Below are 109,175 nucleotides of genomic sequence, written 5' to 3' on the forward strand. Positions count from 1 at the left end.
TGGATGAGCTTTCCGCCGAGACCCCGTATGACCTCAGCTTCACCAAGGGCGTGCTGATCCACATCAACCCGGAACAGCTCGAGAAGGTCTATGCCAATCTCTACCGGCTGTCGCGCCGCTACATCATGGTCTGTGAGTATTACAATCCGAGCCCGGTGACGGTGAATTATCGCGGCAACGAAGACCGCCTCTTCAAGCGCGATTTCGCCGGCGAGCTGATCGAACGCTATAACCTGAAGCTGGTCGATTACGGCTTTGTCTATCACCGCGACAATTATTTCCCGCAGGACGACGTGACCTGGTTCCTGATGGAGAAATAGAACCCGCATTTCGGGACGCGTACAAAAAAATTCGGCGGCGAAGCTTTTTGCTTCTGCCGCCGTTTTTCTTTTTACCCCTACCCACGCCCCGGGGATGAAGGCTAAGCCTCTCATCAGCGGACAAAACCGGTGGCGGGCATTTGGGGCCCGCCACCGCTTTACGCTTACTGGAAGAGAGACAGAACCGTCTGCGGAGCCGAGTTGGCAATCGAGAGGGCCTGCACGCCGAGCTGCTGCTTGGTCTGCAGCGCGGTGAGGCGGGCGCTTTCGGTGGCCATGTTCGCGTCCACCAGGTTGCCGATACCGGCCTGGACCGTATCGGACAGCTTGGACGAGAACGACAGCTGGATCGAATACTGCTTCGAACCGGCCGACAGTTTGGCAAGGGCGGCGTTGACCGCCTTCAAAGAGGTTTGAACCGTCGAGACCATCTTGCCCGCGTTGGTCACGGTGTCGATCTTGTCGGTGGTCTTCACCGACACGATACCGCCAGACAGGCTCATGTTCTGCGCCGACACCTTGATCGTGCTCTGGCCGTCCACGGACGCCAGGGCGGAGATCGAGTTGGTAGTGCCGTTCAGCAGGTTATAACCGTTGAAGGAGGCGTTTTTCACGATCGAGGTGATCTGATCGCGCATCGCCGTAAAGTCGTTATTGAGAGCGGAACGGCTCGCCGTATCCAGCGACTTGTCAGAAGCCGAAAGGGCCTTCTGCTTCATCTGGATCAAGAGGTCCGAAATCGACGACCCGGCGGACATGGCGACGTCCACAGAGGACATGCCACGGTTCAACGAGTCAGTCACCGCTTCATACGACGCAACGTTGCCGCGCATGTTCTGCGCGATTGCGTAGGCAGCGCCGTCGTCCTTAGCGGACGACACTTTCATGCCCGTGCTGATGGCGTTCTGCGTGGTCTGCATGTCGCCCTGAGTCTTGCTCAGGTACTGAAGTGCAGTCATCGCACCAACGTTGGTATTGACGCTAAGAGCCATGATAATTTCTCCATTCTGGCTGTTAACAGCGAGCGTTTTGCTCAAGGGGCGTTATGCCCTGCATACTGATACGCAAGGGGCGTGCCGAAAGCCGGGTAAGCCTCGGTAATACTTCGCTAATCTTGTTTTTAGCGGGACCGCGCCAAATCGTTTTCGAGGGCTTTGAAGCGCATTTTAAGGAGCGCAAAAACGGGCCGGCATATTCTGCCCAGCTGGGCAATTCCTGCCGCTTGACCTGGAAAAGCTTGCCGCAACGGCAAGGCGAGGGGACGCTAATATCCCGCGAGACAGCGCCTTGTCCGGAAAAGAAAAAAGCAAGGCGCGGGGCATCCCTCGCAACCTTGCTTGAACATTCCTAAGCGCGAAAACGCCAGAAAAGAGCGCGGGAGCCGGTTCCCGCGCCCTCTTCTGTCGCGCTTCTGCGCGATTACTGGAACAGCTGCGTAATCGTCTGCGGTGCGGAGTTGGCGATCGACAGAGCCTGCACCGCAAGCTGCTGCTTGGTCTGCAGGGCGGTAAGCTTGGCGCTTTCGGTGGCCATGTTGGCATCGACCAAGGAGCCGATACCAGTGGTCAGCGTATCGGTGAGCTTGGAGGTGAAGGAGAGCTGGATCGAGAACTGCTTGGAGCCCGCCGACAGCTTGGCGAGCGCGGCGTCGACGTTCTTCAGCGAAGCCTGAACCACCGAGACCATGTTTTTGGCAGTGGTGACGGTGTTGATCTGGTTGGTGGATTTGACGGTGACGATAGAGCCGCCGAGCGAGAGGTTCTCCGACGAAACTTTGAGGGAGTTGACGCCATCCGGCGAGGCCAGGGCGCTGATGGCATTGGTCGAGCCGTCAAGCAGGTTATAGCCGTTGAAGACCGCATTCTTGACGATCGAGGTGATCTGATCGCGCATCGCGGTGAAGTCGTTGTTCAAAGCATCGCGGCTGGCGGTATCGATGGATTTGTCGGAGGCCGAGAGGGCCTTCTGTTTCATCTGGATGAGCAGGTCGGAAATCGACTGGCCGGCGGAGAGCGCGACATCGGTCGTCGACATGGCACGATCCATCGAGTCGCTCACGGCCTTATAGCCGGCGACATTGCCGCGCATGTTCTGGGCGATCGCGTATACAGCACCGTCGTCCTTCGCAGACGAGACCTTCATTCCGGTAGAGATCGCGTTTTGCGTCGTCTGCATATCGGACTGGGTTTTGTTCAAGTACTGGAGGGCGATCATCGCACCTGAATTGGTGTTGACGCTCAACATGTTTGTATTCTCCACTTCCGGCTTAGTGACTGTGGGCGAGGCGCCCGCAGAACCTGATCGCAAGCCTCGTGCCAGTGTAAAAAAGCCCGAAAATAAAGGCTTTTATGACCGTCTTGAGCGGTTGAGGCACAATTGTCCGGGGAACGTTTTGCCTACCGGCAATTTCTGTGCACAGGTTTTTCGCGTGGAACGGAAAAACAAAAAGGCCGGCACAGCGGCCGGCCACTTTACAATTTTCATCCAAAAGAGGTTTCGCGTTCAGCCCTGCCCCTCGAGGCCCTGCATGATGCTACGATTGATGTCGATCAACGGATCGAGCGGAGCGCCGCTGCGGATCACATCCTTGGAATAGCGCGTTACGAACAGCGACAACGAAACGATATTGGCGCGCAATCCTTCCGGCAGGCGGTTGGAATTGTCGAGACAATCAGCGGCCAGAAGGCGCCAGAGCTTGCGGTTGGAATCCACAACCTCGGCAAGGCTGCCGCCGCTCTTGTTTTCACGTTGTGCCGAAAGCATCGCGCCGGTTACCTGCCCAAACAGGCGGTATTCCATCTCACGAGGGCTCTCAACAACTCGCTGCGTGTTCTGGTACGATTTCAGGGACATAGTTGAGCCGCGCTCCTTCGAAATCAAACAACTTCCGGCAGATCATCAGCGCCTTGTAATAGGAGCCGGCCATGACCTCTCGGGATATCTCTACGCAGTTCGCAAGCGCTTCGCGGTTCTCGATCGCGCCCATGAATTCGGTCATACGGATCGCGAATTCATTGTAGTATCGGGTCACATCCTCGGGATCGAGATACATCATCATGACCGGGAAGTAGATGCGCCGCGCTGGCGTATTGGCTTCCTCCTGCTGCATGATATCTTTTTCCCGCAGTAGACAGGCTTTATTCTGGATCACCATGGTAGCGCGCTTGTCACCGTTAGTAATAACGGCGCCATTGAGCACGAACTTCTCACCAGGCTTGAGCGACAGTTTCAGAGGCATGAAGCACTCCCACAAGATGGGTGAAACCGAATTTAGACGGACAAAGTTAACAAACCCTCAGCGGGACAAAGGGCCCGCGCTCTTCTTTGTTCACCTCCGCTTAAGTAGAAATGGCTTTAATTCCAGCGGTAAATCCGTGAGGTTAAAGGCCAAATGGCCAAATTCGCCCCCGCCAACACGCTTAATGACTTGGACGATTTTAACGCCAAGCTCGATGCGCTCTCCAAACTTGAGGCGCTCGCGGAAGAATTCCAGCACCAAAAGGAGCGCCGCCGCTCCTCGCGCTTTGTCAGAAGCGGAGTGGTTGCCTGGCGCAGGGGCGATATTCAGGCCGCGGGCCGCGCAGCTTTGCGCGCCACCGAAATCGATGAGACCAACCCCACGGCATTTCATCTTCTCGCCAAATATCTGGAGCGCATGGGCCATACCATGAAGGCGCTGCTTGCCTTCGAGAAAGCCTATCAGCTGAACCCCAGCTCGAGCGATGTTCTGATCGATATCGGCATGACGGCCTTCAAGCTCGAGCTGCATGACGCGGCCATGGATATGTATCGCAAATACATAGCCGCAGAGCCCAATTGCGCGTTGGGCTACAACAACCTCGCCATGGCACAGGCGGATCTCGATCATGTCGAGGAGGCGATCGAAACCTTGCGGGGTGCGATCTATCGCTTGCCCGATCAGGCGCTGTTGTGGAATTCACTCGCCACGGTCCTGGCCGAAAACGGACGCGCCGAAGAAAGCCTTGTCTTCTATCACGAAGCCATCCGGCTGGAGCCGGGCTCCGGCAGCTTTCGCCATAATCTGGGCTTTGCATACCAATTTCTCGGCCAGATGTCCGACGCGCTCCCGACCTATGACGAAGCTGCGAAATACTGCAAGGACCCCATCGAAGTGATGGAGATCGAGCATTCGCGGGCCCATTGCCTTTTGGGCCTCGGCCGTGTCGAGGAAGGCTTCAAGGCTTATAAGGTTCGCCGCAACGAGCGGTTCCGTCTCTATGCGGACGTTCCTATCAAGGCCCCCTACTGGCAGGGCGAGGATGTGACCGGCAAAAGGCTTCTGGTCATTGCCGAGCAGGGGCTTGGCGACGAAATCCTTTTTTCCAACATCGTTCCGGATATGCTGCGCCTTGTCGGCCCCACCGGCAAGCTGCAGCTCGCCGTCGATGCGCGGCTGGTGACGCTGTTCCAGCGCTCTTTCCCGGAGGTGGAAGTCGGGGCCTATGAGGACCGCGCCATCCGCAGTGAGGATCTTCGCCAGCAATGGCGCTTTGTGCCCTTCGCGATCCAGAATGGCGATCCCGACTATTTCGTCTTGCTTGGCTGCCCGCATGAATGGCTGCGCAAGACGGTTGACGATTTCCCAGGCGAAGCATTCCTGAAGCCTGATCCCGCACGAGTCGCCGAATATCGCGATATTCTGGCCAAGGGCGGGCCGGGCCTGACGGTCGGCGTTTGCTGGCGCTCGATGAAACTCGATACCAAGCGCGGCAAATACTATAGCAGCGCCGACGAATGGGCCGAGATTTTCAAAATCCCCGGGGTGCGCATCGTCAATCTGCAATATGGCGATTGCAGCGAGGAAATCGCGCGCGCCGAAAAGGAATTCGGCATCAAAATCGAAGTGATCGACGGGCTTGACCTGAAGGATGATCTGGAAGGCGCCGCGGCACTTTCTGCGGCCCTTGATCTTGCCATCTCGGCGCCAACGGCTTCGGCAGCCATTGCAGCAGGTGTCGGCACCGAAACCTGGATCCTCAGCGCCTGCTATGCCTGGCCGCAGCTCGGCACGGATCATTATCCCTGGTACAAAAACACGCGCGCCTTCCATCCCGCCCGCTTCGGCGACTGGAAAACACTGATCAGCGATGTCGCCGCGGAACTGCAAAAGCGCGTGGGATAAGCCTTCGCGCTATTGCTGCTGCTGTTGTTGCTGCTGCTGGTGATAGAGCCGCTCCGGCATGGAGGGGGTCGGCGGCGGCGAAGACATCGGGCGTGCGACGCGCAGGAAATCCTCGTGCCTGACCGGCGCTTGCGTCGGCTCGACTGAGACCGCAGTGGCAAGCTCGTGTTCCAACGGGCCCTTATAGGTGCCACGCGTCGGCGGCACATCGGCGTAATCGCGCCCCACTGCGGCGCGGATATGGCGCTCGGCCGCGACCACGTTATTGGTGGGATCAAAGCCCACCCAACCCAAACTCGGCAGATAGCATTCAAGCCAAGCATGGGTCGCATCGGCACCTGAGCGATCCTTGGCTTGCGGGCGATGATAGAGGTACCCCGAAACATAGCGTGTGGGGATACCCCAGCTTCGCGCGATCGCGATCATGATGTGGGTGAAATCCTGACAGACGCCGCGCTTTTCGGTGAGGGCGTGATCGATCAGCGAGTTCACCTCGGTGATGCCGCTTTCATAATCGAAGGCTTCGTTGATGGTGGCGTTGAGCTTCTTCAGCGCGGTGAGCGGATCGCCCTCCGGCTTGGAGAGGCCATTCTCCTGGATGAAGCTGGTGAGCAGCGCGGAAGTTTCAGTGAATTTCGACGGCTCCAACAGATCGAAATGATCGTGATTGAGGTTATAGCCGTTGAAGCGCGACCATTCGAGCATATCGGCTGCTTCGGGAAGGCTCGTGCGGCGGGTGAGTTCCACCACGGCCTGGGATTCAATGCGCAGCTCTTCATGCGCCCGCAGCACATTGAAGTGATAGACCGCATTGCCGAAATGGTCGGTATAGGCATAAAGCTGGGCGCGGGGATTGGTGTTGATCTGGAACGAGCGCAGCGCCTGGGGCCCTTCGGAGCGCGGCTGCATGCGGATTTCCATCACGCTCTCGCGCACTGGGGCGAGATAGCGAAAACGGGTGATGTGGCGGATCGAATAGAACATTCAGCTTTCCCGCTGGTCTCGAGAGAGGCGAATGGCAGTGAGACGCTGCCCAACTGCCATTCGCCGTCTCGCCCCCATTTAGCTCATAGAACCGTCTCTGCCCCATAGGTGATATAGGCGGCGTAGACGGCGTCGTGTATTTCTTCGCATTGCGCGGCGATGTCGGCGAGGAATTTGGCGATGGTGCCTTGCGCCATCAACTCTTCGACTTGCGTGAAATCGGCGAGCGCCTTCAGGCGGCCAGCCAAGCGTTCGACACTCGCCCTTCGGTTCGGCGGCGCGCCTGGGGCGACACGCAACAGCGCATCACAGACCCGGTCGATGGAAAAACGCACCGAATGTGGAAATTCCGGATCGAAGAGCAGGAAGTCGGCAATCTTCTCCGGCTGGATCGCGGCGGTGTAGACTTTGCAGTAAGGCTCGAAGGCCGAACAGAATTTGAGCAGCACCAGCCAATCGAAATATTTCGGCTCGGCGGCCACCATCATCTTGGCGGCGCCGAAATGCAGATCGAGCAGGCGGCAGACGAGCTGCGCGCGCTCAAGATGGCGGCCGAGCTCGAGGAAGTACCAGCCCTCGCCATGGCTCAAGGTGGAATAGGTGACGCCCCCCAGCGCATGCAGATCCTGTAGCGTCTCGCGGAAGATCGTAGCCGGATAGCGCGTATCCAGCATGTCGTTGCCGCGCAGCTTCAGATAAAGACGATTGAGATTTTCCCACACCTCCACAGTGAGCTGTTCGCGCACTTGGCGGGCATTCTCGCGCGCAAAGGCGAGCGAGGCGAGAAGCGAATTGGGACTCTCCCGATCAAAAGCGAGATGCTGGGTGATGACCATGGCATCACTGTCGCGCGGGGCTTCTTCCTCTGCCGAAAGACAGGCCACCACACGCTGCCACGAAGCTTCCGCCTCTTCGCCGGTCTGTTCCACCGTGGTTTCGAGCTTCACTGCGAGGAGCCGCGCGGTGTGCTCGGCCCGCTCCAGATAGCGGCTCATCCAGTAAAGACTGTCAGCGACGCGGCTCAGCATGTCAGTGGCTCAGCACCCATGTATCTTTGGACCCGCCGCCTTGGCTGGAGTTGACCACCAGACTGCCACGCTTCAAGGCCACGCGGGTGAGCGCACCGGGCACGATCTCGGTCTTTTCGCCATGCAGGATGAAGGGGCGCAAGTCGACATGGCGCGGCTCAACCCCGCCATCGACAAAGGTCGGCGCAGTGGAAAGCTGGATGGTGGGCTGCGCGATGTAATTCTCTGGATCGGCTTTGATCTTTTCCGCAAAAGCCTCGCGTTCGGCTTGCGCGGCATGCGGCCCCACCAGCATGCCATAGCCGCCGGATTCGCCCACCGCCTTCACCACCAGCTTGTCGAGATTGGCGAGCACATGCGAAAGCGCTTTCGGCTCGCGGCAAAGATAGGTCTCGATATTTTCGAGGATAGGTTCTTCGGCGAGGTAATAGCGGATGAGACGCGGGACATAGGCATAGACCGCCTTGTCATCAGCGACCCCGGTACCAAGCGCATTGGCGATTACGACATTGCCAGCGCGATAGGCGTTGAAAAGGCCCGAGACACCGAGCGCGGAATCCTCGCGGAAGATCAAAGGATCGATGAAATCATCATCGATGCGACGGTAGATGACGTCGATGCGTTTGAGGCCCGAGGTGGTGCGGGCATAAACGACATTGTCGTTGACCAGAAGATCGCGCCCCTCCACCAGCTCGACACCCATTTGCCGTGCCAGGAAGGCGTGTTCGAAATAGGCCGAATTGAAAACGCCAGGTGTGAGCACGGCGATCGACACGTCCTCACGCACCGGGGTCAGCGCCCGCAAGGTCGAAAGAAGCTCGCGCGGATAATGATCGATGGGACGCACACCTTGGGCACGGAAAAGATTGGGGAAAGCCCGGCGCACCACATCGCGATTGGCGAGCATGTAGGACACGCCCGAGGGCACACGCAGATTATCTTCCAAGACAGCGAAGGAGCCGTTCTCACGCCGGATCAGATCGGAGCCACAGACATTGACATAAGCATCATGGGGCACCGGCAGGCCGCGCATCTCGCGGCGGTAATGCTTGGAGCCATAGATCATGCTTCTGGGAATGATGCCGTCTTTCAGCACCCGCCCATCGGTGTAGATGTCTTTCAAGAAAAGATTGAGCGCGAGAATGCGCTGCTTAAGCCCGGCTTCGATCTTTTCCCATTCCTTTGCGGTGACAATGCGCGGAAACAAATCCGTCGGGATGATCCGCTCCGTCGCCTGCTTATCGGAATAGACGGTGAAGGTGATGCCTTGATGCAGAAAGCTCGTCTCACAAGCCTGCTGGCGGCGCTGCAATTCTTCCGGCGCCAGCTTGATCAGCCTTTCGGCCAGCGCCGCAAATTGCGCCCGCACAGATCCATCACTCGCGAACATCTCATCATAGGCAGACCCAAGCTTATAAGCATCGAAGGGGGCCTCGCCGGCTTGCGGCAATCCCCCGCCGAAAGGGGCGCCCGTATCAGTCAAAGAGCCGGAAAGATGTTGCGCGGACATACCGAAGTATGACCCGCGGGCACGCCCTCCCGTCAATGGGGCCTGTGATGAAAGCCTAGGCGAGCCAAAAGCTTTTCGGCATCAAATTCAGGCAAGCTGAACAGAAAGCGGGCGGCGCGCAAAAATTCTTCGTTTTGGCCCAAATCAGGGATTTGCGGCGACCCGCTCCACCGCATCCAACATGGCGGCCTGGTTGGGTTTCTCAGCGACGAGCACCGCCTTGAAAGGCAACGGCTCCAACATCTTGGCGGCCGCAGCGCTGATGCAAATCGCCGCCACCGAACGGCAGGATTCGGTGAGACCCGCACGCAAGATGCAGTCCTTCAGCGCATCTGCGGAGCGGGGCGAAAACACCACCACGGCATCGAGCGCGCCTTGGCCGAGCGCGGCGCGGGCAGCATCGGGCAGCTTGTGCTCTGGGATAACTTCGTAAAGCACCTCGACGGAAACGCGGTAGCCTTCCTCGGCCAGAAGCGTCTTCAGCCGGTTTTCGTTATCCGCGCTGGCCGCATGCACCAGAATGCCTTCTTCCGGCTTGATATAATCCAGCATCGCCTCCGCCATGGTGGCGGCATCGCCATCGGTGCATTCCACTTTTTCGAACCCCGCCGCTTTGGCGGCATCGGCGGTCTGTGGCCCCACCGCAAAAAGCGGAATCTCGCGCTCCTCGGTGCGCCGCGCTAGCGCCCGCACGCCATTGGCAGAGGTCGCCAAAATCGCCGAAACGCCTTCGAAGGTCAGTTCTGGGCCATCGAAAAAGCGCACCGTGAGAAGCGAGGCACAAACCGGCTCATGGCCGCGCGAATGGATGAGCTCGGCAAAGCGGGCTGCATCTTCCTTTGGACGTGTGATCAGAATGCGCATCTTTAACGGCGGGAGGCCTTCTCCTCGAGACCGGAACGGCCTTCGCGTGCCGCCAGCGTATCGTAGACTTCGTCCGGGGTCACCCCAGTCGCGGCCCAAAGCACCATCAGGTGATAAAGAACATCGGCGGATTCGGTGACGACCTCACCTTTTTTGCCCGCGGCGGCGGCAATGACAGCTTCCACCGCCTCTTCGCCGAACTTCTTGGCGCAGCGCTCAGGACCAGCCGCCAAAAGCTTGGCGGTGTAGGACAGGGAGGGATCAGCCTCTTTGCGCGCAGCGATGGTCGCAAACAGCCGGTCCAAGGGATGAGTCATGACAAGTCCTTGAATTCAATGCTTATCGGCGCCGCCGATATCGAGGCAAAATTTATAGCTGCCATCGGTCTGACGCCGCCACTCGGTAACGTAATAGCCCGTGACTTTGATCGGCGCATCCTTCTCGCCAGGCACGGTGTAAACCCAAGTGCCACGGGTCCAGCCCAGAGTGCCATCGGACGAGGCTTCCGCTTCCAGCGGGGTCCAGGTCAGTTTCTGCGCCTTATAGTGGGGCGATTTTTCTTCCTCGGCGAAGGCTGCAGCGATCGCCGCCTTGCCCGAAAGCGGCGGGGTGGGCCCCTGAAACAGGCGGGCGTCGTCGGTCATGTAGGCGAGGAAAGCAGCGTGCATGCCCTTTTCCGCGCTCATCTCGGAGAAAGCCTTGTCGGTCGCGATCAGCTCGTCCTTCGGCGCGGCATATGCCCCCATCGTGGCAGCGGCGAGGGTGGCCAGAGCGGCAAAAATCTGAGCTGGACGCAAGAAAATCCTCACTCTGCGGCGCCATTACGAAGTTTCTTTCATCATTGTAGCAATGGGGGGTGGCTTTAGCCAGCAAAGGGCGGACACGCAGACCTGGCGGCATGCTTCTACTTCTGGCTTGCATCAAGTAACTCTGCCTGATAGAGTTATCTACGATTAACGAGAGATATTTGTACGCGATGGCTATTTCCTCTGAAGAAGCCGCCAAAACCCTCGCCGAAGCGGTGGAAGCCGAGCGCCGAAGCGCACGATTGCGTTTCTATCACCGCTCCTCGCCGCATCTGATCATGTGGGGCACGATCTGGCTGATCGGCTTCGGGGTTTGTGCCCTTCTGCCCAAATACGGCGACATGGTTTGGAATTTCCTGGTGCCGCTCGGCATCGTCGGGGGCGTCGCGATTTCCAGCCGCCTACCGCGTGAAGCGGGGAAGGGTTTTCGAGCTTGGCGCATGGGCGCGCTGGGCGTGCTGATCTTTTTCTTCGTCTCGGCCACTTATTTCATCATGCAACCGCATATGTCGCGGCAATTCGTAGCCTATCCCGCGCTGATCACCGGCTGTGCGTATGTTGCGGTGGGGCTTTGGGCGGGGCCGCGCTATGTCATCTCCGGTATCGCGGTGGCAGCACTCACCCTCTACGGCTTCGTCACCTTCTCGACCGACATGTATTTTCTCTGGATGGCGGTAGTCGGAGGCGGATCGATGATCCTGGCCGGGTTCTGGTTCCGGACGGTGTAATATGGAACAGCCTGATCCCACCATCCATCAGCCCGTGCGCCTCAAGATCATGGCGGCCCTCAAAGCCCTGCCACAAGGCGAGCAGCTCGAATTCGTCCGCCTGAAAGGGATTGTCGGCGCCACCGAAGGCAATCTCGGCGCCCATATCACCACGCTGGAAGAAGCCGGCTATGTCGGCGTGGAAAAGGATTTCGTCGGCAAGCGCCCGCGCACTCGGGTAGCGATGACCCCGCATGGGCGGCGCGCTTTTGAAGACTACGTTTCGTATTTGCAGGAAATCATCGGCGTAGCCGGTTCTTCGTAGCGTTCAAGACGGCCGCCTTCACTCAACTGAGATGGAAGGAGACTCTCCATGAAAGCTTCATGGTGCCTGCTGTTGGCGTGCGCGCTCAGCTTCGCCTCTGCCATGGCGGATGGCGTTCCGGTGCGCGAAAACGGTTTGGTTGCCACTTGGTATGCGCCTGTGCACAAAGCGCCGGTGGTGCTGGTTCTGGGTGGATCGGAATGCGGCGAGAAGGGCGGGCAATTCCTCGCCGAGCATATCGCGAGCCTTGGCTTTGGCGCGCTCTCGCTCGCCTATTGCGGCGTGGACGGGCTTTCGCCCGCGGTAAAAAACATTCCGCTGGAATATTTCGGCAAGGCCATCGACTGGATCGAGAAGCAGCCGCTTACCGACAAGAAACATATCGGCGTCTATGGCGTATCCGTGGGCGGGGAAACCGCGCTTGTCGTGGCGGCGCGCGACAAGCGCATTACGGCCGTGGTGGCGGGTGCGCCCTCATCTGTGGTGTGGCAGGGCTTTGATCCGGCCAATTATGGCGCGGTCTCACCGACCTATCTTCTCGACGGCAAGCCGGTGCCCTATCTGCCTTATGATATGAGCCAGGCTTTCATTTCCATCCTGGATCTCTATCAGCGCAGCCTCAACACCCTGCCGCAGCATCCAGAGGCGATCATTCCGGTCGAGAACATCAACGGGCCCGTGCTGCTTTTGTCCGGCAAGGCCGATGCGTTGTGGCCCTCTCCAGCGATGAGCGAGCAGGTAATCGCGCGGCTGGATGCCAAACATTTCCGCTTCGCGCATGAGCATATCGCCTATGACAATGCGGGACATGTCGCCCCCCTGCCGCCTTCGAATAATTCGGCGCTGAAAACACTCAGCACCTTAGGCGGCACAGAGGAAGGCAACACGGCGGCACGCACCGATGCCTGGGCCCGCACGGGGTCCTTCTTCAAGAAATATCTCGGCAACCCATAAAACCGATACGGGTCATAATCTCCAAGGGATCAGCGCCGCTTTCGCGTAGCGATGCCAAGGTCACGGCGCGGTCCCTTTTGGAAAACTTCTTGCCGCTCTCGTCCAGGATCAGGCGATGATGGGCGTAAAGAGGCTCGGGCAAGCCGAGCAGAGCCTGCAACAAACGCTGAATATGAGTGGCGGTGAAAAGATCCTCGCCGCGGGTGACGAGGTTCACACCTTGAAAGGCATCATCCACCACCACCGCCAAATGATAGGCGGCGGGCGTATCTTTCCGCGCCAACACAATATCGCCGAAACGCTGAGGCTCCGCCTTGATGCGCCCCGTAACGCCTTCGCCGCTTTCTTCAAAATAAAGATCACCCGCCAAAGCCGCCGCCTTCGCGGTATCCAGCCTGAGCGCGTAAGGAATACCGGCGGCGATTTTCTCCGCTTGCTGAGCATACGAAAGGGCGCGGCAGGTGCCCGGATAATGCGGGCCTTCCGGGCCATGCGGCGCCTCTGCCGCGCGCGCGATTTCGGCGGCGATCTCAGCGCGGGTGCAAAAGCAGGGATAGATGAGACCCAGGCTTTTCAGCCTTTCGAGGGCGGCGCTATAGGCCCCCATGCGCATGGACTGGCGCAGGACCGGCATGTCCCAGGAGAGCCCCAACCAAGCCAGATCCTCAAATATTCCCGCCTCATATTCCGGTTTGCAGCGTGTGAAATCGATATCCTCAATGCGAACCAGAAAACGTGCGCCCCGCATCGCCGCGAAAAGAGCTGCATAAGCATGTCCCAAATGCAAAAGGCCGGTGGGGCTGGGCGCGAAGCGGGTGGTGATCATGGGTTGTATTGGCCAGGGGCGGCGTGACAAAGATAGAGGCGACAGAGGAAGAGCGGCAAATGGCACTTTCGGGCCCGCGCATCGCGCCAAAACGTGGCAAAGCAACGGAACTCGTCATCCTGGTACACGGCTATGGCGCCGATGGCGAGGATCTGATCGAACTTGCGGAGCCGCTTTCGCAAGCGCTTCCCGGCGCCGCCTTTGTCGCGCCCAATGCGCCTACACCTTGTCCGGGCGCGCGCTTCATGTGGTTTCCGATCACAGATCTTAATCCGCGTTCGATGCATGCAGGTGTGACGGCGGCAGCTCCGGTGCTCAAAACCGCGATCGAGGCGGAGCTTTCCCGGCTTTCCCTGGGCGTGGACCGGCTTGCCCTGATCGGCTTCAGCCAAGGCACCATGTTGGCGCTGAATCTCATCCTCACAGGGCTTAAACCCGCTGCGGTGGTGGGGTTTTCCGGCGTCCTTACCGGCATGGACGCGGCACCTGCCGATTTGCCGCCGATTTTCCTGGCGCATGGCAGCGCGGATGAGGTGATCCCGGTAGATGCCCTCTTCATGACCGCGGGCGCTTTGGGCGCGCGCGGCGCGCGGGTGCAATGGCACCTGACCGAGGGGCTTGGCCATGGCATCGACGGGCACGGACTAAACCTGGCCGGGCAATTTCTCGCCTCCGCCTTTGCCGGAACGCTTGCGGCGGAAGGGCCCGCTTCGTCAGTTTTACGCTGATTGCGCTTTTAGGCCGGGCGTCGCGTTTCCGTCACACCGAATCGCTTACACTATTGCTGTATTGGCAATCGTGGGCGTTGCTTTTACAGTGGCGCCGCTTTGGTATGGAGGTCTATCTTCCACAGGGTGTTGCCGTGTTAGCCGCGCGCAGTCCTGAAAACTGCCCGGCCCTCGTTCTTAACGCCGATTATCGGCCGTTGAGCTACTTCCCTTTGTCTCTGTGGTCTTGGCAAGACACCATCAAAGCGGTGTTCCTGGATCGCGTAAACATTCTGGAAGAGTACGATCGCACCGTACACTCGCCCAGTTTCGAGATGCGCCTGCCGAGCGTGGTGTCGCTAAAAACCTATATCCGGCCCGCGCGCAATCCCGCCTTTACGCGATTCAATGTTTTCCTGCGCGACCGTTTCGAGTGCCAGTATTGCGGCTCGGGCGATGATCTGACCTTCGATCACATCATTCCGCGCTCACGCGGCGGGCTCACCACCTGGGACAACATCGTCACCGCCTGCTCGCCCTGCAATCTTCTGAAGGGCGGGCGCATGCCTCATCAATGCGGCATGCATCCAAGGCAAAAGCCGCAGCGCCCCAGCGTGATTCAATTGCGCAATAACGGCAGGCTTTTCCCGCCCAATTATCTGCATGAAAGCTGGGCCGACTATCTCTACTGGGATAGCGAGCTGGAGCCGTAAAAGAAAAGGCGGGCAAGCTGCCCGCCTTCGCTCCAAGATTTCACGAGCAGATTATTTGCCCGATCATTTGTATGTGGACATCACATCCTTGCGGAACTGCGCGCCGCTGTCGGTGCGCGAGTAGAACATGTGGCCGCCCGGATAGAGGTGCAGCGAGATGCGGTTCTCTTTGCCGTATGCCGGAAGGGAATCGATGATCAAGCGAGAGGCGAAGTAGGGGCAGGAAAGATCGTTCCAGCCATGCACGATGGTGACCGCCATTTTGGGATCGATGGCGATGGCGCGGCGCAGATCCTGCACCGGCTTATCTTCATCAAGCCCCTTGGAATCCCAGGCACTGTTCACCGCGCCTGAAAGCGCTTCGTAATGGCCTTCCGCCTTCCAGCCGACCTGATGGATCACGAAATCCGACATGGCGGAGGTGGTCGGCGCCAGCAGCGATTCCAGAATAGGATCATGGAAGCCCATGGACTGCGCCACTTCCGGATAGGCATCATAGGCGGTGACATTGGAATCATAGACCGAGCCAATCTTGCCTTCGGCGCGGCGCAGCTCGCGCAGATAAGTCCCGATGTCGACGCGGCCGTTCAAGCGGCGCACCAAAGCCGGATCAAGGCCCGTGAACTCCGCCACTTTGGCCGCGAGGCGGTCTGTGGCTTCCTTGTTCTTGGCGCCCGCGAAGAAATCGACGGGGAACTGGGCGCGTGCGTAAGTTTCAGCAGCAGCCAGCGCGGCATCGTTCAAGGGCTTGCCCTCGCGTTCGAGTTTAGCCGCAGCCATCGAAGGCAGGTCAATCATAAGCGGAAGCGGCGAGAGGCCGTCGGCCCCACTGACCGCAGGCGGATCGAGATAGGGCGAGACCATGGTGATGCCGTTCATACCGACACCCATCTTGGTCTGCAGCTCATAGGCGAGGCGCGGCAAACGATAGCCGCCATAGCTCTCGCCCACGAGATATTTGTGGCTGGTCATACGGCCATTCTGCTGCAGCCAATCATAAACCACGCGGCTTAAATAGCTGATATCCGCATCGGCATTGAAGAAGAGCTTCTTGGCCTTGTCGTCTTCAACCCGCGAGAGCGAATAGCCGGTGCCGACGGGATCGATGAAGACGAGATCGGTGAAATCGAGCCAGCTTGCCGGGTTATCCTTCAGCACGGTGGGATCAGACGGCGTATCGCCCTGATCGCCGAACTGGATGCGCTTAGGCCCGATGGCGCCGAGATTGAGATAGACCGAGGCCGCCCCCGGCCCGCCATTGAAGGCGAAAGTGACAGGGCGGTTCGCACCCGGCACGGTATAGGCGGTATAAACCACCTCGCCGGTAATCTTGCCCTTGTCATCCTTGACCAGGATGGTGCCGACCGTGGCGGTGTACTCGATGCGCTTACCCGCGATCGTGGCCGATTGTTTGATCGACTTGGCGCCGGGCAGATAAGGCGTATCGGCGCCATCCTTCGTGATGATGGTTTTACCCGTGTCTTTTGCCTCGGGCGCGGCATCACCCAGGGCAGGCGCGGCCGCCGCCAAAAGCACGAGTAATCCAAGTGAAGTTCGGCGCAGCATCATGGCCCCCTGAAAAAGCAAGGGGCCATCATAGGCGAGACAATTTGTAGCCCGCAACAGGCCGCAATCCTCACAATCCCGTGGCCTAACGCTTGAACGCAAATGCGGGCGTAAAGGTTATTTCGCGGGCATTCAAAGCTTCATTGAGAGTTCTACATCTTCGGCGAAGGGAAGCGAGAGATAGCCATTGGCTGGATCGCGCACTTTCTTCAGATACTCCGGGCTGTCATCGGCATTATCGGCGACGATTAAGGAGCCCGAAACAAAGTGCGGCTCAAGCAGTGCGAGAATTTGCGGATAAAGCGATTTGGCGCCATCCAAGAGCACGAGATCGATGCGCTGGGGAAGATCGCGGGACAGGGTTTCAAGCGCATCGCCTTCGCGGATCTCGACGAGATCGGCAAAGCCGGCGGCCTTGATGTTTTCGCGCGCCTTGGCGGCCTTGCTCGGCTCGAACTCACTGCCGATGAGAACACCGCCGCCATTGTCGTGCAGCGCCGCCGCGAGATAGAGGGTGGAGATGCCGAAAGAAGTGCCAAACTCTACAATCGAAAGCGCGGTGGTGGCGCGCGCCAGAAGATAGAGAAGCCCGGCCGTCTCCTTAGACACAGCGAGATAATGCTCGCGCGCCATGCCATAGAGCGTGCGGTGGTCGGCCATGATGGCGGCGCGCTCCTCTTTGGTCAGTGTCTGAAAGGTTTCCTCGACTACGCTGCGGCTTTGATCGGCTTCCGCGAAGAGCCTTTCCAAAAGCGGGGCGAGCGGCGAGGTGAAAAGAGAAGATTTGGCGGGGATGTTCATGCAAGAACCTTTGGCTTGGTTTGTCCCGCATAAAATGCGAATGTTTAGTCAGGTTCACAATTCGCATTGGCCAAAGCCCGATGGCAGCACAACAAAAGCCCAAGATTTCCGCGCGAAAACGCCCGCAACAAGACCGCTCCAAACACCTCGTCGCCGCGGTTCTGGAGGCCTCTATTCGCATTTTGAAACGCGATGGGGCAGGCGGGTTCACCATGGCGCGCATTGCCGAGGAGGCTGGGGTGAGCGTGGGCTCGCTCTACCAGTATTTCCCGAACAAGCAGGCCGTGCTGTTTCGCTTGCAGACCGCCGAATGGGAAGAAAACAGCGCCTTTCTGGCAGCGATCCTGGTTGATGGCCGCCAAAGCTGGGAGGCCCGCCTCAAAGCAATGATCCGCCGCTTCTACTATTCCGAATGTGAGGAGGCGCCCTTCCGCAAGGCGCTGGACGATGCGGCGCCGCTTTATCACCAAACGCCGGAAGCGATTGAGCATCACAAGGCGAACGCCAAGATCCTGAGCGATTTTCTGGCTGAAGCCTTGCCGCGCCTCGGACCTGCCAAGCGCGCTTTCGCCATAGATATGCTGAAAACCACGGTCAGTGCGATCGGCAACAAGGTTTCGGAACAGGAGCGGCCACCAGCTCAGATCGATGCGCTGGCCGCCGCGACCGCCGATATGCTGATCGCCTGGTTGAAAGGGCTTTAGACCCGGGTCGAGAGCGCGATGGCGAGCTTGCAGCCAGTTTGAATCGCGGCGCTGAGCGCGGGATGGCCGACCGCTTTTTCGGAACCGAGTTCGATGGCGGCATCGTGATGTTCCACCTCTTCGGCGCGGAACTTCGCGATGGTGGCTTTAAGGTCCGCCTCATCCTCACCCAAACGGTCGAGCTGGTCGCCGTAATGACGGTCGATTACCGCTTCCACTGCCTCGGTGCAGGTCATGGCGGCACGCTCCCCCATAAAGGCCGTAGCAGCGCCAAGCGCGAAACCAGCGACGCGCCAGATGGGTTCCAATGCGGTAGGACGCACGCCGCGTTCGCGCAAGAGCGCTTCAAAGCGCTTCAGATGCTCGTCTTCCTGCGCCGCCATGTGACGGATCGCCATCGCCGCCGGGCTGGAGCGATCCCCCAGCACCGCGAGCTGACCCGCATAGATGCGCACGGCGCCATATTCGCCCGCATGATCGACGCGGATCATGGCAGCCACATCATCGCCAACAGTGGGCCCGGGGGCGGCAGGACGGTTCCGGCGCATGATGGCTCCTTGCCTATTTCGCCCAAGCATAGGGAAGTTTGATCACCTTGGTCAAAAGCAGACCGCTGATCAGGGCGACACCTGTCGAGAACAGGAAATTGAAGCCCGCCAGCGAAAGACCGAACAAGCGGAAGGCCGGTGTATCGCAACGCACTACCGGCGCGTTGAGATCCATCTTCGCGGAGAGGACGAAGCGCGGCCCCGTGCAACTTTCCGGGCCCGCGACGATTTTCCACTCCACCAAGGCCTGATAGCCACCGATCAATGCGGTCGCGAGGATCATCACAATCGCGATCCATACGAGCAAGCGCAGCGCATCGCGGTCGATCACCCGCGTGTAATACAGGATCACGCCTCCCAATCCGGCCACAATGGCGCCATCATGCGGCCAACGCTGCCAGTGACACATCTCACACGGCAACACGCCGAGCACATATTGAAAAAATAGCGCCCCCAGGATCATCGCAAGCGAATAGGAGCCGGCCAGTATCGCGACTTTGTCCTCACGCAAGGCACGTTTCCCTTTTTATGAAGATATGAAGATTCATGAAGAGAACATAGAATGATGGGTAAGAGATTTATCCCTTGACCCAGGATTCTATCTGAAATCGAAGCCTCGAGGCATTACAAAGTCAACATAGGTCCCGCACATTTTTCTTGCCAGACTCCCAGTGAACGCTAGAAAGAACAGGAAGAAGCGTGGACCGCGCGCTCTATCAGCAAAGGGTTTCAGGATCGTCGATGCCAAAGCGTGTGGCAAAAAGTATTGTGCGCCGCGAGCTTCTGAAGATCGATGGCCGTGATGTGGAATTGGGCGTGAAGCTTAATCCGCAAGCGCGTCGCCTGATCGTGAAAGTGCATCCTACCAGCGGCGAAGTGATCGTCATTGCGCCGTCCAAGCGCGCGCTGGATCGCGCGGTGGAGTTTGCCCGCGGTGAAGCTGATTGGATCGCCAAGCAGCTCGCCCAGGTGCCGAGTCGCGTGCTTCTCACTCCGGGCGCGCATTTTCCCTATCGCGGTAAGGATTATGCGATTCAGCGCGGCGAAGAAGGCCCGGTTACCGTTGAGGAAGGCCAACATCTGATGCGGGTGTCTGGCCGTCTGGAACATGCCCCGCGACGTATCGTGGATTTTCTGAAAAAACAGGCGAAACGCGAGTTCGAGGCCAAGGCCTTTGACTATGCCGCAAAGATCGGCCTGAAGCCGTCGCGTATCACGGTGCGCGATACCGCCAGCCGCTGGGGCTCCTGCTCCTCGACCCGCTCGCTCTCTTTCTCCTGGCGCCTCGTGATGGCGCCCACCTTCGTACTCGATTACGTGGTGGCGCATGAAGTGGCGCATATGAAGGAAATGAACCACGGCGAGAATTTCTGGCGCATCGTGAAAAGCCTGGTCGGCGATGTGCGTCGCCCGCAGGCCTGGCTGCGCCAGCACGGCGCGGGCCTGCACCGCTATCGCGCGCGGTAAAGCCTTTCTCGCTTAACTCCTAAAACTTAGGTGCCAAACAAACGGTCCAGCAATTGCTGGAAATTATCCGGTTTTTTCGCCGGCTGTTTTTGCGCGGTTTGCGGCTGATCGGACTGTTCTTGTTGCGGCGCTTCCGGCGCTGGTGCCCCGATCTGCGCGCCTGGCAAAGGCCGCACGGGCAAGCCCGCTTCGGCGCTCGCCATGAAATCATGGAAAATCCGCGCCGGCAGCTTGCCGCCGGTGCCCTTGTTCATCGTCGAATTGTCGTCATTACCAATCCAGACGCCGCAGACAAGATCGGCAGAAAAGCCCATGAACCAAGCATCGCGATAATCCTGCGTGGTGCCGGTTTTGCCCGCCACGGGGCGGTCACCCAAATTCGCCGCCTTGCCGGTGCCGGTCAGAACCACTTCGCGCATCAACTCGGTCATTTGGGAGAGATTTTCCGGCGCTATCACCTGAGACGCATCAGATTGGGTTCGCTGCCACAGCACCTTGCCGGATTTGCTGCGAATACGAACAATGCCATGGGGCGAAACGCCAAGCCCGCCATTGGCAAAAGGCGCGTAAGCGGCGGTGAGCTCCAAAGGTGTGACCACGCTGGTGCCGAGCGCCAAGGAGGCGACAGCCTGCAACGGGGTTTCAACGCCAAGCCGCTTGGCCGTGCGCGCCACCGCCTTGGGCGTGACCTCCTGGGTGAGCTGCACCGCGATGGAATTGGAGGAATGGGCGAAGGCTTCGCGCAAAGAAATATCGCCGCGATATTTGCCTTCGTAATCTTCCGGCTTCCAGCCGCGAATATCGACCGGCCCATCATGCATGACATCGCTGGGGCGGCGGCCATGTTCGAAGGCTGAGAGATAGACAAACGCCTTGAAGGCCGAGCCGGGCTGGCGCAGCGCATCGGTGGCGCGGTTATAGGGGCTTTGGGAATAGGAGGCACCGCCTACCATTGCCCGCACCGCGCCGTCTGGCGTCATAGCGACAAGCACGGCTTGTGAGGCGTTGAGCTTCTCGCCGTCTTCACGCAAACCCGCCGTGACAGCGCGCTCGGCAAGCTCCTGCACATCGAGATCGAAGCTGGTGTCGACGATCACCGCTTCCTGCGGATCGCCGATATAGCCGGTGATCTGTCCCATCACCCAATCAGCGAAATAGCCTGAAGAGGGCGTGGCGGTGCCGCGTACGATGCGGGCGCGGGTGTGATCGGCATCGAGGCGCGTGGCCTCATCGATATAGCCTTCCTCTTGCATCGCCATCAGCACCACGCTGGCGCGATCATGCGAGGCATCCGGATCGGAAATTGGATTATAGCGCGCGGGCGCTTTCACCGAACCCGCCAGCATGGCCGCTTCCGGCAGCGACAGCTCACTCGCATGCTTGCCGAAGAAACGCTCGGCGGCGGCTTCGATGCCATAGACGCCCGCACCGAAATAGACCCGATTCAGATAAAGGGTGAGGATCTGATCCTTGTTGTAGCGCGACTCCAGATAGGCCGCGAGCATGGCTTCCTGGATCTTGCGGCGGAAATTGCGGTCCGGCACCAGAAAGAGATTTTTGGCGAGCTGCTGTGTCAACGTCGAGCCGCCCTGCACCACATGGCCGCTTTTGGCGTTCTCCATCGCGGCGCGCACCAGCCCAATGGGGTCAACGCCTAGATGGGAACGGAAGCGGCGGTCCTCGATGGCGATGAAGGCGTTGGGGACGTAAGAGGGCAGGGTTGTGACCTCTACCAGCACGCCTTGGGTGAGGCCACGCCGGGCAATCAGGCGGCTCCGATCATCCAGGATGGTGACGTCACGGGATGGGCCGTTGGCCATCAGCGAATTGACGTCCGGCAATTCGGAGAGAAAGCGCGAAAAGAAAATCCCGCCGAAAATCACGCCCCAGGCCGCCAACAACATCAGCACATAAGGCCAGGATGGCGGCTTTTTCGGGCGCGGCGGCTCGACGGCCCGTTCGGCAATCTCGGCCGCGCCATCTGATTTGTTCTGCCGCACCATGGACGACCTCTTGCCGGATGCAGTCTCACTCTCGAAGGGTTAATAGCCGTTAAACAAATTTCTCTGCCGGTGAAACGAAAAAGGGCCGGAACACGCCCGGCCCTTCGAAAAATATACCACTGGCGCGGTTTTTCAGCCGCCAATACTCAGCTTGGCCATGCCGTCATTGGTGAGCTTGCCGCGATAGGAGCGGATTTTCACGCTGCCCGAGCCCATGGCCTCGATCCGGGGATCAACCGCCACGCCGCCGAAGGAGACATTGCCAGACCCCATGATCTCCACCTTGAAGGGATTGGCCTCGCCATTGGCGATAGAAACCGAGCCCGAGCCAGCGATGGAGGCGCTGGCAGGACCATTGACGCTTTGGGCCGAGAAATCGCCCGAACCGGCGATATCGACATTGATGCCGCCACCGCGGACATTGCCGACGGAAATGGAGCCCGAACCCGCGATATCGGCCTTCACCCGGCTCACATCGCCGACGCGGATATTGCCCGAACCCGCGGTATCGATATCTGCATCGCCCGCAACATTGCCGACAGAGAGCTTGCCAGAGCCCGCCATATCAAGCTTGGCCGTGGCGACATTGCCGACCACGCTATCGGTATGACCCTGAACCGAGAAGGCGAGCGGGCCCATGGTGTCGCCGATGCGGACATTGCCCGCCGAAACGTCGGCATCAATCGGCGTGCCGCGCGGCACTGCGATGCGGATTTGAATCTGATCGGGCCGGATGCGGCCGCCATGGGAGAAATCGAACCAGTGCTTCCAATCCCAGACCTGGCCCGAGCCTTCGGTCTGCACCTTGACCGTGCCGCCGCGCATCGAGACATGAACTTTGCTGACCCGGTCGGGATCGCCGCTCACCTGCACCGCAATCGGACCAGCATCCTTCACATCGACCTGAATATTGCCGACCAGATTTTCCAGCTTGAGGTTGCGGGCGTCGAAGGATTGCCAGGACCCGTTGACCCAGCCCGCCGCATTGGCAGGCAGGAAAAGCGCGAGGGCAACGGCGCCGCCGATCATGGCCGATTTGATGCGCATGGTGATCTCCACCCCGATAAAACTATCTGCAAGCTACAAATAGGCGGTTGCCACTCTTAAGCACAGACAGGCAATTTCGCAGAGCCCGCCTGCCCTCGTGGAAGAGCTATAAACTAGTGCCGCACGCGACGGGAAGATATCGAAAATACCGACCGGCTTCAGATACTTAGGCGTCTTTTACGGCATCAGCTTATAGCCGCCGCTTTCGGTCACCAGAATCCGCGCCTCGCCGGGATTTTCCTCGATCTTCTGGCGCAGACGATAGATGTGCGTCTCCAGCGTGTGGGTGGTGACGGCGGGGTTATAACCCCAAACCTCATTGAGCAGGGTTTCGCGCGGAACCGTGTCCCCCACCCGGTAGAGGAATTTCAGGATATTGGTTTCCTTTTCCGTCAGGCGGATTTTGCGCGCCTTGTCGTCCTGCAACAGCTTGGCGCTGGGCCGGAAGGTGTAGGGGCCGATCTTGTACATCGCCTCTTCACTGCGGTCGTGGCTGCGCAAATGGGCATGCAGGCGCGCCATCAAGACGGCAAAGCGGAAGGGTTTGGTGATGTAATCATTGGCGCCCGAGGAAAGGCCGCGGATAGTGTCCTCATCGGTATCGACCGCCGTCAGCAGCACGATCGGGCAGGTGACGCCTTTTTCGCGCAGCTCGCGGCAGAGATCGCGGCCATCGCCATCCGGCAGGCCGACATCGAGGATCATGAACTCGTAAAGCCCTTCGCCCGCCGCCACACGCGCAGAGGCGAGATCGCCCGCCGTGACGACCTCATAAGTGCCTTCCTGGGCCAGCTGTTCGGCCAAAGAGGCGCTCAGCATGGCATCGTCTTCCACCAAGAGAATGCGCTTGGCGCTGGTCATGGTCTTTTCCTTGGGGTGGCGAAGCAGCCAGAGTCTATCCGGTTTCCGCCCCCCGGTGTATGGGTGGGCATCATGCCCACATTCTCGAAATCCAAAGCCCCCCGCCAAACGCCACAGGCTGCGATTGACCGTCTGGCCGCCGCCATTGATGCCTTACGGGCCGGGCGGGGCGTAACCATCGCGGAACGGGCCGAGGTGACCGTTTATGCGGCGGAGGCACTTAGGCCTAATACCTTGAAAAAGCTGGAAAAGCCAGCGCTGATCCTGAGCCATGCCAGGGCGCGCACCCTGAAGATCCGGCTCTATACGCCGGAAATCATCGCCCTGCCGATCAAGAAGGATATGGGCGTGGAGGATATCCGCGCCATTGCCGACCCAACCACCGACCTCGACCGCCCCATGAAAGGGCCGTTTCAGGCCCTGCGCACCAAATTGCCCAAGGCCTATGGTGCGGCGGTCACCCTGACCAAGCTCGCCGGGCTTTTACCGGCCGCCGTGGTGGTGAAAGGCGGGTTTGGGAAGGGACCGAAACTCTCAATAGGCGAAATCACCGATTATGAACTGGAAGCCGCTGCCGGGCTTTCCATTGTGGCGCGCGCGCGCGTGCCCTTGGAGGGCGCCGAAAAGACCGAGCTTGTCGCCTTCCGCGCCGCCGATGGCGCGCCGGAGAATTACGCAATTGTGATCGGCGACCCGCGCGATCCGGTGCTGACAAGGATGCATTCGGAATGCTTCACCGGCGACCTTCTGGGCTCGCTCAAATGCGATTGCGGGCCGCAGCTTCGCGGCGCCATTACCACCATCGCCAAGGCAGGCGGCGGGGTGGTGCTGTACCTCGCCCAGGAAGGGCGCGGCATTGGGTTGATCAACAAGCTGCGCGCCTATCGCCTGCAGGATCAGGGGTTCGACACCATTGAAGCCAATGAACGGTTGGGTTTCGAGGCCGATGAACGGGTTTATGCTGTGGCCGCAAGGATGCTGAGCTTGCTCGGCTTCAAGAAAGTGCGCCTTCTCACCAACAACCCAGACAAGATCGCGGCGCTCGACCATGCCGGAATTGAGGTGGTGGAGCGCGTCCCCCATGCGTTTCCCAGCAACAGCCACAACGCGGCTTATCTCAGAACCAAGGCGCTAAAGGCCGGGCATTTGCTGTAGGCCCCGACCCGGCACCAACGCCCAGCCTCTCTCGCAAACGGCAGATTTTGCCGGTCAGGCGCGATGCAACCTGCTGTAATTGCTGAACCGCGCCCTGGCACATTGCTTGCCACAGATGGGATATGCCGGGAATCAACTACTCCGCTCACCAGTACAACCCCATCGCCCAGGGGTCAGGGGCGGCCTATGCCTCGGCCAAGGCGGCGTCGGATGCGGCTTCGGCTGGGTTGGCGGCTTCGGGCGAGAAAAAAGACGACGGCTTTAGCTTTGGCGACCTGCTCGACATCGTCAATCCGCTGCAGCACATCCCGGTGGTATCAACCCTTTACCGTCACCTCACCGGCGACAAAATCGGCACCTTTGCCAAGCTGGCGGGGGACACGCTCTATGGCGGCTGGACGGGGCTCGCCTTCTCGGCAGCCGACAGCGCTTATAAGGAAATCAGCGGTAAGACGGTGGGCGATACGGTCTATGCCATGGTGATCGGCGATGACACGCCCAAAACCGCCATCGCGGACGCCAATACGCCAGTGGCCGTAAAACCTGCGCGTTCCGAGCCGAGCCTCGAAGGTCTGGCCGATACCGTCAGCGAAACCGTGGGCGACATCGCGCGCCAGACCGGCGAAGGGGCTGCCCGGGCCTATCGCGCTGCAGGACATCTGCTCGCTGCTTACTGATCTTGGGAATAATCCCGAGCCCCGAAAATCGCCGTGCCAACCCGCACATGCGTGGCCCCGAAGCGGATAGCGATATCGAAATCATCGCTCATGCCCATGGAAAGCAGCGGCAGACCGGCGTCCTCCGCCAGAGTCTTCAGGAGCCCGAAATAAGGAGCTGGCGCTTGATCCACCGGCGGCACACACATCAAGCCTTGCACATTGAGGCCGAGGCTGCGGGATTCTTCGACCAGCGCCAGGGTTTGCTTGGGCGCGACGCCCGATTTCTGCGCTTCCTCGCCGATATTGACCTGCACGAAGAGAGCCGGGTTCTTGCCCTGCTTGTCGCATTCGGCCTTCAAGGCGTGGGCGAGCTTGATGCGATCCAGCGAATGAATGGCATCGAACAGCGCGACCGCTTCCTTGGCCTTATTGGTCTGAAGCCCGCCAATCATATGAAGTTCGAGATCGGGATATTCGGCTTTCAGCGCCGGGAACTTTCCTTGCGCCTCCTGCACCTTGCTCTCGCCGAAGAGGCGGTGACCGGCCAGAAGGGCTTCGCGCACCGCCTCGGCGGGGTGGGTTTTGGACACCGCGATGAGGTGGGTGGCGGGCGCGGGCTTAAGCGCGGCTTTGCGCGCTGTCTCGATGCGGCGGTTTATTTCGGCTAGGTTGGCGGCGATGGCAGACATGGTTGGGAGCGATAGCGCCGCAAGGCGGAAGCTGGCAAGGGCGGCGATGCGGCTTTCCGCCCATCGGGCGCTTGGCATCCCGCCACTGATCCTTTTGACCGATGACACCCGTCTTCCCGATCCGGTGGCCGCCGCCACGGCCTTGCCCAAGGGGGCCATGGTGATTGTGCGGGCAAAAGAAGCGGGGCGGCGGGAAATGCTCGCCCTGGCGTTGCGGGAAATCGCGCGGCGGCGGGGGTTATTTCTGCTGATCGCGGGCGATGCGGCTTTGGCGCGGAAGATCGGCGCGGACGGGGTGCATTTGCCGCAGGCGCGTATAGGCGAAGCCGCAGGACTGAAAGCGCGCTGGCCGGAGGTGATCGTGACAGCCTCGGCGCATGATTTTGGCGCGGGGATAAGGGCGGGGGCGGTGGATGCGCTGCTCCTCTCGGCGGTATTTCCGACCCAAAGCCATCCGGGCCGGGGCGTGCTCGGAGCGGCACGGGCCAATCTGATGGCGGCGCAGATGCCCCTTCCAGTTTATGCCCTGGGGGGGGTTTCCGCTGAAAATGCGGATTTGCTCTATGGGTTTTCGGGGATTGCCGCCATCGGGGCGCTATCGAACAGCTAAAGCGTTCTCATCTTTTAGGTCAGCGGCTGGAACTGTACCTAGAGGTCGAATTACTTCGGGCGCTTCGGGATCAGATGAAACATTATAGCGCCCAATACACTGATTAATTTGGGTCATATTGATAGAGGCGAACTTGTAAAGCTCACAGAATGTGCCTTCACCCGTCACGCTATTTTTCAAAAGCTCGCTAAGTGACGGTTGGGTTTTTAAGTACGCGTAACACTCGGCCAAGAATGGCTCGACCATCTTTCGTGTAGCAGCCTGAATCAGTTTGTCATTTACACCGACAGCCAGTGCCTCGAGCAGATTCAGAAGTTCTCGAAATTCAAATTCCTTCTTGTCATCAGGCGCGTCGCGAACTTGTCGAAGAGCCTGTCCAACCTGAAAAACAACAGTTAGGCAAGAGTTGAAATCATAGGATTTTTCCGCTGCTAGCGTTACGCGGTGGTTTGCCCACGCGATAAACAACGTAATCGCGGCAGTGAAACCTGAGGCGATTGCCGCGACAGCAGCCCAGAAGTTAGCATCCAAGACGGGATTTCACTTATTTGGTTTTTGAGTAGAGCTAGAGGTAGTGGGTGTTTGCGCCGTCGATTGCGACGGCTGAGGCGCTGGCTTGGACGCGACCGTTTGGAAATTAGCACTGCTCATCGAATCTCCAATTGCCCTGAAATTCCCGGTGGAAAATGTCTTCTGAACGCTCATGCGTGGGGGGCGATTGGCTGGCTCCTTGCTCATACAGTTTTTCCTTCGGTTGGAATCGCCTGTTTCTACATGATTTAGCCACATTTTGCCACCGACCCGCGGTGATCTCTCAACGGAGAAATAGGGGATTGACCCTGCCCGCCCGCATGGGGATGTTCGGGCCGTATTTTGCCCGGAGTGTTCCATGTCCGAAGTTGCCGAACAGCTGATTGCCGTGATCAAGGAACGCTCCTACCGGCGCGGGAAGTTCAAGCTCGCCAGCGGGGCGGAGAGCGAATTCTACTTCAACCTGAAGCCGACCATGATGTCGCCCAAAGGGGCTTATCTCTCGGCCAAGGCGCTGCTGGAGAAAATCCGCGAAGTGGACGGGATCGATTATGTCGGCGGGCTCGAAATGGGCGCGGTGCCGGTGATCGCCTCGCTCGCGGCGCTGTCTTTCGAGGACGGCAAGCCGGTCAACACCTTCTTTGTGAGGAAGCAGCCGAAGGATCACGGCACCCAGGATCTGGTCGAAGGCCTCGCCATTGGCGAAAGCCTTTCGGGCAAGCACGTCATCATCATCGATGATGTGGCGACCACGGGCGGCTCCATCGTCAAAGCCGCCGAAGCGGCGCGCAAGGCTGGTGCGATTGTCGATTATGCGCTGGTGATTTTGGACCGCGAAGAAGGCGGCACCGAAAACCTCGCCGCGGCGGGGATGAAACTGCTTTCCGCGTTGAAGAAGAGCGATTTTCTGTAAGAACTTCACCTCCCCCTTGCGGGAAGGTCGATCCGTCGTAGCGCAGCATAGACGGATCGGGTGGGGGTAAGCGGATGGAGCGAGCTCCCCACCCGGATCGCTTCGCTCTCCGCTCGCACGCTGGCGCTACTCGCCCCGGCGAGGGGGAGGTAAAAGCGCTTACCCCCCCACCTTGAACTTCAGATGCACGAAGGCGGCGCTCATCGCGAGGCGTTTGGAGCCGTCATAGAAGCTGCCGAGGTTGCGGTCGTAGACGTGTTCCTGCCAGCCGGTGGTGAGCTGCCAATTGGTGTCGATGGTATAGCCGAGCTGCACCTGCCAGGCTTTGATCCCGATCACCGGGCCAGCCATACCGCCATCGGCGGTGCCGCGGCCATATTCGCCGGTGAGGCTGTAATCGCCATAGGAGAGCGTGGAGCTTAGATGCCCGCTTTCGGTGGCGCCGCTGGTCCGCGCGTCATAGATATCGAAAGCGAAGGTATTGGCGCGGCGATAGCCCCCGCCAATGGCCCATTTCCAATCATCATTGATGGTGTAATCGAACTCGCTGCCGACACTCCAATCGGTCAGGCTGGCATCCTCAGCGAGCTTGCCGTCGCCATGGGCGAGCGCCACACCGCCATAGACACCGAGCGCCATCGTCTCCCATTGCTCGGAATAGGAAAGCGCCACTTCCCAGATGCTTTTCTGGCGGTTTTCCTTATGCGGACCATTGTTGAGGAAAGGAATGACCTCGCGGTTTTGCGCGGGCGTGTAGGATGCGCCGAGCTCAAAGCCCAGGATGCGCGGGGTGTAATAAGAGATCTTGGCGTAGTTCAGCGAGGAATTGGTGGCGCTGGAAAAATCGAACAGCTGGCCAAAGGCGCGCCCCGTCGAGGGGTCGATGAAGAATGTCGCGTTGGGGTTCTCGATCGAGGTGATGTCGTCCGACACCGGCCCGGTGATGGCGAGGGCATAGACCGCGCCATCGGTCATGCCGACTTCCACCGTGCCGAGGCCGGTCTGGGCCACGCCATAGACCTTCTGCACCAGGGCACCGCCGTAATTATCGTATGAGAGGCGGTCGCGCAGGACCTCGAAACTGGATTTCAAGGAGAGCGAAAGGCCGCTGTCATAATCGCGGCTCAGCTTGAGATTGACGTCCGCCGCGCCCGTGGCCCAGCGCTGATCCGCCCCGCCTGTCGCCTTGGGCAAATCCGGCGCGAAGAGAGCCCCATAGGCGATGCCCCCCACCGTCAGGGTTGCAGGGTCCAAATCCACGGTCAGGGCCGGTACAGCGGCTCCCGCAGGCGCCGCCGCCAAAAGCGCGGCCGCCGTCATCATCAATCTCGTTTTCATGGCCCCCACTATACCCGAGTTGCCCCTTTGGATCGCTAGCGCGGGGCGGGTCTGATCGTTACAGCTTGATCATAATAGGCGATTTTGTGTCAGGCCATATGACGCCGCGTTGCACGGGGACGTTCAGGCCAGTATAAGCCGGAACCTTGTTGTCTGGAGATTTCCCCAATGCGAGCCTTAACCCTTGTTGCTTGCGGCCTCATCCTGGCCGGTTGCGGGTCTTCCAACGACAACAGCAAGTATATCCAGGACGTCGATAGCGGCACCACCGCCATTGCCAGCGAAAGCGGCCAGCGCACCTTGGGTGTGAATTCCTATCTGTGGCACGCCACCCTCGACACGCTCTCCTTCCTGCCCTTGCAGTCGGAAGATCCGTTCGGCGGCGTCATCATCAGCGATTGGTACTCGGCCCCCGGCACGCCGAATGACCGCGTCAAGGTGACCGTCTACATCCTCGACCGCCGCCTGCGCGCCGACGGGCTCAAGATCGCCGTCTTCCGCCAGACCAAATCGGCTGAAGGCTGGGTCGACGCGGCCGCCAATCCCGAGACCGCCACCAAGCTGACGGACGCCATTCTGACGCGCGCCCGCGAGCTTCGCCTGGCTGCCCGCCCCGGCGGCTGATCACTGCCTCTCTACCGATCCGTCATGGCCGGGCTCCGACCCGGCCATCCAGAACGGCTAGGCAAACCCCGATAGATTTCTCGTCGCAAAGAGATGGATGACCGGGTCAAGCCCGGTCATGACGAGCAGGGCTGCGGAGCAGGGTGACGATTTGATTGGCAGATCCCCACTCTAAAGGCTGGAATCGGCGGCGCTTTTGCCGCAAAACACCCGCCTTTGATAAAGGGTCACGACTCCTATGGCGCGCTATAACGCAAAAGATTCCGAAAAGCGCTGGCAACAGGCCTGGAATGCCGCCGACGTCTTCAAGACGCCGGAAACGCATGACAAGCCCAAATGCTATGTCCTGGAGATGTTCCCCTATCCGTCCGGGCGCATCCATATCGGCCACGTGCGCAACTACACCATGGGCGACGTGCTGGCGCGCTTCAAACGCAGCCAAGGCTTCAACGTGCTGCACCCGATGGGCTGGGATGCTTTCGGCCTTCCTGCCGAAAACGCCGCCCGCGAAAAGCACGTGAACCCGCGCGACTGGACCTACGACAATATCGCCAACATGAAAGAGCAGCTGAAGCTGATGGGCCTCAGCCTCGACTGGAGCCGCGAGTTCGCCACCTGCGATGTCGGCTATTTCTCCCGTCAGCAGAAGCTGTTCCTCGATTTCTATCGCGAGAACCTGGTCTATCGCTCGGAAGCCGATGTGAACTGGGACCCGGTCGACATGACCGTGCTCGCCAATGAGCAGGTGATCGATGGCCGCGGCTGGCGTTCGGGCGCTTTGGTCGAGCGCAAGAAGCTGTCCCAGTGGTTTTTGAAGATCACCGCCTATTCGCAGGAACTCTTGGAAGCCCTCGACGGTTTGGAGCGCTGGCCGGAAAAGGTCCGGCTGATGCAGAAGAACTGGATCGGCAAATCCGAAGGCCTGCGCCTCAACTTCACGCTGTCGGATGCGCGCAAGCTCGAAATCTTCACCACGCGCCCCGACACATTGTTCGGTGCGAGCTTTGTCGCGATCTCGCCTGATCATCCGCTGACCGAAGAACTCGCCAAGACCAATCCGGCACTGGCCGAGTTCCAAGCTGAGTGCCGCCGTTTGGGCACCGCCGAAGAGACCATCGAAAAGGCCGAGAAGCTGGGCTTCGATACCGGCCTGACCGCGACGCATCCCTTCGATTCCAATTGGAAGCTGCCGGTCTATGTCGCCAATTTCGTGCTGATGGGCTATGGCACCGGCGCCATCTTCGGCTGCCCGGCGCATGACCAGCGCGACCTTGATTTCGCACGCAAATATAAGCTTTCTGTGCGCCCCGTAGTGATCCCGGAAGGTGTTGATCCCACTACTTTCGATGTCGGCGATGAGGCCTATACCGGCCCCGGCAAGCTTGCGAATTCGAGCTTCCTTGATGGGTTGCCCGTCGATGAAGCCAAGAAGACCGTGGCCGAGAAGCTGGAAGCCGACGGCGTCGGCAAGCGTACGACACAGTATCGCTTGCGCGATTGGCTGGTCTCGCGCCAGCGCCCCTGGGGCTGCCCGATCCCGATGATCCATTGCGGCAAATGCGGCGTGGTGCCGGTTCCGGAAGATCAACTGCCGGTGAAAGTGCCCGAGGACCTGACCTTCAACGTGAAGGGCAATCCGCTCGACGCGCACCCGACCTGGAAATATGTGAAGTGCCCGTGCTGCGGCGGCGACGCGCTGCGCGATACCGACACGCTCGACACCTTTGTCGACTCCTCCTGGTATTACGCGCGCTTCACCGACACCACCGCGGAAGGCCCGGTGAACAAGGCGGCGGTCGATTACTGGCTGCCCGTCGATCAGTATATCGGCGGTATCGAACACGCCATTCTGCATCTGCTCTATTCGCGCTTCTTCCTGCGCGCCATGAAGAAGGCGGGCTATGTGAAGATCGATGAGCCGTTTGCGGGCCTCTTCACCCAAGGCATGGTCTGCCACGAGACCTATAAGGACCCGGAAGGGGCCTGGCTCTCGCCCGACGAGATCGAAAAGCGCGATGGCGGCGTCTTTGTCAAAGAGACCGGCGCGAAGGTCACGGTTGGCCCTTCGGAAAAGATGTCGAAGTCCAAGAAGAACGTGGTGGCGCCCGAAACCATCATCGACGTCTATGGTGCCGACACCATCCGCTGGTTCATGCTCTCCGATACCCCGCCGGAACGCGATATCGAATGGACCGACGAGGGCGCGGATGCCTGCTGGAAGTTCGTCCAGCGCGTCTATCGCCTGGTCACCGAAGCGGGCGAACTGCCGCCGGTGGGAACCCCGGTGGAGGGCTCTTCCGAGCTTCGTCGTGCGGTGCATCGCGCCATCGCCGCGGTGACCGATGACCTTGCGGGTCTGCGCTTCAACCGCGCTGTGGCCCAGATCTATACCCTGGCCAATGCTATCGGCTCGGCCACCAAGGCCCCGGGCGCCGAAAAGCGCGAGGCATTGGAGGCGCTGACTCAGCTGGTTGGCCCGATGATGCCGCATCTGGCCGAAGATTGCTGGGAAGCCCTTGGCCATAAGGCCTTTTTGGCCACCGCGCCGTGGCCTAAGGCCATCCCCGAACTGGTCGCGGTCAGCTCTGTCACCATCGCGGTGCAGGTCAATGGCAAGCTGCGCGGCACGCTCGAAATCGCCCCGGACACCGACAAGGCCGAGGTGGAAAAGGCCGCGCTGGCGGTAGAGACTGTGCAGCGGGCCATGGAAGGCAAATCGCCGAAGAAAGTGATTGTGGTCCCCAACAGGATCGTGAACATCGTCGTATGACCAAAGCACGCGCCCTTCTGGCTGTTCTGGCCCTGCCGCTTCTGGCGGGATGCGGGTTTCGCCCCCTCTATGCCACGCCGGATATGCCCAAGGGCGCGATGCAGGCCAAGTTGCGCTCGATTTATGTCGAGCCGATCCCCGAGAAGACCGGCTATCAGATGCGTACCCGCCTGATCGATCTGATCGACGGGCAGGGCGAGGCGCGCGGCGCGAGCTATTATTTAAGGGTAAATCTCACCATTCACGCCGAAGCTATCGGCGTGCAGAGCCAGACCACAGCCAGCGGCATCACCCAAACCGCCATCACCCGTTATAACGACACGCTGAAAGCTGAGTATGAGCTGATCGATCCGGCGACGGGCAATCCCGTGACCAAAGGCGTCGAGACCGGGCTGACCGCTTACAACGTGCTCTCTTCGCCCTATGCCACCCTTGCCAATCAGCAGGATGCCGATCGGCGCGCCGCCGAGGACATCGCCGACCGCATCCGCATCAATCTGGCGGTCTATTTTGCCGAACAGGCGAAGAAGTGAGTGGGGTAGCACAAGCTGTCATCCCGGGCGGAGTGCGCGGCGCGAAGCTGCGCGCGCGTAGACCCGGGACCCACTCCACCGCATCCCAGATTTGCAAGTGGGTCCCGGATCGCGCCCACATGCCAAATTTCAAGACCGCCGGGGGCGCGTCCGGGATGACAATCTGGGCTGGGGTTTGCCCATGACCATCATTAAACCCGCCGAGGCTGACCGTTTCGCCAAGAACCCGCCGAAAAACCTGTTGGCTGTGCTGGTGTTCGGGCCGGATGCGGGGCTGGTGCGGGAACGCGCCGAAACCCTCTTAAAATCGGTGGTGGACGATCTTTCCGATCCCTTCCGGGTTTCGGACCTCGACGATGCCGCGCTCTCTGCCGATCCGGCGCGCCTTGCCGATGAAGCGGCCGCGATTTCCATGCTGGGCGGGCGGCGCGTGGTGCGGGTGCGCGGCGCAGGCAATGGCAATGCCAAAGCCTTTGAAGCCTTCCTGGACGATCCCAAGGGCGATGCCCTGATCGTGGTGGAGGGCGGCGATCTCGCCAAAGGCGCGGCGCTTCGCAAGGTTTTCGAGGAAGCGGACAATGCGGGCGCCATCGCCTGCTATCCCGATACGGCGCGCGATCTGCCCGAGGTGGTGCGCGAAGCCTTGAAAGCCGAAGGGCTTTCCATTTCGGGCGATGCGCTGGCTGATGCGGTGTCGCGGTTGGGCTCGGATCGCGGCGTGACACGGCGGGAACTCGAAAAGCTGGCGCTTTATTGCCGGGGGCAGAAAGAGGTCAGCCTGGATGATGTGCGCGCCGCCATGGGCGATGAGGCCGAGGCGCGGGTGGAAGAGGCCTGCGATGCGGCCGCTTCCGGCGACCTGAAGCGGCTCGACATCGCGCTGGAGCGGCTTTGGGCGGCGGATATTTCCCCCGTCGCGGTGGTGCGCCAGGCGCTGGGACATTTCCAGAAACTCTTGCAGGTGGTGGTCGAAATCTCGCGCGGCGACAACCCCGATTTTGCGATGAAAAAACTGCGCCCGCCGATCCATTTCTCCCGCGTGGCGAGTTTTCGGAGCCAGACCCAGCGCTGGAGCGAGGCCAAGATATTGGACGCGCTCGATCTTCTCTTCGAGGCCGAAGTCCTGTGCAAAACCACCGCCGTCCCCGCCGAAGCCGCTTTGGGCCGGGCGCTGTTCAATGTCGCGGCGATGGGGCGGGGGCGCTAATCATCGCACCCCTTACTGTATGACGGAAGCGTCGGCAGGAGCTCAATGTCGCATACGCAACTGCGTACTTCAGGAAAAAGTGCGGTCCAAGTAACACCTTCGCGCCAGAGCAATTCTATTAAGCGGTTTCGTTCCGATCCAGCTAAAACAAACTTCAACAGACGGTTTGAAAATTCGCTGTCTCGATATTTTTGCGAAATATCTAGAAATTGACCCGTCTGAATGAACTCCTCTATAGCAAACGCATTTATCGTGAATACCCCGCGTTGAGATTTCAATCTTTCGTTGGCGGCCGGGTTCCCGTACCAAATCCACATAAAACTACGATTTTCTATCTCACGCTCAGGTTCGAAGTAGGTATCGATAGCCCAGACAGCAATATCTGTCGTAGCCTGTTGCTGTAGATCGGCACATGCAAAAAATGCTGCATTTCTAGAATCATACGTCCAGTCCAACAAATTTGTTGGAAGCCCATAGTGCTGTGCAGTTGTTGTCAGATCATCGGGCTGGAGGCCGGGAAACTCAGAGAGCCACGAATTCCATTCCGATTGAATATCAAAATTGTTTAGGCCAAACCGAGGTTCCCACGGGATAAAGCCACTGACTGATGCTAGGCGCCCGAACTCCCGAAGCATGATCCTATATCCGAGCCATATAAGCCCCGCCTCTAGTAAGCTCTCACCCCGAGGCATCTTCACAATACCGGAATGCCCCATCGCCTTAGTCTTTAGTAATTCAATACGCTCTTGGATTCGGTGCTCGTGTTTTTGAGAATATTGCAACAATCGTTCGATTCCAGACGGTCGAAACGCGCTTGGTAATAGCTTCCAATCTGAGTTTGAATGGCCTCTGAATATCCAACGGTAGCCCAGCTGTGGCCCCCACCGCTTGTTCGTTAGTTTTATTTCGTCGAGAAATTCTGACGCTGAGTTGAAATTGAGTATCAGCATTTTGGTTTCCAGCGGCTATAGTCCCCACACTCTGGAGGTTACAGGTGCTCAAAATCCGCGTCATCCCCTGTCTCGATGTCAAAGACGGCCGCGTCGTCAAAGGCGTCAACTTTGTCGGCCTCAGAGACGCGGGCGATCCGGTGGAGCAGGCGCTTGTCTATGACCAGGCGGGCGCGGACGAGCTTTGCTTTCTCGACATCACCGCGAGCAACGAAAAACGCGGCATCATGCTGGATGTGGTGCGCCGCACCGCCGATGTCTGCTTCATGCCGCTGACGGTGGGCGGGGGCGTGCGCACGCTCGATGATATTCGCGCGCTGCTTCTGGCGGGGGCCGATAAGGTCTCGATCAATACCGAAGCGGTGAAGCGGCCGGAATTCGTACAGCAAGCGGCGGAGAAATTCGGCAGCCAATGCATCGTCGCCGCCATCGATGCGAAAGAAACCGCGCCCGGCAAATTCGAAATCTTCACCCATGGCGGGCGCACCCCCACCGGGCTTGATGCGGTGGCCCATGCCGCGCGGCTGGTCGATTACGGCGCGGGCGAAATCCTTCTCACCTCCATGGACCGCGACGGCACCAAGGCGGGCTATAACATCCCGCTCACCCGCGCGATTTCCGATGCCGTCTCGGTGCCGGTGATCGCTTCCGGCGGGGTCGGCACGCTCGATCACCTGGTCGAAGGGGTGCGCGATGGCGGTGCCAATGCCGTGCTCGCCGCCTCGATTTTCCATTTCGGTCAATACTCTATCGCCGAGGCAAAAAACGCCCTTGCCAGCGCCGGGATTGCCGTGCGCAATCTCTAACGGGACGGGTATCGAGAAGACCCTCCGCTGGGGTGCCTCATGAGCGAGCTTGCGCTGGATGTGAAGGTAGCCAGAAGGCTGCCAAAGCCGGTCTTTGCGCGCACACCGCTGCTCGATGGAATTGTGCCCGGGGCGGAAGCTTTCCAGGTCATTCTGTTTGAGTGCCTCGCCCATGCCAGCGCCAATGTTGCGCCAGTGGTGGAGGCACGTGACTGCACGGGCTTGCATCAACTGCGCGTCGGACTGCGGCGCTTACGCGTGGCGCTTTCCACCTTTGGCAAAGGCTTACCCGAACTTGAAGCGCTGAATGCCCGCGCCAAAACGATCTGCACCACGCTAGGGCCCGCACGCGATCTCGATGTTTTTCTCAGCGATCTTTTCGAACCCGCGGTGGCACAGCTTGGACATCAAAGCGGCTTTGAGATTTTGCGCGCCCGGGCTTTGCGGGCGCGGGAGAAGGCTTGGGGTCACGCGGTTGAAGTGGCAGCCGATCCCTCTTTCACCGCCTTTCAGGATGCAGTGGCGGCGGCGGCTTGTGCCAAGCTGTGGGATGACACGCTTGAGCTTTCGATGCTCGCGCCCGCCTATTTGGATCAGCATTTGAAACGTGCCAAGACGCGGGGGCGTGATCTCGCGGGTGCCAGCGTAGCAGAGCGCCATCGCTTACGCATCGGCCTGAAGAAGCTGCGCTACACTGCTGAGTTCTTCGCCGCCGTCTATAAACCGAAGAAGGTCGCGCGCTTCATGACGCCGCTGAAAGAGCTGCAAGACTTGCTCGGCGCCCTCAATGATGTGGCGCTGGTGCGCGGCATCTTGGGACGACTGATGCTGGAAGAAGTGAGCGACGCGCCGGTGCAAGCAGAACTCAGCCATGCCACAGGTTTACTGCTCGGCTGGCACCAATCCCGCGCCGACCAGATGATCCTCAAAACCACCAAACGCTGGAAAGCCTTTCAGAAGGCGGAGGTGTTTTGGGGGTAGGTACAAGAAACAAGAAGAGGCACTGGCATGCGGTATCTTCTCATCGCCTTGGCGTTTGCTTTCACGTCACCATCATTTGCGTTTAACGAAAAAGACTATCCGCCTCCGCCGTCACAGGGCTATGTGCCGGATGCCAGCACCGCGATCGCCATTGCGCGCTCTGTCTTGGTGCCCATCTATGGCGATACGGTGCCTAAGGATGCTGCGTTCGAGGCAAAGCGTGAGGGCGATGTTTGGCATGTCACCAGGATGCGCAAATGCCCGCCGACCGGTCTGTGTGGCGGAGCCGTAGAGAGTGTCTTCCTCTCCACGAAAGACGGACGAATCCTCGCCGCCTTCCGTGTCGACTGACCGGCGCAGTGCGCACGATCTGCCCAATAGGCAGATAGGGCTTTCTTTAACACCGCAATCTATTGATCATTGATTGTCGTGATGGCGGAGAAAAGGGAGGGGGGAGGTCCTCTCCTTGAAGACAGACACGCCGAAACGGACAAATTCAAATTTTGACATTCCAGTCCGCGTTTTTCGCCGTAAGCAACTGATAGCGCAAAGTTTTCGTCAAAAACTTCGCCGCGTCTGGGGCGCAGACTTGTCTGATTTCCATTCCCCACGAAGTCAAAGAGCCCTCTCGATGTGGGAAGCGCGACTGCCGACATCAAGAACGGCGGAACGGATTTAAGGCGGCGGACAGAAGACGGACAGGATTGCCTTCACCTGGCTGCATGGCAGGCGTGATCGGCCGCGGCTTGATTGATTTGCTTGGCCAGACCATCCGCTTTGGCTTGCTCCAGCGGCCCGACCAGAAAACCATCGAAGGTAATCGGATCGAGAATTCTCGCCGCATTAAGCACCTCGCCATCTGCGATGAAGGCAAGTGTTGCCCCAACATGGCTCTTGCTGAACTGTTGAATCCGTTGGGCGCCGTCGCGATCCAAGTTGATGTTCAGGACAATCTGGCCTTCGGTAGGACTTACATTTGCACCCGTGAAGTCAGCACTTGTCAAAAGAGGCGCCGCGTCAAGGTGCAATAACTTTCCGTCAGGACCCGACATTGTGCGAGGGCCATGGTCATCAACCACAACAAATTCCATTCGCGGGCAGGCTGGTGCAGCACTTGCAGAATTAGGCAGGCCAAACACGCAAAGCAGCAAAGCTGCAAAAAACGCCCGTTGCAAAAAAAAGCGAAACATCCTCGCCCCCTTTTAGCTGGCCTATTGGGGATATAGGTGCGGAACCTTCAACAACAAGGGAGCCTTGAAAGGGGGCGCGAATATTTGACAAGCGGCCAGGCCCTTCTTAAATTTCTTGAGCTTTCGGGATGCATCGGCTTTGGGGCCGAAAGGGCTAAGCCCGCCCGCTGAAAACTTCAGCAGGAGACAGGCATGCCCTCAATCGACTCGTTTCGTAAGCAAGCAAAATTGCTGCAACGCTGGCACCAGGCGCGCGACTATTCCGTTGGCGCCAAGGTGCGGATCTTGAAGCGCTTCGCAGATTTGAGCGATGTCGAAATCCTCGACATGGATCTGCCGCTCACTATGGCGCAGGAAATTATCGCCGTAGAAGCGGGCTTCAGCGATTGGTCATCCCTGAAGGAGAACATTGAGAAGGTTTCCGTGCCAGAAGCCATGGCGCAAGGAGAGCCGCTGTTCCGCGGAGTCGTACCCATTCTTATGGTGCGCGATGTTTCGGCGAGCGCGGCATTTTTTGAAACCAAGCTCGGCTTTATATGCGACTTCCTGCATGGCGAGCCGCCCTTTTATGGCGCGGTTTCGCGGGGAAATGTCTGCCTGCATTTGCGCCATGTCGGTGCGCCCAACTTCGCCGCGCTGGCGGCGCGAGAGACATCGCTGATCCTTGCCTCCATCGAAGTCACGAATGTCAAAGCGTTGCATGCGGAATTCGCGGCGCGGCAGGTCGAGTTTGCCCAGCATCTCACACGCCATCCCTGGGGCGGTATCGATTTTCATATCCGCGACCCTGATGGGAACGTGATTTCCTTCGTGCAATATCTGGAACCGGCGCGTTCGCAGGTTTGAGCCTTCTTTTCTGCACGCAAAGAAGGCGCGCGGATTAAAGCGCCGCCGCCTTCACCCGAAACGGCACGTTGAGTGCGGCGATGCTCGGCACCCCTCTCTCGGTAAGATTCAGGATCACCACGGCATTCACATCGAGTTCGGGCGGCATGGGGGCGGAGTGGTCCCATTGTGTTGCTATCGCATACGCGGCGCGGAGCACGCCCATATGGGCGACAGCGATGGCGTCTTCGCCTTTCGCGGCGATGTCGGTGAAGAAGTTTTGCAGCCGCGCCTGCACCTCGCCCGTGGATTCACCGCCCGGCGGGCGAAATTCCACGCCGCGTTTAGCCCCCGCCCGCTCAAATGCGTCGTCGCCATCGCGCGCGATCATCTCTGCCCGCGTCAGGCCTTCCCATTGACCCCAATTCTGCTCGATGAGGCGTGCATCCAGAATAGGATCGGTAAACCCGAGGCACTCGGCGGTTTGGCGGGCGCGCAGTTTGGGAGAGCAATAGCGCCGCGCAGTTTCAAACCCTTCAGGCGGCAGAAGCGCCGACATTTTGGCGAAGCCCGCCGCGCTCAAAGGAATGTCGATGGTGCCTTGGATACGCCCTTCAGCATTCCATTCGGTAGGTCCGTGACGCAGTAAAGCAAGTTTCATCGGCTTTTTCGGTGGGGAAATCTGGATGGCCGGGTCACGCCCGGCCATGGCGACAGGCATATCAGATGTCGAACTCAGCCATCACCGGCACATGGTCGGAGGCTTTTTCCCAGCCGCGCATTTTCTTGACGATCTTCTGGCTTTTGATGGCGCCTTTCAGCGCCTGGCTGGCCCAGATGTGATCGAGACGGCGGCCACGATCAGAAGCTTCCCAATCGGCGGCGCGATAGCTCCACCAGGAATAAATCTTTTCATTTTCCGGCACGAATTGGCGCGTGACATCGATCCAATCGAACGCGGCGGCGCAGGTTTTCAAAAGCTCGGTTTCGATCGGCGTGTGGCTGACGACATTGAGGAGCTGCTTATGGCTCCAGACGTCATGCTCCAAAGGTGCAACATTGAGATCGCCCACCAGCACCACCGGCGTCTTGGCGCTGTCTTTGCGCTTACCGAAGAAATCGGCCATGCGTTTCAAAAAATCGAGCTTGTGATCGAATTTCGGATTGAGCTTGGCATCGGGCACATCGCCGCCAGCGGGGACATAGAAATCATGCAGCTCCAACCCGTTCTCAAACGTCACACGGATTTGGCGGCAATGGCCTTCACGACAGAAATCATCGGTACCTTGGGCCGCGAAGGGAAGCTTTGAGAGAATGGCAACGCCGTTATAGCCTTTTTGTCCGTGCACGGACTGATGCTCATAACCGAGCTTGGCAAATTCCTTGGCGGGGAAAAGCTCGTTGGGGCATTTGGTTTCCTGCAGGCACAAGACATCGGGCTGGTGCTCGCGCAGGAAACGGGCGGCGAGCGGGGCGCGCAGGCGCACCGAATTGATGTTCCAGGTCGCGATCTTCATGAGACCTCATCAGGGTAGAGCGGCCAGCGCGCGCGCGCCGGGGCATCGAGGGGATCAAAAGCGCCGAGCGCGGCCCGTTCCACCCCGGCCCAGGCGATCATGGCGGCGTTATCGGTGCAAAGCTTCACCGGCGGCACGGTGAGGGAAAAGCCCTCGGCACCCGCAAGACCGGAAAGGGCCTCGCGAATTGCCCCATTGGCCGCGACCCCGCCCGCCACCACCAAACCCGGCGCGGCTTCATGGGGGAAATCGGCGCGGAACATCGCCATGGCGGCGCGCACCCGGTCGGTCAAAATGTCGATCACCGCAGCCTGGAAGGAGGCGCAGAGATCGGCGGTGTCCACTTTTTCGGCCTCGGCCAGCAGGCGGACGGCGGTTTTGAGGCCAGAAAAGGAGAAATCGGCGCCCGGGCGGCCCTTCATCGGCCGGGGCAGAGGATAGCGGGCGGGATTACCCTGCCGCGCCATCGCCTCGATCCGGGGCCCGCCTGGATAGGGTAGGCCGAGGAGTTTTGCCGTCTTATCAAAGGCTTCGCCCGCCGCATCGTCGATGGTGGTGCCATAGAGGCGGAATTTACCCGGCCCCTCCACCCCCAGAAGCTGGCAATGCCCGCCCGAGACCAGAAGCAGGAGAAGGGGAAAGGGGGCGCCATTGGAAAGCCGGGCGCTAAACCCGTGTCCTTCCAAATGATTGAGCGCAATCAGCGGCTTACCGGCGGCAAGCGCCAGGGCTTTGGCGGTGACCAGCCCCACCATCACCCCGCCGATCAGCCCCGGCCCGGCGGTGGCGGCCACCGCGTCGATTTCTGAAAGCTTCAGCCCGGCCTCGGAAAGGGCCTTGGCGACGATCTCGTCCAGAAGTTCCACATGGGCACGGGCGGCGATTTCCGGCACCACCCCGCCATAGGGCCGGTGCTCCTCGAGCTGGGAAAACACCACATTGGCGAGAATTTCCCCCGGCCCAGGCGGCGTGCCGCGCACCACCGCCGCGGCGGTCTCGTCGCAACTCGTCTCGATGCCTAAGATGGTCCAGGGCCGCAAGTTTCAGCCTGTTCTAAAACGCCGAAAGGCTGTAATCGAAAACTGACATGGCTGAAAGCATTCTTCGTATCGGGACCCGCGCATCGCGGCTTGCCCGGGCTCAAACCCAGATGGTCGCCGACATGATCGCCGCTTTCGGCGTCGTGACCGAGATCGTGTTGATCAAGACCACCGGCGACAAGATTTTGGACCGTCCGCTGGCCGATGCCGGCGGTAAGGGCCTGTTCGTCAAGGAATTGGAAGAGGCGCTGCTCGATCATCGCATCGATATCGCCGTCCATTCCATGAAGGACGTGCCGGTGCAGATGCCGGAGGGGCTGGGCCTGGGCGCCATCCTGCCCCGCGAGGAGCCGCAGGACGTGCTGATCAGCCCGCATGCGGCGCGCATCCAGGATTTGCCCGAGGGCGCCAAGCTCGGCACCTCGTCGGTCCGGCGCAGTGCGCAGGTGAGGCGCGCTCGCCCGGATGTAAGCCCCGTGATGTTGCGCGGCAATGTCGACACCCGGCTTTCCAAGCTCGATAGCGGCGAGATGGATGCCATTATCCTGGCCCGGGCAGGCCTGAAACGGCTGGGGCTGGGCGCACGCGCCGTAAATGCTCTGCCTACGGAGGAATGGCTGCCCTCGCTGGCGCAAGGCGCGGTGGGGATCGAGCTGCGCCTCTCAGACTCATTCGCGACCCAAGCGGTGGCGCGGCTGAATGATGAAAAAACCGAGATCGAGCTGATCTGCGAACGCGCCTTCCAAGCGGCGCTCGATGGCTCCTGCCGCACGCCCATCGCAGGGCTTGCGCGCTATGACGGCAAGACGCTCAGCTTCAGAGGCGAGGTGCTGGCCCCGGATGGCAGCGATGCGATCGCCACGCAATTCAGCATCGATATTGACATTTACGGGAAGAGTGAAGCGGCTCGCGCAGGGCGGGAAGCTGGTGAGGCGCTGAAACCGAAGGCAGCCAACTGGCTCGCCCTCTAGTCTCAAGAAGCAAGACGCTTATTCGGCGTCTTCGGGGCTGTCGTCGGCCAGGCTCTTGACGAGATCCAACACGCGCTTGCGGACCTTGGCGTCCTTGATGCGCATGAAGGCCAGCGAAAGCTGCAGACCATCGCCGCTCGACACGAATTCGAGAACCGGCTGCGAGTCACGTTCGGCAAAACCCGGCGTGGCCTGCAATTGGTCAGTGACGCTTTCATAGAAGTACTGGATCGGAACCCCGAGAATACGGGCGATTTCGAACAGGCGGCCCGCACCAATGCGGTTCACGCCCTTCTCGTACTTTTGCACCTGCTGGAACGTGAGGCCGAGCAATTCGCCCAGCCGTTCCTGACTCATGCCGATCATCATGCGGCGCAGACGAAGTCTGTTGCCTACTTGGCCGTCGATCGGATTGGCTTGTTTTTTTGGCAAGGTCTTGGACTTAACGGTTGGAGAGGAAAGAACTACGCGAGCGTTAGCATAACCGGATGCTGAGTTCACGTTGCGGAGCGGCAATGTATTATCTTGCGCGATATAGGCGCGCTGTCAAAGCGATCATCGCAATCAGCACCAGCCAAAAGAACAAATCAATCGATTGTGAGTAGGGTGTTGGCGCAAGCGGTGCGGGAAGTGGGCCATCTATAAAGCCCATTTTGCCGAGCCCCAATGACTGACGAATGCGTCCCAATGGATCGATGATTGCACTGATGCCGGTATTCGCATCCCGAACGACCGGAACGCCTTCTTCAATCGCTCTAACGCGTGCCACCAGAAGATGCTGCCGCGGCCCGGCCCAAGGCCCAAACCAGGAATCGTCGGTGACATTTACGAACCAATCCGGGCGCTTAGCGCCTTCAACTTCGCCGGGAAATAAAATCTCGTAACAGATCAGAGCGGTAACGTTGCCAGCACCTGGTAACGCCATCACGCGCGGACCCGCCCCTTTGATAAAGCCGCCTTCAATGCCGGTGAGCTTGGAAAGACCGAGGGCGGTAAGCGTTTTCTCAAAAGGGAGATATTCACCAAAAGGAACGAGATGCGATTTGTCGTAACTGTCCAAAAGTATCCCAGCCTGGCCATAGACAAAAAAGCTGTTGGCAAGCTGCATTTCGTCATTGGGCAGGAATTCGCGGCGAAGACCGCCGGTCATTAAGCCGAGTCGGCCTTCGGTGAGACGCCCGATCTGATCCAAGGCCAAAGGCTGTTCATTCAGCAGAAAAGGCGGGGCCGCTTCCGGCCAGATGATGATGGAGGGTTTGCCCGGCGCTGCACTTAAATCGAGCAAACGGCGCCAATTCCGCACGATATATTTGCGCTGATATTTCTCCGCCTGCGGAATATCCGGCTGCACCAAACGTATTGTGATTGCGGGCTTATTTTGCTCGGGCGTGACGCCAAGACGGATCGCACCACCAACAAACAGGAAAGTGAAAACAAGCGCCATCGCGCCCGCCAATCCAAAACGCGGCTTAGACGCAAAAAGCAAAGCCAAGCTGCAACCGAACAGAACGGTCAAAAGGCTGAGGCCATACACGCCAATCACACTGGCGCTTTGCAGAACCGCCAAAGAGGCTCCCCAGCCATAGCCTGCGATATTCCAAGGAAAACCCGTGAGAATATGGCCCCGCAGCCATTCGCTTAACGCATAGGCGGCACTCACGGCGAGCACGCGAGACAGGCCGGGCCGCGAGAAACGCACCGCCAGCAAAGCGGCCGCGGCGATAAAAAGGGCGAGCCCACCCGGAAAGAGCAGCGCTACAAACGGAATTTGCCAGGCATGGCTTTCTGCATCGACCAGGAAGGCATAACCGATCCAATGCAAGCCGACGAGAAATTGACCAAACCCGAACCAAAACCCAACACGGAAAGCGGCGCTGAGCTTCTTTGGCTCTGTGGCGGCGGCTTCCAGCAGGAGCACCAGCGCGGCGAAGCCGAAGAGCAGGGCGGGGAAAAAGGAAAACGGCGCAAAGCCGAGCGCGGAAAACGCACCAGCCGCCACCGCCATGCCAAAGCGGCGCCAGCCCTTGAGCGCGCGAAACCAATGGCCAGTCTTGGCCAGAAGAAAAACCACATTACGCAAAAAGGTCATGCTTGAGCCGGGTTTGCTGGCGGGCGGATTCTGAGGCGTTTGACACGGCGCGGGTCAGCTTCCAAGACCTCGAACTCCGCGCCGTTGGGATGGGCGACAATCTCGCCCCGTTGCGGCACGCGGCCCAGAAGCGACACCACCAGCCCGCCTAAAGTATCGATCTCGCCTTCGGTTTCTTCATCGAGCGGAAATTCGATGCCGGTCTCGGCGCGGAAATCTTCCAGATCGATGCGGGCATCGGCCAGGAACCCGCCGCCGGGCTGCGGGCGCGCATGCGGGGCTTCCTCATCATGCTCATCAGCGATGTCACCGACGATTTCTTCGATGATGTCTTCGATCGAGACGAGGCCGTCGGTGCCGCCATACTCATCGATGACGAGGGCGAGATGGGTGTGGGAGGTCTGCATCTTCAAGAGCAGGTCCACCACCGGCATAGAGGGCGGCGCGAAGAGGATGTCGCGCTTGATCTGGGCAATGGGCCGCTCGCGCAGGCGGAAACTGTCTTCGCCATTGCTCTCAAAGAGCTCAAGCACGCTTTTCAAATGCACAAGCCCGATGGGATCATCGAGACTCTCGCGATAGACCGGCAGGCGCGAATGCTGGGCTTCGCGAAACAGCTCCACAAGCTCGGTAAGCGTGGTCTTTTCTTCCACCGCCACGATATCGGCGCGCGGCACCATCACATCTTTGACCCGAAGCTCACCGAATTTGAGCAGGTTGGCGAGCATGGTGCGCTCTGGCGCGGACAGATCGGGCGATTGCCGCTCGCTTTCCTCGATCACCTCTTCGAGGCTTTCGCGCATCTGCGCTGCCGCATCATCTCCGCGCAACAGATGCGCCAAGCGTTTCAAGAGAGAAGGCGATTTTTCCGATGATGGGTCTGGGTCAGACGCGCCGCTCATTTCTTTGTCCCATAAAGCTCGGCGTCATAAGGATTGGCGATTTTCATGGTCTGTAAAATGCGCACTTCCATCGGTTCCATCTTGCGGGCCTGACGTTCGGTGACGTGATCGTAGCCAAGCAAATGCAACACGCCATGCACAGTTAAGTGCGTGGTGTGGTCGAGCAGCGTTTTCTTGGACTCTTTAGCCTCACGCGCGGTGACGCCATAGGCAATCGCGATATCGCCGAGATAGTCCTCTACCCCCGCCGGGAAGGAGAGCACATTTGTGGGCTTGTCCTTGCCGCGAAATTGGGCGTTCAGCTTCTGCACCTTTTTGTCGGTCGTCAGCATCAGGGTAAGCTCGCTCGCCTCCTCAGCCCCAGCTTCCGCAAGCGCCGCCTTGACTGCACGTTTGACCCGCGCCGTGAGCCCTTTGAGCTTGCGCCAGCGGGCATCTTCGATGACGAGCGTGATGCTCAATCTTCGTCCTCTTCAGGCTTATGTTCAGACTTATGCTTCTTGGCGTTCGCCGCCCTATCCGCCGCATTATAAGCGGTGACGATGCGCGTGACGAGGGCATGGCGTACGACATCTTTGTCGGCAAATTGTGCCACCGCGACACCTTCCACGCCTTTGAGAATGGAAAGCGCCTGATTGAGCCCTTCGGCGCGCCCGCCGGGCAAATCGCTCTGGCTGGCATCGCCCGTCACCACCATGCGCGAATCCTCGCCCAAACGGGTGAGAAACATCTTCATTTGCGGCGCGGTGGTGTTCTGCGCCTCATCGAGAATGACAAAGGCTCTGGAAAGGGTACGCCCGCGCATGAAGGCGAGGGGAGCGACCTCGATAATGCCCTGCTCCATCATCTTGAGCGCTGGCTCGCCGATCACATCCATCAGCGCGTCATAAAGCGGACGCAGATAGGGATCGATCTTCTCTTTCAGATCGCCGGGCAGAAAACCGAGCCGCTCGCCCGCTTCCAAGGCCGGGCGCGACAGGATCAACCGCTCCACACGCCGCTCATAGAGAAGATGGGCGCCGAAAGCGGCGGCGAGATAGGTTTTGCCGGTGCCCGCAGGACCAATGCCGAACACCAGAGGATGGGTGCGCATCAAATCGAGATAGGCCGCTTGCGCCGGAGAGCGGGCGCGCAAATTCTTGCCCGACCAGGTGCGCAGCATGGGCGAGCCGGTATGGGCTGAAACCTTGTCGTCGGTCTCATTGGCGAAACGGATTTCGGAATCGATCTCGGCAGCGGAGATGTGCTCGCCTGCTTCCAGCCGCGCATACAGCGCGCGCAGCACGGCGGAGGCCGCATCGCGTCCATCGCCTTCGATCGACATGAGATTGCCGCGCAGATCGACCTTTACGCCGAGCTTCTGCTCCAGCCGCGCCAAATGCTTTCCATGTGGCCCGGAGAGTTCCGAGACAAGCGCGTTGTTGGGAAATTCCAACGTCAGCTTCAAGCGCTTCGTATTCAATCCGCGAGAGCCTTTTCCGATTGGGCCTGATGCACAAGAACGCCCCTCAGGCTGTTTGTCATCGCCTCTTCGATGCGCACCTCGACGATCTTGCCGATATGGCCGACCGCGCCTTCCGCAAAGACCGGCTGCAGATAGGGCGAACGGCCGATCGCCTGACCTTCCTTGCGGCCCGGGTTTTCGAACAGCACCTTCACAGTGCGCCCGACCATGGCGACATTGAAATCCGTCTGCTGCGCGGTGAGCAAAGCCTGCAAACGCTGCAGCCTTTCGTCCTTCACCTCTTCAGGCACTTGCGTGGTCAGCGCGGCGGCGGGCGTGCCGGGGCGCGGGGAGTATTTGAAGGAATAGGCCTGGGCGTAGCCAACGGTTTTGACCAGGGCCAGCGTATCCTCGAAATCCTTGTCGCTCTCGCCCGGGAAGCCGACGATGAAATCGCCCGACATCGCCATATCGGGACGCGCAGCGCGGATGCGATCGATGAGGCGCAAGTAATCGGCGGCAGTATGACCGCGATTCATAGCCTGAAGAATGCGATCGGAGCCCGCCTGCACCGGCAGATGCAGATACGGCATCAGCATCTCAAGATCCTTATGCGCGGTGATGAGATCCTCACCCATATCGCGCGGATGGCTCGTCACATAGCGCAGGCGATCCAGCCCCGGCACATCGGCGAGGGCATAGAGAAGCTTCGCCAGCGACCAGGGCTCGCCATCAAGGCCCTTGCCGTTGAAGGCATTGACGTTCTGGCCGAGCAGGGTGAGCTCGCGCACATCGCTGTCGCAAAGCCCTTTGGCTTCGGCCAAAATCTGTTCCACCGGACGGGAGAATTCGGCGCCACGCGTATAGGGGACGACGCAGAAGGTGCAGAACTTATCGCAGCCTTCCTGAACGGTCAGAAACGCGGTGGGGCCTTCCGCGCTCTTATGCGCGGGCAGGCTGTCGAATTTATCTTCCGCCGGAAAATCGGTTTCCAGCTCATGGCCGGTGCCGCGGCTGATCTTGGCGATCATCTCGGGCAGGCGCTGATAGCTTTGCGGCCCAACCACAATGTCCACCGCCGGCTGGCGCGAAATGATCTCCTGGCCTTCGGCTTGGGCGACACAGCCCGCCACCGCGAGGATCATGCGGGTGCCTTCTTGCGCCTTGGCCGTCTTGATCTGCTTCAGCTTGCCAAGCTCGGAATAGACCTTCTCCGCCGCCTTCTCGCGAATGTGGCAGGTGTTGAGGATCACCATATCCGCCTCATCCGCCGTTTCGGCAGGGGCGTAGCCGATGGGCGCCAACAGCTCCGCCATACGGGCGGAGTCGTAGACATTCATCTGGCAACCATAGGTTTTAATGAAAAGCCGTTTCATAGGCCAAGCTTATGGGCGATAGGCGAAGCGATGACAAGAAACAGCGCGCGGGGAGCTGCTATTCTGCGGCCTGAACCAGTGGCTGGACCATCCCCCATTCGCCGCGCAGGGCTTTAATCTGGCCCTCACGGATGGTGCTTTCGGCCTGCGCTGCCAATTGCTTGCGGCCACATTCCGGGCTTACCCGCAGGGGTTTGTGGAACTCCACCACCACATCCAGGGGGCCGGTCTTGAACGCCTCCAGCACATGCTCCACCAGCTCCATATCGCCATACCAGGCAAAGAAAGGCCGGTTTTCCCGCCCCAAGGGAATGCCGTAATAGCCGACATAGCTGATCGAGACCGGCTGCACCGGCACATATTCGACATGGCCGTCCCTGCCGATATCGGATTCCACCGAACCCATCAGCGCGCTCTTGAAAGGCAGGACGTGATTGCCGTCGCTGGTGGTGCCTTCCGGGAAAAGCACCAGCGTATCGCCGTCTTTCAGGCGCTGGCGGATCTGTTCGGCCGATTTGACCGCCTCGGCGCGCTTGGAACGGTCGACAAAAACCGAGCGCTGCAGCTTGGACATTAGCCCGAAGAGCGGCCAGCTCGATACTTCCGATTTGGCCACGAAAGAGACGGGCAGCGTCGCGCTCATCACCAGGATATCGAAATAGCTGGTGTGATTGGCGACGATGAGAACGCCTTGGCCGCGCACCGGCTCGCCACGCACATGAATCTTGATACCAAAGAGGCGGCACAAGAAGCGATGATAGGCATGCGGATAGGTGCGCTGAAGCGGCAACCTCAACTTAATCGCGAGCCACTGGATGGGCGCGCTGAGGAGCGTCAGGCCCAAAAACAACACGGCCAATACCCACGCCCTCAGCGACTGCATGTTCAGCGAGGCTTCTTGGGGACGCCATAGAGTTCGAGGCGGTGATCCACCAACTCGAAACCCAGCTCTTCCGCGATACGGCGCTGCAACTTCTCGATTTCTTCATTGCGGAATTCGATCACGCTGCCCGACTGTACGTCGATCAGATGGTCGTGGTGCGATTCCGGCATCTCCTCGTAGCGCGAGCGTCCATCACGGAAATCATGCCGCTCCAGAATACCCGCATCCTCGAACAGCTTAACCGTGCGGTACACGGTGGCGATCGAGATATGCGGATCCAGCGCTGAAGCGCGCCGGTAGAGCTCTTCCGCGTCAGGATGGTCGGCGGCATCCGAGAGCACCCGCGCGATGATGCGGCGCTGCTCTGTCATTCGCAGCCCCTTATCAACGCAGAGTTTTTCGATCCGCGTCATGTTCAAACCCCTGCCTTCGTTCAATGCTGCGACTCTAACCAAGTTGCAGGCGATTGCCCACCCGGAGAGCGTGAATTTCCACACGCATCATAAGGGCATCTCCAGTACGCCCATCGGCGTGCCGGTAGTATGCTTTGCGTCGCCCAACTTCCAGGAACCCATACTTCCGGTAGAGGCCAATTGCTTGAAAGTTCAAGCTTTCAACCTCTAGAAGCATATGGGACGCGCCTTTTTCTTGAGCCAATTCCAACGCCTTTGCAAGCAACTCGCAGGCGATCCCGCGTCGCCGCGCCGCAGGGGTGACTCCGAGGGTCAACACCTCTGATTGATCCGCAACCACTTGTAAAAGAAGGAATCCTGCCGCCGCTTCGTCGATCAGCGCGAAGGTGCCCGGCACGGCTAAGAGGTCGGCGAAGCTTTTTTCGCTCCATACCTCTTCGAAACATTGCGCGTGCAAGCGCGACAGAAGTGCCGTGTCGGTCGTGATCATGTGGGCTTCAACACGCCACAGAGCGGACCAGGAAGACCGCCCGGCAATTTGGCATCGGGCGCGCGCAAATAGAGCGGGCGCGGCGCGATTGTTGGGGTCACTTGCAATTGGGCAAGCCGTGCGACCCATGTCGCGTCCGGCGCAGTGATGGTGGTGAGTGTATCGCCCTCACGCGCAAAACGCGGGGCGGCGGTTCCGGCCAGAGCCATGGGACCCAGGGGCGCAAGAATTTCAGCCGCATCCGCAAGGCTTAAAAGGGCTGGCGGAAAATCACTACCTTGCAACGCGAGATAGACTTCACCGCGCTTGGCATCATGCACCGCCGCACCAAGCATGAGATTGTTTTCGACACGCGCTTGCTCGGCCATCGCCGCAAGGCTGGTAATGCCGTGCAGCGGTTTTGCAAGCGCCACGCGCAAGCCCCGCATGAAAGCAAGACCCACACGCTGGCCCGTAAAGCTGCCCGGGCCGGTGGTGACAGCGAGGCGATCGATCTCAGAGAAAGAAAGCCCAGCCTCGCGCATCACCGCTTCGACCATGGGCGCGAGCGCTTCGGCATGGCCGCGCTCCATGGCGACGTTCTGGCGCGCTACAACATTTTGACCGCGCAACAGCGCGGCGGAGCAGGCGCCAAAACAGGTATCAGCAGCGAGGATCAGCGGCTCAGACAATCGTGCAGGCCTCATCAAAGGAAAGCCGTGGCGCGCGGGCGTGAAGCTTTGCGGCATCGCCATAGCCGACATTGCAGAGGAAATTCGATTTCACGCCCGTGCCGGCGAAGAATTCCGCATCGACGCCTTCATTGCTGAATCCGGACATGGGCCCGCAATCGAGTCCGAGCGCCCGCGCCGCGATGATGAAATAGGCGCCCTGCAGCGAACCGTTGCGGAAGGCGGTGATTTCATTTTCCGCAGTATTGGTGAGCGTTTCGCCCAGGGTCGGATTATGCGGCGTGAGCTTGCCCATCTTTTTGGGAAATTCGGTGTCGTAGCCCAGGATCGCGGTGGCAGGCGCGGTGACAGTCTTTTCGACATTGCCCGGGGCCAAATGCGGCACCAGACGCGCCTTGGCTTCCGGCGAAGTGACAAAGACAATGCGCAAAGGATTGGAATTCAGCGCCGTCGGGCCGAAGCGCAACAGATCGTAAATCGCCATCAACAGCGCAGGCGACACCGGCTTATCCAGCCAGGCGCGATGGCTGCGGGCGGTACGAAAAATTCTATCCAACGCTTCGTCATTAATGGCCATGGCCCAAATCCCTTCCCATCCGGCGAACCAGCCGGTGGCCGGACCATCGCAGAATTTGCCGACAGCGAAAACCGGCTTAAACCGCCTCGACCGCGCTGACTTCGGGGACGTAATGGCGCAAGAGATTCTCGATGCCATTGCGAAGGGTCATGGTGGCGGACGGACAGCCCGCGCAAGAGCCGCGCATGTGCAAATACACGATGCCCGAAGCTTCATCGAAGCCGTGATAGACGATATCGCCGCCATCCTGTGCCACAGCGGGACGCACGCGAGTCTCAATCAGATCCTTGATCTGCGCGACGATCTCACTGTCCTCCTCGCTTGCGGCGTGCGGCAGCTCTTTTTCCTCGGAGCTTTCGATCAAGGGTAGGCCGCGGGTGAAATGCTCCATGATGGCGCCGAGAATGGCGGGCTTCAGATGTTTCCAATCGCCATCGGCTTTGGTCACCGAGATGAAATCAGCTCCGAAGAAGACGCGGGCGACATCGGGAACCTCGAACAGGGCTCGCGCCAGAGGCGAGCGTTCCGCAGCTTCGCGGCCGTCGAAATCGGCGACCTTGCCTTCGCCCATGACGGTGACGCCGGGCAGAAATTTGAGCGTGGCCGGGTTCGGCGTCGATTCAGTCTGGATGAACATGGCGTGATGGCCCTCTGTTGCCTTCCCTAAATGGACCCGCAAAGGCCCCCATTCAAGAGCGGGAAAACCCTCTTAAAAGTCGGATATTATTCCCTTTTTCTCCCAATCGCCGAAGCGGGTGGGTTCGGGACCGTTACGGCCGCCACGTTCGGGCGGCAGGGCGGGCGCGGCTTCGGCCTGTTTGCGGCGGGCTTCTACTTCGGCGAGGGCGCGGGCGGCGGCTTCGGCGATGCGCTGCTGAATTACCGCTTCCGGGGTAGGTTTGGGCGTATTTGCCATTTTATTTCCGTAGCTTGACGGGTCATAAATCGATCTTACATCACTTCTGCAGCTTAAGGCTTGGACCAAAACACGTGAATACTCTGCGTACCGGCATTCTCATGGCGGCCATGACCGGGCTTTTTGTCGGGGTTGGCGCCCTTTTGGGCGGCCCGACGGGCATGATGATGGCGTTCATTTTCGCGGTCGGCACCAATGCCTTCGCCTATTGGAATTCGGACAAGGTGGTCTTGCGCATGTATGGCGCCCAGGAGGTGGATGAAAACACCGCTCCCCGGCTCTATGGCATGGTGCGCGATCTTTCCAAGGCGGCGGGCCTGCCCATGCCGCGCGTCTGCATCGTGGAAAATGACCAGCCCAACGCCTTTGCCACGGGACGCGACCCCGAACATGCCGCCGTCTGCGCCACCACGGGCCTTCTCAACCGAGTCAATGACCAGGAGCTGGCAGGCGTACTCGCCCATGAGCTGGGCCATGTGAAGAACCGCGATACCCTGACCATGACCATCACCGCGACCATTGCGGGCGCCATCTCGATGCTGGCCAATTTCGCGATGTTCTTCGGCGGCGGCGAGCGGCGCAATAATGGCCTCGGGATTGCGGGCGTGCTGCTCGTCTCCATCCTCGCCCCCATCGCGGCCATGCTGGTGCAGGCCACCATCAGCCGCACGCGCGAATTCGAAGCCGATAAGGCGGGCGCGGAAATCTCCCGCCATCCCTTGTGGCTGGCTTCCGCCCTGTCGCGCATCGAGCATGCCGCCCAGGTGACCCATAATCCCGAAGCTCAGGCCAATCCGGCGACGGCCCATATGTTCATCATCAACCCGCTTGCGGGCGGTGGCTTGGCCGGGCTTTTCGCCACCCATCCGCCGACGGAGCAGCGCATCGCTCGCCTGCGCGCATTGGCGAACACGATGGGTGAGCAGGAGAACCCGATCAGCAGCGTGCCCAAGGCCGGGCCCTGGAGCCAGCCGCAAGTGACCAAAGGTCCGTGGGGATGAGCTCTGCCGGTTTGCCTGCCCGAAAAGCTGCTCTTTCCATTCTGACCGAAGTCTTGCGTAAGCGCCGTCCCCTGGATGTGGCGCTTGCTGCCACAGAGGGGCTTGAGGCCCGCGATGCCGGTTTTGCCCGCGCCATTGCGAGCGAGACCTTGCGGCGCCTGGGTCAGCTTGAAGCCCTGATCCGTGAATTCGTGCCCAAGCCGCCCGCGCGTAACCGCGCCGGGCCTGCGCCGGAAATTCTTCTGGCGGGCGCATGTGAGTTGTTGTTCCTGGATGTGCCTGCTCATGCCGCGGTGGATGGCGCCAATCGTCTGGCGCAAGCCGACCGCAATGCGGTGCATTTCAAGCCGTTGATCAATGCGGTGCTGCGAAGGGTGAGCCGCGACGGCAAGGCGGTGATCGAAGCGCAAAACGCGGCCGAACTGAATACGCCCGATTGGCTCTTTATGCGCTGGGCCGACACCTATGGCGAAGAGGTCGCGCGCGCCATTGCCGATGCCCATCAAGGCGTGCCGCCGCTCGATATCGTGTCGAAGGGCGGCGCGATCGAGGGCGCGGAAAATCTTTTCGGCAATGTCTGGCGTTTTGCCGAGCCGCAACGCGTCGATGCGCTGGCGGGCTATGAAGAAGGCCTCTTCTGGGTGCAGGACGCCGCCGCCACACTGCCGCCGCTGCTGCTTGGCGATGTGAAGGGGCAGAAGGTGATCGATCTTTGCGCCGCGCCGGGTGGGAAAACAGCGCAGCTCGCCGCCGCGGGCGCGATCGTGACCGCCGTGGAACGCGAAGAGGCGCGCATGGCGCAGCTTTTCGAAAATCTCGCGCGGCTAAAATTAGAGGCCGAAACCGTGGTGGGGGACGCGCGCGATTGGCGGCCGAAAGAGCCAGTGCCTTTTGTGCTGCTCGATGCGCCGTGCAGCGCCACCGGCACCATTCGCCGCCATCCCGAACTTCCCTGGATCAAAAGCGCCAGCGATGTGACGCTGTGTTCGCAAGCGGCGGGCGATATTCTCGACAGTGCTGGCGAGATGGTAGCGCCGGGCGGGCTGTTGGTGTTTGCAACATGTTCGCTGGAACGCGAAGAAGGCAGCGAACAGATCGATGCCTTCCTGGAACGCAATGGGGATTTCACGCGCGAAGCGGTGAAGCCGGAAGAAATCTTCGGCCATCACGAGCTTATCGATGCCAATGGCGATCTCAGGACGCTGCCCTGCCATCTGAAAGACAAAGGCGGCATGGACGGATTCTTCGCAGCAAGACTGCGGAAGAAGTAGGACGTGCTTCCGCCTTCGCTAAAGCTACGGCGGACAAGTCGAAACTCACCGCAAAATTGTCATCCCGGGCGATCAGGCCCTGCGCAGCAGGGGCTGAGAGACCCGGGACCCACTTCAACACCGTCCAGATTTCCAAGTAGATCCCGGATCGCGCCCATCTGCGAAACGTAGAGATCTTCGCGGGCGCGTCCGGGATGACAGGTAGGGAGAGGTGAAAAATCACCTCACAGCCTTCCCAGCGCGTAGGCCACTGTCAGATAGATTTTGCCGGTATCGGCGGAGAGGATGGTGGGGGCCAAAAGACCGCCGCCATCGCCTTCCTTGGCACGGGCGAGCAGGGCTTCGAATTCCTGCATATAGGCGTTGGCGCTGTCGCGGAAACGCGCGTTCTCGCGATAAAGATCGGCGATGCGATGCACCATGTCGTCATCGATGGTGGAGGCAAGCTTGCGCGCGAAGACGGCGCGATCGCCAGAAAGATAGCGGCGCCACTCTTCCTCATGCGGCTCGGCATCGGCAGAGACCGCATCAAGATCGATGGCGAGATCGTTCAGCGCGGCCTGTAGCGCCCCCAGCGCGGCAGCGGCGCCGGGGCGAAGGTCTTTGCGCGGCGCATCGCGATCTTCGGCAGCGGCGGCGAGCAGGGTCGACATCTGCCACTTCTCGCCTTCCTTGGGCTTTTTCTTGGAGCCGGTGGTGAGCTTGCGCGCCAGCCCGCGCAGGCCTTCATCCGCAGGCTCTGCCGGTTCTTCGGGCCGGGTCTCGCGCGGGGTGGGGCGGGCGGTGGTGCGGGCGTGGATGGTGGAGAGGGTGCGCGCGGAAAGATCGAGGATTTCCTCGGTTTCGCTCCGCACCATCTGACGGACACGCTGCGCTTCTTCCTGCGCGATGGCAGGAAGCTTGGAGATATGACGCTCGAACTCCTCCACCGCCTTGTTCATGGCGGCGTGAATCTCCTTGGTTTCCTGGGTGAGCTTGGCGGCGGTGCGCAAGAGCCGGTCGCATTCGCCCATAGCCTCGCCGACCAGCGACTTGGCATCGGCCTTGGCTTGGCCCGTGGTTTCGCCAATCAAGGTCTGGGCGCTGACGCCCGCATCCTGCATGGTCACAACCAGGGCCGCCATAGTCTCATGCGCGTGTTCGGCGGTCACCTTGAGCCGGTCTGTTTCCTTGGCAAAGCTCTGCGCCAGATGAGCGGTGCGCTGGGTGGCATTCGACATGAGATGCTCAAAACCGCGATCGGTATCCTGGCTCAAGGTCTCGAACTTCTTTGCCTCTGCCGCGAAGGCGGTGATGGTCTGTTCCAGCGTCGTCTTTTGGGCCGAGAGGGCAGCTTCAAAGGCGGTGGAATCCTCTTTGAGACGGCCCATCAGCTCGTTCATCGCGGCGCGGTGGCGCTCCTGGCGGCCAAGCACGAATTCGGCCCGCGCCATGGCGGCATCGGCCACCGATTCAATCCGCTTGGCCTGCTTGTCGAGTTCGACCGCGGCGGCATGGGGCGCATCGGCGGCGGTGGAGGCGGCTTGGCGGAAGTTGGCCGCTTGGCCTTCCAGGCTCTGGCCCGCGGCTTTGAGCGAACCTTCCGCAGCCTCGATCATGGATTTGAGCTGGGCAGTGCGGCCGGCCACGGTTTCCCCGGCGCGGGTCGCGGCATCGGCAAGCGTGACGGCGACGCCTTCGATACGCTCGCGCTCCTGGGTCAAGCGGGTGGCCAAAGCTTCGCCCCGCACATCCACGCGGGCCCCTGCTTCATCGAGGGCGGAAATCTGGTTCTCGAGCACGGTTTCGAGCGCCCGCAAGCGATTGAAGGCGCCATCCAGCCCGGCATTGAGGCCATCAAGCTCACGACGGACCGCGCGGCCCAGGCGGGCGGCGGTGCGGGCGGCAGTCTCGTCTGCCGTGAAGAGGCGGTTGGTGACCTCGGCAAGCTCATCGGCGGCGCGCGACATTGCCATGCCCCGGGCCAAGGACCAGGCCAGCACGATGAAAAGGGCAGGCGGCACCACCGTCACCACCGTGTAAATCGCCGCCATCGGCAGATCGAGCGCGACAAAGCCATTGGTGCGGACAAGGCCAAGAAAATAGGCTCCGGCGCCGCCAACCCAGAACCCTGCCAAAACGCCAGCCGCAATCTGCCCGATACGCGCCCCGGTATCGGATTTCGGCTTTGCGCGCGGCCGCTCCAGCATGGGCTCTTCGACCGGTTCGGAGGCGGGAGAAATGAGAGTCGGCGGGACCATAACGACCTCTTTTGTCGGGAGCCGGACGAGTTTAACCATAGGGCCCAATGGGCGCGATAGGACTCGCGGGCAAATTCCGTGGGAAAGTTGGTCCCAGGGGCGAAAATCGGGGGGAACGGCATGGAACAGCTCGCGGCGGCGGCCTTATGCTTCTTGGGCATTCACCTCTTGGTGTCCGGCACCACGCTCAGGGACGTCCTGACACGGAATATTGGCGAGAAGCCCTATCTGGGGTTCTTCGCGCTGACCTCTTTGGCAGTGATTGTGTGGCTCGCCTGCAGCTATAATGCGGCGAGTGTTTCTACCGCGAACACTGTTCTCTTCAATTTAGGGGGCGGCTTCAGGAGCTTTGCCGGTCTGCCGGTGATGCTGATCGCCTTTATGTTAGTGCTGCCCGGCGTGTTGCGCGGCAATCCCACCAGCCAGGGCCAAGAAAAAGCGAAAATCTCCGGCATTTTGCGCATCACCCGCCATCCCTTCCTGTGGGGTGCCACGCTGTGGTCGGGCTTTCACCTTCTGGCGCTGGGCACGCTGGCGGGTGTGCTTTTCTTCGGAACGTTTTTCCTGGTCGCGGTCATCGGCATGCGCGCCATCGATGGCAAGGTGAAGCGCAAACGCCCCGCCGATTGGGCAATGATCATCTCGCAGAGCTCGGCCATCCCCTTCGCCGCGATCTTTGAAGGCAAGAATATCTTTGTGGCACGCGAGATTTTCGACTGGCGCTTTGGTATCGCGCTGGTGGCGTTTGTGGCTTTCGCGGTGCTGCACGTGAAGATCTTTTCCGTGCCCGCGTTTCCGCCGCAATGGCTTGGGCTCCTCACCCTTTGACGCGGTAGTGATAGCCGTAAAGCGCTTTAAACCCGAGGCTTTCATACAGGCGGCGGGCGGGCGTGTTCGTCTCTTCCACGCAGAGGGTGAGAAAATCGCAGGCTTGGTTTTGTGCCCAGCCCGCCAAAGCTTGAACGACTTTGCGCGCCAGACCACAGCGGCGGAAGGAAGGATCGGTGCGGACGAGATTGATCGCCGCCATTTTCATGTCGCCATCATGCGCGAGGCCAATATGCCCGCAAGCCCGGCCGACGCCTTCGTGAAACGCCACAGCGGCGGTATTGGGAATGGCGAGCCGCGCCACAACGGCAAGCCGCTCTTCGCCGTCTTCCGGGGATTTGGAGCCAAGCCGCACCAGCCGTGCAAAGTCTTCCGGCGCATCAAACCGCACATCGCTGGACGCTTCCGCAATCTCAGAGGCTTGCGCGGTATAGACCAGCGAATGACCCTCGGCACGATAGCCGCGTACGTCCAACATCTTTTCCAACGCAGCGGGTTTCGCGGCAGGATGCAGCGCGAACATCGGCTTTAGCCCGCGCGCCGCGTAAGCGGCTTCGACATGCGCAATGGCGACCTCAAGATCGGGGCCCGAAAAATCCAACACCGCCACCGAATTGGGGCGATGGCCTTTGGCGCCCGCAAAACGTAAGCGCCAGCCTTGAAACTCGACACTTTCCACACCCGGCCAGGTCAATAGCGAAAGCCGCTCGATCGTTTCGGCTGCGTTGTTAACGGGGTGTTGACCAAGATTTTGCATAATGGGCTGAAGCTCGCGAGGGGAATAGCGATGAAGGGTGCGGTCGATCTCGATCACCTCTGCCGTTATACGGGGGGCGACGAGGCGCTCAATGCCGAAGTTCTGAAGCTGTTCGATGACCAGGTGACCGATATGGTCGGGCGGCTGAATGCCGTCTTGGACGCGCGCGACGCCAAAAGCTGGCGCCAGATCACCCACACCTTGAAAGGCGCTGCGCGGGGCATCGGCGCCTTCAAATTCGCCGACATGGCTGCCGCCGCCGAGCCGATCGATCTTATTTCCGACCGGATGAGCGCAGCCGCGGCAATCGAGAATTTAACAACCACCTCCGCCGAGGTGCGCAGCTTCATTCGTGATTACTTGGCGCGCGCTTCGTAGCAATCCATTTCGAGCGCGATGGAGCCTTCCATCAGCTCGCGCCACACCCTTTGGGCGATTTCGACCTTCAGACCGGCTTTTTCAGCGGCGGCGCTGACCTTGTTCAAAACATCCTGAATGCGCGCTTCGTCACGTATCTCGTGCCGATGGGCTTTGATTTCCGCCGCCCGTTCGATATAGCGCTGGCGTTGGGAAAGGAGCTCCACCAGCTGAGAATCCAAAAAATCGATCTGTTCACGCAGCTCTGCCATGTTAAGGCATTGTTCTGCTGACTTTTTTTCCAAGGCACGCCTCGTGATTACCCGCGTCAATCTGTGGCATGGGTCGCATCGGGAGGCAAGCGGAGGTGATTTTTCGGATTGTTGCGGCGCCTCTTTTTACATATAGGTGTAGTCGTTTCTTCTAAACCACAGGCCTCGATAGTAAAATAGATGCAGACCACTCCCATCGAAACCGATGTCGTCATCATTGGCGCTGGCCCTGCGGGGCTATTCGCCGTGTTCGAGCTTGGCCTTCTCGACCTTAAGGCCCATCTGATCGACATTCTGGACCGCCCAGGCGGACAGTGCACCGAGCTTTATCCGGAAAAGCCGATCTACGACATTCCGGCGCTGCCGGTGGTGACGGGCCAGAAGCTGGTCGATCAGCTGATGGAACAGATCAAGCCGTTCAACCCGACTTTCCATTTCGGCGAGATGGCGGCGGGCTGCACCAAGCTGCCCGATGGCCGCTGGAAGCTGACCACCGATACGGGCAAGGAATTGATCGCGCCGGTGATCGTGATCGCGGCCGGTGCCGGCAGCTTTGTGCCGAAGCGTCCGCCCATCCCGGGCATCGAAGCCTATGAAGGCAGCTCTGTGCATTACGCCGTGCGCAAGATGGAGAGCTTCCGCGATAAATCCGTGCTGATCGCGGGCGGCGGTGATAGCGCCCTCGACTGGACGCTGAACCTTGCCCCGATCGCCAAAAGCCTGACCCTGGTGCATCACCGCGACGGCTTCCGCGCTCAGGCGCACAGCGTCAATCAGATGCGCGAGCTTCAGGCGGCGGGGAAGATCAACTTCCATGTCGCCAGCGTGAAGAGCCTGCATGGCGCCGATGGCCAGCTCCATGCCGCAACGCTGCTGCATCACGACAAAAGCGAACATCAGATCGATGTCGACGCCTTCCTGCCGTTCTTCGGCCTGACCATCAAACTCGGCCCCATCGCTGAGTTCGGCATCGGCCTGCATGAGAATTTGATCCCGGTCGATACCGCCAAGTTCGAAAGCGAACAGCCGGGCATCTTCGGCATCGGCGATATCATCACCTATCCGGGCAAGCTGAAGCTGATCCTGTCGGGCTTCCATGAAGCGGCACTGATGGCGCAAGCCGCCTTCCATATCTGCCGCCCCAATGAAAAGCTGCGCTTCCAGTACACCACCTCTTCTTCGAATCTTCAGAAGAAGCTCGGCGTTTAATCGAGGACCCATCAGCGATGAAAATTTTCGCCAAAGACCGCGACGGCAAGGAAATCGAGATCGAAGGCCGTGACGGCTGGACGATCATGGAAATGCTGCGCGAAGCGGGCCTGCCGATCACCGCCGAATGCGGCGGCGCCTGCGCTTGCGCCACCTGCCATGTCTATATCGACCCGGAATGGGTGGAAAAGCTGACGCCGGCCTCCGATATGGAAGTGGACATGCTGGATATGGCCCTCGCGGTGGAGCCCAATTCGCGCCTTTCCTGCCAGCTCACCTGCTCGGAAGAGCTGGACGGCATCAAGGTCACGCTGGCGCCGGAATAAGCGCCGGTAAGAAGGTTTAGAAGACAGAGCAGGGGCCTTCGCGGCCCCTGTTTTTGTTTGGGGCGTGCAGTCTTATCCGCGCTTCGTACGGCCTTGGCGAATATGGTCTTGAACCGAAGTTTGCTTCAGGGCGTCGAGGATCAGAGCCCGACAAATCGTGGCTCGTTTTTTCCCGTAGAGTCCAAACGGAATGAGACCATTCTCAATCATTTCAATAGCTTCTAAGGGAAGCGTGATCGAAAAGCCCTTGCTTTCGCTGTCTTCATTCATTGGTTTCACAATGGAATTGCAATGCCTTTCCATTGTTATACTGTGAAACCAGAAGCGAATCGACTCAGTGATTCGTTCGTGATCTAAAAAGAAAGGCCCCCTTAAGGGGGCCTGAGTAAAATTGGTGGATGCGGTGGGATTCGAACCCACGGGACCCCTGGTCGCCGGCAAGCTAGAGGGGTCCACTCCGATTATAAGTCGGGCACTTTCAGCCACTCAGTCACGCATCCTCATGGCCGGGGCGACCTTTGGTGGTCGTCCCCGGTAATTCTTAAAACCCTACCCCCTTGCCCCCGGATTTGGTGTCGCGAGCGGCGACATGGGCCAAAGTCTGTGCAGATTTGAGAAGTTCCGCAAGCGCTAAGTGGTAAACGCGACTGTGGACACTATATGTGGTGGCGCCTGCAGTCCCGAAAAAGCCGCGAGTCAAGCGGACGTGCAATTTGGGCTGAGAATATTTTCAAAGGGCTGGACGCAATGACGCACCAATGGGCGCCGCCATCCATAATCACAACGACAGGATTGTCCGCTTTTTTGACGCCACATGGCTTGGCCTAACTCGCTCCATGACTGAGCGATTCGTTTGCAATACATCGCAAACTAATTACGTCAGCGCTTAGAATTCGACCGAGCAGATATAAGGCCCGGGCGGCCCCTGTTTTTGTTTTAGGGTCGCGACAAAGCGGCACAACAAGAAATTATTGTTTTGCGATAATTTATTATCGCACTATGGTGGAGGCATCCCAGTTGATGAGGCCTTGCCATGGTGATCTCGCAAAATCTTCGCAATGCCAGTTCCGTCATGGCGTGGCTGTCTTTGAGCGGTGCCGTGCTGCTTACCATCGCGGTGCCGCTCGCTTTTTTGGTGCCCAATCCGAGCTTTGCATTTGGCGGCTCAAAAATCGCTGTGGCGATCGACGATCTGACGGGGGCCGTACCATTATTCGACCGCGCTCTGGCGTTGCTGGTTTTGGCGGTGCCGCTCGGCTGCCTTATTGCATCTTTGGTGCTGTTGTTTTTCTTGTTCCGGCGTTACGCGGTGGGAAGCGTCTTTGACGTCAAATCGCTTCGCGCGCTGCGTTGGATCACGACCCTGTTGTTCTGTTTCGCCCTGCTGCGGCCGGTTGCGCTCAGCATCAACATGTATCTGTTTCATCTCTATCTGGGGCAGAGATGGATCGGCTTCAAATTCGACACCCAGGATTTTGGCATGACGTTCCTGGCAGGCGTGGCACTGGTGATCTCGCGGGTGATGGCGGAAGCCAAGAAACTCGCCGATGAAAATGCGAATTTTGTCTGATGCGGATTATCGTCAACCTCGATGTCATGCTCGCCAAGCGCAAGATGCGCTCCAAGGAGCTTGCCGAGATGATCGGCATCACCGAAGCCAATCTCTCGCTCTTGAAATCGGGCAAGGTGAAGGGCGTGCGCTTTGAAACCTTAAGCGCGATCTGCAATGCGCTCAATTGCCAGCCCGGCGATCTTCTGGAATTCAGCAAAGACAGCGAAGACTGATCAGTTCGGCGCGCCCATATCCCTGATCGCCTCGCCATAGACGGCGGTGACAAAGGCGGTCTGGTCTTCCTTGTCACGCGGGTAGGCGTATTCCACCACCGCTTCCACCGCCCAGCCGCCCAGCGCCGCGCTGGCGAGCTGGGTGCGATAGGTCAGCATGTCGAGCTTGGCCATGTCATAGGTGCGCAGGAACACCGGCACCGCGGCGCCATCCGGCCCCACCGGCTGAACCGTTTCGGCGACGGCGCGCCCGCCCATGCTTTCAACTTTGCGGAACTCCGGCGCCAGAAGCGCGGGCGGATCGTAAAGGGCAGGGCGGTGCTTGACGATAATGGTGCCATAAAGCCCGGTGAGGGCCGAATAGGCGCAGTAATCGCCTTCCTCGCGGCTGCCGAATGCGTCGCGTTCGAACATGCCGATCTTGGCCGGACAAACAAAGCCCGAACCGCCATGCAGCACCGCGCCATCCTCGCGCAGGGTGAAGGCCTCCTCGGCGGAGGCGGCGGAAAAGAACAGGGCGGGAGCAAAAAGCAACGCGAGGGGGCGCATCACGGGAAACGATTCCAAAAAAGCACCTAATGGTCTTAGGGAGCCGATTGTATTTCCCAAGGACGACACAGCTCAAAGAAAAACGCCTGCGCCTGAGGGTCTCGCCGCAAAAAGATGCGCGAGTGACATAATCGCGTTACAGTGGTGGCGGGGATGAGGGGGCGGCAAGCGATGAGTCAGCACAAGCGCGCATGACAGTCGCGCATATCTACACCGTCGCCTTTCAAGGCATCGACGCCTCACCGGTGGATGTGCAGGTGCATATCTCCGATTCCGGCAGCGGTCAGCTCAACCTTGTGGGGCTTGCCGATAAAGCCGTGACAGAGGCTAAGGAGCGGGTGCGCGTGGCGCTTTCGGCCATCGGCCTTGCCATGCCCTATAAGCGCATCACGGTGAATCTGGCGCCTGCCGATCTGCCCAAGGAAGGCAGCCACTACGATCTTCCCATCGCGCTCGGGCTTCTAGCCGCCATGGGGGTTTTGCCCGCGAGCGAGATGGAGCGCTATGTGGCGCTGGGCGAGCTCTCGCTGGATGCGCAGATCATCCCCGTAGCAGGGGTTTTGCCCGCGGCGCTGGCGGCTTCGGCCCAAGGGCGCGGCCTCATCTGCCCCGCCTCGTGCGGCGCCGAAGCGGCCTGGGCGGGCGATATCGACATTATCGCGGCACCGTCCTTGATCGCCATCGTCAATCACATGCGCGGCGCGCAAGTACTGAACCGGCCCACCGCCAAGCTTGCCGAAGACCGCGCGGTCATCCCCGATTTGAAAGACGTGAAGGGCCAGGAAACCGCCAAGCGGGCGCTCGAGATTGCGGCGGCGGGCGGGCACAACATGCTGATGATCGGCCCGCCAGGTTCGGGCAAATCCATGCTGGCCCAGCGCCTGCCAGGGATTTTACCGCCCTTGGATGCGCGCGAGGCTTTGGAAATCTCCATGGTGCAATCCTTGGCGGGCGAGCTGGCCGAGGGCACGATTTCGCGGCGCAGGCCGTTTCGCAATCCGCATCACTCCGCTTCCATGGCGGCGCTGGTGGGCGGCGGGCTGAAGGTGAAGCCGGGCGAGGTCTCGCTGGCGCATTTGGGTGTGTTGTTCCTGGATGAGCTGCCGGAGTTTCAGCGCGCGGTGCTGGATTCGCTGCGCCAGCCGATCGAGACCGGCGAGGCCATTGTGGCGCGGGCCAATGCGCATGTGCGCTATCCAGCGCGGTTCCAGCTGGTGGCCGCGATGAATCCCTGCCGCTGTGGCTATTTGAGTGATCCCGCACGCTCTTGCGGAAAAGCACCGCGCTGCGCCCAGGACTATCAGGCCAAAATTTCCGGCCCCTTGATGGATCGCATCGATATCCATGTCGATGTGCCCGCGGTCTCGGCCGCCGATCTCGCCTTGCCGCCACCCTCGGAAGGCTCGAGCGAAGTTGCACTGCGGGTGGCGGCAGCGCGCGATATTCAGCGCCAGCGTTTTATGGAAGCGGGGCTGCGCTCCAATGCCGAAGCCGAAGGCCGCTTGCTGGATGAGGTGGCCACACCCGAACCACAGGGCCTAGCGCTGCTCAACCAAGCCGCCGAAAGCATGGGGCTGACCGCGCGTGGCTATCACCGCGTGCTGCGCGTGGCGCGTACCATCGCCGATATGGAAGCAAGCGAGACCGTGCGCCGCCCCCATATCGCCGAAGCGCTGAGTTTCAGGCGGCTAAGCCAAGGCTTTTAGACCACAGCGGTCATGGCCGGCCCCCGAGCCGGCCATCCATGTCTGAGCCGGAAAAGCTGGATGGCCGGGTCAAGCCCGGCCATGACGGAAAGAGAAATCGTTTACGCAGGTTTCGGTTTGGCAATTGCTGCGATGGCAAGGCCCGCCACAAGCGCGCCCACCACGCCGATGGTTATTTGTGCCAGGGTGTAGGAGAGCGGAAAGCCGTACCAGATGAAATAAGAGGTATCCTGACCGAACGCCGCGAAAACGCCGATCAACCCCACAAATCCGGCACGTGCGAAATATCCCGTCAGCGCAGTGAGCGAGAGCAGGAAAACGCCAAGAAAGCTCTGCGCCAGCTCTTTCAGGAATTCATGAAGCAGCATGGGGCCCATGGCGGTGGCACTGCCGGGTGCGTGATACAGCAAGATGCCTTCCGGATTGGTCTTGGTGAGTTCGAGACCTTTTTCCATCATCTGTGGGTCTTTGGGATCGACCCAAGGAAACATGTAAAGCCCGTCCTTGACTTTGATGCTGGTCTTCATCGCCGCCAGCACCGGTTTTTCATTTGGAATTTCAGAAAAGCCCATCGTGCCGAGCGGCGTCGCCATATGGGCGATGCTCATCCAGACGAACATGGCGATACCACCGGCTAACCCGGCCAAGATGCTGCGCATGCTATGTGCCCCAAACAGTCCCACTTCAATCTTAGCGTGATGGCGGGCAAAGAAAACACTGCCGCTGGGGAAGAAAACGCGGCTTGCGTGGCGGTCAAAGCCCTGTACCTTCGAAAAAAACGTAAAACAGGGGGGAAGGGCGATGGAGAAATCCCGCCGTACATTTCGTTGGCACTATCTATTACTTTGCCTGCCGCTCGCGCTTTTGTGGGTGCCGTTCTACAACCGGCTTGAGCCCGCCCTGTTCGGCCTTCCTTTTTTCTATTGGTATCAGATGGCCTGGGTGGTGCTCGCCGCCTTGCTGACCTTCCTGGTCTATTGGCTGGATGGGAGGAAGGCGTGAAGCTTGATCCCGTAGCCGTTACCATTTTCGTCACCCTGTTCGGGCTCGTTACCATTCTTGGCTTTGTAGCGGCGGGCTGGCGGCGCGGCGATCTTGATCAACTGCATGAATGGGGGCTGGGCGGGCGGCGCTTCGGCACTTGGATAAGCTGGTTCCTGCTCGGCGGCGATCTTTATACGGCCTATACCTTCGTCGCCGTGCCCGCACTGTTATTTGGCGCAGGCGCGACGGGCTTTTTCGCCATGCCCTATACGATTTTGATCTGGCCTTTGATGTTCGCGGTTTTTCCGCGCCTCTGGTCGGTCTGCCACAAACACGGCTATGTCACTGCCGCCGATTTCGTGCGCGCCCGCTTTGGCAGCCGCAGCCTGTCGCTCGCCATCGCGGTAACCGGCATCATCGCCACCATGCCTTATATCGCGTTGCAGCTTATCGGCATCGAGGTGGTGATCGCAGCGCTTGGCCTCAACATGGCGTTTCATGTTGGTGGCGTGGTGATCGATCTGCCGCTGCTCGCCGCTTTCGCGATTCTGGCGGCTTATACCTATAATAGCGGCCTTCGCGCGCCTGCGATGATCGCTGTGGTCAAGGATCTTCTCATCTATGGCACCGTGATCGCGGTGATCATCATCGTGCCTGCCAAGCTGGGCGGCTTTGGCGCGATCTTCGCCGCGGCGGGAAAGACGAGCCTGCTGGCAGCGCCGCCTTCAGGCAGTTTGGGGTCTTATTCGGCTTATACGAGCCTGGCGCTGGGATCGGCCTTGGCGCTGCTCCTCTATCCCCATTCCATCACCGGCATCTTGTCGGCCTCGAGCCGCGATGTCATCCGCCGGAACGCGATTGTCATGCCCGCTTATTCCCTGGCGCTCGGCATCATCGCGCTGATGGGCTTCATGGCGCTGGCGGCAGGGGTGAAAGCCATGCCGCAATATGCGGAGGGCTTTAAAGCCTTCGGACCCAATTTCGCGGTGCCCGCCTTGCTGCTGCACATGTTCCCCTCCTGGCTGGTCGGTGTCGCCTTTGCCGCCATCGGTATTGGCGCGCTGGTGCCTGCCGCGATCATGTCGATTGCCTCGGCCAATCTTTTCACCCGCGATATCTATCGCGAGTTCCTCCGCCCCAATTGCTCGGCGCGCGAGGAAAGCCATGTCGCCAAACTTATGTCGCTCTTGGTCAAGGCGGGCGGGCTGGTGTTCATTCTTCTGACGCCGCAGACCTATGCCATCACCTTGCAGCTTCTGGGCGGGGTATGGATCAGCCAGACCTTGCCTGCGGTGATGTTGGGGATTTTCTTTAGCCGCTTGCGGCCCGGCGCGCTGCTGCTTGGCTGGGGCGCGGGGATGGTGAGCGGCACCGCCATGGTGGCCGAAGCTAATTTCAAATCGGCGATTTATACGCTGCACATCTTCGGCACCGCCGTGCCCTGTTACGCTGCCATTGCCGCGCTGGCATTGAATCTGGCAATTGCTGTGGGGCTGAGCGTGATCTTGAACGCGATGGCCGATGCGCCTTCGCGCGATGTCACCGCGGAGGAGGATTACGCGTAAGACACCCCCCAAAAGCGTCATGGCCGGGCTTGACCCGGCCATCCCGTCTTTCGACCCAAATGGATGGCCGCCTCAAGGGCGGCCATGAAAAAAAAATCAACCAAAGCGGCCGGTGATGTATTGCTCGGTCTTCTTGTTCGAGGGGGCGGTGAAGACCTTTTCGGTTTCATCGAATTCGATCAGCTCGCCGAGATACATGAAGGCCGTGTAGTCGGAGGTGCGCGAGGCCTGCTGCATGTTGTGGGTGACGATGACGATGGTGTAGTCCTTCACCAGCTCATCGATCAGCTCTTCGATCTTGGCGGTCGAGATCGGGTCGAGCGCGGAGCAGGGCTCGTCGAGCAGAATAACTTCAGGACGCGTCGCCACGGTGCGGGCGATGCAAAGGCGCTGCTGCTGGCCGCCCGAAAGCGAGAGGCCGGATTCCTTCAGCTTGTCCTTGACCTCGTTCCAGATCGCGGCGCGCTGCAGAGCGTCTTCCACACGGCCTTCGAGTTCGGAGCGCGGCAGCTTTTCATAGAGCTTGATGCCAAAAGCGATGTTGTCCCAGATCGTCATGGGGAAGGGGGTCGGCTTCTGGAACACCATGCCGACGCGGGCACGCAGGAGGTTCAAATCCTGCTTGGTGTTGAGGATGTTCTCGCCATCGAGCAGCACTTCGCCTTCGGCGCGCTGATTGGGATAAAGCTCGTAAATCCGGTTCAGGATGCGCAGCAAGGTGGACTTGCCACAGCCCGAGGGGCCGATGAAGGCGGTGACCTTCTTCTCCCGCAGCGGGATGTTGATGTTCTTCAGCGCCTTGGTCGCGCCGTAATAGAACGAGAGGTTCTTGACGTCGAGTTTGGCGGGGACGGCGGCGTTCATATGCGTTCCACTCACTGCTTCTTGGAAGACTCGAGGAGGCGGGCGAAGATGCTGAGCGTGAGCACAGCGATGGTAATCAGAAGCGCGCCTGCCCATGCGAGCTTGTGCCAGTCTTCATAAGGCGACATGGCGAAGTTGAAGATGATCACCGGCAGCGAGGCCACCGGACCGCCCAGATGCGTGGACCAGAACTGGTTCGACAAGACGGTGAGAAGAAGAGGGGCGGTTTCGCCCGAGATACGTGCGATGGCGAGAAGCACGCCGGTGACGATACCGGCTCGCGCCGCGCGCCAGGTGACCGCCTTGATCACCATCGCCCGGGGTGCGCCCAGGGCCGTGGCAGCTTCACGAAGACCGTTCGGCACCAGGAGCAGCATGTTTTCGGTGGTGCGCACCACAACCGGGATCACGATCACGGTGAGCGCGGCGGCGCCCGCCCAGGCCGAAAAGGTGTGGGTGGTGGCGACGATCACGACATAGATGAAAAGGCCGATCAGGATCGAAGGCGCCGAGAGGAGGATGTCGTTGATGAAGCGCACCGTGTCGGCGAGTTTGGAATAGCGGCCATATTCGGCAAGATAAGTGCCCGCCAGAATGCCGATCGGCGTGCCGGCCGCGACGGCCAGAAGGCTCATCACCACCGAGCCGAAAATCGCATTGGCAAGACCGCCATCCTGACCCGGCGGCGGTGTCATCTCGGTGAAGACCTTGAGCGAGAGCCCGGCAAAGCCCTTGTAGAACAGCGTCGAAAGGATCAGCGCCAGCCAGATCAAGCCGAACACCGCCGCGAGAGTCGACAGGGTCAGGAAGAAGACGTTGCTGCGCTTGCGCCCGTTATAGATACGCTTGTTGATCGCAATCATCCCGAAATACCCCCGGCGCGCTTGTGCAGGATGCGCAGCATGATCTGCGCGCTGGCCAGAACCACAAAGCTGATGAAGAAGAGGATCAGACCGGCTTCCACCAGCGAGGATTTGTAAACATCACCCACCGCTTCGGTGAACTCATTGGCCACCGTGGCCGAAATCGTGGTGCCTGGTGCGAAGATCGAGCTGTGGATGCGGTGCGAATTGCCGATCACGAAGGTGACGGCCATGGTCTCACCCAGAGCGCGTCCCAAGGCCAGCATCGCGCCACCGACAACACCGGCACGGCTGAAGGGTAGCACGACATGCCAGACCACTTCCCAGGTGGTGCAGCCCATCGCATAGGCCGACTCTTTGAGGTGGCCCGGCACGGTTTCGAAAACGTCGCGCGTCACCGCCGAGATGAAAGGGATGATCATGATCGAGAGGATGAAAGAGGCGGTGAAGATGCCGATGCCGTAGGGCGGGCCCGCGAAGATGTCCTGCAGGATCGGAATATCGACCACCGCATCGACGATCCAGGGCTGGACATGCTCCTGAAAGAAGGGCGCGAAGGTGAATAGACCCCAGATGCCGTAGACGATGGAGGGAATGCCGGCGAGAAGCTCGATGGCAATACCGATTGGGCGGCGCAGCGGCAGAGGGCAAATTTCGGTGAGGAAGATGGCGATACCGATGCCGACCGGAACTGCCAGACCCATCGCGAGGAAGGAGGAAATCAGCGTGCCGTAGATCGAGGCCAGCGCGCCGAACTCTTCGCTCACCGGGTTCCATTTCTCGGAGGTGACGAAGCTCCAGCCGAAAGCCTTGATCGCAGGCCAAGCGCCATCAGCCAGCGCTGCCATCATGCCAAGGAAAATCAGCACCACCAGGGCCGCAGCCGAGAAGGACAAAATCCGAAAGCGGACATCGCCCGCGCCGCTGCGTTTAACGGCAGCTACCTTTTCTTGAGAGACGCTCATGGTTGTGTTCAATGCGATCTCGGCCATTTCACGCCTGCTTCCACCTGCGTCCAATCTTCGACTGTCCGGCAGCACCTGCGGCGCACAGTTTCCCAGGACCGGATGGGACCTCTTTCTGAGGGTCCGGCCCGTTTCCCTACTCGACGGCCCTGTGAGGACCACATGACTGCCCGGAAGCCATCACGTCCGGCATTGGTGCAACCAGCATCACAGTTTTATAAAGCTTTTGTGACGGCACCCCCTCCTAGGCTCAAAATGCCTTGCAATTGCTGCATTTGAGACCCCGCCCTGCGGTGAAATTTCTTCTTTTGCGCAACACCTTAAGGCTTCCGAAACCGTATTTGCCGCTTAGTTCCCCTCAGGAGCGTTGCATGGCCCTGCGCATACTTCGGACCATTTTCGGACTAGCGGCGCTGGCTCTGCTGGTGGTGGCGCTGTGCGATGTCGCGCTGAACGGCCGCCTGCAGATGGTGACCCCCACCGAGTTCGGCGCCCTGGTGGCGATTGTCATCGCTTACGTTCTTTTTGCTGTCACAGAACTGCGCCGCCAAACCGAGCAGGCCGACCAGCAAAAAAGCCAATTCGAAGCGGTCGCTGCGCGGCTGGAAAATTCGCTGGCCCAAGCCTCGGCGATGAATGTCAGGCTGAACCAGAGCGAAATCCGCTACAAAGGTCTGGTCGATGCTCAAGGCGATGCGATTTTCCGCCGGGCTGCGGATTCCACCCTGACTTACGGCAATGACGCATTTTTCCGCCTCTTCGGCCTCAACCCGCAAACCGCGTTAGGGAGGCCCTTCGCGCCGGAGCTGCACCCCGAGCATCGCGCCGCCGCCTTTGGCAGTTTCGCCGGGCTCGATCGCGGTCATACGCGTGTACGCTATGACCAGTATGTCCGCACCGCCTATGGCTGGCGCTGGCTCGCCTGGGAAGACTATGCCTTGCGCGACACGATGGGGCGCCTTGTCGAGGTTCAGAGCGTCGGGCGCGATATCACCGACCGCAAGGCGCTTGAAGAAGCCCTGACCGAGGCGCGCGATAAGGCCGAAGCGGCAAGCCGCGCCAAATCAGGCTTTCTCGCCACCATGAGCCATGAGATACGCACCCCGATGAACGGCGTTCTGGGCATGGCACGGCTGCTTTTGGAAACCGATCTGCGCCCCGAACAGCGCACCTATGCCGAGGCCATCCAGCAATCGGGCGAAACCCTGCTCACCCTGATCGGCGATATCCTCGATTTCTCCAAGATCGAATCCGGTAATCTCAGCCTGGAAGAGGAAACCGCCGAAATCCGCCCCTTGATCGAAAGCGTTTGCGAGCTTTTGGGCACCAGGGCGCATGGCAAAGGCATCGAGCTTGTCTCGGCGGCGGGCGCCGATGTGCCTGTGATCGTGCGCACGGATCGCATGCGGCTGAAGCAGGTCCTGATCAATCTCGTCGGCAATGCGGTGAAGTTCACCGAAAAGGGCGGGGTATGCCTGAAGGTGGCGCTGGTGCAAGGCGAACGCAGCTTCTTGCGCTTCAGTGTCGAGGATACCGGCATTGGGGTGCCCGAACACAAGCGCCAGGAAATTTTCGAGGAATTCGTTCAGGCCGATTCCAGCCATGGGCGTAAATTCGAAGGGACCGGGCTTGGTCTTGCCATCTCCCGCCGTCTGGTTGCCGCCATGGGCGGGGAGATCGGCCTGGACCCCAATCCGCATGGCGGCAGCATTTTCTGGTTTACCCTTCCGGCCATGGGCGCGGCGGAGGCTCCGAGCTATGGCGATGCCTTGAAGGGCAAGCGCGTGGCGGTGCTGTCGCGCAATCCGGTCTTGCGCGAAGGGCTGATCGCCCAGATCAAAAGCGCCGGCGCCGAACCCGCGCCTCTGACGGAAAAGGGCCTTCGCAGCGCCGATGTCATGCTGGTGGATGCGGGCACCGAGAGCGAACCAGCCCCCGTTACCCCGCCGCTGCCTGCCGTGCCGGCCTTCCTGCTTTTGAGCCAAGGCGCGCGCGCTGCCGCCGCCGATGTGAAATCAGCCGGTTTCACGGGCTATCTCGTCAAGCCGGTGCGCCAGCTCACCCTTGTCACCTGGCTTGGCGATCAGGCCGAACAATCCCAGCCCGGCCTGCCGCCCAAAGCGCAAAGCGAGGCGCAAGCGAGCTGCCATATCCTTTTGGCCGAGGACAATCCGATCAATCAGCTTCTCACCACCGAGCTCTTACGCCGCCGCGGGCATAGCGTGCGCACCGTGACGAGCGGCGAGGCGGCGATACAAGCGATGGAGGATGAGCGTTTCGATCTCATCCTCACCGATATTCATATGCCGGGTATGGACGGCATCGAGGCAACGCGCGCCATCCGAGCCTTGGAAGCACGCGATAGCCGCACGCGCACCCCGATCATTGCGCTGACCGCCGATGCGCTCGAAACCGGACGACAGGCTTGCCGGGATGCGGGTATGGATGGTTTCTTGACCAAACCCATCGAACCAGCGCAGCTTGATCAGATGTTCCAGGCCTTTTTCCCCGACCGTTTCGGCGCCGCCGCATGAGCGAGAAGCGGCCGCTTGCCGTCTATTTCGAACGGCGCAATCTCATCATGCTGGCCTTGGGCTTCTCTTCGGGGCTGCCCTTTCTTCTGGTCGGCAATACGCTCGGCTATTGGCTGGCGGAGGAAAACACTTCGCTCGCGGCGATCGGCTTCATCTCCTGGGTCGGGCTGGCCTATTCCTTCAAATATCTCTGGGCGCCGCTGATTGATCACACCAGCGTATTTCTCTTCGCCAAACTTGGACGGCGGCGGAGCTGGATGCTCTTGGCGCAAGGGCTGGTGCTCGCCTGCCTCGCCTTAATGGGGCAAATCGGGATCAGTCACGGACTTGTGACCCTGGGTGTGCTGGCGCTGATCGTCGCCTTCTCTTCGGCGACACAAGACATTGTGATCGATGCTTGGCGCATTGAAAGCGCCCGCGATGCCAAGGAACTTGGCGTCTTCACCTCGGCCTATACCTTTGGCTATCGCGCCGCGCTGCTCTCCACCGAAGCCATCATGCTGCCGATCGCCACGCGGGTGGGGTGGAACACGAGCTATGTTCTCTATGCCGGGTTGATGGTGCTGGGCATTACCGCCTGTCTTCTGGCCGCGGAACCGGCGCGCAAAGCCGCGCCCACGCAGAGCGGCGTCAGGCTCTTCAAGGCCGATGGCGTCTTGGATTCCATTGTCGGTCCCTTCGTCGCTTTTTTCCGCGCCCACGGCACTATGGCGATCCTGATGCTTTTGGCTATCAGCTTGTTTCAATTGCCAAATTTCATCACCGGCCCGATGATTGGGCCGCTCTACACCAAGATTGGCCTGACCAAGGATATGGTGGGGGCGGTGCGCGGCACCTTTGGCCTTGCGGCGGTGTTTGCGGGCGTGGCGGCGGGCGGTTTTGCCTGCCTGAAGCTGGGAAAAATCCGCGCCCTGGTGGTGGGCGGCTCGGCCCTGATCCTCGGCACCATGTCTTACGCCGTTCTGCCTTACGCCCATGACCCGGTGAGCTTCGCCATCATCATGGCGGTCGACAATTTCGGTATCGCGATGGCTGGGGTGACACTCGTCACCTATATGTCGAGCCTCACCACCGTGGGCTACACCGCCACGCAATATGCGCTCCTCAGCTCCGTCTACACGCTGATCGGAAAGTTCTTGAAAGGCTTTTCCGGCGAGATTGTCGAAAGCTTAACGGCGGCTTTCGGACTCATGAACGGCTTTGCCGCGTTTTTCATCGGCGCTGGTTTGATAGGCATTCCCTCTATTCTGCTGTTCCTCTGGATTGCGGCACAGCGCCGCCAGCCCCCTGAGCAACCTATTGTTGCTAACCAGTAAGGGATTGACCCCTTTGTGTTGTTGAATCGCCTGAGGTAAAACCTCATCCCGTTAGCGACGGCACAGGAAGCCATGGTCAACATTCACGAGCCTGGTCCTCTCGAAGGACGCATTACCCAGTGGCCGGTTCTGGCTGCTTCGGGTGTGCTCGAAGTGCGTTTGGCCGAAACCGATTCCGAGGTCGAGGCGGCGCAGCGTTTACGCTACCGCGTCTTCTATGAAGAGATGGCGGCCGTTCCCTCGCCCGAGATGCGCGAGGCGCGCCGTGACTTCGATCATTTTGACGAGGTCTGCGATCATCTTCTGGTGGTTGACCGCTCGGTCATCGATGATGAGGGCCAGCCCGCGGTGGTCGGCACCTATCGCTTGATGCGCGACGTCGATGCGGCCCGCGCCGGCGGCTTCTATACCGAATCCGAATACGACATTTCGGGCATGCTGAAAGGCGTGGCCGAGGGCACCAAACTCTTGGAGCTCGGCCGTTCCTGCGTGCTGAAAGAATATCGCGCGCGCCCTGGTGCGATGCAGCTCTTGTGGCGCGGGCTGATGGTCTACAACACCCGCTTCGCCATCGATCTGATGTTCGGCTGCGCCTCTTTCGCGGGCACTGACCCCAAGACCTTGGCGCTGCCGCTGTCCTATCTCTATCACTTCCATCTCGCCCCGCAGGAGATGCGGGTGAAGGCGAATCCCAAGCTGCATGTCGAGATGAATCTGATGGCGAAGGACGCCATCGATCCCAAGGAAGCCCTGCGTGCCCTGCCGCCGCTGATCAAAGGCTATATCCGCGCGGGCGCCTATATCGGCGATGGCGCCGTGGTCGACAAACAGTTCGGCACCACCGATGTGTTCATCTTCTTCCCGGTGTCGAAGATGGATGACCGCTATCGCAGCCGCTTCGAGATGAAGCAGTAGGGTTTTCAAAAACTGTCATCCCGGGCGAGTTGGCGCGCGCAGCAAGCGGCGGCGAGACCCGGGACCCACTTTATCGCCAGCACAGATATCCGAGTGGTTCCCGGATCGCGCCTGCGTGCCAGATGACGCGATCACCGAGGCGCGTCCGGGATGACAAGTCAGGGCGAAAGCGAAGCACGCACTATTTCTTCGCTTCAATCGCATCCCAGATCAGCTTCGCGCCGTCGGGGCCGCCGAAGCGTTTGATCTCTTGCAGGCCGGTGGGCGAGGTGACGTTGATCTCGGTGAGGTAATCGCCGATCACGTCGATGCCAGTGAAGATCAGCCCGCGCGCTTTCAATTCCGGCCCGATGATTTCGCAGATTTCGAGATCGCGCTTGGTGGGCTCCACCGCTTCGGGCCGTCCGCCGACATGCATGTTGGAGCGCGCTTCGCCTTGAGCCGGGACGCGATTGAGCGCGCCGGCGAATTTGCCATCGACCAGAATGATACGCTTATCGCCTTGGCGTACCGCGGGCAGATAACGCTGCACCATGATCGGCTCGCGATAGAAGGTGGTGAACATCTCCAAGAGCGAGGCGAGGTTCTCGTCATCCGGCTTCACCCGGAACACGCCCGCACCGCCATTGCCGAAGAGGGGCTTCAAAATGATGTCCTGATGCTCGGCGCGGAAGGCTTTGATCTCCGAAGGGTCCGAGGAAATCAGCGTCGGCGGCATCACATCCTTGAAGGTGGTGACAAAGAGTTTTTCGGGCGCGTTGCGCACTTCCTTGGGATCGTTGACCACCAAAGTCTTGGGATGGATGCGTTCGAGAAGATGGGTTGCGGTGATGTAGCCCATATCGAAGGGCGGGTCCTGCCGCATCAACACGACATCCATGGTGGAAAGATCGATGCGCGCTGCATCGCCCAAGGTGAAGTGATCGCCCTTGGTGGGGCGCACCTTGAGGGGCCGCACGGTGGCCACCACCACGCCATCACGGAAGGAAAGCTGCTTCGGCCCGTAATAGAAAAGCTCATGCCCGCGCGCCTCAGCCTCCAAGGCCAGCGCGAAGGTGGAATCCGCCGAGATATTGATGGCCTCAATAGGGTCCATCTGGATGGCGACGGTGAGCTTCATCGGGACTTCCTTTCGGCTTCTGCCCCTTACATCGGCATTCCCCCGGCCCGAAACAAGCCCCTAAACCACGTCTTCCGGGCGGAAAGCATCCCGGAAATGGCGGGGCAGATGCCCGGGAAGGAGAGAAATCACGTCAAAGCGGTAGGGCAACGGCCTGCCCGCGAGATATATCTCCGCCGCACGCACAATTCTGGCCTTCTGGCGGCCCGAGATGGCTTCCCCGAACGCGGCTTCATCGGGCCTTGCCTTGACCTCCACGAAGCAGATGACCCCGAAAAGCGATTTGGCGATGAGGTCGATCTCGCCCGCCCGCGTTTTCACCCGCCGTCCGAGAATGCGATAGCCCTTCGCGCAAAGCCAAGCCGCCGCGAGAAACTCCCCGCGCCGCCCCCGCTTTTCCGAGGCAAGCCCTCTAATCTGGCGCGCTTTCGTCATGCTTCTTTTCCAGCGCGCGATTGTACACCTCGCGGCGGGGGGCATCCAAAAGGCTGGAAATGAGGTCCACCGCGGCGCGCAGCGGCATGAAGGGCAGGGCCTGATCGAGGGCGGCATCGATTTTCACCCAATCGGGGCCTTCCTCCAGCGGCGGGCCGACCAAAAGGGTAATCTCGCCCCTTGGCTGGTCTTCTTCGGCATATTGGCTGGCCAATTCCTTCAAATCGGCGCGGCGCACTTCTTCGTGAAGTTTTGTGAGCTCGCGCGTGACCGCAGCGGGGCGGGGGCCCAGCACATCGGCCATATCGGCCAAGGTTTCGGCCAAGCGCTGGGGGGCTTCGAAGAAGATCAGCGTGGCTTTCAGGCTCTTGAGGTTTGCCAGATGGCTGCGCCGCTCGGCGCTTTTGGGCGGCAGAAAGCCTGCGAAAAGGAACTTGTCGGTCGGAAGCCCCGCCAAGGTGAGGCCGGTAAGCGGCGCGGAAGGGCCGGGAATGGCGTGCACCGCCAAACCTTCGGCCAAAGCCTCGCGCACCAGCTTGAAGCCGGGGTCGGAGACCAGCGGCGTGCCCGCATCGCTGACGAGGGCAATCCTTTGGCCTTCGCGCAGCTTGGCCAGGATACGCGGACGCTCCTTGGGGGCGTTATGGTCATTATAGGCGGTGAGCGGCTTGGCAATGGCATAAATCGCCAGAAGCTTGGAGGTGACCCGCGTGTCCTCGGCGGCGATGAGGTCGGCGCCTTTCAGCACGTCCAACGCCCGCAGAGAGACATCTCGGGCATTGCCGATGGGGGTGGCAACGACGTAAAGACCGGGCGGCAACAGTGGCAGCGTTTCTGCTCCCGCAGATTGTCCCGGCGCCTCAGAATGCTTAGGCTCGCCGCGTTGAGGAGCCTTCCATGTCCTTGTCATTGCTTGTGTCCAGGTTGACCCGCGGCCCGCATCCGAGCCGCACGTTTGCCATTGCTCTTTGTCTGGCGATAGGCGCCTGCACCACCGCCCCCGTCAAGACCGAGGCGCCTCAAGCCGCCGAACCGCCGCCCGCGCCCCATCAGGTGAGCGCCGAGACCCCGAATTTCCTGCGCCTGCCCAACACCCCGGCCCAGGCCGTGCCGGTGCGGGTGGGCGTGATCCTGCCTTTCGATAATGCCAATGCGGGAACCCGCAGCCTCGCCAAGGCGCTGATGCATGCCGCCCAGATGGCGCTGTATGATTCCGGCAACCGCAATATCATCCTGATGACCGCTGAAGACACCGGCTCCTCCGATGATGCCGTGGCCTCCGCCCAGAAGCTGCTCGATCAGGGCGCCGAGGTGATTGTCGGCCCGCTTTTCGCTGGCTCGGTCAATGCCGTGGCCCCCTTGGCGCGCGATCGCGGCGTGCCGGTGCTTGCTTTCTCCACCGACCGTTCGGTGGCCGGCAATGGCGTCTATCTTCTCTCGTTCCAGCCCCAAAGTGAGGTGCGCCGCATCGTCACTTACGCGGCGGGGCAGGGGCGCAAGAAAATCGGCGCTCTGATCCCCCAGACGCCTTATGGCGATGTGGTGGAGCAGGAGTTCCGCAAAGTGGCGCAGGAAAGCGGCGTGAGCATCTGTGCTGTCGCCCGTTTCTCGCCCAGCGCGGGCGCGCTCACCGATCCCGCCGCGACGGTGGCCAAAGCCGATTGCGATGCCGTGCTGGTGCCGCAAGGCGGAACGCTTTTGCGTGGCATCACTCAGACGCTCGCCTACTCCAATCTCGACACCGCCAAGGTGAAGCTTTTGGGCACCGGGCTTTGGTATGACCCGACCGCGCCGAAAGAAGGCCTTCTGAACGGCGCCTGGTTCGCCGCGCCCCAGCCCTCCAACGATGATGCCTTCAACGCCAAATACCATCAGACCTTTGGCAGCGAGCCGCCGCAGCTGGCACAGCTCGCCTATGATGCGGTTTCGCTGGTGGCGCTGCTTGCCAACGGCACGCCCTATCACCGCTTCACCCAGCGCGCGATTACCGATCCCAATGGCTTTGCCGGTGTCTCCGGGATTTTCCGCTTCCGGCCCGATGGCTCAATCGAACGCGGCCTCGCGGTGCTGGCGGTGGAACCCACCGGCTTCACCCTGGTCAACCCCGCGCCCACGACCTTTCAGGGCACGCATAGCTAATCGGCCAATTCCGCGATCAGGCTGTTGAGCACGAGAAGCCCGCGCTTGCTGGCTTTGAGATGGCCATCTTGCAGCGTCACCAGACCTTGTGCCTCTAGCTCGGCAATGCGTGGGGGCGAGAGCGTGATGCCCCAGCGCTCTCGATAGGCGGCAAGGTCGAGACCTTCGGCGAGGCGCAGATTCATCAGAAGATGTTCATGCGCGGCGTCTTCGCAGGCGACCTTTTCCCACTGCGTATAGCCATGGCGGTTGGCGGCGACGTTTTTCAGCCAGCGTTCCGGCAAGCGCTCGGTGACAGTGGCGACGATCTCGTCCCCTAGCCACAGCCGCCCATGCGCGCCAGGCCCCACGCCCGCATAAGAGCCATAGCGCCAATAGACGAGGTTATGGCGCGCATCGCAGCCGGGGCGAGCGTGATTGGAAACCTCATAAGCGGGAAGGCCCGCAGCGGCGGTGATCTCTTGCGTCAGATCGAAGAGGGCGGCGGCGTGATCTTCATCCGGGATGACGAGTTTGCCGCGCTGATGGAGCAGCGAGAAGGGTGTCTGCGGTTCGATGGTGAGCTGATAGAGCGACAGATGCTCGGTGCCGATGGCGAGCGCTTCCTTCAATTCGCTTTCCCACGCCGTGAGGGTTTGGCCGGGGCGGGCGTAGATCAAATCGAGCGAGACTCGGTCGAAATTTTTCTGCGCCAACACCAGCGCCGCCTTGGCTTCGGCAAGATCATGCAAGCGGCCGAGAAATTTCAAATCGGCATCATTGAGCGCTTGAATGCCCAGCGAGACGCGATTGACGCCCGCTGCCTTATAATCAGCAAAACGCGCGGCATCGGCGCTGGCGGGATTTGCTTCCAGGGTGATCTCGACATCATTGGCCCAAGGCCAAAGCGCACGCGCTTCTTCCAAAATGCGGCCGACGCTTTTGCCTTGCATCAAGCTTGGCGTGCCGCCGCCGAAAAATACCGTGCTGAGCACAGGCCGCGCCTCGCCTTGCATTTCTGCGGCGTAACGCATTTCGGAAAGGATGGAGGCGACCCAATCTTCTTCCGCGATGGCTTCGCGGACATGGGAATTGAAATCGCAATAGGGGCATTTGGCAGCGCAAAACGGCCAATGGACGTAGAGGGCGAAAGCACTCATCTATTAACCCTCCCCTTGAGGGAGGGTCGGAAAATACGGATGCATTTTTCGGGGAGGGGTAAGACGAGGCGCAGGCGATAAGCCTAAATGGTTGCGTTTTGGAGCGCGGCCAATCTTCCACGCTCTAGAGGTCACGACATACCCCTCCCCGAAATTGGGGCCGCTACGCGCCGCCAATTTCGACCCTCCCTCAAGGGGAGGGTGGAAGGGTAGGCCGTTGCTCATTCCTTTTTCACCCCAACACCGCCTTGGAAAACAGCTCAAACGCTTTGGCGCGGTGGCTGATGGCGTGTTTTTGCGCGGGATCGATTTCGGCGAAGGTCTCACTCATCCAATCGGCGACGAATATCGGGTCATAGCCAAAGCCTCGTGTTCCGCGCGGCGGAAATTCGAGATGGCCGTGGACTTCGCCTTGGAAGGTTTCAACCTCGCCCTCGGGCGTGGAGAGCGCGAGGCAGCAGACGAATTTCGCCCGCGCTTTCGCAACACCCTTTTCGGCGAGCAGGCTTTCGATCTTCCCCATAGCGATGGAGAAGTCTTTCGTCGGCCCCGCCCAGCGCGCCGAATAGATGCCAGGGTCGCCGTTCAAGGCTTCCACGGCGAGGCCGGAATCATCGGCCAGCGCATACATCTTGGCGCCAAGCGCAGAGGCCCGCGCTTTCAGGATGGCGTTTTCCGCGAAGGTGAGGCCGGTCTCTTCCGGCTCGGGCAGGCCAAGCTCGCCTGCACCTTTCACCGCAATGCCAAAGGGGGCGAGCAAAGCGAGGATCTCCCGCACTTTGCCCGCATTGTGACTGGCGACGACCAGGCTCGCGCCTTCGGGGAGCTTCATTCGCCCAGAGCCTCTTTCTGCAACGCCACCAGCTCGCCAATGCCTTTGCGGGCGAGGCCGAGGAGCTGAGTGAACTCTTCATCCGAGAAGGGCGCGCCTTCGGCGGTGCCCTGAATTTCCACAAGGCCGCCCGAACCGGTCATGACGAAATTGGCATCGGTGCCTGCGGTGGAATCTTCGGCGTAATCGAGATCCAGCACAGGGGTGCCGCCAACAATGCCGCAAGACACAGCCGCGACATGATCCTTCAAGACAGGTTTCGTCACCATGCCGATCTTCTTCATGTAGCCGATGCATTGCGCCAGCGCGACATAGCCGCCGGTGATCGAGGCGGTGCGGGTGCCGCCGTCGGCCTGCAGCACGTCGCAGTCCACGATGATCTGGCGTTCGCCCAGCGCCGAAAGATCGACCACGGCGCGCAAGGAGCGCCCGATCAGACGCTGGATTTCCTGGGTGCGGCCCGATTGCTTGCCGGAAGCAGCCTCGCGGCGCATACGATCATGGGTGGAGCGGGGCAGCATGCCGTATTCGGCCGTGACCCAGCCCTTGCCCGAACCGCGCAAGAAGGAGGGGGTGGTTTCTTCCAAGGAGGCGGTAACCAGGACATGGGTGTCGCCGCATTTGACGAGGCAGGAGCCTTCGGCATGCTTGGCAAAGCCGGGGGTGAGGGTGACGTTACGAAGGCTATCGGAGGCCCGGCTGCGCATAGGCTCTATCTCTTGAAGTTTGAATTGCGGGTCGTTACCTAGCGGCTTGAGCCCAGTCAGTGCAAACTACTCCTGGGCCGAACGGCAAACTTCAAGGCGTTCAAGAACTTAACCATGGGTTCGCCGATGACAAATCCTCTGTTTCTGGCAGACCGCCAGCGTGAAATCTTCCGCCATCTGGTGGATGCGTTTCTTTCGTCGGGCGAGCCGGTGGGTTCGCGCACCCTGTCGCAGATCCTGCCGATGGGGCTTTCGCCCGCCTCGATCCGCAATGTGCTGGCGGATTTGGAGACCATGGGGCTGCTCTATGCCCCCCATACCAGCGCCGGGCGGGTGCCGACGGAGCGGGGCTTGCGCCTGTTCGTGGATGGGCTGTTGCAGGTGGGCGAACTCGCCCAGCCAGAGGTTTCAGACCTGGAAGAGCAGCTGGCGGGCTCTGGCCGCGGCGTGGAAGAGCTTCTGACCCAGGCCACCACCATGCTCTCGGGCCTGTCGCGCTGTGCCGGGCTGGTGGTCACGGCCAAGCAGGATACGGCCCTGAAGCATGTGGAATTCGTCAGCCTTTCGCCGGGAAAAGCCCTGGTGATCCTTGTGTTTGAGGACGGGCAGGTCGAAAACCGCCTGATTAATACCCCCGCGGGCCTGCCGGTTTCGGCGCTTGCGGAAGCCTCCAACTATCTCAATGCGCGATTATCGGGCCGGACATTGGAAGACGCCCGCTCGGGCATCCTCGCCGAACTCGAAGGCGAGCGCGCCGAGCTTGATGCCCTTACGGCCAAGATCGTCGCCGAAGGGCTTGCAACGCTCGCCGGGCCGGGCAATAGCGATGATGAAAAGGTCTTGATCGTGCGCGGGGCCAGCCACCTTCTGGAAACCCTGGAAGCGCAAAGCGATCTCGAACGCATTCGCAATCTGTTCGACGATATCGAACGCAAAAACGAACTCATCCAGCTTTTGGAGCTGGCCCGCCAAGGTGATGGCGTGCGCATCTTCATCGGCTCGGAAAACCGCTTGTTCAGCCTGTCGGGCTCCTCCATTGTCGCGGCCCCTTACGTCAATGCCAAAGGCAAAGTCGTTGGGGTGATCGGCGTTTTGGGACCGACGCGGCTTAATTATGCGCGGATCATCCCCATGGTCGATCAGACGGCCAAGGTGATCGGCCGCCTGCTTGGATAGGAAAGCTATGTCTGAAGAAAATACGCCGGAAGCCCCCATCGAGACCCAGACCGAAAACGGCGCCGCCGAGCTCAGCGAGCACGAGCAAATGCATGCCTTGCTGCAAGCCCTGACGCTGGAAAATAACGAGCTGAAGGATCAGCGCCTGCGTGCGCTGGCCGAGGCCGAAAACATTCGCCGCCGCGGTGAGCGCGAAAAGCAGGATGCCTCCACCTATGCGGTGACCAAGTTTGCCCGCGATATGCTGACCGTCGCCGACAATTTCGGCCGCGCACTCGCCGCTTGCCCGCCGGAAAAGCGCGAAGCCGCCGACCCACAGGTTAAAGCCGTGATCGAAGGCGTGGAAGTGACCGAGCGCCAGTTGCTCTCGATCCTGGAAAACCACGGCATCAAGATCATCGATACCTCTGACGGCAAGTTCGATCCCAACCTGCATCAGGCCGTGGCCGAAGTGCCGGGCGAGGGCAAGCCTGCGGGCTCCATCGTGCATGTGGTGCAGACCGGTTTCAAAATCGGCGAGCGGCTGCTGCGCCCCGCCATGGTGACCGTGGCACGCAAAGAAGACGCCCCTGCCGCTACGAATACGCAGGCCTAAGATGAGCGATCCGATTCGCATCGTGGTAGCAGGCGCCTCCGGGCGCATGGGGCGCACCTTGGTGCGGATCATTTCGGAGACCGAAGGCTGTGTGGTCTCCGGCGCGTTCGAAGCCAAAGGGCATGGCGACCTTGGCAAGGATGCGGGCGAGCTTGCCGGGATCGGCAAGATCAATGTTCCGGTGACGGACGATCCTTTGGAAGTGATCGCCAAAGCCCAAGCCTTGGTCGATTTCACTGTGCCGAAAGTGTCGGTGGAACTCGCCGGGCTGTGCGCCCAGGCGCGCATTACCGATGTGATCGGCTCGACGGGCTTTTCCGAAGAGGAAAACGCCAAGATCGCCGCCGCCGCGCGCCATGCGGTGATCGTCAAATCCGGCAATTTCTCACGCGGGGTGACGATGCTCGCCGCCCTCGTAAAGCAAGCCGCCAAAGCATTGCCCGGTTTCGATGTCGAGATCGTGGAGATGCATCACAACAAGAAAGTCGATGCGCCGTCGGGCACCGCGCTGTTGTTGGGTGAAGCTGCCGCCAAAGGCCGTGAGATTTCGCTTAGCGAAAATGCCGTGCGGTCGCGCGATGGCCATACGGGCGCGCGCGTGCCGGGCACCATCGGTTTCGCGGCGCTGCGGGGCGGCACCGTGGTTGGCGATCACCAGGTGATTTTGGCGGGCTCGGGCGAACGCCTGGTGCTTGGCCATATCGCTGAGGACCGGTCCATCTTCGCCCATGGCGCGGTGACCGCCGCCCAATGGGGCCAGGGCAAAAAACCTGGCCTTTACAGCATGGCCGATGTCTTGGGCGTGAGCTGAAACACTCCCAGTTATCCGCCAATCCAAACTGTCATCCCGGACGCGCCTTCGTAGGCCTGTCCGTTCGGAACATAGGCGCGATCCGGGATCTACTTGGAAATCCGTGCGGGCGGAAAAGTGGGTCCCGGGTCTCTCAGCCCCTGCTGCGCAGCGCCTGATCGCCCGGGATGACAATCTTCTTAAGTTACTAAATCGCCACCATTTCCCGCTTGGCCGCTTCGACCGCCAGCATAGCGCGCTTTCTTTCCACGCCCCAATGATAGCCAGTGAGTGCGCCGCTGGCGCCTAGCGCGCGATGGCAGGGGATCAGCCAGGAAATCGGATTGCGCCCCACCGCAGCGCCCACCGCCCGGCAGGCTTTGGGCGATTTCAAACTCTCCGCGATCGCGCCATAGGTGGAGAATTCTCCGCTCGGGATGGCGAGCAGCGCCTGCCAGACCTTTACCTGAAACGGTGTGCCCATCAGATAGAGCGGCAGGATCTCGCGGTTTTCGGCATCGAAGATTTTCGCCACAACGTCGGCGGCTTTATCATCAGCGCGCCTGAAGACCGCTTTCGGCCAGCGTGCCCGCATATCGGCCAGCATCGCGTCTTCATCATCGCCAAAGCCCAAACCACAGAGGCCTTTGTCAGTTAGGGTCGCGATGGCGAGCCCGAAAGGGCAGAAGGCAAAGCCATAGTCCACCACCAAACCCGCGCCGCCTTTGGCGTAATCGCCCGGCGTCATCGCTTCGACTTTGAGACAGAGATCATGCAGGCGGGAGGGGCCAGACAGACCTGCCTCCAGAGCCGCAGCCAAAACGCTGGCGCCTTTGGAAAGCTCGGCCTTGGCATGGGCGAGGGTGAGATGACCGACAAAGGCTTTCGGGCTGACGCCGATATAGCGGGTGAAGATGCGCTGGAAATGAAAGGGCGAAAGGCCGACGTGTTCGGCTGCCTCTTCCAGCCGCGGCTGCTCCTGGTAATGGCCGGTCAGATAAGAAATGGCGGTTGCCATCCTTTTCCAATCCGTGCCGTTCTCAACGATCTTAGTCATGGGGTGAGTGTATCGCGGGTTACGCAGGTTTCGACCCGAAACTTGCGGCGTTATCGTCATGGCCGGGCTTGACCTTGCACCGCTGCACGCAGTCCCATACTGCCGTCATGGCCGGCCTCCGAGCCGGCCATCCAGGCGTTTTTCGCTGCAAAGATGGATGATCGGGTCAAGCCCGGCCATGACGATTTGGGGCAGTGATAGGGAGATGGACGATGGCTTTTTCCAAGGACGAGGTGAACGCGTTTTACGCGGCGCTGAAAAAGTCCAATCCCAACCCGGAAACCGAGTTGAACCACTCCAACCCTTACACGCTCCTGGTGGCGGTGGTGCTGTCGGCGCAAGCCACCGACAAAGGCGTCAACAAGGCGACCGAAGCGCTCTTCAAGATCGCCGATACGCCCGAGAAGATGGTCAAGCTGGGCGAGGAAAAGCTCTCAGACCACATCAAGACCATCGGGCTTTATAAGGGTAAGGCCAAGAACGTCATCGCGCTCTCAAAGCTTCTGATTGCCAAACACGGCGGCAAGGTGCCCGAGAACCGCGAGGCGCTGGAAGAGCTGCCCGGCGTTGGCAGGAAGAGCGCGAACGTCGTGCTCAACGTCTGCTTTGGTCATAAGACCATCGCGGTGGATACCCATATCTTCCGCGTTGCCAATCGCACCGGGCTCGCGCCGGGCAAGGATGTGCGCGAGGTCGAAGACGGGCTGATGGCAGTGACGCCCGACAAATACCTTCTCAACGCGCATCACTGGCTGATCCTGCACGGGCGCTATACCTGCGTGGCGCGACTGCCCAAATGCCCGGTCTGTGTGGTGCGCGACCTCTGCCGTTTCGAGGACAAAACCGTTCCGCCGCCTGTAAAGCCGGTCAAGACGTCGGGGAAGCTGATCTCGCGCGCAAAGCGGTGAGGCAGGCGGAATCGGCGGCGCTGGTCTTGCCCTGCGGGATTGTCTCCACATGGCGCACGCTCATGTCCTTGCCGTCGGAATAGAAGAACAGAAAGACGCGGCAATCGCCATTGTCATAGCGCCAAAGCTCAGAGCCATTCTCGCGGCGCGTGAAACTCGGCTTGCCGAAGCTCGCCTGCACCTGCGGCGGCTGAAGCCCAATGAAACCGGAGGGTTCGCCCGCGGGCGGCGGCGGGGGCAAGGCGAGCAGGGAAGAACCAGTCCCCCCGCCAGGATTGCTGGAGCAGGCCGACAGACCGAGAAGCAGGGCGGTGGCCGCCAATGTCTTGCGGAATTTCATCAGACCTTTTCCCCGACAGAACGCGCCGCTGCAATACACTATCGTGGGGGCCGGCCCCGAATGAACAATCCGCAAAAGTCTTGTGCAATGCCCACTATCCCGCTATGCGGGCGGGGTTTTTGACTTTGGGACAGGAATAATGACGCGCAAATATGACGTGATCGGGCTCGGCAACGCCATTGTGGACGTGCTGGCACCGGTCGATGACGAGTTCGTCCTGACCCATCAGGTGGTCAAGAACGCCATGATGCTGATCGACGAATTCCGCGCCGAGCAGCTCTACAAGGCCTTCGGCGAGACCGTCGAAGCAGCGGGCGGTTCGGTCGCCAACTCCATGGCGGGGCTCGCCTCTTTCGGCGGACGCGGCAAGTTCGTCGGCAAGGTCAAGGCCGACCGCCTCGGCGAAGCCTTCGCCAAGAGCTTGACCGAGAACGGCACTGATTACACCACCGCGCCCGCCACTGAAGGCGCTTCCACCGCCTGCTGCCTGATCGCGGTGCCGCCGGACGCGCAGCGCGCCATGAACACGTATCTGGGTGCCAGCCGCGAGCTTGGCCCGGATGATGTGATCGCAGAAGACATCGCCGCCGCCGAAACGCTCTATATCGAAGGCTATCTCACCGATTCCGAGATCTCCTGGCAGGCCGCGCTGAAGGCTGCCGCCATCGCCAAGGAGACCGGCACCAAGATCGCCGTCACCTTGTCGGATGCCTTCTGCGTCGGGCGTTATCGCCAAGTGTTTTTGGATTTCCTCGATGTCGCCGACATCGTCTTTGCCAATGAAGAAGAAGCCAAATCGCTGTTCCAGGTCGAGGATTTCGATGCGGTGCTGCAGTGCTTCATCGCCTGGGGTGGGATCGCCGCCATCACCCGTTCGGCCAAAGGCTGCGTCGTGACGGGCAATGGCCAGGTGCATGTGGTCGATGCGGCGCCGGTTTCCCAAGTGCTGGATACGACGGGCGCGGGCGACCAGTTCGCCGCCGGCTTCCTCTTCGGCCTGACCCACAAAAAGAGCCTGACCGAATGCGGCAAGCTCGGCGCGCTGGCCGCCGCCGAAGTGATCTCCCATTTCGGCGCCCGCCCTGAAGTGTCGCTGAAGGCGCTGGCCGAAGACGCCGGGCTGGTGTGAGGTCTTTCACCTCCCCCTTGCGGGTGAGAGCGAAGCGATCCGGGTGGGGGTAAGCGATTGGGGCTTACCTTCACCGCTTCCCCCCACCCGATCCGCCTTCGCTGCGCTACGACGGATCGACCTCCCCGCGAGGGGGAGGTTAAAGGGTCGCTATATTTAGAGCGGCCAAAACTCCAAACCGCAACCCATTGATCTTTGTTTGTCGCCTTTGGCGAAAAAAGAGGGGGGAGACCCCCTCTTTGCGTTTATGGGCTAGCTCGTCCGGCACCGAATAGGCGTGGGATGGGATGCCGATCTTCACATAGGTCAAAGAACACTCTTTAGGTGGGAAGCGGCGGGCGTGAATTCAAGCGGAGTATCGGAACCGCATTCGTACCTTCCTTCACGAAGAGCTATCTTGAATGTCGAGATAAATTGGGGGCGGCAATGAGATTTCAGATACGAGACGCTGCGACGTTGATTTTGGCACTTTGGGCAGCGCCTTCCGTCGCGCTGGCCGCCGATGAAACTCCACCACAGTGCCCTGGGGATGGCCTTGCGCGCGAACCCTTCGTTCAGTCCGAGGCCACTGCGAAAGAGATTTTCCTCGCCATCGCGCGCGCTAGAGCTGCTCACAACATGAAAAAATATCCCGTGATCCAGGCGAAAGACGAGGGCGATCATTGGGAGGTACGTCAAGCCTCGAAAAACCCTAGCCCCATCTTCGCGCATGGCGTCGTCACAACGATACAGGGTGGCGGGCAATTTGCCCTGCACATCGACAAATGCAGCGGCGCGATTTCAAACGCGCATTTTGAAAAATAGAGAGTGCGCACACCCTTCTTTTCTTCCCCCGAAGGCGGGGGGCAGAAAAGGAAGGCATGCACCGCATCGTGCGTATCCCTCCCTTTCCCACGCGGGGCGAGGCCTCTATCTCTTCTTCAAATACACATAAAGCGCGCCGTCGCCGCCGTGGCGTTTGTGGGCCCAGCGTTTGTCGGCGATGATTTGCGCCATGGGCGCTTCCTCGAGCCAACGCGGCACGTTTTGACGCAACACGCCGCCATAGCCATTGGGATCGAGGAATGGTCCCTTGCCGGTGACGATCAGGACCAGCCGGTCGCCGCGGCGATGCGCGGCGTGGAGAAAGGTCAGAAGCGATCCGTGGGCGGAGGATTCCGTCATGCCGTGGAGATCGAGCTTGGCGGTGGGCGCGACTTCGCCTTTTTCCAGCCGCCGCTTGGTATTGCCATCAATGCCGCCGGGCCCGCGCTTGCGCGGACGGAGGGGCAGCATGGGCATCAACACCACCGGGGCTTCGACGTGTTTTTCGCTTTGCCTTTTCGGCCTCTTGCCGATGGCTTCCAGAAACAGATCGAACTCGTCTTCCGAAACCTGACGCGTGCCATTTTTAATGGGTGCTTTGGCGCGCGGATGCTCTTGCGGTTTGTCGCCCGGCTTGGCGGCTTTCTTCACATTCGCTTTGGTGACCGGGCGTTTGGGCATTCGCCCCGACAGCGCGAGGAGAAACAGCGCGCGATCTTCATCGGAGACGCGCTTCACTGTTTTGCTCCGAGCCGAGCCGCGACCGCCTTGGGCAAAAGCGCATAATAGCGGCCCATCTGGTTTTGCGTGCCCGCGTTGTTTTCGGCTTTTACGCCATAGCCGAAATAGACATCGCCGCGAATAGGCCCGCGAATGGCGCCGCCGATGTCCTGCGCGATGAAGAGCCGCCCGAGCGGGAAATCGCCTGCCACATAAAGCGGTGTGCCAAGGCCGTGAATGCGGTTATCGACGGCGAGGCTGGCGAGCGGGGTGAGCGGAACACCTTGCGCGCCCTTGGCGCCAAGGCTGGCATCACCCACCGGCTGCAGTTCGAAGAAAATATAAGAGGCATCGGTATTCATCACCGCATCGGCCTCTTGCGGGTGGGCTTTCAGCCAGGCGCGGATCACTTGCAGCGACATGCCTTCACGCGGCACGCCGCGCGCGATCAGGGTTTTGCCGATAGCGGTGTAAGGCTGGCCGTTCTGCGCCGCATAGGCGACACGGGCCTGGGTGCCGTCATCGAAGATCACGCGGCCTGAGCCTTGGATGTGCAGAAAGAACAACGCGATCTTATCGCTGGCATAAAACAGCACCGGCGCATCAATGCCTTTGCTGACGATTTCGGCGCGGGCAGGGAAGGGCAGGAGCTTTCCGTTTTCGACATGGCCTGCGATCTTCTCGCCTTTCAGCGAGGGGCGGAACAAGGAAAGGTCTACACTAACAAGGCCTTTGGGTGTGCCGTAGACAGGGGTTTGGTAGTCGCCGTGTTTGCTGCGGCTGCCGAAAATCTCCGGCTCGTAATAGCCGGTGAAGCGGCCTTGTTCGACACGGCCAGCCAAGATCTGCACCGGCGCGAAGGCGCTTTCGAAAAATTTTCGCGCGGCTTCGGGTTTGGTGTTCGAAGCAGTGGCACAGGCCTCACGCCAATCAGCAATACGGCCAGCATAGGTGCCGACCGCGTCGTTATCCTGTTTCTTTGCGAAGACCGCGCAGGAGCGTTGAAAGGCCGTTAGCGCATCGGCGGGATGCCCGGCCGCCCAGCCGGGAAGCTCTGCGAAGGTAACGGGCTTCAGCTTCAACGGCCCGGGCGCAGGATTCAGCCACCACCACAGACCTGCGCCAGCCGCCGCCAGCAGAGCCACAGCACCAAGGGCTAAAAGAGATTTCCGCCGCACGGCGGATCAGACCGGCTCGCTCGAGGTCGCCACCAGCACCCAATTGGGATCGGCCAGGCGCACATCGCGGGTGAAGCTCCACACGTCTGTGACCTCTTTCACCTCTTTGGCATCGCCTTCCACCACAGTGCCGTCGCGGTCAGTGGTGAAGCTCAACAGGCGCGCCCCGAAGGCGACGGTGATTTCGGCGATATTGTTCTTCAGGCTGGCGGCGATGATCTTCACATCAGAGAAGCCGACCAGGGTGAGATTGGCTTTTTGCCCGGCTGCCTCGCGCGCCGAGATGGCGCCTTCGAAAGCCTGAAAGACTTCGTCGCTTAAGAGCGGCTTCAGACTCGCCTTATCGCCCGAGGCGAAGGCCATCAGGATCATCTCGTAGGCGGATTTGGCGCCCTTGAGGAAATTCTCTTTCTCGAAACTGCGATCGGCGAGACCGATATCGAAGAGGCCCGACGCCACCGGATCGGAGGGGCGATCCGCCCCCGGAAGATTGAGCTGAGCAGGAGCGTTGGTGTTTTCCGCCGCCTTGGGCTGCATGCCGCCAAAGCGCCAGCCTTCGCCAGGGGGGCGCTCATTACCCGTCCGCCGCCCCAGAACGGTGTAAAGGCGGAACAGGATGATGCCGGCGACCGCGGCGATGATAACGATGGTGAGCAACTGGGAATCGGCCATTTTCTCTTCCGCGGCATGGTGGCGCGCGGGTTCCTCGCTAACCTAACGCCTCCGGAGTATAGGGCTCTAGCATATAGGGCGTCAAAATGGCGAAACTGCGCCAAAGGCGGGCTTTTGCTTGTCAGCCAAGCCCGTTCCGTGCTAGCGCCGCCCCGTAAATAATCCTTCCAAAGGTTTAACCATGGCCGACGAACTCCCCCCGGATAGCGCAGCGAACGGTTTGGACACGGATGCCCCGCGCGTCCAGGTTATCGGCCAGTTCATCAAGGACCTGTCCTTCGAAAACCCCGGCATCTTCGCCGGTCAGAATGCCCGCCCGCAGATCGAGCTGAATGTCGATCTCCAGGCCCGCCAGGTCGATACGGAAGTTTTCGAAGTCGAGCTGAAGCTGCGCGTCAGCGCCAAGAATGAAGAGCGCGCCCTGTTCCTGCTCGAGCTGGTCTATGGCGGCCTGTTCCAGTTGCACAACATCCCCGATGAAGTACGCCAGCAGGTGCTTCTGATCGAAGCCCCGCACGTGCTCTTCCCGTTTGCCCGCCGCATCGTTGCCGATGTGGTGCGCGACGGCGGCATGCCGCCCTTGATGATCGAGCCGATCGATTTCGCCGCGCTCTATCGCTCCAAGCTGGCGCAGATGCAGCAGGCCCCGGTCGCGCAGGCGTAATCTGGTACCCCAACCCTCCCTCAAGGGGGAGGGTTGAACTAGAGAGCCTTTACCCAGCTTTCGAGACGCCGGCGGATTCCGCCGGCGTTTCTAGTTTCAGCCAGATCGCGGCCTCGCCAAGTTCCTTGGCGACGAATTTGGCATGCGCTTCCAACTCTGCCGCGGTTACCAGCGAGGGCAGGGGTTCTGGGCGCTGCCGGGCCGGGCGGTGTTCGCCGCCTTCCTCAGCAAAGGCGTCTGCCGTCGCCAGCAGAAACTTCTTCTGCCGCCCGCCGATCAGTTCCAGATAGACCTGGGCCAGAAGCTCGGCATCGAGAAGGGCGCCATGCTTGGAGCGCACCGTCAAATCGATGTTGAAACGCTTGCAAAGCTCATCCAGCGAATAACGCGCGCCGGGAAATTTGAGCTTGGCCATGGGAATGGTGTCGATCGCCCGCTCATTGGGCAAGCTCGCCAGATCCAGCCGCGCCAGCTCCGCATTCAAGAATTTCATATCGAAGGCGGCGTTATGGATGACCAGCGGCGCATCCCCGATAAATTCGAGGAACTCCTCGGCGACATCGGCAAAAAGCGGCTTATCAGCGAGGAAGGAGATGGAAAGCCCATGCACCTTCTCAGCTTCCGCGGGCATATCGCGCTCGGGGTTGAGATAGCAGTGAAAGGTCTTACCGCTCGGAAAATGGTCGATCAGCTCCACACAGCCGATTTCGACGATGCGATGACCGTCGGAAGGCTCAAAGCCGGTGGTTTCGGTATCGAGAACGATCTCGCGCATAATCACTTCTGCCGCAATGACGCGACGATCTTAAGGACCTCGCCCCGGGCATGCTCTAGGCCTTGGCCGGTGTCCACAACATAATCGGCGAGCAAGCGCTTTTCCGCATCCGGCATCTGGCGGGCGAGGATTTGCGCGAATTTTTCCTTGGTCATGCCGGGGCGGGCAAGGGCCCTTGCGCGCTGCTGCTCGGCGGGAGCCGAAACGACTACCACCTTATCCACACGGCGGTCGCCGCCGGTTTCGAACAGAAGCGGGATATCCAGCACCACCATCTCGGCCTTGGCAGCGACAGCCTCCGCCACGAATTGGCGCTGCTTTTCAGCCACCAGCGGGTGGACGATCTTTTCCAGCCGGGCAAAGCCTTCGGGGTCTTTCGCCAAGGCGGCGCTCAAGGCGGCGCGGTCGACCCGCCCCTCTGTCACCACTCCCGGAAAGGCTTTCCCGATTGGCTCCACAGCCGCTCCACAAGCTGCATAGAGGCTGTGGACGGCGGCATCGGAGTCATAAACCGGGATGCCGAGGGCGGCGAACATTTTCGCCGTCTCGCTTTTGCCCATGCCTATAGAGCCCGTGAGGCCAATTAGTAATGGCCTGAAAGGAAAGGGCTTTTCAGCCATTGGTGAGGGCTTTCAAGAGGTGGGCGCGCAAGGCTGGGGTGACCTTTGGAGTGGCCCCGAAAAAGGCCTCGAAGGAGGGGACGGCCTGGTGCAGCAGCATCCACAATCCATCCACCGGCTTCAGCCCCTCTGTGCGTGCCCGGCGCAAGAGCCCGGTTTCCAAGGGGTTATAGACGGCATCGAACACCGCTGCGCCCTCAGCCAAATCGCCCAGCGGCAGATCGAGGGAGGGGGTCTCTTTCATCCCGGCGCTGGTGGTGTGGACGATCAGGCTGACGTCCTTGCCGGACCAGGCGTCATAGCCCGCGGCGGTCAGTTTGGGCGCGATTTTGCCGGAAAACGCGCGTGCCAGAGCGGTTGCTTTCTCCGGCGTGCGGTTGAAAAGGCGGATTTCGGCCACCCCCAGCCCGGCCAAGGCTGTGATCGCCGCCCGTGTGGTGCCGCCCGCGCCCCAGATTGCCGCCGTCTTGCCCTTTAAGAAATCCGGGCCCAGCTCCTGGGTGAGGGTGGCGGCAAGGCCATAGGCGTCGGTATTGCGCCCCTCGAGCACGCCGTCTTTCATCAACAATAGATTCACAGCCCCAATCAGGCGGGCGGCCTTGTCATGCCGGGCGGCCAGAGCGAAGGCGGCCTCCTTATGAGGAACGGTGACGTTGAAGCCGGTGAAGCCTGCCCGGAAGAGGCCATCCAGACTCGTCGAAAAATCCTCAGGCCGGATGGCGAGCGGCAGATAGGCGCCGTCGATGCCATGTTCGGCCAGCCAGAAGCCATGCAGGCGCGGCGAGAGGGATTGGGAGATCGGCCAGCCGATCACCCCGGCGAGTTTTGCGGAACCGGACAACGTCATGCCGGCACAATAGCTCTTTCGCGCAAAGCGGAAAGAAGCGCGATCAAAGGCAGACCCAGAACGGTGAAAAAGTCCCCATCCACAGCATCAAAAAGCTGCGAGCCACGCCCTTCCAGCCGGTAGCAGCCGACTGAGGACAAAATCTCACTGCCTTCGGATTTGAGATAGGCCTCAAGAAAGGCCTCGCTGAAATCGCGGACGTGAAGCGTGGCGCGGGTGACATGATGCCAGACCGGCCTGCCGTTTTGCGCCAGCACCGCACCGCAGATGAGCTGATGGGTTTTGCCGCGCAGAAAGAGGAGGTTCTCGCGCGCTTCGGCCAGATCGCGCGGCTTATCGAAGAGCCGGTCGTCACAGAGAAGAGTCTGATCGCAGCCAAGCACCAGCGCGCCGGGCACGGCCCCCGAAACGTCCAAAGCCTTGGCTTCGGCGAGCGCCCCGGCGAAATCCTCCAGTGCCACGCCTTGTGCATGCAATGTGGATTTCACCGCGCTCTCATCCAGGCTGGGCGGGCGCACGCCAAAGGCGACACCGGCTTCACGCAAAAGCTTGGCGCGGATGGCGCTGGCCGAGGCGAGAATGAGCATCAATGTTCTCCGCGGCGACGATCAGCCAAAAGGTTGAGGATCTGGGCGGCAGTTTCTTCCACAGAGCGCCGGGTCACATCAATCGAGGGCCAGCCTTCGCGGTCGTAAAGACGGCGGGTGGTCATCACCTCCTGACGCACTTTTTCGAGGCTGACATAATCGGTGTCCTCCTCCACCCCCATGGTGACCAGGCGATTGCGCCGGATCAGCACCAGCTTCTCAGGCGCTGCCCACAACCCTACGATCAAAGGCTTGGAGAAGGTGAGAAGTTCCGGCGGCGGTTCCAGACCCAAAACCAGCGGCACATTGGCGGCGCGCACACCACGGATGGCGAGATAGACACAAGTCGGCGTTTTGGAGGTGCGGCTCGCCCCGACCAGAATCACCTCGGCCTCTTCCAGGCTGAGATTGGAGCCATCGTCATGTTCGATGGTGTAGTTCAGCGCCTCCATGCGCTGGAGGTATTTCTGATCAACCTCGTGCTGGCCGCCGGTTTTATAGGATTTGGGCACATCGAAGAAGCGCTGCAAGAGACTCACAGGCCCTTCCATGACATCGTAATTGGGCATGCCCATCAGGCTGAGCTGCGCGACGAGCTCATCACGCAAAGGCTGATTCACAACGGTGAAGAGCACCACGCCAGGATTTTCGCGAATGCGCTCCAGCGCCCGCTGCAACTGCCTTTCGCTTCTCACCAGCGTATAGGCGTGCTCCTGCACGGCGACACTGTCGAACTGCGCGAGCGTTGCTTTGGCGACAGAATGCAGTGTTTCGCCTGTGGCATCGGACAGGAGGTGGACATGGAAAGGTCCATTCACAGTTTCACTCCCCTTCTATCCACTTTTATCCCTGATCCATGGGCATAAGTGGTTCGTTGTGGGAACTGTGCGCTCAAAGGGGACGAAAGTCACCGCTCCATCCACGGAGGGGGCTTTGCAAGAATTCCAAAATTTACGCATAACCCCTTGGTTTGGCGTAGAGTCTTTTTGAGCTATAAGGGTCATCCCCTAAGTCTTCCACAACTCACACCCCAATCATCATCTCCAGAATCCTTAAGAATCTTAGGAGTTATGATTTTGTCCTGTTTGTTCCTCGATGTGCTGAACGGAAAATCGCTGGAGAAGGCGCCCCCGCTTTGGCTGATGCGCCAGGCCGGCCGCTATTTGCCCGAATACCGGGAGACGCGCGCTAAGGCTGGATCGTTTTTGAAGCTGTGCGGAAATCCGGAGCTGGCTTCGGAAGTAACGCTGCAACCCATTCGCCGGTTCGACTTCGACGCGGCGATCATCTTTTCGGACATTTTGACGGTTCCGATCGCGCTTGGACATCCGGTGACCTTCGATGAAGGACCGAAGCTCCCCGCCCTGACGCCTTCGAGAGAGGCTGTCGAGGCGCTGGAGCGTGATCCTGCCCAATGGATGCCCAGGCTCGCGCCGGTCTATGAAGCGCTCGCCCTGACGCGCGACAGCCTCGCTCCTGAGAAGGCGCTGATCGGTTTCGCAGGCGCGCCTTGGACACTTGCGGTCTATATGGCGGGGGGCGGCAATGATGAGCAGAAAGCCGCGCGTTTGTGGGCTTATCGTGATCCGGAAAGTTTCTCAGCGCTGATCGGCTTGTTAGTGGATTGTGTATCGCAGCATCTGATCTGGCAGATCGAAGCTGGCGCACAAGTGGTGCAGCTTTTTGATAGCTGGGCGGAAGGCCTGCCGTTTGATCTGTTCGCGGAATATGTCGCCAAACCTGCCGCGCAAGTGGTGGAGAAAGTGCGCGCCGCAAAGCCGGATGTGAAGATCATCGGATTTCCACGCGCGGCCAACATGGATGGCTTGCAGCATTATGCGGGCGTGAGTGGTGTGGATGGCATCTCCATCGCGCCGTCCACATCTGCCTCTTGGGCTGTGGAGCATCTGGGCGTAAATTTCGGTAAGACCATTCAAGGCAATCTCGATCCCTTGGCGCTGATCGCCGGTGGTGAGGCGCTGAAGAGCCGGGTTGAGGCGATCTTGGCCGCGACCAAAGGCAAGCCCTTCATCTTCAATCTGGGTCACGGCATTTTGCCCCCAACCCCGATCGAGCATGTGCATGAATTGGTGAAACTGGTGCGGGGCGGGGCATGAAACTCGCTGTTGTTCTGTTCAATCTCGGTGGCCCGGATAGCCCCGAGGCGGTGGTGCCGTTCCTCACCAATCTGTTCAGCGATCCTTTGGTGATCTCGGCGCCGGGATTCATCCGCATTCCGCTCGCCAAGTTCATCGCCACGCGGCGCGGGCCGGTGGCGCGGGAAATCTATGCCAAGATCGGCGGGCGTTCGCCCATCGTGCCAGAGACCGAAGTCCAGGCAAAAGCCTTGGAGGCGGCGCTCTGCGAACACGACACCCGCGTCTTCATCGCCATGCGCCACTGGAAGCCGTTCAGTGACGAGGCAGCCAAAAAGGTGGCCGCCTTTGCGCCGGATCACATCATCGCGCTGCCGCTCTATCCGCAGTTTTCCACAACCACTTCACAGTCTTCTCTGCTGGAGTGGAAAAGAGCGGCCAAGGCGGCGGGGATCACCGCGCCGATTAGTGAAGTGTGCTGCTACCCTGATGAGCCGGGATTCATTTCCGGCCTCGCGGATCGCGTGCGCAAGACGCTGGCGCTCGCCAAACCCGAGATTTCCTATCGCCTGCTGTTATCGGCCCATGGCTTACCCAAGAAGGTGGTGAAGTCGGGCGATCCCTATCAATGGCAGGTGGAACAGACCGCCGCCGCCCTGATCGGCGAACTCGGCAAGGTGGATTACACGATCTGTTATCAAAGCCGGGTCGGGCCTTTGGAATGGATCGGACCTTCCACCGATGCGGAAATTCGCCGCGCCGGCGCCGAGGGCAAGGGCGTGATTGTGGTGCCGGTGGCCTTTGTCTCGGAGCATTCCGAAACCCTGGTCGAGCTGGACATCGAATATGCCAAGCTCGCCGCCGAGAGCGGGGTCGCCGATTATCTCAGGGTGCCGACGGTCAGCGCCGATCCAGCCTTTATCGGCGGGTTGGCAGGTCTGGTGCGGGACGCCTTGGCAGGCACTAAGCCGAAGAAGCGCTGTGGGGCTGAGTGGTGCCGCTGTGGCTTTCCGGCTGCGTGATAACCCCGTCACATTCACTTTGAAGGTGAATTGGGCGCTTTGAAAGTGTCATGGGGATTGCTGCGGTTTAAGGATTTTGACGTGCGCCCTGTTTGCTTTGCGCTGGAACCAGGGTATAACTAGGGAAGTTCCCCATTGAACCCCTGAACAGATGGCCGCGTTTGCCGCGGGCTGTCGTGGCGCCAAAGCCCCAGGGGTTACCCTTCCAAAATATCTCCCGTCTCCATGCGGGAATTCCTTCCAAATCAGTCCGGCCAGACATTCAAGACCGCTCAGGTAAAATCCCATGACAGTGCAAAACGGCCTGCAGACCCAGAAGCTGCAGGATCTCAAGACCAAAACCCCCACCGATCTGCTTGCCTTCGCTGAGGAGCTGGAGATCGAGAATGCCTCGTCCATGCGCAAGCAGGACATGATGTTCGCGATCCTGAAGGAACTCGCCGAACGCAATGTCGAGATCATGGGCGCGGGCGTGCTTGAAGTCCTGCAAGACGGTTTCGGCTTCCTGCGCTCGCCGGAATCCAACTACCTCGCGGGCCCCGACGATATTTACGTCTCGCCCTCGCAGATCCGCCGCTTCGGTCTTCGCACCGGCGACACGGTGGAAGGCCCGATCCGCTCCCCGAAAGACGGCGAACGCTATTTCGCGCTTCTCAAGGTCTCGACCATCAATTTCGAAGACCCCGAGAAGATCAAGCACAAGGTCCATTTCGATAACCTGACGCCGCTCTATCCGACGCGCCCCTTGAAGATGGAAATCGAGGACCCGACGCTGAAGGATCGCACCGGCCGCGTCATCGACATCGTGGCGCCGCAGGGCATGGGCCAGCGCGCCCTCATCACCGCCCCGCCGCGTACCGGCAAGACGGTGATCCTGCAGAACATCGCCAAGGCGCTGAGCGCCAATCACCCGGAAGTTTATCTGATCGTGCTTCTGATCGATGAACGCCCGGAAGAAGTGACCGATATGCAGCGCACGGTGAAGGGCGAGGTCATCTCCTCCACCTTCGACGAACCGGCGACGCGTCACGTGCAGGTCGCCGAAATGGTGATCGAGAAAGCCAAGCGCCTGGTCGAACACAAGCGCGATGTGGTGATCCTTCTGGACTCCATCACCCGCCTCGGCCGCGCCTACAACACCGTGGTTCCGTCCTCGGGCAAGGTCTTGACCGGTGGTGTCGACGCCAACGCCTTGCAGCGCCCCAAGCGCTTCTTCGGCGCGGCGCGTAACATCGAAGAGGGTGGCTCGCTCACCATCATCGCCACCGCGCTGATCGATACCGGCAGCCGCATGGACGAAGTGATCTTCGAAGAATTCAAGGGCACCGGTAACTCGGAAATCATTCTTGATCGCAAGGTCGCCGATAAGCGCGTCTTCCCGGCCATCGACATTCTGCGTTCAGGCACCCGCAAGGACGAGCTTCTGCTCGACAAGGGCACGCTGTCCAAGACCTATGTCCTGCGCCGCATTCTCGCGCCGATGGGCACGGTCGATGCGATTGAGTTCCTCTCCGAGAAGCTGCGCCAGTCCAAGAACAACGGCGACTTCTTCGACAGCATGAACACCTGACGTAGCTGCGATGTGAATATCGCATTAGCTGCGAAATAGCGGACCGCGCTTATCTTTTCTCCCGGAAGGAGAATAAGATGCGCGGTCTCGTCATGTTGGGGCTATCGGCCCTGCTGCTGGGTTCGGCGGCCTGGGCCAATGAAGCGAAGAGCTACAATATCGCTCTGCGTTTCGATCCTGGCTCAGGTGCTGTGAAGGCGACGGCGCGCGTGGCTTTAAAGCCCGAACCGCAAGCAAAAACGCTGACCTTCTATCTGCATGATGAATTGAAGGTGTCGTCGCTGCGCCTGAACGGGCGCAAATTGGCGTTCCATCAAGGCCCCGTCGCCTATGACTTCAGCTATGACACCAAGGCCAATCGGGTCGAAGCCAAGGTTGCGGGACTTTCGGCGAAGGACGAGTTGGAGGTGGTCTATTCCGGCCGCTTCTCGCCCTCTACCGCGCGCAGCCCGTCCGATTATATGCGGGGTGATAAGGACGGACTTTATTTGCGCTCTTACGGCTATTCGTTGTGGTTCCCGATTTTCGCGCCAGACCGCTCGAGCTTTTCGCCTGTGGATTTCGAAAATCTGCGCATCACCGCGCCGGAGCGATTGCGGGCGGTGTTTGTGGGCGAGGAGGTGACGCGCGCGGTGAAGAACGGGGAAGCGACAGCGACCTGGCAAGCCAAGGCGGTTGGTCCCTTCGATGCCCAACTGACCCTTCGTCTCTTTCGGCTCCAGGATGGCGGGGAAGTGAAGACATATGCCTTGGGCGATGTGGCCTCTTTAGCCGCGGCCGATCGTGTGATCACCCAGGCAGGAAAGCTCGTCGCCTATTACCGCAGTCATTACCGGCGCGCCGCCGGAGAGCGCGTCATCCATTTGGTGGAAGAGCCGCCTTATGGCGATATCGCGGGCGCCAATATGATTGGGCTGGCCGAAGAGCGCTGGCGGGGCATCAAGGATGATGGCGACGAGATCGAAACACTCGCCCATGAACTGGTGCACGCTTTTGTGCAAACCCCGACGGCCAAGACCGACGCGCTTTATGCATTCCAGATCGAAGGCTTCCCGAGTTATTTCCACCTTCCGGCCCTCGGGAGCCTGTTGGGCGAGGGCTGGTATAACGCTCAACTCGATCACGTCGAAAAAGCCTATCTCGAGCGGCGCGCGACGGGAAAATATCGCGGCGAAACCATGCCGCCGGAAAAAGCCATACTGGCGCTCACCGCCGATGACATCAGCGCGTATAAGGACGTCTTCGTGCTTAATGACCGGGCGCTGCTGTTTTGGGACTATCTGCGGCGCAAGGCCCCGCCTTCGGCCTATGATGGCTTTGTGCATGCGTTAACCGCCGCGCCAAATGTGTCGGCGGACAGTTTCTTTGCCCTGCTTGGCCAATATATGCCGGAGCTTGTGCCGGACGCGCATAGCTGGCTCGAAACCACCGCATTTCCAGACGCATTCCGGCGTCAGCAAAGCTAGCGCCAGCCGCTCATTTCGGAGTACGTGCAACTAGAAAAAGGGCGGCAATTTTGTCGCCCTTTTGTTTTGATTTTCAGGTCGCGGTTAAACTTTTGTCTACATCCGTAAGGCAGCATGCGCCCCCTCAGAATGAGACCTAGCGGGAGGGGTATTATGGCGATTTGCCGTTTTGGTCCGACGAGCGATGTGTTCATTACCGAAGACGGTTCGACGCTCGAATGTTGCGCCTGCAAGCTGAACAACCGGGCGATCTATTCGACGCCGCTCAGAGCCGAAATGCTGCACCACATGAAAGATCATCTTGGCGCGGGTCACAAAGTGCCGCCCGAAGTGCTGGTGGAACTCGCCCAAACGCCGAAGTGGTAGACTAAGGTATCAGTACCGTCGCGCCGGTGGTTTGGCGCGATTGCAGGGCTTGGTGTGCGGCACGGGCATCCTTTAATTCAAAGCGCTGGTTGACCGCGATTTTCACCGCGCCGGTCGCCAGCACCGCGAAAAGATCATCGGCCATGGCCTGTAGCTCTTGCGGCGTGGACGCGTAGTGAAACAGCGTCGGGCGGGTGAGATAGAGCGAGCCTTTCTGGCTTAAGAGCGTCGGCGAAAAGGGGTCTACCGCGCCGCTGGAATTGCCGAAGCTGACCATCAGCCCGCGCGGCGCCAGACAATCGAGCGAGCCTGCGAAGGTATCCTTGCCGACTGAGTCATAAACGACGGCGAGACCTTTGCCGCCATTGGCTTCCTTCACCTTGGCGACCCAATCATCCTGATTGAGATTCAAGACGAGATCGCAGCCGTTTTCCTGGGCGAGCGCGATTTTGGAATCCGAGCCGACTGTGCCGATCACCCGAGCGCCAAGATGCTTGGCCCATTGGCTGGCGATGAGGCCAACGCCGCCGGCGGCGGAATGAAACAGAATGGTCTCGCCCTTTTTCACCACATAAGTCTGTTTCAGAAGGTACTGCGCGGTGAGGCCTTTCAGCATCGCGGCGGCAGCGGTCTCAAAACCGATTTCATCGGGCAGGTGGATCAGTTTGGTGGCGAGCACATTTTGCGCTTCGGCATAAGAGCCGGGGGAGGCGGTGCAATAGGCCACCCGGTCGCCGATCTGAAAATCGGTCACGCCATTGCCCACCGCTTCCACCGTGCCTGCGCCTTCACCGCCGAGCCCCGAAGGCAGCGGCAGTTTGTAAAGGCCGGAGCGCTGATAGGTCTCGATGAAATTCACCCCGATCGCGGCCAGCCGCACCGTGACTTCACCGGGACCTGGTGGGGCAAGCTCTACCTCTTCGAGGGTGAGAACCTCAGGCCCGCCGGTCTCATGGAAACGGATGGCTTTCATGATGTTCATCCCAAATGCTGTTTGAAAAAGGTGATGGTCCGGCCGTTGGCGAGGATCGCGTTGGCGTCATCGTAATGCGCGCCGCCCGGCCTTGCGAAGGCGTGACCCATCTCGGGATAGCGGTGAATGGTCACGAGCGGATTATCGGCAAAGAAATCAGCGACCAGTTTCTGCTTTTCGGGCGGGTTGAATTCGTCTTTGCCCGCGTCATGCAGCATCAGCGGTTTTTTGAGGTTCGCAGCTTCGCCGAGGAATTTGTCGATATTCATGCCGTAATAGCCAACCGAGGCATTCACATCGGTGCGTACCGCGGTGAGATAGGCGAGGAACCCGCCCAGGCAATAGCCGACCGCGCCGACCTTGCCCGTCACACCGGGAAGCGTTCGCGCATGGGTGATGGTGGCTTGCACATCCTGAATGCCAAGGCTGGTATCGAAGCGCTGCATATAGCCAAAGGCGGCCTGCCATTCTTCCTGAGTCTTATCGGTGAGCTCGATACCGGGTTGAAGCCGCCAGAAAAGATCCGGCACCAGGGCGAAGAACCCTTGGGCGGCGTAGAAATCGGCCAGCTCGCGCATCACTGCGTTCACGCCGAAAATTTCCTGCAAGAGCACAATGGCCGGGCCCTTGCCGCTTGGCGGGGTGGCGAGATAGGCGGAGAAAGTTCCGTCGGCAGTGGTGATATCGATCATCTGGCTGGCCCCGTGCTGTTTGGTCGCAAGGGAGCCTAGCGGGGTTCACGCCGCGCGGTAACCCCAAAAGCAAAGCGCCCGGCGTGATGACCGGGCGCTTCTTTATGCATCTGGATAAACGACGCTTACTGGCGGCCACCCTGAGGCGGGCGCGGCGGCAGTTGCAGCACCTGGCTCAGCGTGACCGGATTGGCGATCGGCGCGGAGCAGTTCTGATGCTGGCAGATGTAGGCGGTCGGCTGGCCGTTCTCCATCGTCTTGCCGAAAGCGGGGTGGCCTTCGGGCAGGGCGTCGGAGGGATCGACCACCATCAAGAAGCGGTTCGGCAAGCTGCGGCCGAGGACTGCCGAGACGAGTTCGCGGGTCTTCTGGCTGTCGCGCGGGCCGACGATCACAATCTGCAAGCCCGTGACCAAGGTCTCGAGGCTATTGAGATAGGTGCCCATGGCCAGGATCGAACGGCCGACTTCGCCCGCAAAGGCGCCGACGATATTGCCGGCCTGATCGCGATAGGTGACATCGCCCGTTGCCAGGAAGAGCTTGGTCAAGACGGCGATCATCACGCCGTTGGCCGAATGCGAAGCCTGGTCGAAGACGTTGCGCACGCGATGGATCAGCGGCTCATCATCCACTGCCGTCTGGCAATAGCCGCCCTGGGTGTTATCCCAGAAGAAGGTGTTGAGCACCGCCGTCCAGCGCTTGGCGACGTCGAGATATTTCGCGTCGGAGGTGGCTTCATAAAGCGCCAAGGCCGCGCGCGCCATTTCGGCATAGTCTTCGGCAAAGCCTGTGTGGCCCTTTTTGCCCGCCGCCCAGGAATGGGTGAGGCGATCGCCATCGGCCATTTCAGTGGAGACAAACGCGAAGGCCTTTTGCGCGGCGGCAACCCAGGCCGGCTGGCCATAGGAGCTGCCAGCAAATGCCAGCGCGGCGATCATCTGGCCGTTGGCATCGGCGAGAATCTTCTCATCGCGCAGCGGCGCCTTGCGGGTGTTGAGACGCGCGGTGAGGAGAAGATCACGCTGGCGCTTCAACAAGGCTTCATCGGCATCCTGCAAGGGATAGGGCAGGCCGTTGTTGCGGGCGATGATGTTCTTGCCGTTGAAGGGGCCTTCGCTGCGGACCGAATAAACGTCCTTGAAGCGCTGGGCGAAGGTGCCGGCCAGGGTCGCGTCCACTTCCGGCGCGGTCCAGAGATAATAGGCGCCTTCTTCGCCATCGACATCGGCGTCAAGGCTGGTGGCGAATGCGTCGCCGACCATCATCTCGCGCAGCACCCAGGCCACCGTCTCTTCGACGCGGATGCGATAGAGCGGCACGCGGTTATGCACGCCGACCTGCGCCAGAAGCTCGATCATCAGCGCGTTGTCGTAGAGCATCTTTTCGAAATGCGGCACCGTCCAGCGCTCATCGACGGCATAGCGGTGGAAGCCGCCACCGACGTGATCATAAAGCGCCGAGAGGCACATCGTATCGAGCGTGGTCTGCACCAGCATCGGGAACTGGGATGCGCCGGTGCGCAGATAGGCGCGCCACAAGGTTTCGATCAGCGGCGCATTCGGGAATTTCGGGGCGCCGGTGACACCGCCATAGAAAATGTCGAAGCGCTGGGCGACGTGCACCGAGAGCACATCGATCAGGCGCGGGTCGAAGGGACCACGCAGATCACGCGACCAGATAGCGCCGACGGCTTGCGAGATGTTGGTCGCGTCATTGGTGACGACTTCGGGCTGGTCGCGATATTTGGTGGCGACGTCTTCCAGGACGCGCTTGAAGGGAACCTGGCCGAAACGTTCTTCTTTCGGGAAATAGCCGCCGACAAAGAAGGGCTCGCCTTTGGGGTTCAAGAAAATGGTCAGCGGCCAGCCGCCCTGATAGCCCATGGTCTGGGCCGCGGCCTGATAGATCTGATCGAGGTCCGGGCGCTCTTCGCGGTCGACCTTCACGTTGATGTAGTTCTCATTCATCAGCGCCGCGGTTTCGCCATCCACGAAGCTTTCCTGGTTCATCACATGGCACCAGTGGCAGGCGGTGTAGCCGATGGAGAGCAGGATCGGCTTGCCGGTGGCTTCCGCTTCCTGGAATGCTTCTTGGCCCCAAGGATACCAGTGAACCGGGTTGTCCTTGTGGAGCAGCAGGTAGGGGCTCGTTTCCTCGGCGAGGCGATTGGTGCTCATCTTTTTCTTCCGATATAGCGCGTGGGCGCGCATTGTTGGCGGGACTGATTTGCCCCAACCTTTACGCGGGGAGGGGGACGCTCACAAGCCAGATTGCGGCCCTTTGATGGTTGGTTGACGCCGTGGTTACTTCCCGCAGGGCTGTGATCGGCGTCGGAAGAGAGTTTGATGCGGCGGGATGACACTATATATGCGCTGGCAAGCGGGGCCGGGCGCGCCGGTGTGGCGGTGGTGCGGATTTCAGGCCCGGACACCCGCATCGCGCTGAGCAGTGTCACCGGCCAGCGGCCTCCCGCCCCTCGGCGTGCGGCGCTGCGCAACATCCAAGCCTTGGACGGCATGGTGATCGACCGCGGGTTGGTGCTGTGGTTTCCTGCTCCTTTCAGCTTTACCGGCGAGGATGTGGCGGAGCTGCATTGCCATGGCGGCCGCGCCATTATCGAGGCGGTGCTGGCGGCCTTATCGGGAATTCCGGGTGTGCGGCTTGCGGAACCGGGCGAGTTTTCCCGCCGCGCCGTGTTGAACGGCAAGTTCGACCTCACTCAGGCCGAAGCCATCGCCGATCTTGTTGACGCCGAAACCCCGGCACAGCGAAGCCAAGCGCTGCGGCAATATGACGGCACGCTCAGCACATTATATGACGGCTGGCGCAGTGAACTTTCCAAGGCATTGGCCTGGGCGGAAGCCGCGATTGATTTCTCCGATGAGGAATTGCCGGAAGAAGTGGTGGCCGAAGCTCGCCGCATGGCCGAAAGCATTCTAGGCGAAATCACAGAACATCTTTCCGATGCGCGGGGCGAGCTGGTGCGCGATGGGCTGTTCGTCGCCATCGTCGGTCCGCCCAATGCGGGCAAATCCTCGCTGATCAATGCGCTGGCTGGGCGGGACGTCGCCATCGTCTCCGAAAAAGCGGGTACCACGCGCGACATTATAGAAGTGCGGCTGAACCTCGGCGGCTATGCCGTGGTGGTGGCTGATACCGCTGGATTGCGCGCCGCCGCCGATGACATCGAAGCAGAAGGGGTGCGCCGCGCGCTGGCGCGGGCCGAAACCGCCGATGTGGTGGTGCTGCTGCGCGACGGCACTGACCCCGATAACGTTTTGGATTTGCCGGATAATTTGGACAGTAAAACTGTCGTAACCGTCTGGAATAAGGCCGACCGGGAATGGCCTAAGCCATTGGAAGGATTGAAACTTTCCCTAAAAAGCGGGGCCGGGCTGGAAGATGTGGTAACGGCGCTTTCCGAGGCTGTCCGCGCCCGGCTGGAATCTGCCGAGGAAGCGCCCGTCCTCACCCGGGCCCGCCATCGCGAAGCTTTGACCCAAGCCGCTGCCGCTTTAGAGCGCGCGGGCCTTGCGCCGGAGTTGGAACTCTACGCCGAAGACCTTCGCCTTGCTGTCCGCGCCATCGGCCGGATCACAGGCCGCGTGGACGTGGAAGACCTGCTGGACGTGATCTTCCGCGATTTCTGTATTGGGAAGTAGCTCTCCGTCATGGCCGGGGCGGAGCCCTGGCCATGACGAAAGAGGGTTTGTTTCACGTGAAACAGCGCACGCGAGAAATGGGGCCCACCCGGGACCAACCCCGGTTTTGTTTCACGTGAAACACGCCTGCGGCTTTGCGAGAGATTCCAACTTGTACACAGGCCGAGAACCCCCTAAGCACCGCCCATGAAATCTTACGACGTCATTGTGATCGGGGGCGGGCATGCGGGCTGTGAAGCTGCGGCAGCTTCCGCGCGCGCGGGCGCCAAAACCCTGCTGCTCACCCATAAGAAAGCTACCCTTGGCGAGATGTCCTGCAACCCGGCCATTGGCGGGGTAGGTAAGGGGCATCTGGTGCGCGAGATCGATGCCGCTGACGGGTTGATGGGACGCGTCATCGACAAGGCGGGTATCCAATTCCGCATCCTGAACCGCCGTAAGGGCCCCGCCGTGCGCGGACCCCGCGCACAGGCCGACCGCAAGCTCTATCGTGCCGCCATGCAAGCGGCTTTGGCCGAGACGGCGAACCTCGACATCCATGAAGACGGCGCCGAAGACCTGATTTTTCGCGATGGCCGGGTTTCTGGGGTGGTAACCGGGCAGGGCCTGAGCTTCGGGGCAGGTGCGGTGGTTCTCACCACCGGGACATTCCTCAAAGGGCTCATCCATTGCGGGGAAAAGACCTTCCCGGCTGGCCGCGCGGTCGCCGGACGGCAAGGATTCGAAGGGGAGGCGGCTGAACCGCCCTCTATTGGGCTTTCCGATACCCTGCATCGGCTTGGCTTCGCCATGGGACGGCTCAAGACCGGTACCCCGGCACGCCTCAACGGCAAAACCATCGATTGGGCTTCGCTGGACACCCAATTGGGGGATGATCCGCCGGAACCCTTCTCCTTTATGAGTCGCGCGATCACCGTTCCGCAGATCGCTTGCGCCATTACCCGCACCACCGAGGCCACCCACGCCATCATCCGGGCCAATCTTGATCGCGCGCCGATGTATTCTGGCCAGATCGAGAGCCGGGGGCCGCGTTATTGCCCCTCTATCGAAGATAAGGTGGTGCGCTTCGGTCATCGCGACAGCCACCAGATCTTCTTGGAGCCGGAAGGCCTCGATGACGACACCGTTTATCCGAACGGTATCTCGACCTCCCTGCCGGAAGACGTGCAGCAGGCGATGATCCGCAGCATTCCGGGGCTCGAGAAGGTCGAAATCCTGCGGCCTGGCTATGCCATCGAGTATGACTATGTCGATCCGCGCGAGCTTTTGCCGTCTCTCGAGACCAAAAGGATGCCCGGTCTCTACTTCGCGGGCCAGATCAACGGCACGACCGGCTATGAAGAGGCCGCAGCCCAAGGTCTGATGGCTGGTTTGAACGCTGCAAGGCAGGTTTCGGGGTCTGATCCTGTCATTCTGGACCGCGCCTCGGCCTATATCGGGGTTCTGATCGACGATCTCGTCACCAAGGGCGTCTCTGAGCCCTATCGCATGTTCACCTCGCGGGCCGAATATCGCCTCACGCTCCGGGCCGATAATGCCGACCAGCGCCTGACCCCGACCTTCGAGGCCGCGGGATGTGCAGGCTCACAACGGTCAGAAGCCTTCGCAGCCAAGATGGAGTCTCTGAAAGAGGCGCGGGAGGTCATGTCCGGCCTCTCCATGACGCCCAATCAAGCCCAGAAGCATGGTATCTCCGTCCGTCTCGATGGCACACGCCGCACGGCGAGCGAGCTGTTGAGCCTGCCGGGGGTCGAATTCGGCACTCTGACGGCCATTTGGCCTGAACTTTCCCGCTTTGAAGGCCAGATCGTCGAGCAATTGGAAGTCGATGCCCAATATGCGGGGTATCTGGACCGCCAAGAGGCCGATATTCAGGCCTTCCGGCGTGACGAAGCCCTGATCCTGCCGCCGGAACTCGATTATGGGGCGGTGAATGGCCTCTCTACCGAAGTTCGGCAGAAACTCTCCACCATCCGCCCGGCTACCATCGGCCAAGCGGCTCGTATTGACGGGATCACTCCCGCCGCGCTCACCCTGGTCCTAGCCCATGTCAGATCCCGCGCTGCCTGAAGCAGCCGCACCCAATTTCGGCCCCGAAGCCTTCCTGGCCGAGACCGGTGTTTCACGTGAAACACTCGAGCTGCTCTCTGCCTATGTGGAGATGCTGAAAGAGTGGAATGCGCTCCATAATCTGGTGGCGGAAAGCACCATGGGGGAGGTCTGGCATCGCCATATCCTGGATAGCGCGCAGTTGGAGCCGCTCATCCCGGCCGAGGCTTGGACCCTGGTAGACCTCGGCAGCGGGGCAGGGTTCCCGGGGTTGGTACTGGCGATCATGCGGCGCGACCGGCTGATGGTCACCCTCTATGAAGCCACCAAGAAGAAGGCGGACTTCCTCGCCGCGGTGGCCGAGAAGCTCAAATTGCCGGTCACCGTCAAGAACTGCCGTATCGAGGCCGAGCCACAACAATATTTTGATGTGGTAACGGCCCGCGCCTTCGCCCCCATGGATGCGCTGCTGGGCTATGCGCACCGATTTGTTGGCCCCACGACGATTTGCCTTCTCCTCAAAGGCGGCAAGCTGGAAGAAGAATTGACGGCGGCGGAAAGGCACTGGAAGATGTCCCTCGAAAGGCATCCCTCCAAAACCCATCCGCTTGGAATTGTGCTGGAATTGCACGACCTTAAGCCCGCCCGCCCAGCTCCTGCCAAAGCTAGAACAGCTACCCGAAAGCGCCGTAAGCCATGACCGAACCGAACAAGCCTCGCGTGCTGGTGATCGCCAATCAGAAGGGTGGTGTGGGCAAGACCACCACGGCCATCAATCTGGGCA

General features: G+C 60.3%; 120 protein-coding genes and 1 tRNA gene (2 of these 121 cut by a window edge). 53 read left to right on the forward strand and 68 right to left on the reverse strand.

Going from position 1 to position 109,175, the window contains the following annotated elements; translation table 11 throughout:
* Nucleotides 1–320 carry the 3' portion of a pseudaminic acid biosynthesis-associated methylase gene (locus tag FHS83_RS06955; protein ID WP_167082202.1) on the forward strand. Its footprint begins 295 nt before the window's first position, so only the last 320 of its 615 coding nucleotides appear in the window; its start codon lies off the left edge, out of view; it ends in the stop codon at nt 318–320.
* Between the two features lie 164 nt (nt 321–484).
* Here the strand turns inward: FHS83_RS06955 and FHS83_RS06960 are convergent, their stop codons facing one another.
* The 4 genes from FHS83_RS06960 to flbT all read right to left on the reverse strand — a co-directional run bounded on the left by FHS83_RS06960 (nt 485) and on the right by flbT (nt 3,558).
* Entirely contained in the window at nt 485–1,312 is an 828-nt protein-coding gene (locus tag FHS83_RS06960; RefSeq protein WP_167082204.1) for a flagellin, read from the reverse strand.
* 427 nt (nt 1,313–1,739) lie between these two features.
* Nucleotides 1,740–2,564 carry a flagellin gene (locus tag FHS83_RS06965; protein WP_167082206.1) on the reverse strand — a complete coding sequence of 275 codons (825 nt, stop codon included), beginning with the start codon at nt 2,562–2,564 and terminating at the stop codon, nt 1,740–1,742.
* Between the two features lie 258 nt (nt 2,565–2,822).
* Nucleotides 2,823–3,119 (reverse strand): flagellar biosynthesis regulator FlaF, encoded by a 297-nt coding sequence (gene flaF, locus FHS83_RS06970; protein WP_243846193.1) that lies wholly within the window; start codon nt 3,117–3,119, stop codon nt 2,823–2,825.
* A 13-nt stretch (nt 3,120–3,132) separates the two neighbouring features.
* On the reverse strand, nt 3,133–3,558 hold the full coding sequence (gene flbT / locus FHS83_RS06975; RefSeq protein WP_167082210.1) for a flagellar biosynthesis repressor FlbT: 426 nt from the start codon (nt 3,556–3,558) through the stop codon (nt 3,133–3,135).
* Nucleotides 3,559–3,711: 153 nt separating this feature from the next.
* Between flbT and FHS83_RS06980 the strand changes: the two genes are divergently transcribed.
* Nucleotides 3,712–5,463, forward strand: a complete 1,752-nt coding sequence (locus FHS83_RS06980; protein WP_167082212.1) for a tetratricopeptide repeat protein — start codon at nt 3,712–3,714, stop codon at nt 5,461–5,463.
* Nucleotides 5,464–5,472: 9 nt separating this feature from the next.
* On the opposite strand, the gene FHS83_RS06985 is transcribed toward FHS83_RS06980, so the two are convergent.
* From FHS83_RS06985 to FHS83_RS07010, 6 genes are all read right to left on the reverse strand, one after another.
* Complete coding sequence (locus FHS83_RS06985; RefSeq protein WP_167082214.1) at nt 5,473–6,447, reverse strand: transglutaminase family protein; 975 nt, start codon at nt 6,445–6,447, stop codon at nt 5,473–5,475.
* 83 nt (nt 6,448–6,530) lie between these two features.
* A complete protein-coding gene (locus tag FHS83_RS06990; RefSeq protein WP_167082216.1) occupies nt 6,531–7,475 on the reverse strand; it encodes an alpha-E domain-containing protein in 945 nt (314 codons plus the stop codon).
* A 1-nt stretch (nt 7,476) separates the two neighbouring features.
* Complete coding sequence (locus FHS83_RS06995; protein WP_208414984.1) at nt 7,477–8,865, reverse strand: circularly permuted type 2 ATP-grasp protein; 1,389 nt, start codon at nt 8,863–8,865, stop codon at nt 7,477–7,479.
* Between the two features lie 264 nt (nt 8,866–9,129).
* On the reverse strand, nt 9,130–9,849 hold the full coding sequence (locus FHS83_RS07000) for a uroporphyrinogen-III synthase (protein ID WP_167082220.1): 720 nt from the start codon (nt 9,847–9,849) through the stop codon (nt 9,130–9,132).
* 2 nt (nt 9,850–9,851) lie between these two features.
* Nucleotides 9,852–10,166, reverse strand: a complete 315-nt coding sequence (locus FHS83_RS07005; RefSeq protein ID WP_167082221.1) for a phosphoribosyl-ATP diphosphatase — start codon at nt 10,164–10,166, stop codon at nt 9,852–9,854.
* A gap of 15 nt (nt 10,167–10,181) precedes the next feature.
* Nucleotides 10,182–10,646, reverse strand: a complete 465-nt coding sequence (locus FHS83_RS07010) for a YybH family protein (RefSeq protein ID WP_167082223.1) — start codon at nt 10,644–10,646, stop codon at nt 10,182–10,184.
* Nucleotides 10,647–10,825: 179 nt separating this feature from the next.
* Here FHS83_RS07010 and FHS83_RS07015 point away from each other — a divergent pair, with 179 nt between their 5' ends.
* The 3 genes from FHS83_RS07015 to FHS83_RS07025 are packed head-to-tail and all read left to right on the forward strand — an operon-like array spanning nt 10,826 to nt 12,641.
* Nucleotides 10,826–11,383 carry a hypothetical protein gene (locus FHS83_RS07015; RefSeq protein WP_167082225.1) on the forward strand — a complete coding sequence of 186 codons (558 nt, stop codon included), beginning with the start codon at nt 10,826–10,828 and terminating at the stop codon, nt 11,381–11,383.
* A gap of 1 nt (nt 11,384) precedes the next feature.
* Nucleotides 11,385–11,687, forward strand: coding sequence for a winged helix-turn-helix domain-containing protein (locus tag FHS83_RS07020; protein WP_167082227.1), 303 nt, complete (start codon nt 11,385–11,387; stop codon nt 11,685–11,687).
* A 48-nt stretch (nt 11,688–11,735) separates the two neighbouring features.
* A complete protein-coding gene (locus FHS83_RS07025; protein WP_167082229.1) occupies nt 11,736–12,641 on the forward strand; it encodes an acyl-CoA thioester hydrolase/BAAT C-terminal domain-containing protein in 906 nt (301 codons plus the stop codon).
* Here the strand turns inward: FHS83_RS07025 and gluQRS are convergent.
* A complete protein-coding gene (gluQRS, locus tag FHS83_RS07030) occupies nt 12,616–13,467 on the reverse strand; it encodes a tRNA glutamyl-Q(34) synthetase GluQRS (protein WP_167082230.1) in 852 nt (283 codons plus the stop codon). The genes FHS83_RS07025 and gluQRS overlap by 26 nt on opposite strands.
* A gap of 59 nt (nt 13,468–13,526) precedes the next feature.
* Here gluQRS and FHS83_RS07035 point away from each other — a divergent pair, with 59 nt between their 5' ends.
* Both FHS83_RS07035 and FHS83_RS07040 read left to right on the forward strand, forming a co-directional pair.
* Nucleotides 13,527–14,195, forward strand: a complete 669-nt coding sequence (locus tag FHS83_RS07035; protein ID WP_167082232.1) for an alpha/beta hydrolase — start codon at nt 13,527–13,529, stop codon at nt 14,193–14,195.
* A gap of 134 nt (nt 14,196–14,329) precedes the next feature.
* Nucleotides 14,330–14,887 (forward strand): HNH endonuclease, encoded by a 558-nt coding sequence (locus FHS83_RS07040; RefSeq protein ID WP_167082234.1) that lies wholly within the window; start codon nt 14,330–14,332, stop codon nt 14,885–14,887.
* Nucleotides 14,888–14,950: 63 nt separating this feature from the next.
* Here the strand turns inward: FHS83_RS07040 and FHS83_RS07045 are convergent, their stop codons facing one another.
* Together FHS83_RS07045 and FHS83_RS07050 are read right to left on the reverse strand one after the other, a co-directional pair.
* A complete protein-coding gene (locus FHS83_RS07045; RefSeq protein WP_167082236.1) occupies nt 14,951–16,456 on the reverse strand; it encodes a S10 family peptidase in 1,506 nt (501 codons plus the stop codon).
* Between the two features lie 129 nt (nt 16,457–16,585).
* Nucleotides 16,586–17,254: an O-methyltransferase gene (locus FHS83_RS07050; protein WP_167082238.1), complete on the reverse strand. Its 669-nt coding sequence runs from the start codon at nt 17,252–17,254 to the stop codon at nt 16,586–16,588.
* A gap of 80 nt (nt 17,255–17,334) precedes the next feature.
* Here FHS83_RS07050 and FHS83_RS07055 point away from each other — a divergent pair, with 80 nt between their 5' ends.
* Nucleotides 17,335–17,958 (forward strand): TetR/AcrR family transcriptional regulator, encoded by a 624-nt coding sequence (locus FHS83_RS07055; protein ID WP_167082240.1) that lies wholly within the window; start codon nt 17,335–17,337, stop codon nt 17,956–17,958.
* On the opposite strand, the gene FHS83_RS07060 is transcribed toward FHS83_RS07055, so the two are convergent.
* Entirely contained in the window at nt 17,955–18,506 is a 552-nt protein-coding gene (locus FHS83_RS07060) for a demethoxyubiquinone hydroxylase family protein (RefSeq protein ID WP_208414266.1), read from the reverse strand. The genes FHS83_RS07055 and FHS83_RS07060 overlap by 4 nt on opposite strands.
* Nucleotides 18,507–18,519: 13 nt before the next feature.
* Nucleotides 18,520–19,017 (reverse strand): disulfide bond formation protein B, encoded by a 498-nt coding sequence (locus FHS83_RS07065; protein WP_167082241.1) that lies wholly within the window; start codon nt 19,015–19,017, stop codon nt 18,520–18,522.
* A 230-nt stretch (nt 19,018–19,247) separates the two neighbouring features.
* Between FHS83_RS07065 and FHS83_RS07070 the strand changes: the two genes are divergently transcribed.
* Nucleotides 19,248–19,973 (forward strand): M48 family metallopeptidase, encoded by a 726-nt coding sequence (locus tag FHS83_RS07070; protein WP_167082243.1) that lies wholly within the window; start codon nt 19,248–19,250, stop codon nt 19,971–19,973.
* 26 nt (nt 19,974–19,999) lie between these two features.
* Here the strand turns inward: FHS83_RS07070 and FHS83_RS07075 are convergent, their stop codons facing one another.
* The 3 genes from FHS83_RS07075 to FHS83_RS07085 all read right to left on the reverse strand — a co-directional run bounded on the left by FHS83_RS07075 (nt 20,000) and on the right by FHS83_RS07085 (nt 23,884).
* On the reverse strand, nt 20,000–21,976 hold the full coding sequence (locus tag FHS83_RS07075) for a transglycosylase domain-containing protein (protein WP_167082245.1): 1,977 nt from the start codon (nt 21,974–21,976) through the stop codon (nt 20,000–20,002).
* A 132-nt stretch (nt 21,977–22,108) separates the two neighbouring features.
* Nucleotides 22,109–23,023, reverse strand: coding sequence for a GIN domain-containing protein (locus FHS83_RS07080; protein ID WP_167082247.1), 915 nt, complete (start codon nt 23,021–23,023; stop codon nt 22,109–22,111).
* A gap of 177 nt (nt 23,024–23,200) precedes the next feature.
* Nucleotides 23,201–23,884, reverse strand: coding sequence for a response regulator transcription factor (locus tag FHS83_RS07085; RefSeq protein WP_167082249.1), 684 nt, complete (start codon nt 23,882–23,884; stop codon nt 23,201–23,203).
* A gap of 72 nt (nt 23,885–23,956) precedes the next feature.
* On the opposite strand from FHS83_RS07085, the gene ribA reads away from it, so the two are divergent.
* The gene (ribA, locus tag FHS83_RS07090) at nt 23,957–25,039 is read left to right on the forward strand and encodes a GTP cyclohydrolase II (protein ID WP_167082251.1); all 1,083 of its coding nucleotides are present in this window, start codon (nt 23,957–23,959) and stop codon (nt 25,037–25,039) included.
* Nucleotides 25,040–25,161: 122 nt separating this feature from the next.
* Nucleotides 25,162–25,716, forward strand: a complete 555-nt coding sequence (locus FHS83_RS07095; RefSeq protein ID WP_167082253.1) for a hypothetical protein — start codon at nt 25,162–25,164, stop codon at nt 25,714–25,716.
* On the opposite strand, the gene FHS83_RS07100 is transcribed toward FHS83_RS07095, so the two are convergent.
* Nucleotides 25,710–26,387 (reverse strand): YggS family pyridoxal phosphate-dependent enzyme, encoded by a 678-nt coding sequence (locus tag FHS83_RS07100; protein ID WP_167085330.1) that lies wholly within the window; start codon nt 26,385–26,387, stop codon nt 25,710–25,712. The genes FHS83_RS07095 and FHS83_RS07100 overlap by 7 nt on opposite strands.
* A gap of 46 nt (nt 26,388–26,433) precedes the next feature.
* Between FHS83_RS07100 and FHS83_RS07105 the strand changes: the two genes are divergently transcribed.
* Entirely contained in the window at nt 26,434–26,997 is a 564-nt protein-coding gene (locus tag FHS83_RS07105; protein ID WP_167082255.1) for a thiamine phosphate synthase, read from the forward strand.
* On the opposite strand, the gene FHS83_RS07110 is transcribed toward FHS83_RS07105, so the two are convergent.
* A complete protein-coding gene (locus FHS83_RS07110; RefSeq protein WP_167082257.1) occupies nt 26,983–27,528 on the reverse strand; it encodes a hypothetical protein in 546 nt (181 codons plus the stop codon). The genes FHS83_RS07105 and FHS83_RS07110 overlap by 15 nt on opposite strands.
* A gap of 358 nt (nt 27,529–27,886) precedes the next feature.
* Here FHS83_RS07110 and pyrE point away from each other — a divergent pair, with 358 nt between their 5' ends.
* The gene (gene pyrE / locus FHS83_RS07115; RefSeq protein ID WP_167082259.1) at nt 27,887–28,441 is read left to right on the forward strand and encodes an orotate phosphoribosyltransferase; all 555 of its coding nucleotides are present in this window, start codon (nt 27,887–27,889) and stop codon (nt 28,439–28,441) included.
* 159 nt (nt 28,442–28,600) lie between these two features.
* Here pyrE and FHS83_RS07120 read toward each other — a convergent pair whose 3' ends face one another.
* Nucleotides 28,601–29,779 (reverse strand): porin, encoded by a 1,179-nt coding sequence (locus FHS83_RS07120; RefSeq protein ID WP_167082261.1) that lies wholly within the window; start codon nt 29,777–29,779, stop codon nt 28,601–28,603.
* A 168-nt stretch (nt 29,780–29,947) separates the two neighbouring features.
* Between FHS83_RS07120 and FHS83_RS07125 the strand changes: the two genes are divergently transcribed.
* The 4 genes from FHS83_RS07125 to holA all read left to right on the forward strand — a co-directional run bounded on the left by FHS83_RS07125 (nt 29,948) and on the right by holA (nt 34,913).
* The gene (locus FHS83_RS07125) at nt 29,948–30,403 is read left to right on the forward strand and encodes a DUF3576 domain-containing protein (RefSeq protein WP_167082263.1); all 456 of its coding nucleotides are present in this window, start codon (nt 29,948–29,950) and stop codon (nt 30,401–30,403) included.
* A 238-nt stretch (nt 30,404–30,641) separates the two neighbouring features.
* On the forward strand, nt 30,642–33,173 hold the full coding sequence (leuS, locus tag FHS83_RS07130) for a leucine--tRNA ligase (protein ID WP_167082265.1): 2,532 nt from the start codon (nt 30,642–30,644) through the stop codon (nt 33,171–33,173).
* Nucleotides 33,170–33,706: an LPS assembly lipoprotein LptE gene (gene lptE, locus FHS83_RS07135; RefSeq protein ID WP_167082267.1), complete on the forward strand. Its 537-nt coding sequence runs from the start codon at nt 33,170–33,172 to the stop codon at nt 33,704–33,706. Before leuS ends, lptE begins: the two co-directional genes overlap by 4 nt.
* 181 nt (nt 33,707–33,887) lie before the next feature.
* A complete protein-coding gene (gene holA, locus FHS83_RS07140; protein ID WP_167082269.1) occupies nt 33,888–34,913 on the forward strand; it encodes a DNA polymerase III subunit delta in 1,026 nt (341 codons plus the stop codon).
* Here holA and FHS83_RS07145 read toward each other — a convergent pair.
* Nucleotides 34,910–35,863: an FRG domain-containing protein gene (locus FHS83_RS07145; protein WP_167082271.1), complete on the reverse strand. Its 954-nt coding sequence runs from the start codon at nt 35,861–35,863 to the stop codon at nt 34,910–34,912. The two genes, holA and FHS83_RS07145, sit on opposite strands and share 4 nt — an antisense overlap.
* A gap of 44 nt (nt 35,864–35,907) precedes the next feature.
* Here FHS83_RS07145 and hisF point away from each other — a divergent pair, with 44 nt between their 5' ends.
* From hisF to FHS83_RS07160, 3 genes are read left to right on the forward strand one after another with little or no spacing between them, the layout of a single operon-like run.
* The gene (gene hisF, locus FHS83_RS07150; protein WP_167082273.1) at nt 35,908–36,669 is read left to right on the forward strand and encodes an imidazole glycerol phosphate synthase subunit HisF; all 762 of its coding nucleotides are present in this window, start codon (nt 35,908–35,910) and stop codon (nt 36,667–36,669) included.
* Nucleotides 36,670–36,708: 39 nt separating this feature from the next.
* Nucleotides 36,709–37,650 carry a CHAD domain-containing protein gene (locus tag FHS83_RS07155; RefSeq protein WP_167082275.1) on the forward strand — a complete coding sequence of 314 codons (942 nt, stop codon included), beginning with the start codon at nt 36,709–36,711 and terminating at the stop codon, nt 37,648–37,650.
* Nucleotides 37,651–37,677: 27 nt separating this feature from the next.
* The gene (locus FHS83_RS07160; protein ID WP_167082277.1) at nt 37,678–38,001 is read left to right on the forward strand and encodes a hypothetical protein; all 324 of its coding nucleotides are present in this window, start codon (nt 37,678–37,680) and stop codon (nt 37,999–38,001) included.
* Nucleotides 38,002–38,360: 359 nt separating this feature from the next.
* Here the strand turns inward: FHS83_RS07160 and FHS83_RS07165 are convergent, their stop codons facing one another.
* Nucleotides 38,361–38,840 carry a SecDF P1 head subdomain-containing protein gene (locus FHS83_RS07165; RefSeq protein WP_167082279.1) on the reverse strand — a complete coding sequence of 160 codons (480 nt, stop codon included), beginning with the start codon at nt 38,838–38,840 and terminating at the stop codon, nt 38,361–38,363.
* Nucleotides 38,841–39,032: 192 nt separating this feature from the next.
* On the opposite strand from FHS83_RS07165, the gene FHS83_RS07170 reads away from it, so the two are divergent.
* A complete protein-coding gene (locus FHS83_RS07170; RefSeq protein ID WP_167082281.1) occupies nt 39,033–39,686 on the forward strand; it encodes a glyoxalase superfamily protein in 654 nt (217 codons plus the stop codon).
* Nucleotides 39,687–39,720: 34 nt separating this feature from the next.
* Here the strand turns inward: FHS83_RS07170 and FHS83_RS07175 are convergent, their stop codons facing one another.
* From FHS83_RS07175 to tsaD, 3 genes are all read right to left on the reverse strand, one after another.
* A complete protein-coding gene (locus FHS83_RS07175) occupies nt 39,721–40,326 on the reverse strand; it encodes a histidine phosphatase family protein (protein WP_167082282.1) in 606 nt (201 codons plus the stop codon).
* A gap of 61 nt (nt 40,327–40,387) precedes the next feature.
* Nucleotides 40,388–41,182 carry an exodeoxyribonuclease III gene (gene xth / locus FHS83_RS07180; RefSeq protein WP_167082284.1) on the reverse strand — a complete coding sequence of 265 codons (795 nt, stop codon included), beginning with the start codon at nt 41,180–41,182 and terminating at the stop codon, nt 40,388–40,390.
* Nucleotides 41,179–42,222 carry a tRNA (adenosine(37)-N6)-threonylcarbamoyltransferase complex transferase subunit TsaD gene (tsaD, locus tag FHS83_RS07185; RefSeq protein ID WP_167082286.1) on the reverse strand — a complete coding sequence of 348 codons (1,044 nt, stop codon included), beginning with the start codon at nt 42,220–42,222 and terminating at the stop codon, nt 41,179–41,181. The genes xth and tsaD overlap by 4 nt, the downstream gene beginning before the upstream one ends.
* A 47-nt stretch (nt 42,223–42,269) precedes the next feature.
* Here tsaD and hemC point away from each other — a divergent pair, with 47 nt between their 5' ends.
* Nucleotides 42,270–43,193, forward strand: coding sequence for a hydroxymethylbilane synthase (hemC, locus tag FHS83_RS07190; RefSeq protein ID WP_167082288.1), 924 nt, complete (start codon nt 42,270–42,272; stop codon nt 43,191–43,193).
* An 18-nt stretch (nt 43,194–43,211) separates the two neighbouring features.
* Here the strand turns inward: hemC and FHS83_RS07195 are convergent, their stop codons facing one another.
* The 13 genes from FHS83_RS07195 to FHS83_RS07255 all read right to left on the reverse strand — a co-directional run bounded on the left by FHS83_RS07195 (nt 43,212) and on the right by FHS83_RS07255 (nt 52,954).
* Nucleotides 43,212–43,625: a helix-turn-helix domain-containing protein gene (locus FHS83_RS07195; RefSeq protein ID WP_167085332.1), complete on the reverse strand. Its 414-nt coding sequence runs from the start codon at nt 43,623–43,625 to the stop codon at nt 43,212–43,214.
* 88 nt (nt 43,626–43,713) lie between these two features.
* Complete coding sequence (lnt, locus tag FHS83_RS07200; RefSeq protein WP_167082290.1) at nt 43,714–45,282, reverse strand: apolipoprotein N-acyltransferase; 1,569 nt, start codon at nt 45,280–45,282, stop codon at nt 43,714–43,716.
* Entirely contained in the window at nt 45,279–46,184 is a 906-nt protein-coding gene (locus tag FHS83_RS07205) for a hemolysin family protein (RefSeq protein WP_208414274.1), read from the reverse strand. Before FHS83_RS07205 ends, lnt begins: the two co-directional genes overlap by 4 nt.
* Nucleotides 46,181–46,645, reverse strand: coding sequence for an rRNA maturation RNase YbeY (gene ybeY / locus FHS83_RS07210; protein ID WP_167082292.1), 465 nt, complete (start codon nt 46,643–46,645; stop codon nt 46,181–46,183). Before ybeY ends, FHS83_RS07205 begins: the two co-directional genes overlap by 4 nt.
* The gene (locus FHS83_RS07215; RefSeq protein ID WP_243846195.1) at nt 46,642–47,646 is read right to left on the reverse strand and encodes a PhoH family protein; all 1,005 of its coding nucleotides are present in this window, start codon (nt 47,644–47,646) and stop codon (nt 46,642–46,644) included. The genes ybeY and FHS83_RS07215 overlap by 4 nt, the downstream gene beginning before the upstream one ends.
* On the reverse strand, nt 47,643–49,004 hold the full coding sequence (gene miaB, locus FHS83_RS07220) for a tRNA (N6-isopentenyl adenosine(37)-C2)-methylthiotransferase MiaB (protein WP_167082294.1): 1,362 nt from the start codon (nt 49,002–49,004) through the stop codon (nt 47,643–47,645). The genes FHS83_RS07215 and miaB overlap by 4 nt, the downstream gene beginning before the upstream one ends.
* 58 nt (nt 49,005–49,062) lie before the next feature.
* Nucleotides 49,063–49,887: a lyso-ornithine lipid O-acyltransferase gene (gene olsA, locus FHS83_RS07225; RefSeq protein ID WP_344100564.1), complete on the reverse strand. Its 825-nt coding sequence runs from the start codon at nt 49,885–49,887 to the stop codon at nt 49,063–49,065.
* Nucleotides 49,888–49,889: 2 nt separating this feature from the next.
* Complete coding sequence (locus FHS83_RS07230; protein ID WP_167082298.1) at nt 49,890–50,300, reverse strand: Fur family transcriptional regulator; 411 nt, start codon at nt 50,298–50,300, stop codon at nt 49,890–49,892.
* A gap of 34 nt (nt 50,301–50,334) precedes the next feature.
* Nucleotides 50,335–50,790, reverse strand: coding sequence for a GNAT family N-acetyltransferase (locus FHS83_RS07235; RefSeq protein WP_167082299.1), 456 nt, complete (start codon nt 50,788–50,790; stop codon nt 50,335–50,337).
* Nucleotides 50,787–51,461 (reverse strand): tRNA (adenosine(37)-N6)-threonylcarbamoyltransferase complex dimerization subunit type 1 TsaB, encoded by a 675-nt coding sequence (gene tsaB, locus FHS83_RS07240; RefSeq protein WP_167082301.1) that lies wholly within the window; start codon nt 51,459–51,461, stop codon nt 50,787–50,789. Before tsaB ends, FHS83_RS07235 begins: the two co-directional genes overlap by 4 nt.
* A complete protein-coding gene (locus FHS83_RS07245) occupies nt 51,454–52,038 on the reverse strand; it encodes a malonic semialdehyde reductase (RefSeq protein WP_167082303.1) in 585 nt (194 codons plus the stop codon). The genes tsaB and FHS83_RS07245 overlap by 8 nt, the downstream gene beginning before the upstream one ends.
* A gap of 76 nt (nt 52,039–52,114) precedes the next feature.
* A complete protein-coding gene (locus FHS83_RS07250; protein WP_167082305.1) occupies nt 52,115–52,675 on the reverse strand; it encodes a NifU family protein in 561 nt (186 codons plus the stop codon).
* A gap of 72 nt (nt 52,676–52,747) precedes the next feature.
* Entirely contained in the window at nt 52,748–52,954 is a 207-nt protein-coding gene (locus FHS83_RS07255) for a DUF1674 domain-containing protein (RefSeq protein WP_167082307.1), read from the reverse strand.
* Nucleotides 52,955–53,028: 74 nt separating this feature from the next.
* On the opposite strand from FHS83_RS07255, the gene htpX reads away from it, so the two are divergent.
* Both htpX and FHS83_RS07265 read left to right on the forward strand, forming a co-directional pair.
* Nucleotides 53,029–53,955, forward strand: a complete 927-nt coding sequence (htpX, locus tag FHS83_RS07260) for a zinc metalloprotease HtpX (RefSeq protein WP_167082309.1) — start codon at nt 53,029–53,031, stop codon at nt 53,953–53,955.
* On the forward strand, nt 53,952–55,226 hold the full coding sequence (locus FHS83_RS07265) for an RsmB/NOP family class I SAM-dependent RNA methyltransferase (RefSeq protein WP_167082311.1): 1,275 nt from the start codon (nt 53,952–53,954) through the stop codon (nt 55,224–55,226). The genes htpX and FHS83_RS07265 overlap by 4 nt, the downstream gene beginning before the upstream one ends.
* Nucleotides 55,227–55,450: 224 nt before the next feature.
* Here FHS83_RS07265 and FHS83_RS07270 read toward each other — a convergent pair whose 3' ends face one another.
* Nucleotides 55,451–57,466: a coiled-coil domain-containing protein gene (locus FHS83_RS07270; RefSeq protein WP_167082313.1), complete on the reverse strand. Its 2,016-nt coding sequence runs from the start codon at nt 57,464–57,466 to the stop codon at nt 55,451–55,453.
* Between the two features lie 120 nt (nt 57,467–57,586).
* Between FHS83_RS07270 and FHS83_RS07275 the strand changes: the two genes are divergently transcribed.
* Nucleotides 57,587–58,294: an NnrU family protein gene (locus FHS83_RS07275; protein ID WP_167082315.1), complete on the forward strand. Its 708-nt coding sequence runs from the start codon at nt 57,587–57,589 to the stop codon at nt 58,292–58,294.
* Here FHS83_RS07275 and FHS83_RS07280 read toward each other — a convergent pair.
* Entirely contained in the window at nt 58,284–59,051 is a 768-nt protein-coding gene (locus FHS83_RS07280; RefSeq protein ID WP_167082317.1) for a GNAT family N-acetyltransferase, read from the reverse strand. The two genes, FHS83_RS07275 and FHS83_RS07280, sit on opposite strands and share 11 nt — an antisense overlap.
* A gap of 30 nt (nt 59,052–59,081) precedes the next feature.
* On the opposite strand from FHS83_RS07280, the gene FHS83_RS07285 reads away from it, so the two are divergent.
* Nucleotides 59,082–59,429 (forward strand): Hpt domain-containing protein, encoded by a 348-nt coding sequence (locus tag FHS83_RS07285; RefSeq protein ID WP_167082319.1) that lies wholly within the window; start codon nt 59,082–59,084, stop codon nt 59,427–59,429.
* Here the strand turns inward: FHS83_RS07285 and FHS83_RS07290 are convergent.
* On the reverse strand, nt 59,408–59,680 hold the full coding sequence (locus FHS83_RS07290) for a chorismate mutase (RefSeq protein WP_167082321.1): 273 nt from the start codon (nt 59,678–59,680) through the stop codon (nt 59,408–59,410). The genes FHS83_RS07285 and FHS83_RS07290 overlap by 22 nt on opposite strands.
* 180 nt (nt 59,681–59,860) lie before the next feature.
* Between FHS83_RS07290 and FHS83_RS07295 the strand changes: the two genes are divergently transcribed.
* Together FHS83_RS07295 and FHS83_RS07300 are read left to right on the forward strand one after the other, a co-directional pair.
* Nucleotides 59,861–60,889, forward strand: a complete 1,029-nt coding sequence (locus FHS83_RS07295) for an NAD(P)/FAD-dependent oxidoreductase (RefSeq protein ID WP_167082323.1) — start codon at nt 59,861–59,863, stop codon at nt 60,887–60,889.
* A gap of 17 nt (nt 60,890–60,906) precedes the next feature.
* Nucleotides 60,907–61,215 carry a 2Fe-2S iron-sulfur cluster-binding protein gene (locus tag FHS83_RS07300; protein WP_167082325.1) on the forward strand — a complete coding sequence of 103 codons (309 nt, stop codon included), beginning with the start codon at nt 60,907–60,909 and terminating at the stop codon, nt 61,213–61,215.
* 72 nt (nt 61,216–61,287) lie between these two features.
* Here the strand turns inward: FHS83_RS07300 and FHS83_RS07305 are convergent, their stop codons facing one another.
* Both FHS83_RS07305 and FHS83_RS07310 read right to left on the reverse strand, forming a co-directional pair.
* The gene (locus FHS83_RS07305) at nt 61,288–61,485 is read right to left on the reverse strand and encodes a hypothetical protein (protein ID WP_167082327.1); all 198 of its coding nucleotides are present in this window, start codon (nt 61,483–61,485) and stop codon (nt 61,288–61,290) included.
* A 122-nt stretch (nt 61,486–61,607) separates the two neighbouring features.
* Nucleotides 61,608–61,715, reverse strand: a tRNA-Ile gene (locus FHS83_RS07310).
* A 533-nt stretch (nt 61,716–62,248) separates the two neighbouring features.
* Here FHS83_RS07310 and FHS83_RS07315 point away from each other — a divergent pair.
* Nucleotides 62,249–62,785, forward strand: coding sequence for a DUF2975 domain-containing protein (locus FHS83_RS07315; RefSeq protein WP_167082329.1), 537 nt, complete (start codon nt 62,249–62,251; stop codon nt 62,783–62,785).
* Nucleotides 62,785–63,000, forward strand: a complete 216-nt coding sequence (locus tag FHS83_RS07320; protein WP_167082331.1) for a helix-turn-helix domain-containing protein — start codon at nt 62,785–62,787, stop codon at nt 62,998–63,000. Before FHS83_RS07315 ends, FHS83_RS07320 begins: the two co-directional genes overlap by 1 nt.
* On the opposite strand, the gene FHS83_RS07325 is transcribed toward FHS83_RS07320, so the two are convergent.
* Entirely contained in the window at nt 63,001–63,552 is a 552-nt protein-coding gene (locus FHS83_RS07325) for a hypothetical protein (RefSeq protein WP_167082333.1), read from the reverse strand. It abuts the gene before it with no gap.
* Nucleotides 63,553–63,740: 188 nt separating this feature from the next.
* Between FHS83_RS07325 and FHS83_RS07330 the strand changes: the two genes are divergently transcribed.
* Nucleotides 63,741–65,255, forward strand: a complete 1,515-nt coding sequence (locus FHS83_RS07330) for a YifB family Mg chelatase-like AAA ATPase (protein WP_167082335.1) — start codon at nt 63,741–63,743, stop codon at nt 65,253–65,255.
* Between the two features lie 101 nt (nt 65,256–65,356).
* Here FHS83_RS07330 and FHS83_RS07335 read toward each other — a convergent pair whose 3' ends face one another.
* Nucleotides 65,357–65,914 carry a hypothetical protein gene (locus tag FHS83_RS07335; RefSeq protein WP_167082337.1) on the reverse strand — a complete coding sequence of 186 codons (558 nt, stop codon included), beginning with the start codon at nt 65,912–65,914 and terminating at the stop codon, nt 65,357–65,359.
* Nucleotides 65,915–66,056: 142 nt separating this feature from the next.
* On the opposite strand from FHS83_RS07335, the gene FHS83_RS07340 reads away from it, so the two are divergent.
* Entirely contained in the window at nt 66,057–66,257 is a 201-nt protein-coding gene (locus tag FHS83_RS07340) for a DUF3311 domain-containing protein (protein ID WP_167082339.1), read from the forward strand.
* On the forward strand, nt 66,254–67,804 hold the full coding sequence (gene mctP, locus FHS83_RS07345; protein ID WP_167082341.1) for a monocarboxylate uptake permease MctP: 1,551 nt from the start codon (nt 66,254–66,256) through the stop codon (nt 67,802–67,804). The genes FHS83_RS07340 and mctP overlap by 4 nt, the downstream gene beginning before the upstream one ends.
* A gap of 96 nt (nt 67,805–67,900) precedes the next feature.
* On the opposite strand, the gene pstB is transcribed toward mctP, so the two are convergent.
* From pstB to pstC, 3 genes are read right to left on the reverse strand one after another with little or no spacing between them, the layout of a single operon-like run.
* The gene (pstB, locus tag FHS83_RS07350; protein WP_167082343.1) at nt 67,901–68,764 is read right to left on the reverse strand and encodes a phosphate ABC transporter ATP-binding protein PstB; all 864 of its coding nucleotides are present in this window, start codon (nt 68,762–68,764) and stop codon (nt 67,901–67,903) included.
* The gene (pstA, locus tag FHS83_RS07355; RefSeq protein ID WP_425061527.1) at nt 68,680–69,528 is read right to left on the reverse strand and encodes a phosphate ABC transporter permease PstA; all 849 of its coding nucleotides are present in this window, start codon (nt 69,526–69,528) and stop codon (nt 68,680–68,682) included. Before pstA ends, pstB begins: the two co-directional genes overlap by 85 nt.
* Nucleotides 69,528–70,523 (reverse strand): phosphate ABC transporter permease subunit PstC, encoded by a 996-nt coding sequence (pstC, locus tag FHS83_RS07360; protein WP_167082345.1) that lies wholly within the window; start codon nt 70,521–70,523, stop codon nt 69,528–69,530. The genes pstA and pstC overlap by 1 nt, the downstream gene beginning before the upstream one ends.
* Nucleotides 70,524–70,867: 344 nt before the next feature.
* On the opposite strand from pstC, the gene FHS83_RS07365 reads away from it, so the two are divergent.
* From FHS83_RS07365 to olsB, 3 genes are all read left to right on the forward strand, one after another.
* Nucleotides 70,868–73,030 (forward strand): PAS domain-containing hybrid sensor histidine kinase/response regulator, encoded by a 2,163-nt coding sequence (locus FHS83_RS07365; protein ID WP_167082346.1) that lies wholly within the window; start codon nt 70,868–70,870, stop codon nt 73,028–73,030.
* Nucleotides 73,027–74,346, forward strand: a complete 1,320-nt coding sequence (locus FHS83_RS07370; RefSeq protein WP_167082347.1) for an AmpG family muropeptide MFS transporter — start codon at nt 73,027–73,029, stop codon at nt 74,344–74,346. The genes FHS83_RS07365 and FHS83_RS07370 overlap by 4 nt, the downstream gene beginning before the upstream one ends.
* Before the next feature lie 72 nt (nt 74,347–74,418).
* On the forward strand, nt 74,419–75,261 hold the full coding sequence (gene olsB, locus FHS83_RS07375; protein WP_167082348.1) for a l-ornithine N(alpha)-acyltransferase: 843 nt from the start codon (nt 74,419–74,421) through the stop codon (nt 75,259–75,261).
* Between the two features lie 181 nt (nt 75,262–75,442).
* Here the strand turns inward: olsB and gshB are convergent, their stop codons facing one another.
* Genes gshB through rsmI form a run of 3 tightly spaced genes read right to left on the reverse strand, consistent with a single transcriptional unit; the run spans nt 75,443 to nt 77,726 of the window.
* A complete protein-coding gene (gene gshB / locus FHS83_RS07380) occupies nt 75,443–76,381 on the reverse strand; it encodes a glutathione synthase (protein ID WP_167082349.1) in 939 nt (312 codons plus the stop codon).
* Between the two features lie 60 nt (nt 76,382–76,441).
* Nucleotides 76,442–76,816, reverse strand: coding sequence for a YraN family protein (locus FHS83_RS07385; protein WP_167082350.1), 375 nt, complete (start codon nt 76,814–76,816; stop codon nt 76,442–76,444).
* Complete coding sequence (gene rsmI / locus FHS83_RS07390) at nt 76,794–77,726, reverse strand: 16S rRNA (cytidine(1402)-2'-O)-methyltransferase (protein WP_167082351.1); 933 nt, start codon at nt 77,724–77,726, stop codon at nt 76,794–76,796. The genes FHS83_RS07385 and rsmI overlap by 23 nt, the downstream gene beginning before the upstream one ends.
* On the opposite strand from rsmI, the gene FHS83_RS07395 reads away from it, so the two are divergent.
* Complete coding sequence (locus FHS83_RS07395; protein WP_167082352.1) at nt 77,714–78,955, forward strand: penicillin-binding protein activator; 1,242 nt, start codon at nt 77,714–77,716, stop codon at nt 78,953–78,955. The genes rsmI and FHS83_RS07395 overlap by 13 nt on opposite strands.
* Here FHS83_RS07395 and hemW read toward each other — a convergent pair.
* The 3 genes from hemW to rph all read right to left on the reverse strand — a co-directional run bounded on the left by hemW (nt 78,952) and on the right by rph (nt 81,633).
* Complete coding sequence (hemW, locus tag FHS83_RS07400) at nt 78,952–80,094, reverse strand: radical SAM family heme chaperone HemW (protein WP_167082353.1); 1,143 nt, start codon at nt 80,092–80,094, stop codon at nt 78,952–78,954. The two genes, FHS83_RS07395 and hemW, sit on opposite strands and share 4 nt — an antisense overlap.
* A 232-nt stretch (nt 80,095–80,326) precedes the next feature.
* Entirely contained in the window at nt 80,327–80,926 is a 600-nt protein-coding gene (gene rdgB, locus FHS83_RS07405) for an RdgB/HAM1 family non-canonical purine NTP pyrophosphatase (protein WP_167082354.1), read from the reverse strand.
* Entirely contained in the window at nt 80,923–81,633 is a 711-nt protein-coding gene (gene rph / locus FHS83_RS07410; protein ID WP_167082355.1) for a ribonuclease PH, read from the reverse strand. The genes rdgB and rph overlap by 4 nt, the downstream gene beginning before the upstream one ends.
* Before the next feature lie 126 nt (nt 81,634–81,759).
* On the opposite strand from rph, the gene hrcA reads away from it, so the two are divergent.
* Genes hrcA through dapB form a run of 3 tightly spaced genes read left to right on the forward strand, consistent with a single transcriptional unit; the run spans nt 81,760 to nt 84,215 of the window.
* Nucleotides 81,760–82,809: a heat-inducible transcriptional repressor HrcA gene (gene hrcA, locus FHS83_RS07415; protein WP_208414281.1), complete on the forward strand. Its 1,050-nt coding sequence runs from the start codon at nt 81,760–81,762 to the stop codon at nt 82,807–82,809.
* 7 nt (nt 82,810–82,816) lie between these two features.
* On the forward strand, nt 82,817–83,404 hold the full coding sequence (gene grpE / locus FHS83_RS07420) for a nucleotide exchange factor GrpE (RefSeq protein WP_167082357.1): 588 nt from the start codon (nt 82,817–82,819) through the stop codon (nt 83,402–83,404).
* Nucleotide 83,405: 1 nt separating this feature from the next.
* On the forward strand, nt 83,406–84,215 hold the full coding sequence (dapB, locus tag FHS83_RS07425) for a 4-hydroxy-tetrahydrodipicolinate reductase (protein WP_167082358.1): 810 nt from the start codon (nt 83,406–83,408) through the stop codon (nt 84,213–84,215).
* Nucleotides 84,216–84,402: 187 nt separating this feature from the next.
* On the opposite strand, the gene FHS83_RS07430 is transcribed toward dapB, so the two are convergent.
* A complete protein-coding gene (locus FHS83_RS07430) occupies nt 84,403–85,251 on the reverse strand; it encodes a bifunctional transcriptional activator/DNA repair enzyme AdaA (protein ID WP_167082359.1) in 849 nt (282 codons plus the stop codon).
* Nucleotides 85,252–85,463: 212 nt separating this feature from the next.
* On the opposite strand from FHS83_RS07430, the gene nth reads away from it, so the two are divergent.
* Nucleotides 85,464–86,159 carry an endonuclease III gene (gene nth / locus FHS83_RS07435; protein WP_167082360.1) on the forward strand — a complete coding sequence of 232 codons (696 nt, stop codon included), beginning with the start codon at nt 85,464–85,466 and terminating at the stop codon, nt 86,157–86,159.
* Here nth and FHS83_RS07440 read toward each other — a convergent pair.
* A complete protein-coding gene (locus tag FHS83_RS07440) occupies nt 86,119–86,499 on the reverse strand; it encodes a hypothetical protein (RefSeq protein WP_167082361.1) in 381 nt (126 codons plus the stop codon). The genes nth and FHS83_RS07440 overlap by 41 nt on opposite strands.
* Nucleotides 86,500–86,638: 139 nt before the next feature.
* Here FHS83_RS07440 and FHS83_RS07445 point away from each other — a divergent pair, with 139 nt between their 5' ends.
* On the forward strand, nt 86,639–87,628 hold the full coding sequence (locus FHS83_RS07445) for an adenosine kinase (RefSeq protein ID WP_167082362.1): 990 nt from the start codon (nt 86,639–86,641) through the stop codon (nt 87,626–87,628).
* A 324-nt stretch (nt 87,629–87,952) separates the two neighbouring features.
* A complete protein-coding gene (locus tag FHS83_RS07450; protein WP_167082363.1) occupies nt 87,953–88,432 on the forward strand; it encodes a hypothetical protein in 480 nt (159 codons plus the stop codon).
* Between the two features lie 105 nt (nt 88,433–88,537).
* Here FHS83_RS07450 and FHS83_RS19770 read toward each other — a convergent pair whose 3' ends face one another.
* Genes FHS83_RS19770 through FHS83_RS07465 form a run of 3 tightly spaced genes read right to left on the reverse strand, consistent with a single transcriptional unit; the run spans nt 88,538 to nt 91,002 of the window.
* A complete protein-coding gene (locus FHS83_RS19770) occupies nt 88,538–89,170 on the reverse strand; it encodes a Smr/MutS family protein (RefSeq protein WP_167082364.1) in 633 nt (210 codons plus the stop codon).
* Nucleotides 89,167–90,330: an MltA domain-containing protein gene (mltA, locus tag FHS83_RS07460; protein WP_167082365.1), complete on the reverse strand. Its 1,164-nt coding sequence runs from the start codon at nt 90,328–90,330 to the stop codon at nt 89,167–89,169. The genes FHS83_RS19770 and mltA overlap by 4 nt, the downstream gene beginning before the upstream one ends.
* A gap of 6 nt (nt 90,331–90,336) precedes the next feature.
* Nucleotides 90,337–91,002, reverse strand: coding sequence for a Tim44/TimA family putative adaptor protein (locus FHS83_RS07465; protein WP_167082366.1), 666 nt, complete (start codon nt 91,000–91,002; stop codon nt 90,337–90,339).
* A 181-nt stretch (nt 91,003–91,183) separates the two neighbouring features.
* Here FHS83_RS07465 and secB point away from each other — a divergent pair, with 181 nt between their 5' ends.
* Nucleotides 91,184–91,666 carry a protein-export chaperone SecB gene (gene secB, locus FHS83_RS07470; protein WP_167082367.1) on the forward strand — a complete coding sequence of 161 codons (483 nt, stop codon included), beginning with the start codon at nt 91,184–91,186 and terminating at the stop codon, nt 91,664–91,666.
* Between the two features lie 49 nt (nt 91,667–91,715).
* Here secB and dnaQ read toward each other — a convergent pair whose 3' ends face one another.
* Genes dnaQ through FHS83_RS07495 form a run of 5 tightly spaced genes read right to left on the reverse strand, consistent with a single transcriptional unit; the run spans nt 91,716 to nt 95,313 of the window.
* Nucleotides 91,716–92,441 (reverse strand): DNA polymerase III subunit epsilon, encoded by a 726-nt coding sequence (dnaQ, locus tag FHS83_RS07475; RefSeq protein ID WP_167082368.1) that lies wholly within the window; start codon nt 92,439–92,441, stop codon nt 91,716–91,718.
* A gap of 2 nt (nt 92,442–92,443) precedes the next feature.
* Nucleotides 92,444–93,061 (reverse strand): dephospho-CoA kinase, encoded by a 618-nt coding sequence (gene coaE, locus FHS83_RS07480; RefSeq protein ID WP_167082369.1) that lies wholly within the window; start codon nt 93,059–93,061, stop codon nt 92,444–92,446.
* Complete coding sequence (locus FHS83_RS07485; protein WP_167082370.1) at nt 93,054–93,908, reverse strand: shikimate dehydrogenase; 855 nt, start codon at nt 93,906–93,908, stop codon at nt 93,054–93,056. Before FHS83_RS07485 ends, coaE begins: the two co-directional genes overlap by 8 nt.
* Nucleotides 93,905–94,495, reverse strand: a complete 591-nt coding sequence (locus tag FHS83_RS07490) for a Maf family protein (RefSeq protein ID WP_167082371.1) — start codon at nt 94,493–94,495, stop codon at nt 93,905–93,907. Before FHS83_RS07490 ends, FHS83_RS07485 begins: the two co-directional genes overlap by 4 nt.
* Nucleotides 94,495–95,313, reverse strand: coding sequence for a pyruvate, phosphate dikinase/phosphoenolpyruvate synthase regulator (locus tag FHS83_RS07495; protein WP_167082372.1), 819 nt, complete (start codon nt 95,311–95,313; stop codon nt 94,495–94,497). Before FHS83_RS07495 ends, FHS83_RS07490 begins: the two co-directional genes overlap by 1 nt.
* 252 nt (nt 95,314–95,565) lie before the next feature.
* Here FHS83_RS07495 and hemE point away from each other — a divergent pair, with 252 nt between their 5' ends.
* The 5 genes from hemE to FHS83_RS07520 all read left to right on the forward strand — a co-directional run bounded on the left by hemE (nt 95,566) and on the right by FHS83_RS07520 (nt 101,015).
* Nucleotides 95,566–96,612, forward strand: a complete 1,047-nt coding sequence (gene hemE / locus FHS83_RS07500) for a uroporphyrinogen decarboxylase (protein ID WP_167082373.1) — start codon at nt 95,566–95,568, stop codon at nt 96,610–96,612.
* The gene (gene hemH / locus FHS83_RS07505) at nt 96,609–97,613 is read left to right on the forward strand and encodes a ferrochelatase (protein ID WP_167082374.1); all 1,005 of its coding nucleotides are present in this window, start codon (nt 96,609–96,611) and stop codon (nt 97,611–97,613) included. The genes hemE and hemH overlap by 4 nt, the downstream gene beginning before the upstream one ends.
* A gap of 286 nt (nt 97,614–97,899) precedes the next feature.
* Nucleotides 97,900–99,183: a transcription termination factor Rho gene (gene rho, locus FHS83_RS07510; RefSeq protein ID WP_167082375.1), complete on the forward strand. Its 1,284-nt coding sequence runs from the start codon at nt 97,900–97,902 to the stop codon at nt 99,181–99,183.
* Nucleotides 99,184–99,260: 77 nt separating this feature from the next.
* Nucleotides 99,261–100,649: a M1 family metallopeptidase gene (locus FHS83_RS07515; RefSeq protein WP_167082376.1), complete on the forward strand. Its 1,389-nt coding sequence runs from the start codon at nt 99,261–99,263 to the stop codon at nt 100,647–100,649.
* 153 nt (nt 100,650–100,802) lie between these two features.
* Nucleotides 100,803–101,015: a hypothetical protein gene (locus tag FHS83_RS07520; RefSeq protein ID WP_167082377.1), complete on the forward strand. Its 213-nt coding sequence runs from the start codon at nt 100,803–100,805 to the stop codon at nt 101,013–101,015.
* A gap of 1 nt (nt 101,016) precedes the next feature.
* On the opposite strand, the gene FHS83_RS07525 is transcribed toward FHS83_RS07520, so the two are convergent.
* The 3 genes from FHS83_RS07525 to FHS83_RS07535 form a co-directional block, all read right to left on the reverse strand.
* Complete coding sequence (locus tag FHS83_RS07525; RefSeq protein ID WP_167085338.1) at nt 101,017–101,991, reverse strand: NADPH:quinone reductase; 975 nt, start codon at nt 101,989–101,991, stop codon at nt 101,017–101,019.
* A 2-nt stretch (nt 101,992–101,993) separates the two neighbouring features.
* Entirely contained in the window at nt 101,994–102,680 is a 687-nt protein-coding gene (locus FHS83_RS07530) for a dienelactone hydrolase family protein (protein WP_167082378.1), read from the reverse strand.
* A gap of 125 nt (nt 102,681–102,805) precedes the next feature.
* The gene (locus FHS83_RS07535; RefSeq protein WP_167082379.1) at nt 102,806–104,857 is read right to left on the reverse strand and encodes a thioredoxin domain-containing protein; all 2,052 of its coding nucleotides are present in this window, start codon (nt 104,855–104,857) and stop codon (nt 102,806–102,808) included.
* A gap of 168 nt (nt 104,858–105,025) precedes the next feature.
* On the opposite strand from FHS83_RS07535, the gene mnmE reads away from it, so the two are divergent.
* From mnmE to FHS83_RS07555, 4 genes are all read left to right on the forward strand, one after another.
* Nucleotides 105,026–106,342 carry a tRNA uridine-5-carboxymethylaminomethyl(34) synthesis GTPase MnmE gene (gene mnmE / locus FHS83_RS07540; protein ID WP_167082380.1) on the forward strand — a complete coding sequence of 439 codons (1,317 nt, stop codon included), beginning with the start codon at nt 105,026–105,028 and terminating at the stop codon, nt 106,340–106,342.
* A gap of 186 nt (nt 106,343–106,528) precedes the next feature.
* A complete protein-coding gene (gene mnmG, locus FHS83_RS07545; RefSeq protein ID WP_167082381.1) occupies nt 106,529–108,412 on the forward strand; it encodes a tRNA uridine-5-carboxymethylaminomethyl(34) synthesis enzyme MnmG in 1,884 nt (627 codons plus the stop codon).
* Complete coding sequence (gene rsmG, locus FHS83_RS07550; protein ID WP_167082382.1) at nt 108,390–109,091, forward strand: 16S rRNA (guanine(527)-N(7))-methyltransferase RsmG; 702 nt, start codon at nt 108,390–108,392, stop codon at nt 109,089–109,091. The genes mnmG and rsmG overlap by 23 nt, the downstream gene beginning before the upstream one ends.
* Nucleotides 109,088–109,175 carry the 5' portion of a ParA family protein gene (locus tag FHS83_RS07555; RefSeq protein ID WP_167082383.1) on the forward strand. The gene runs 728 nt beyond the window's last position, so the window shows 88 of its 816 coding nt (coding positions 1–88); the start codon lies at nt 109,088–109,090; the stop codon falls past the right edge of the window. Before rsmG ends, FHS83_RS07555 begins: the two co-directional genes overlap by 4 nt.

It is taken from the genome of Rhizomicrobium palustre (assembly GCF_011761565.1).
Taxonomy (GTDB): Bacteria; Pseudomonadota; Alphaproteobacteria; order Micropepsales; family Micropepsaceae; genus Rhizomicrobium; species Rhizomicrobium palustre.

Bases quoted from the DNA above. Each gene is read 5' to 3' on its own strand.
- FHS83_RS06960 (WP_167082204.1), bottom strand. From the start codon at position 1,312: ATGGCTCTTAGCGTCAATACCAACGTTGGTGCGATGACTGCACTTCAG.
- FHS83_RS06965 (WP_167082206.1), bottom strand. From the start codon at position 2,564: ATGTTGAGCGTCAACACCAATTCAGGTGCGATGATCGCCCTCCAGTAC.
- flaF (WP_243846193.1), bottom strand. From the start codon at position 3,119: ATGGAATACCGCCTGTTTGGGCAGGTAACCGGCGCGATGCTTTCGGCA.
- flbT (WP_167082210.1), bottom strand. From the start codon at position 3,558: ATGCCTCTGAAACTGTCGCTCAAGCCTGGTGAGAAGTTCGTGCTCAAT.
- FHS83_RS06980 (WP_167082212.1), top strand. From the start codon at position 3,712: ATGGCCAAATTCGCCCCCGCCAACACGCTTAATGACTTGGACGATTTT.
- FHS83_RS06985 (WP_167082214.1), bottom strand. From the start codon at position 6,447: ATGTTCTATTCGATCCGCCACATCACCCGTTTTCGCTATCTCGCCCCA.
- FHS83_RS06990 (WP_167082216.1), bottom strand. From the start codon at position 7,475: ATGCTGAGCCGCGTCGCTGACAGTCTTTACTGGATGAGCCGCTATCTG.
- FHS83_RS06995 (WP_208414984.1), bottom strand. From the start codon at position 8,865: ATGTTCGCGAGTGATGGATCTGTGCGGGCGCAATTTGCGGCGCTGGCC.
- FHS83_RS07000 (WP_167082220.1), bottom strand. From the start codon at position 9,849: ATGCGCATTCTGATCACACGTCCAAAGGAAGATGCAGCCCGCTTTGCC.
- FHS83_RS07005 (WP_167082221.1), bottom strand. From the start codon at position 10,166: ATGACTCATCCCTTGGACCGGCTGTTTGCGACCATCGCTGCGCGCAAA.
- FHS83_RS07015 (WP_167082225.1), top strand. From the start codon at position 10,826: ATGGCTATTTCCTCTGAAGAAGCCGCCAAAACCCTCGCCGAAGCGGTG.
- FHS83_RS07020 (WP_167082227.1), top strand. From the start codon at position 11,385: ATGGAACAGCCTGATCCCACCATCCATCAGCCCGTGCGCCTCAAGATC.
- FHS83_RS07025 (WP_167082229.1), top strand. From the start codon at position 11,736: ATGAAAGCTTCATGGTGCCTGCTGTTGGCGTGCGCGCTCAGCTTCGCC.
- gluQRS (WP_167082230.1), bottom strand. From the start codon at position 13,467: ATGATCACCACCCGCTTCGCGCCCAGCCCCACCGGCCTTTTGCATTTG.
- FHS83_RS07035 (WP_167082232.1), top strand. From the start codon at position 13,527: ATGGCACTTTCGGGCCCGCGCATCGCGCCAAAACGTGGCAAAGCAACG.
- FHS83_RS07045 (WP_167082236.1), bottom strand. From the start codon at position 16,456: ATGATGCTGCGCCGAACTTCACTTGGATTACTCGTGCTTTTGGCGGCG.
- FHS83_RS07050 (WP_167082238.1), bottom strand. From the start codon at position 17,254: ATGAACATCCCCGCCAAATCTTCTCTTTTCACCTCGCCGCTCGCCCCG.
- FHS83_RS07055 (WP_167082240.1), top strand. From the start codon at position 17,335: ATGGCAGCACAACAAAAGCCCAAGATTTCCGCGCGAAAACGCCCGCAA.
- FHS83_RS07060 (WP_208414266.1), bottom strand. From the start codon at position 18,506: ATGCGCCGGAACCGTCCTGCCGCCCCCGGGCCCACTGTTGGCGATGAT.
- FHS83_RS07070 (WP_167082243.1), top strand. From the start codon at position 19,248: ATGCCAAAGCGTGTGGCAAAAAGTATTGTGCGCCGCGAGCTTCTGAAG.
- FHS83_RS07075 (WP_167082245.1), bottom strand. From the start codon at position 21,976: ATGGTGCGGCAGAACAAATCAGATGGCGCGGCCGAGATTGCCGAACGG.
- FHS83_RS07080 (WP_167082247.1), bottom strand. From the start codon at position 23,023: ATGCGCATCAAATCGGCCATGATCGGCGGCGCCGTTGCCCTCGCGCTT.
- FHS83_RS07085 (WP_167082249.1), bottom strand. From the start codon at position 23,884: ATGACCAGCGCCAAGCGCATTCTCTTGGTGGAAGACGATGCCATGCTG.
- ribA (WP_167082251.1), top strand. From the start codon at position 23,957: ATGCCCACATTCTCGAAATCCAAAGCCCCCCGCCAAACGCCACAGGCT.
- FHS83_RS07095 (WP_167082253.1), top strand. From the start codon at position 25,162: ATGCCGGGAATCAACTACTCCGCTCACCAGTACAACCCCATCGCCCAG.
- FHS83_RS07100 (WP_167085330.1), bottom strand. From the start codon at position 26,387: ATGTCTGCCATCGCCGCCAACCTAGCCGAAATAAACCGCCGCATCGAG.
- FHS83_RS07105 (WP_167082255.1), top strand. From the start codon at position 26,434: ATGCGGCTTTCCGCCCATCGGGCGCTTGGCATCCCGCCACTGATCCTT.
- pyrE (WP_167082259.1), top strand. From the start codon at position 27,887: ATGTCCGAAGTTGCCGAACAGCTGATTGCCGTGATCAAGGAACGCTCC.
- FHS83_RS07120 (WP_167082261.1), bottom strand. From the start codon at position 29,779: ATGAAAACGAGATTGATGATGACGGCGGCCGCGCTTTTGGCGGCGGCG.
- FHS83_RS07125 (WP_167082263.1), top strand. From the start codon at position 29,948: ATGCGAGCCTTAACCCTTGTTGCTTGCGGCCTCATCCTGGCCGGTTGC.
- leuS (WP_167082265.1), top strand. From the start codon at position 30,642: ATGGCGCGCTATAACGCAAAAGATTCCGAAAAGCGCTGGCAACAGGCC.
- lptE (WP_167082267.1), top strand. From the start codon at position 33,170: ATGACCAAAGCACGCGCCCTTCTGGCTGTTCTGGCCCTGCCGCTTCTG.
- holA (WP_167082269.1), top strand. From the start codon at position 33,888: ATGACCATCATTAAACCCGCCGAGGCTGACCGTTTCGCCAAGAACCCG.
- FHS83_RS07145 (WP_167082271.1), bottom strand. From the start codon at position 35,863: ATGCTGATACTCAATTTCAACTCAGCGTCAGAATTTCTCGACGAAATA.
- FHS83_RS07155 (WP_167082275.1), top strand. From the start codon at position 36,709: ATGAGCGAGCTTGCGCTGGATGTGAAGGTAGCCAGAAGGCTGCCAAAG.
- FHS83_RS07160 (WP_167082277.1), top strand. From the start codon at position 37,678: ATGCGGTATCTTCTCATCGCCTTGGCGTTTGCTTTCACGTCACCATCA.
- FHS83_RS07165 (WP_167082279.1), bottom strand. From the start codon at position 38,840: ATGTTTCGCTTTTTTTTGCAACGGGCGTTTTTTGCAGCTTTGCTGCTT.
- FHS83_RS07170 (WP_167082281.1), top strand. From the start codon at position 39,033: ATGCCCTCAATCGACTCGTTTCGTAAGCAAGCAAAATTGCTGCAACGC.
- FHS83_RS07175 (WP_167082282.1), bottom strand. From the start codon at position 40,326: ATGAAACTTGCTTTACTGCGTCACGGACCTACCGAATGGAATGCTGAA.
- xth (WP_167082284.1), bottom strand. From the start codon at position 41,182: ATGAAGATCGCGACCTGGAACATCAATTCGGTGCGCCTGCGCGCCCCG.
- hemC (WP_167082288.1), top strand. From the start codon at position 42,270: ATGGCTGAAAGCATTCTTCGTATCGGGACCCGCGCATCGCGGCTTGCC.
- lnt (WP_167082290.1), bottom strand. From the start codon at position 45,282: ATGACCTTTTTGCGTAATGTGGTTTTTCTTCTGGCCAAGACTGGCCAT.
- FHS83_RS07205 (WP_208414274.1), bottom strand. From the start codon at position 46,184: ATGAGCGGCGCGTCTGACCCAGACCCATCATCGGAAAAATCGCCTTCT.
- miaB (WP_167082294.1), bottom strand. From the start codon at position 49,004: ATGAAACGGCTTTTCATTAAAACCTATGGTTGCCAGATGAATGTCTAC.
- olsA (WP_344100564.1), bottom strand. From the start codon at position 49,887: ATGCAGTCGCTGAGGGCGTGGGTATTGGCCGTGTTGTTTTTGGGCCTG.
- FHS83_RS07230 (WP_167082298.1), bottom strand. From the start codon at position 50,300: ATGACGCGGATCGAAAAACTCTGCGTTGATAAGGGGCTGCGAATGACA.
- FHS83_RS07235 (WP_167082299.1), bottom strand. From the start codon at position 50,790: ATGATCACGACCGACACGGCACTTCTGTCGCGCTTGCACGCGCAATGT.
- FHS83_RS07245 (WP_167082303.1), bottom strand. From the start codon at position 52,038: ATGGCCATTAATGACGAAGCGTTGGATAGAATTTTTCGTACCGCCCGC.
- FHS83_RS07250 (WP_167082305.1), bottom strand. From the start codon at position 52,675: ATGTTCATCCAGACTGAATCGACGCCGAACCCGGCCACGCTCAAATTT.
- FHS83_RS07255 (WP_167082307.1), bottom strand. From the start codon at position 52,954: ATGGCAAATACGCCCAAACCTACCCCGGAAGCGGTAATTCAGCAGCGC.
- FHS83_RS07265 (WP_167082311.1), top strand. From the start codon at position 53,952: ATGAGCTCTGCCGGTTTGCCTGCCCGAAAAGCTGCTCTTTCCATTCTG.
- FHS83_RS07270 (WP_167082313.1), bottom strand. From the start codon at position 57,466: ATGGTCCCGCCGACTCTCATTTCTCCCGCCTCCGAACCGGTCGAAGAG.
- FHS83_RS07275 (WP_167082315.1), top strand. From the start codon at position 57,587: ATGGAACAGCTCGCGGCGGCGGCCTTATGCTTCTTGGGCATTCACCTC.
- FHS83_RS07280 (WP_167082317.1), bottom strand. From the start codon at position 59,051: ATGCAAAATCTTGGTCAACACCCCGTTAACAACGCAGCCGAAACGATC.
- FHS83_RS07285 (WP_167082319.1), top strand. From the start codon at position 59,082: ATGAAGGGTGCGGTCGATCTCGATCACCTCTGCCGTTATACGGGGGGC.
- FHS83_RS07290 (WP_167082321.1), bottom strand. From the start codon at position 59,680: ATGGCAGAGCTGCGTGAACAGATCGATTTTTTGGATTCTCAGCTGGTG.
- FHS83_RS07295 (WP_167082323.1), top strand. From the start codon at position 59,861: ATGCAGACCACTCCCATCGAAACCGATGTCGTCATCATTGGCGCTGGC.
- FHS83_RS07300 (WP_167082325.1), top strand. From the start codon at position 60,907: ATGAAAATTTTCGCCAAAGACCGCGACGGCAAGGAAATCGAGATCGAA.
- FHS83_RS07305 (WP_167082327.1), bottom strand. From the start codon at position 61,485: ATGAATGAAGACAGCGAAAGCAAGGGCTTTTCGATCACGCTTCCCTTA.
- FHS83_RS07315 (WP_167082329.1), top strand. From the start codon at position 62,249: ATGGTGATCTCGCAAAATCTTCGCAATGCCAGTTCCGTCATGGCGTGG.
- FHS83_RS07320 (WP_167082331.1), top strand. From the start codon at position 62,785: ATGCGGATTATCGTCAACCTCGATGTCATGCTCGCCAAGCGCAAGATG.
- FHS83_RS07330 (WP_167082335.1), top strand. From the start codon at position 63,741: ATGACAGTCGCGCATATCTACACCGTCGCCTTTCAAGGCATCGACGCC.
- FHS83_RS07335 (WP_167082337.1), bottom strand. From the start codon at position 65,914: ATGCGCAGCATCTTGGCCGGGTTAGCCGGTGGTATCGCCATGTTCGTC.
- FHS83_RS07340 (WP_167082339.1), top strand. From the start codon at position 66,057: ATGGAGAAATCCCGCCGTACATTTCGTTGGCACTATCTATTACTTTGC.
- pstB (WP_167082343.1), bottom strand. From the start codon at position 68,764: ATGGGCAGGCGCGCTTCTGATTACCATCGCTGTGCTCACGCTCAGCAT.
- pstC (WP_167082345.1), bottom strand. From the start codon at position 70,523: ATGGCCGAGATCGCATTGAACACAACCATGAGCGTCTCTCAAGAAAAG.
- FHS83_RS07365 (WP_167082346.1), top strand. From the start codon at position 70,868: ATGGCCCTGCGCATACTTCGGACCATTTTCGGACTAGCGGCGCTGGCT.
- FHS83_RS07370 (WP_167082347.1), top strand. From the start codon at position 73,027: ATGAGCGAGAAGCGGCCGCTTGCCGTCTATTTCGAACGGCGCAATCTC.
- olsB (WP_167082348.1), top strand. From the start codon at position 74,419: ATGGTCAACATTCACGAGCCTGGTCCTCTCGAAGGACGCATTACCCAG.
- gshB (WP_167082349.1), bottom strand. From the start codon at position 76,381: ATGAAGCTCACCGTCGCCATCCAGATGGACCCTATTGAGGCCATCAAT.
- FHS83_RS07385 (WP_167082350.1), bottom strand. From the start codon at position 76,816: ATGACGAAAGCGCGCCAGATTAGAGGGCTTGCCTCGGAAAAGCGGGGG.
- FHS83_RS07395 (WP_167082352.1), top strand. From the start codon at position 77,714: ATGTCCTTGTCATTGCTTGTGTCCAGGTTGACCCGCGGCCCGCATCCG.
- rsmI (WP_167082351.1), bottom strand. From the start codon at position 77,726: ATGACAAGGACATGGAAGGCTCCTCAACGCGGCGAGCCTAAGCATTCT.
- hemW (WP_167082353.1), bottom strand. From the start codon at position 80,094: ATGAGTGCTTTCGCCCTCTACGTCCATTGGCCGTTTTGCGCTGCCAAA.
- rdgB (WP_167082354.1), bottom strand. From the start codon at position 80,926: ATGAAGCTCCCCGAAGGCGCGAGCCTGGTCGTCGCCAGTCACAATGCG.
- rph (WP_167082355.1), bottom strand. From the start codon at position 81,633: ATGCGCAGCCGGGCCTCCGATAGCCTTCGTAACGTCACCCTCACCCCC.
- hrcA (WP_208414281.1), top strand. From the start codon at position 81,760: ATGACAAATCCTCTGTTTCTGGCAGACCGCCAGCGTGAAATCTTCCGC.
- grpE (WP_167082357.1), top strand. From the start codon at position 82,817: ATGTCTGAAGAAAATACGCCGGAAGCCCCCATCGAGACCCAGACCGAA.
- dapB (WP_167082358.1), top strand. From the start codon at position 83,406: ATGAGCGATCCGATTCGCATCGTGGTAGCAGGCGCCTCCGGGCGCATG.
- FHS83_RS07430 (WP_167082359.1), bottom strand. From the start codon at position 85,251: ATGACTAAGATCGTTGAGAACGGCACGGATTGGAAAAGGATGGCAACC.
- nth (WP_167082360.1), top strand. From the start codon at position 85,464: ATGGCTTTTTCCAAGGACGAGGTGAACGCGTTTTACGCGGCGCTGAAA.
- FHS83_RS07440 (WP_167082361.1), bottom strand. From the start codon at position 86,499: ATGAAATTCCGCAAGACATTGGCGGCCACCGCCCTGCTTCTCGGTCTG.
- FHS83_RS07445 (WP_167082362.1), top strand. From the start codon at position 86,639: ATGACGCGCAAATATGACGTGATCGGGCTCGGCAACGCCATTGTGGAC.
- FHS83_RS07465 (WP_167082366.1), bottom strand. From the start codon at position 91,002: ATGGCCGATTCCCAGTTGCTCACCATCGTTATCATCGCCGCGGTCGCC.
- secB (WP_167082367.1), top strand. From the start codon at position 91,184: ATGGCCGACGAACTCCCCCCGGATAGCGCAGCGAACGGTTTGGACACG.
- dnaQ (WP_167082368.1), bottom strand. From the start codon at position 92,441: ATGCGCGAGATCGTTCTCGATACCGAAACCACCGGCTTTGAGCCTTCC.
- coaE (WP_167082369.1), bottom strand. From the start codon at position 93,061: ATGGCTGAAAAGCCCTTTCCTTTCAGGCCATTACTAATTGGCCTCACG.
- FHS83_RS07485 (WP_167082370.1), bottom strand. From the start codon at position 93,908: ATGACGTTGTCCGGTTCCGCAAAACTCGCCGGGGTGATCGGCTGGCCG.
- FHS83_RS07490 (WP_167082371.1), bottom strand. From the start codon at position 94,495: ATGCTCATTCTCGCCTCGGCCAGCGCCATCCGCGCCAAGCTTTTGCGT.
- hemE (WP_167082373.1), top strand. From the start codon at position 95,566: ATGATTTTGTCCTGTTTGTTCCTCGATGTGCTGAACGGAAAATCGCTG.
- hemH (WP_167082374.1), top strand. From the start codon at position 96,609: ATGAAACTCGCTGTTGTTCTGTTCAATCTCGGTGGCCCGGATAGCCCC.
- rho (WP_167082375.1), top strand. From the start codon at position 97,900: ATGACAGTGCAAAACGGCCTGCAGACCCAGAAGCTGCAGGATCTCAAG.
- FHS83_RS07515 (WP_167082376.1), top strand. From the start codon at position 99,261: ATGCGCGGTCTCGTCATGTTGGGGCTATCGGCCCTGCTGCTGGGTTCG.
- FHS83_RS07520 (WP_167082377.1), top strand. From the start codon at position 100,803: ATGGCGATTTGCCGTTTTGGTCCGACGAGCGATGTGTTCATTACCGAA.
- FHS83_RS07530 (WP_167082378.1), bottom strand. From the start codon at position 102,680: ATGATCGATATCACCACTGCCGACGGAACTTTCTCCGCCTATCTCGCC.
- FHS83_RS07535 (WP_167082379.1), bottom strand. From the start codon at position 104,857: ATGAGCACCAATCGCCTCGCCGAGGAAACGAGCCCCTACCTGCTGCTC.
- mnmE (WP_167082380.1), top strand. From the start codon at position 105,026: ATGCGGCGGGATGACACTATATATGCGCTGGCAAGCGGGGCCGGGCGC.
- mnmG (WP_167082381.1), top strand. From the start codon at position 106,529: ATGAAATCTTACGACGTCATTGTGATCGGGGGCGGGCATGCGGGCTGT.
- rsmG (WP_167082382.1), top strand. From the start codon at position 108,390: ATGTCAGATCCCGCGCTGCCTGAAGCAGCCGCACCCAATTTCGGCCCC.